Here is a 115,343-nt window from a genome sequence, read left to right as displayed (position 1 = left end):
GATCCGGTAGTCGCCGGCATGGTCTGGACGCAGAGCGGTGATCGGCGGCGCCGCCCCCACGGGTGTGGCGACGGCAAGGATGTCCGCCGCGCCGACCCCGTGCAGCGACAGCCTGTGAACGTGTTCCGAGCGGTCATCGATCGTGACATCGTCCGCGATGATGTACCCGCCGAGGCCCTGGATGGTGCGCTCCACCGCGTGGGCGTCGAGCTCGAGCAGGATCTCGCCCGCGCGGAGGATCACCACCAGATCCGCATCGATGCGTCCCTTGCGGTTGAGCCAGAACGACCGGCGCACGGAGCCATCGGCAACACCCTTGAGTTCCTGCGTCAGCATGCGGTTGAGGAATGCGAGACGGTCGGCCCCGGATACCCGCAGGACAGCGCGATGCGGGAGATCAAGGACAGCAGCCGACTTGCGGATGGCCGCGTACTCACGGCCGACGCCGCTATAGACCTGGACGACGGCGATACCGTGTCCCTCGGGCCCGTAGGGGGCGAGGACAGCGCCGGCGGAGTCATGCTCGATCGCGAGGGGCGAAACACGGGCCATGGCTGAGCGTAGGGGCGAGGGCAACGAGCGGCGTGCCGAGCGGTAGACTTGAGTCCCTTGGGGGCATGGTGAAGGAGCCTCGCGTGGAAGTGAATGTTGATCTGCTCAGGCGGTTGTGCGAGACGCCCGGTGTGCCGGGGCGTGAGGAGCGCGTGCGATCGCTGATCGAGAAGGAAGTGAAGGGCCTGTTCGACGAGGTCCGGACCGATGCGATGGGATCGCTCATCTGCCGGCGCGCGCCGCGCGGCAAGGGCGGGAAGAAGTCATCGTCCAAGGGCAAGCCCACGCGGGTGATGCTGCTCTGCCACATGGACGAAATCGGGTTCTACGTCAAGGGGATCGACGAGCAGGGGTTCGTGCGGCTGAACGCCGCGGGCGGGTTCGACACGCGAAACCTGTTCTCCCGCCGAATCCTGGTGTGCACCAAGGGCGGCGACCTGAAGGCCGTGCTGAACCCGGGCGGACGACCGATCCACATCGCCAGCGACGAGGACAAGAAGAAGATCCCCGAGGTCAAGGAGTTCCTCGTCGACCTTGGGCTGCCGGCCAACAAGGTGAAGAGCTCGGTCCGCATCGGCGACTACGTCGTCATGGACGAGCCGTTCCTCGACCTGGGCACACGGATGGTCTCCAAGGCGATGGACAACCGCGTGGCCTGCTGGCTCGGGATCGAGGCGACTCGCCAGATCGAGAAGAGCAAGGCGGCCCACGAGTGCGAGCTGTTCGTGGTCTTCACGACGCAGGAGGAGGTCGGGCTGCGCGGGGCCAAGACGAGTGCGTTCGGAGTCGACCCCGACGTCGGGGTCGGCCTCGACGTGACGCTGGCGTGCGACACGCCGGGTGTACCGGCGGACGAGATGGTGACCCAGCTCGGCAAGGGATTCGGGCTGCACATCATGGATTCGTCGTTTATCGCCGATCATCGGCTGATCGACGACATCGAGCAGGTCGCAAAGAAAAAGCGGATCCCGCACCAGAGGACGATCCTCGCCCGCGGCGGACAGGACGGCGCGGCGGCGCAGATGGCGACCAAGGGCTGCCGCGCCGTCGGCATCGTCGTCGGGACGCGGTACATCCACACGGTGACCGAGATGATCGATAAGACGGACCTGGCCGCAGCACGCGATGTGCTCGCGGCGTGGCTGCCGACGATCGAGTAAGCGTCGGCCACTGTTCAACTCCTGCTAACGAACAAGGCCCGGCGCATCGTGCGCCGGGCCTTGGCAATAGCAGGGGTCAGTGTGGTCAGTGAACGACCGAGGTCGCGGACTCGATGGCCTCAACAACCTGCCGGACCTGGAACGGCTTGCGGAGGAACCCGTCGAAGCCGACGGTCCGAAGGCCCTGGAGCTGACCATCGGTGAGCTTGCCGCTCATCGCGATCAGTCGCGTCATCTGCAGGTCGTCATCGGATCGGATCTGGTCGGCCAGATCGCGAGGATCGGACTCGCCGGTCATGTGGAGATCCCACAGCATGACGTGCGGCTTGAACCGCTCGCACTGCAGCCCCGCCTCGAAGCCGTTCGCGGCGGAGCGAACCTCGTAGTTGGTCTGCTGGCTGAGGACCTTCTGAAGAGTGTCGCAGACTTCGTCCTCTCCATCGACCACCAGCACGCGGGTCTTGCCGCCGGCGACGCCGTCGAAGGGGATGCCGTAGTCCTTCATGAAACGGAGCAGGTTGGCAACCGGGATCCGGCGGTCCTTTGATCCGGGAATCCGGTACCCCTTGAGGGAGCCGGAATCGAACCATTTGGATACCGTTCGGGGGGCGACGTTGCAGATCTTCGCCACTTCGCCGGTGGTCAGCACATCTTTGTCGAATGAGATCATCTCGTCCTCGCGGGTGAAGATCCGGGTCGGGGCGCACGGTCGTAGCGACGATGAACGCCGTGTCGACTCAGGAATCGGCGAGATGCGGGAGGGTCTTCACGGCTGGACCGGCAGAATCGAGCCGCGCGGGGTGTTTTCCGGTTCTCGGACTGGATTGGAAGGGCTGGATCCACGCGTGCGATCGCCGCGGATCGGACCCCACAGATTGACACTGCTCACCGCGGCAGGCTAGATTGCCCCTCCCAGCCGGAGCAGTCCGGATATGGGTCGGGTATCTGGGGAGGGCCGGGAAGGGTGGGGGGGTGGGACAGGTCCGGGGAACGTCGGCGACAGCGCCGGCGGGGTGGGTGTCGCGCAAGCCAGGAGCACGCCGTGCCGAGCCGCCGTTACTCTCGATTCATCCGCAGCACGTCCGCCGCCATTGTCATCACCGCCGCGACCATCGCGACGCCGACACTGGCGCAGCCTCAGAACGACGACGTACGGCTGCTCAAGGATTTCATCCACTACGTCCTGATCAACCAGGGCGACCAGGCCAAGTCGACCGCCGCGGCCCTAATGGATCGTGGGCTGACGCCGACGGAGTTCGCCAAGCTCGTCGAGTCGTCCGGCGAGGCGTCGCGATTCCAGAAGGCGGTGATCGATGCCGGGAGATTCCCCGACCTCGAGCCCTTCTCCGCCAAACTCCTCGCCGCGTACGAGCGGGGCAAACTGGACCAGGCCCGCGACCCCGGCGAGATCTCCAAGAACATCGGGATGCTGGTCGGCACCGGCCGCCAGCGCCAGTTGGCGCAGGAGCGGCTGCTCACCGCCGGCGAGTACGCCATGCCGCAGTTGCTCCAGGCCCTGCTGCAGCGGACGGACCCCGTGCTCGCGGCGGAGGTGCGAACAGTCATTTTCAATCTGCGGTCGCAGGCGGTCATCCCGCTGGTGACAGCGATGGCCGGCCTCGATGCGGTCTCGCAGGAGAACCTGGCGAGCCTGCTCGGCGAGATCGGCTCGCCCACGGCCCTGGCCTACCTGTACGAACTCCACGATTCGACGACCTCCCAACCGGTTCGGTCCGCCTGTGAGACGGCCGTGAAGCGGATCGCCGGGCAGTTCGACCCGAGCGTCTCGCCCTCGCGCCTGTACCGGAACCTCGCCGAGGGGTACTACGCCGAGTCGCCGAGCCTGACGTCGTTCCCCAACGAGGACCAGCAGCTGCTGTGGTCGTTCGATCCCGGGCTTGGCCTGATCCCGACGGCGATCCGGTCGGAGCTGTTCCACGAGGCGATGGCGATGCGGCAGGCCGAGTCGGCCCTGAGGCTCGACGCCGCCAACCGCGACGCGATGGCGCTCTGGCTCGCCGCGAACTTCCGTCGCGAGATCGAGACCCCCGGCGGGTACGAGAACCCCGTGTACCCGGCCGGTCGCCGCGATGCGATGTACTACGCCGTCGCCGCGGGACCCGAGGCGGAGCAGGCCGTGCTGGCGCGAGCCGAGGACGCGATGGCGACCCAGCTCGCTCGCCGCGCGATCGCCGCGCTGGAGCGGACCGCGGGCGCCGATGGGCTGGTCGAAGCGGGTGGCTCGAGGCGGCCTCTCCTTGAAGCGCTGCGCTACCCCGACCGTCGCGTGCAGTACGAGGCGGCGATGGTCATCGGATCGGCCCAGCCCCGCACCGCGTTCGATGGATCCGAGCAGGTCGTTCCCATCCTGGGCAGCGCGGTGCGAGACGCCGCCGCCCGCTACGCAGTGGTCATCGCCGGCGGAACGTCCGCGAGCCAGTCGGACGCGGCGGAGCGCCAGGCGCAGCTCACCGAGGTGCTCAAGAGCAAGGGGTACGACGTTCGGGTGAGCACCAGCACGCTGGCGGACGCCGCGCAGGCAATCGCCGAGGCCCCGGGCGTCGACCTTGTCGTCCTCGCCGTGCCCGCGTCGCAGACCGACCGCACGATCAAGCAGATCCGCGGTACACCGAAACTCGCCGCGACGCCGGTCTTGGCGTTGCTGGACCTCGCCGGCGTGGCGGAGGTCGGCCCGCGGTACCTGCGGGACCACTCCGTGGCGATCGCCAGATCGGGCCTGTCGAACGATCAGATCGGAGAGGCCGCTGAACAGTTGATCCAGGCCGCCGTCGGCGGGGCGATCTCCAAGGAAGAAGCCCTGGCCTACAAGGCGGGCGCCCTGCGGGTGCTCCGGGACCTCGCGGTCTCCGGGACCTCGACGTTCAACGTCGGCGACGCGACGGCTTCGCTGATCGTCGCCATGGGCGATAACCGCGGCGAGATGAAGCAGTCGATCGCCGAGGTCCTTTCGTACATCAACGACAAGCGGGCCCAGGTCGCGATCATGGACGCGGCCATGGGCGCCTCGGGCGACGAGCGCGTCGCGCTGATCGACAAGGTCACCTCCAGCGCCAAGCGCTACGGCAACCTCCTCGAACCGCGACAGGTGACGCGGATCATCGAGATCGTCAACACGACCTCCGGGGCCGAGGCGACCGCCGCCGCGGCGCTCATGGGCGCCCTGAGCCTGCCGAACTCCGATCTCATCCCGCTCATCCTCAACGGTGGCGGCCAGAAGCAGTAGGCCGCGCTTCCAATCAATCGCAGACCAGCGCCCGGGTGGCTTGTCGTCCGGGCGCTGTCGTGCGTCGATCCTGCATGCACTATCGCCAAAGAAAAACGGCCGCGAACCGTGAGGTTGGCGGCCGTAGGAGTCTTGCTCCCCGGGCTGCGCGACGGCAGGCCCCGTCGGGTCTGCTCGCTAAGAGCACAGCCCCTGGGTACAGTCGATTTTCGTCACTGGATCACCTCCTTTTCTGGAACGGACCACCCCAACCGTCGGGACACCTGTACGCGTCCCCGCCGGGATTCTTCCCCGCGGGCCGTCACCCGCGGCTCATCGCCCGGCGCCGGAGGTTCCCGTCGCCGGTCGTCACGGTGGCCCCGGTTTCCTGCCGCGTATTTCGTGCAGGGTCGGACCGGATCCGTCCGCGATTCATCTACATGTACTATCGCACCGGGACCGGGGTTCCGCAAGAGTTTCCGCGCAACTTCGGATCTGGGGTGGGCCCGGAGCCGCCGACTCAGCCCTCGAACTGCTCGAACGCGCCCTTCTCGGACTGCTGGTCCAGGTACGCCTGGAACTCCCCGGTCTTGTACGAAATGAAGCAGAACGCGTGGTGCAGGGCGAGCCACTCGATGTCGGCGGGGTCCTCCCCGAGGTCCTTCCGCAGGCGGTTGAGTTCGGCGAGGATGACTTCGACTTTGATCTTGCGCATGGCGGATCCCCGGGTGCGTCGGCGGTGTCGTCAGACTCTACGCGCCGGCGGACAGCAACTCGTCCCGCCCCCCGCGTGCCGCCCGCCCGACCAGGGCGTTGATCCCGATGGCCAGCGCGAACTGCCCCGTCATCACCAGGACGATCGTCGCCCCCGGGGGAAGGTCCGCCTCCAGGCTGACGGCCACCCCCAGCAACAACGACACCAGCGACGAGGCGATCGAGACAGCGATCACGCGGGAGAGTCGGCGGCTGAGTTTGAGCGCCGTCGCGCCGGGGAGCACCAGCACGGCGGTCGCGAGGATCACACCAACGAGCTTCATGGCGATGACGATGAGCAGGGCGAGCAGCGACATCAGCACCAGCCGGGATCGCCGGCCCGGAACCCCGGAGGCGACCGCCGCGGACTCGTCGAACGCCCAGAAGAGCAGCGGCCGACGGATCCACCAGATCGCGACAATCGCCACCGACGTGGCCCCGGCGGCGACCCACGCCTCGGCGGCGCTGATCCCGAGGATCTGCCCGAAGAGGATCGATTCGTACGCGACCGCGCCCGGCAGCCGCCCGTGCCGGCTCGCGACGGCCAGCAGCACCGCGCCCAGCGACATCGACGCGACGAGGAACACACCGATGGCCGTGTCTTCGCGGACCGCGCGCCGGTCCCCGACCAGCGCCATGCCAACGGCGGAGATCACGCAGAACGCGAGCACGATCGCCAGCGTCAGCACGCCGGTGCTCGGCGAATGCGCGGCGAAGAGGCCCAGCACCGCGGCGATCCCGATGCCGCCGAACGCCGAGTGCGACACCCCCTGCCCGACAAACGAGAGCCGCTTGAGAACGACAAAGACGCTGAGCACCGACCCCGCCGTGAAGATCGCCACACCTGCGAGCAGGCCCGGCAGAAGCAGCGACCGCAGGGCCGGATCGGCGAGCCAGTCAATCGTCCGCACGCGTGATCCTCGCTTGGGTGAGTGGGGGGGCAGTCGGTGCGTGGACGTGGGGATGCTCGTGCTCGTGCGGGCACTCGGAGGCGGCGTGCGCGTGGACATGCACATCGGAGAGCACGCCCACGACGTCGTGGCTGAACAGTTCGCCGAGAACCTGCGGCGTGAGGCCCCGCGGCGAGACGTGGCTGTGCAGCCGCCGGGCCAGGCACGCCACGCGGTCGCACCCGGCGACGATCGCCCGCAGGTCGTGCGACACGATGAGAATGGTGACCCCCAGTTCGGCGTGCAGCCCGGCGAGCAACTCGGCGAACTGCACCTGCCCCGCGGCGTCGATCCCGACCGTGGGCTCGTCGAGGGCGAGGATCGCCGGCGATTGGTCGCCGTGCCCGACGAGCGCCCTCGCGATCATCGCCCGCTGCAACTGCCCGCCCGATAAGTCTCCAACCGGCGAGTCGGCGTAGGCCTGGGCCCCGACCAGCGAGAGCATCCGATCGACCCGGGAGCGGGTCGTCGACGACACCCGTTTCCACGCGGGAATCCGCCACGCCGCCGCGTGCGTGACCATGTCGCGGGCCGAGAGCGGGAACCCGAGTTCCGCGTCGTGGCGCTGGGGGACGTAGCCGATCAGCCCCTCGCGCCGGGCCTGCTCCGGTGATCGCCCCAGCACGCGGACCCGGCCCGAGTACCCGGCGAGCAGGCCGAGGGTGATCTTCACGAGCGTGCTCTTGCCGCCGCCGTTGGGGCCGAGGATCCCCAGCCGCTCGCCGGATTCGATCGCGAGCGACACCCCCTCCAGCGCGGGCGCGCGCTGCCCGGGGTAGCGGAAGCCGACCTGCTCGTACTCCACGGCGGGTTGGGTCACGGGTCGCTCAGGGACGGGTTCAGGGCCGTCCGGATCGATTTGAGATTCGACGACATCAGGGCGAACCAGTCCCCGTCGCCAAGGGGGTCGAGCGTCAGCACCCGCGCCCCCGTCGCATCGGCGATGCGCTGCGCGGTAGACTTGGAGAGCTGCGGCTCGACGAAAACGACCTTGATCGCCTGCTCGTTCACGGCCGCCGTCGCACGCTCGATGTCGGAGGGGGTCGGCTCCGCAGCGTTCAGGCCGGCGATGGGGACAACACGGAGCGAGTACCGCTTGCCGAGTCGCCCGAAGGCGTCGTGGGCGACGACGATGGTCTTGTAGCGGGCATCGGAGATGGCGTGCTCGTACTCCCGGTCGACCTTGTCGATGCGGTCGAGCAGGGCGTTCATCGCCTTGGTCGAGGCGAGCCGGATCGTGGGGTCGGGCTCATCGGCCCGGGTCAGGAGCAGATCGACCACCTCGAGGCCCAGATGGGTGACGAACCGCTTGGCCAGGATCGGGTCGAGCCAGAGGTGGGGGTCGATGGCGTGGTCGTGCCCGTGGTCATGGTCGGCATCGCCCGGTCCGTGGTCGTGCTGGTCGGCCGGGTCTGCCTTGACGCCGACCGCCTCGGCGAAGCAGACGGTCTTTCGAGTCGGCCTCGGGTTGTCCTTGAGGAACTTCTCCACCTGCGGCTCGAGCCCGAGGCCAACGTAGACGACCAGGTCGGCCTTGGCGAGCAGGGCGAGTTTCGACGGCGGGATCTCGTAGCCGTGCTCGCTCACCCCCGGGGGGATGAGCATCTCGACGGTCGACCCCGGCGGCAACAGGGGCTCAACAAGCCCCTTGAGCGGCGCCACCGTCACCACGGCCTTGATGGGCGCGGGCTCGGGTGGCTCCTCGCGAACGGAAGCGCCGGCGATGAGCATGCACGCGGCGACGAGCGGGATGAGCAGGAGGCGGAGTCTGATCATGGTTCGCGGGCCCGTTGCTTATTGAGAATGTATCCTCAATAGAGATTGTACCACAGCGAACGAGCGGAGGGCTGAGGTGCCGGTCGGGTGGAGGTGGAGGGGGTACCCCCTCCCCAAGGGATGGCCCGCCGCGCGGTGCGCGGCAGAAGGGGGGGAGTGCGGTGGGTATACTTGCCTCCACATCCGCCGACGGGCCCAACGGCCGGTAGGCGAAACCCGGGGCGGTAGCTCAGTTGGTAGAGCGCATCGTTCGCAATGATGAGGTCGGGAGTTCGACTCTCCTCCGCTCCACTTGATGAAGAACCCCTGCAATCGCAGGGGTTTTTTGTGTTTGGAGGCTACCCGGGAGCATCCCGCATAACGTGCAAGCCCGTCAGCGTCGGTCGACCGGTATCCTCTTGGATGGACTCCGGGTAGTAGCCGACCAAATCAGCTCTACCGCGGCCAATCGGTCGTGGCCGCGCAGGTTGTGCCCCGCATGATTGCGGAGGCCGCCGCTGGGGTCGCCTCCTCAAGTTCTCTGGACATTCTACTTCGCCGGTGCATGTGCCGCGACCAAGACTTGGTGCAGGCCGTAGGGAGATTCTGTCGGTCCGTGCGTGCAACGGTAGCGGGTAGCGAAGTTTCGGGGGAGGCGATGGAACTTTCGCGGCGAAGCCGCGAGGATACACCGACGCTCGAGTGTTCTGCCGGCGACCTGCAGTTCCGTGTTCTCCTTCGCTTCGGCCCGAGCGACACATTGAATGCAGATGTGATCTTGGACAATCAGCCCCTCAGGACGGGCTTAGAGCCACGAAAACTCCGCGACCTAGCACATTACTGGTGCGGCCTCTGCAGCCGACTTGGCAGTGCCCTCGGAGCGACCGCAGTCGTGCTCGATGGGCTCGACAGCGACCCTGTCGTGCTGTGGGACGATTCAACTCGGCAGGGCAACCTCCGGTCGCCCTAGGTCGTGTGGACATTTGGCCTTGGAGTTCGATGGAACGGGTGGTTCCATTGATTTCGAAGGAGGGATGTCATGCGGCCGGCGGCACGAACTCACGGACGAGCAGTGGCCGAGGATGGAGGCGTTGTTGCCGGGGCGTGAGGGTGCTCGCGGCCGCCACGGCGACGACAACCGCCTGTTCCTCGACGCCGTGCACTACGTCGCCAAGACCGGCATCCCCTGGCGAGATCTGCCCGAACGCTTCGGCAAGTGGAACGCGATCTGGCGACGCTTCGATCGCTGGTGCGTTGCGGGCGTGTGGCCCCGGCTGGGCGAAGCGCTGGGCGACGCGGACCTGAGGCGTTGCCCGCGGCGGATGGACGACCAAGCTCCACGCGGCCGTGAGCGGCGCTGGCGACGCGATCCGCCGCACCATCCGAGACAACACGGGCGCGGCGTGCATCCGTCCCAACCCGACCCGCCGCGGAAAGAAGCGGTGCGATCGGGCGCGATACAAGCACCGCAACGTGATCGAGCGGTTCTTCGGCGCCATCAAACGCTCCCGCCGCGTCGCCACACGCTACGACAAGAAGCCCGACAACTTCCGCGGCTTCGCCTGGCTGGCTCAGCGCATGTGGCTTCACGGTGCAGCGACCGAGCAGTCAATCATCTGTTCGAGGGCGCCGCGACGGCGCTGCCAATCGCGCGATCCCTGCTGAGATCGAGGATGGGAGTACCACCGTGCATGCTGCCACCCATGCCTCGATGGCACCGACTGGCATAGCATCGTCACTCGATTGCTGGTGCCAGTGCTGGGGGGACGCCACTTCTCCTGTGTTTCTAGGGGTTTCAGTCGAGTTCATAACCCGGAGGTCGGCGGTTCGAGTCCGCCCCTCGGCACTTCTCAGGCCACAACTCCCGCGCCCGTCCCCGGATTGGGCGAGCATCTAATGCTCGACGAAGCAGAGCAGATCCTTGCACGGGTGGCCGCGGCCTACGCGGGCTGCCAGTCGTACAGGGACACGGGCGTGGTCACCTCGACCATGCACAGCCCGCGCCGGCAATGGACCTGCAGCGAGCGGTTCTCGACGCGGTTCGTGCGTCCCGGCGGATTCCTCTTCGAGTACCACCCTTGGATCGCCCGGAGCCGGTGGGGTCACTATGCCACCTGGATCGAGAACGGACGAGCGAGGCGCCGGTGGTCGATCCGCCCACCACTCGAGGACGCCGAGACGCTCCACAGCGCGCTCGGAGCGGCCGCGGGCGTATCGCTCGGGACATCCCTCCGCGTGCCAGAGTTGCTCATGCCCGAGTTGGCCGCACAGCGCAGCGCGAGTCCGCCCGGGCCCGCAAGGATCGTCCGCAACGCAGAAGCCGCATCGCAGAACTGCATCGTGATCGGCCTCTCGCGCCCCCACCTCGGCCCCGGCTTCGAGGAGCAGGTCTGGATCGATGCTACGCACCTGTTCATCCGCCGGGTAGTGGAGCCGCGACACTCCCTGCCGCCACCGCCGCCGGGGAATCGAATCCGCGCGGCCCAAACCGCCGCCAACTCCGCCGCCGACGAACCGCTTGAAGACGAGACCGTGACAATCTACGAGCCGGCGTTCAACGTTCCCATGGAACCCGCAGACCTGCTCTCCCGACCCTTCCCCCCGTGATGACAGGCCATAGAGGGAGGGCAGAGAATGAACGAAAACAGAGCCGGCTCCAGCTCGCCTCCTTCGAGGCTGAGCCGGGCCGTCGTGGGATATCGCGCGCATCGGTGAAGAACGGTTTCTCATCAATGAACAAGGCTCGCTCACCGATGCACGAGAGGCGTGCGCGCGTTCACCGAGAGGCGCGGGGAGGGTCCGCGAATGCCAGAGGAAGGGGAGGCCCCTTCCTCCGGCACCTCCAACCCCAGAAGACTTCTTCAGCCGTCAGCGTTGCCCACCAAGGTCGCATATGCTGTCGACCTGTGGAGGCTTTGCGAATGCGGAAGAGTCTAATTGGGTATTACCCTCCGACCGCGGCCGAACTCAAGGTGCTGTGGAAGAAGGGCCTAATCGTCCTTGACGCCAACGTGCTGCTAAACCTCTACCGATACTCGACTCCGGCAAGGGATGAGCTGCTTCAACTCCTGGACAAGCTCAAAGAGCGTCTTTGGATTCCTTATCAAGTTGCGATGGAGTACCACCGCAATCGCCTTGGGCTGATTCGCGAGGAGCGAAAGAGCTGTGAGGACTTCCTCAAGCAGTTTGACAGCCTAGTGCAAGGTCTTGACCAGACAAGGCGACACCCATTTGTCAGCAGCGAGCTGCAGACGAGGCTGAAGGAGATAGTCGGGAAGCTGCGCATGGAAATCACGACCGATTCCGACGGTCTTGACGCTCTGCGCCGCAAGGACCCGATCCTCGACCAGATTACCAGTATCTACGATGGTCGCGTGGGCGCGATGCCCGACACAGCAAAGAAGGACGCATGGTCCAAAGAGGGCGAGGAACGATATCGCCGCGGTATCCCTCCTGGTTTTGAGGACCACAAGAAGGCAGATGAGCGGAAGTGGGGGGACCTCTTTGTGTGGATGGAGTTGCTCGAACACGTGCGGAAGCACAAGCCGCCGGTGATCTTCGTGACGGACGACGCGAAGAAAGACTGGTGGAGGGAAGTGGGAGGCGAAACTGTTGGACCTCATCCGGCGCTCGTCGGCGAGATCGTAGCGATGACTGCCAGCCCATTTCACATGTACAAGCCGGAGCGCTTCGTTGAGTTCGCAGCCAAGCAGTTCTCCCAGCCTGTATCTGCCGAGGCCGTTGAAGAAGTGAGAGAGGCCCAAGTAGCTGCCAAGGAGGCGGCGAAGGGTCCGCGCAAGATTGACCCAGCGGTACTGCTGGCACTCGAGAACATAATGCAGCCGACTCGCAATGCCGATGTGCATCGCCTCAAGCAAACATTGGACAGCCTTAGCGGGCCTTTAAGGGATTCTGAAAGCACGCGTTTGTGGATGCAGACAATGCAGAAGATTGCTGGCCTGAGAGAGCTGTTTCCACCGGCGCCAGCAGTGCCGCCCAAAGATCCGCCGGGCGACTGATCCTGAAGGCTTGATGGAGAGGCGTTTGACTCCCATCGCACTCCGCACCACGAACGCGGCCGCTTGGGGGCCGGGGGGAGGGGGGCGACGTTAGTCGGTTACGAGCCGAGCATCGATCACGAGGCCCGCGCCGTCGAGCGTGATTGCAAGCCATTCGGAATCGATCGCAAAGTAACTCGACCGCTCCTGACCGAGCAGATACACCATGTCGTAGCCGCCGAAATACTCAGTGACGGCGGGCGGGCCGATCAGCGACTCCACCTCCGACCGCGAGAGGCCCACGAGGCGCTTTGAACGGAGCAGGTCGTCCACCATTCGCTGGCGGATCGAGTCATCGTCGAACGCTCCGGATGCGGCCTTCCACGCTCCCGACTCGAATCGAATCGAACGGTGCCGCCACATCGGCGTGAGGGTAAAGAGCCAAACCGCAGCGCCGAGCACCGCGACCGCAGCCAGGCCTCGCAGGATCACGATCTTTCGGCCGCGTTTGACCGGGCGCATCGAGCACTCCAAGAGGACAAGGGGAGGACCCGGCCGCAGACGAAGGACTTCAGTTCGGCCCCGCCTCCCCTCGATCAAACGCAACCGTGATCGCCACCTGCTTCGGCTTCGCCGCATCGTACATCCGCACGAACGCGGCTGCGGGGGGGGTGGGGGGAAGGGAGGAAGGGGGAAGCCGGCGCGGGCCTCTTCAGGTCCGCGCCGGGTGTCTGCTCTCTGGGGCGATCGCTTCCGTCCCCGCGCCCAGCCGCGGCTTGTGCCACCGCTGCTGGGTCAGACGGTTGATCAGCACCGCCGGGGTCGGATGATCGAGCGCCATCACATCGTTCACCACATCGTGCCGGGCCGCGATGTGCGGGAAGATCCGGTCCGCGTAGTCCGTGGCGTCCTGCCGGGCCAGGTACGGGACCTCGACGTGCAGATCGACTCGTCCGGGCCGGATCAGGGCCGGGTCGAGGCGGTCCACGTGGTTGGTCGACATCACGAGGATGCGGCCGTTGTGCGGCGCCAGCACGCCGTCGATGCAGTTGAGGAACCCCGAGAACGAGATCCCCGCGGCCGCCTCGCCGCCGCCGTCGCGCTGGCGGAAGGCGCAGTCGATGTCCTCGATGAGGACGATCGCCTGCTGCTCCACGTTCCGGAACACATCCACCAGTTCCTGGTCGCTCTCAAGGTCGGCCAGGGTGATGACCGCGATGCGCAGGTCCAGGCGCGAAGCGAGGGCGTGGGCCAGCGAGGTCTTCCCGGTGCCCGGCGGCCCCGAGAGGAGCACGCCGAAACGCCAGGGAAGGCCCGCCCACTCGTACTGCTCGCGGGCGCCGAGGAACTCGCGCAGCCGGGTCTCGACCGAGTCGAAGGCGCCGGGAGGCAGGCAGAGCGTGCCGGGATCGCGCTTGGGGATCTTCACCGTGGTGCACGAGCCGAAGCGGTTGTAGAGGTCCACCAGTTGCCGGTGTTCCACGACCGTCGCCCGGCGCGACACCTCTTCCACCATGCGGGACAGGTGGGCGCGGGTGCACCAGATGATCTCCAGCGTGATCATGAACCGCTGGGCCAGGTTCTGCTTGGACTGAACCTCATCGCGGTGCACGGTGACGTGGCACCACTTGCCGTGCACGCGCGCCCAGAAGACGTCCGTGCCCGCCGCGAGTTTCGGCGCGGACAGACGGTTTCCATCGGGGTCCCACTGGACCCGGAGTTCGAGGGTGCGCGGGCCGCCGTTGCGGACGGAGCCTTCCGTCAGCATGGTGAGCCAGGCCTCGTAGTGCGGGTGGGTGTCGCGGACATGAACGACGCGGGTCGTCCACAGGCGGGCGAAGGCCCACAGTCGCTCGGGGAGCGCACGGCACTGGTAGCCGACCCAGCCGGCGACCATGATGGCAAGGCCGCCCTGGAGGAGCGGGACCTGGGTGAACAGGTTGTTGAAGAAGTCGATCATTGTGGTCACGGGGTGAAAGGTGGGGCCCGCCAGGGCGCTGGCCCGAGCGCGACCGAGGCTGATGGCGGGGTGCCATCAGCGCAAAGGGCGCGCGAGTGCCAACACGGGCGGGACGCGAGAAAAGGGCTCGAAATATTGGGGAAAACGTGGGTGCTTCACTCGATCGGCCCGAGGCCGACCGGCGGCGACGGGTCAAAGGAAGATGTGTTGCCGTGCCTGCATACGTGAACTCCTGAACGTGAAGCGATTATCCGCAGGAGTTATTGCGTGTCAATCACAATGTGCAAGTGAGAGTGTCTCTCAACAGCAGTGCCACGGTGTGGAACACACAATGGCCGGAGTTGCATTGGCGACGCGAAGGCGCCGCGGCGGCTTAGGGGTGATCAAACGCAACCGTGATCGCCACCTGCTCCGGCTTCGGCTTCGCCGCATCGTACATCCGCACGAACGCGGCGGCCTCGGGGCTGTTCATCGTGAGGGAGCGAAGGGGAGCCACCCAGGCGGGTGGGATCGGCTGGTACCAGATCGACGCCACAATCGTCAACCGCCCACCGGCCTCATCAGCCAGCGGCACCCGGTAGGTGACGCGGTCCGAGCCCCCCTGAAAGTTCGCATCGCCCTGCACGCCGATGGGGGCGGTGTCCTCCGCGTGCGGGCCGTCGGGGCGGTACCCCGCCGGGAGCAGCCGGTTGTCCTTCAGCCGCGTCGCCATCTCCGACAGGTGCGTGGTCGGCGCCCCCGCGGGGTCCGCCGCGACCATCTCGTACACCGCGACCTGGCCGGGGGAATCGATGACGTCGTAGTGGGGGATCGCCAGTTCATCCGCGACGTTCCTGAGCCGCCCGGACTCATCCGTGTCGCCGGAGTTGAAGATCGTCCCCCGCCCGTCCCGGACCTGCGCCTGCACCCACGCCCGCCGCGCGGGGTAGCCGGTCGGGAACTTGTGCCCCGTGAGGTTGGTGATGAGAGCCTCAAAGACCAGCCATCGGCGGCCGTCGGGGGCCGTCTCGCGGCGGATGTTCTGGAGTTCGATCGTCGCCGTCCGCTGGGAGAGCTGGGCCCGCGTGGCCCGGGCCATGCGTTCCAGGTCCGCGGCCGGGGCCGTGACGCCCAGGTCGGCGGCGTTGGTGCGGAGGATGTCGAGCATCAGGGCGTTGCCCCCAACAAAGGCGTGGGCCCGCACGGGGGAGCGAGTGGCGAGATTGAAGTCGGCGCCGGCGGGGTTGCGGGCCACGCGCATCGGGCCGACGTCGGCCATGTGGCACTCCTGGCAGGAGCGCGAGTCGGCGGTCGCCTGGGCCTCATCGCTGAAGATGCTGTTGCGCCATTCGAGGTAGGGGGACTGCTCCGGGAACCGCGTCCCCGTGTGCTCGGTGCGGAGGGTGTGGCAGGAGGCGCAGAGGGCGGAGGAGCGGATGTGCTCGCCGTGGGTGGGGGTGAAGGCCGAGTGCACGATCATGGGCTGGCCGCCGGGGTCGGGGTACGGCCCGAAGATCTGGCGGCCGGGCTTGATCTCCAGGTTGCCGCTGAAACGGGCCTCCGTGCCGAGCCCATCAGGCTGGGCCTGGTGGCAGACGGTGCACGAGACGCCGTCGGAGTACAGCGGGTGCGAGGTGGCGTCCGCGAGGCGCAGGGGCGGCTGGCCGGCGATGAGGTTCGTGTGGTGGCCCATCGGGGCGTGGCAGCGGAGGCAGAGGGCTTCGAGGTCCGCCGCCTTGGCGGGGTTGCGGGCGGTCTCCTTGGCGACCTGGGCTCGCCAATAGGGGTCCTTGGCGGAATGGGCCATGAGGGTGGCCTTCCACAGGCCGTGGGGGGAGACATCGTCGCCCGTCGGCGACCAGAGGGCCCGTGCCGAAGGCGAGGCGCTGTGGCACAGCGAGCACCCATCTCCCGTGGCAAAGACCGTGTTGGCGGCCGTGGGCTGGAAGTTGCCGCGGCCCCACGTGGGCCCATCCGGCAGGCCGCGGGGCTGGAGCGAAGCCCCGCCGATCGCCGCGGCGAAGGCGAGGCCGATGATCGCGATGTACGCGCGGGCGGCGAGAGAGCGGGCGATGCGCCGGGGCCGCGTGGGCCGGGTGGGACAGGGTGCGATGGGGGTGAGGGGGTGGAAGGGGGGCATGGGTGGGGACTCTACCCGGTCCGCTGCGGATCGACGCGGCGTGGGACGTGAGCCGGCCTGGGCGCGTGGGGATACGCTCAAATCATGAAGATGACGGCCGAGCAGGCGCACGGATTCGCGGCGGCGTGGTACGGCGCGTGGAACGCGCACGACCTGGACGGCATCATGGCGCTGTACGCGGAAGGGATCGAGCACTCATCGCCCTACATCGCGAGGTACACGGGCGACCCGGAGTGCCGGGCGCTCAAGGGGAAAGGGACCGTGCGGGAGTACTTCGCGCGGGCGATCGAGAAGAACCCGACCCTGAGGTTCAACCCGATGCACGTGGGCGTGGGGGTGGAGACGGTGAACCTGGTGTACCAGCGGATGTCCGGCGATCTGGCGGTGGAGGTCTTCTTCTTTGACGATGCGGGGAAGGTGGTGCGATCGATCTCGCACTACGCGGAGCGGGGGGAATAGGGAACGGAGAGGGGAATGGGGGGCAGGAGGAGTGCGTGGCGCGGACTTACCTGGTGACGGGAGCGAACCGAGGGATCGGCCTCGAGTTGGCGCGGCAGTTGTCCGAGCGTGGCGACCGTGTCATCGGGACGGCGCGGGATGTGGATGCGGCGGCCGCGCTGAAGCGGGTGGCGCAGCGGGTGGTTCGGCTGGATGCCGGGGATGAGGCGTCGATCCGTGCGCTAGGGGAATCGCTGAAGGGGACGGCGATCGACGTACTGATCAACAACGCGGGGGTGTCGTCGGGGCTCAAGCGGGTCGGCGACCTGACCGCGGCGGAGATGCACCGGGTGTTCATGGTGAACGCCTTCTCGCCAATGCTGGTGAGCGCGGCGGTGATGGAGAGCCTGCGGGCCGGGGAGCGCCGGGTGATCGTCAACATCACGAGCGCCCTGGGGTCGATCAGCGGGAACACGGGCGGATCGTCGTATGCCTACCGGGCGAGCAAGTCGGCTCTGAACCAGTTGACGAGGTCGAAGGCGCACGAACTGGCCGGCGAGGGGTTCATCTGCGTGGTCGTGCACCCCGGGTGGGTGAGAACGGATATGGGAGGCGAAAAGGCTCCGTTGAGCCCTGAGCAGAGCGCCGAGGCGATGCTGGCGGTGATCGACAGGTTGCGGCCGGCGGACACCGGGCGGTTTCTGAACTACGACGGCGCGGAGATCGCGTGGTGAGCGGCAGGAGCGCCGACGGCGTGCGGATCAGGGCGGGGGTGGCCGCGGATGTGGCCGGGATCTTCGCGATCTACGACGTCGAGGTGCTGCACGGGACGGCGACGTTCGAGACGGTCCCGAAGACACTGGAAGAGCGGGCGGCGTGGTTCGCCGCGTTCGGCGCGGGCGCGTACCCGCTGCTGGTTGCCGTGGCCGAGGGAACCGTGATCGGGTGGGCGGGATTGTCGGCGTGGTCGGTGAGGCCCGCGTATCGGCGGACGGCGGAGTGCTCGGTGTACATGCACCAGGCCTGGCGAGGGCGTGGGATCGGGGAGCGTCTGCTGCGGGAGGTACTGGAGCGGGCGAGGAAGGGGAAGGCGGTGCGGGTGGTGGTGGCACGGATCTCGCAGCCGAATGAGGCATCGAACCGGATGCACGCCAGACTGGGGTTCAAGGATGTGGGGACGCTCCGGCGGTGCGGGGAGAAGTTCGGGCGGGTTCTCGATGTGCTGCTGATGGACGTGCACCTGGACGAAGGGCATGACGCATAAGAAAAGCCGCGTCGGCAACTACGCCGGCGCGGCTTGAGAGTGAGAAAACGACTGGCCAGCCGCGGGTTCAGCGGCGGCGGCGGATGGCGAGGAAGCCACCCACTGCGAGCAGCGTGAGCGAACCCGGGGAGGGAATCACAGCGATATCGCGGATGAACAGGCCGCCGCCGATGGTGCCCGTGAGAGTGGCAGCACCGGTAGCGAGGTTGATGGTGTACAGGCCGGATTGGGAGGAGTTGGTGGCCAGGAGGGCGGCGTACGCGATGCCGGTGCCGCCGGAGATGTCGAAGGCGCCCATCTCAACGAAATCGACTCCGGTAGGGCCGATGGTGTTGAGCTGGCCGGCGTTGGGGCTGATCGGAGTGCCGTCGATCGAGCCGACGCGGGCGAGGGTGTTGAGGCGGGAATCGAGAACGAAGAGCGTGGTGGCCTGGGCGCCGGCGACGTTGTTGGTGTACGCGGCGGCCATGACGCTGGGATCGACCCCGAAGTTGGGATCGCCCGAGATGTAGGCAAGATTCGAATCGGTGCCGGCGACGGCGCCGGTGTTGGGATTGAGGCGGAAGTTCTGCTGGACGTCGGAGACGACGCGGGCGAGATCGGCGACCGGGTTGAAGTCAAAGCCGAACTCGACGCCGTTCGCGGGCGGGGCGAAGGGCTGGTTGTTGACCGCGGTGGCAACGCCTGTCGAGGTGTTGATCGTGTAGAGCCGGTTCTGGCTGCCAAGCCCGTAGAGCACGCTGTTGGAGGGGCGGAAGTCGATGCCCATGATCAGCTCACCGGGCTGGACACCGGTGATCTGCACGCCGAAGTTGAGGTTGTTCGGCGAAGCGCTGTCGAAGGACATCAAGAAGTTCTGCATCGTGACGCCGTAGATCGTTTCGGCCTGCGTCAGCGACGTTACGGATCCGACGGTAAGGGGGAGAATCGATGCAACAACGAACGCGCGGCGTGAGAGAGCCGTGGACATTGTGGGTCTCCGCGAAGAAAAAACTCGCGACACACCGGGGACAGACCGGTGCGAACCCTCTCTATTTCTCTCTCTTCATCTCCGCAACCCCAAACGACTGTGCCGGATGGGACAAGTGGGCCGAGAAACCCACCGTTGCGGGCAGATGACTTGGTCAATATAACCCGGACCGGAGGGGAGGGCAAGGGAAAATGATCAGAGTTTGCGAGACCTGAACGGGCACGGGCGCGGTGGGCCTGGATCGCCGTATACTGCTCGCCAAAGGGGGCGCTGGGTGATTTGTACGGCAAACGGCTGGTTGACGGATCCCTGAAAGGATCGGCATGTCGAGCTACAGGCGGACACACACGTGCGGGCAGCTGCGGGACACGGACGTCGGGAAGTCGGTGACGGTGTGCGGATGGGTCAAGGCCTACCGCGATCACGGGACTGGGCTGATCTTCATCGATCTGCGCGACCGGCACGGCATCACGCAGTTGGTGTTCGAGAAGGGGGATGCGCCGCAAGCGGTGCTGGACGCCGCGGACTCGCTCCGCAACGAGGATGTGCTCGCGGCGACGGGCGAGGTGCGGATCCGCAAGGGTGGGGAGAACCCGAAGCTGCCGACGGGAAAGGTGGAGGTTGTGGTTTCGTCGCTGCGGGTGCTGAACAAGACGGAGAACCCGCCATTCCTGCCGGATGACGGGCAGTCGCTGCCGAACGAGGAGTTGCGGCTGAAGCACCGGTACATCGATCTACGGCGGGGTCGGATGCAGCAGATCCTCGGAATGCGTCACCGCGTGATGCAGGTCACGCGGCGGTACTTTGACGAGAACGGGTTCCTTGAGGTCGAGACGCCGGTTCTCTACAAGAGCACGCCGGAGGGGGCACGGGAGTTCCTGGTGCCGAGCCGGCACCAGCCGGGGACGTGGTACGCGCTGCCACAAAGCCCGCAGCTGTTCAAGCAGATCCTGATGGTGGCGGGGGCCGACCGGTACATGCAGATCTGCAGGTGCTTCCGGGATGAGGATCCGCGTGCGGACCGGCAGGCGGAGTTCAGCCAGATCGATCTGGAGATGAGCTTCGTGCAGCGGGACGATGTAATGGAGGTGATGGAGGGGTTTGTGCGCCGGCTGTGGAAGGAGGTCCTCGGGATCGAGGTGCCGCCGCTGCAGCGGATGACCTACCGCGAAGCGATGGACCGGTACGGGATCGACCGGCCAGACCTGCGGTACGGGCTGGAGATCGTGGACGTCTCGGACCTTGCCGGTCAAACCGAGTTCAAGGTGTTCCGCGAGGCCCTCGAGAAGAACAAGGGGCTGCGCAACCGGGGTGTAGTCCGGGCGATCCGGGTGCCCGGCGGCGGGGAGAAGCTGACGCGCAAGGTCACGGACGGGTACGGCGAGTTCGTCAAGACGTTCGGGGCGGGCGGAGTGCCGGTGGTGAAACTGACAGCCGCCGGGCTTGAAACGGGGATTGCCAAGTTCCTCGAGCCGGTGAAGCAAAACCTCATCGAGCGGCTCGGGCTGCAGGCGGGGGACACCGTGCTCTTCGCGGCGGACTCGTACAACGTGGCCGTGAAGGCGCTCGGCGAACTGCGGCAGAAGGTCGCGCGGGACATGGGCCTGGTACCGGAGTGGGGGAAGGCGTGGAAGTTCCTGTGGGTCGTGGACTTCCCGATGTTCGAGCGGGACAAGGAGACCAACCGGTGGGTGGCGATGCACCACCCGTTCACCGCGCCACGGGATGATCAGCGGGACGCGTTCGTGTCGGCGGATGTGAACGACGTTGAGACGATCGGCGGGATCGTGTCGGCGGGGTACGACATCGTGTGCAACGGGTCGGAGATCGCGGGCGGGTCGGTGCGTATCCACGACCCGGCGGTGCAGAGCAAGGTCTTCTCGCTGCTGGGGATGACGCCCGAGCAGGCGAAGGCCAAGTTCTCGTTCCTGCTCGATGCGTTGAAGTACGGTGCTCCGCCGCACGGCGGGATCGCGTTCGGACTCGATCGGCTGATCATGCACCTGTGCGGCACGGAGAATATCCGCGACGTGATCGCGTTCCCGAAGACGCAGATCGGCGCGGACCTGATGACGGGAACCCCGAGCGGAGTGACGGAGGAGCAGTTGAAGGAACTGCACCTCAAGAGCACGTGGGATGGCGCGAGGTAGATCCGCGGCTCCGGCGGCGGCTGCCGGCCTGAATCCCGAGGAGAGATCGATGGACGCCGAGGCCCTCAAGAAGCGGATCGCGGAGTTTCCGTTCTGGTACCACCGGATCCGGCTGGCCGAAGGCGTGCTGACGCCGGGATGGGCGCCGCAGGATGCCAAGGCCCACGGCGTGCCGGAGGACCTGAGCGGGAAGCGGGTGCTCGACGTCGGGGCGTGGGACGGGTACTGGACATTCGAAGCGCTTCGGCACGGGGCGAGCGAGGCCGTAGCGATCGACGATTTCTCCGATCAACTGGGGTTCCTGGGACCCGGGGCGCGTCGCGCGTGGGATTCATTCGACTTCTGCCGCGAGGCCCTTGGGTACGGGGAGGACCGCTGCAAGCGGATCGAGCTGTCGGTGTACGACGTGTCGCCAGAACAGCTGGGGATGTTCGATGTCGTGTTCTTCTTCGGGACGCTGTACCACCTGCGGCATCCGCTGCTGGCCCTGGACAAGCTCAGCACGGTGTGCACCGGCGACATCTATGTCGAGAGCGCGGTGTGCGACGATCTGAGCCCGTACCGCGGCGGCATAGGGCAGGGGTACCCGGGTGACCAGATGGTGGCCGAGTTCTATCCGGGGAAGGAGTTCGCGAGCAACGACTCGAACTGGTGGTCGCCGACGGTGGCGTGCATGTGCGGCCTGATCAAGGCGGCCGGCTGGCCGCGAGTCAAGGGCTGGAAGTTGATGCACAAGCCGACGAAGATCGTGGAGTGCCGCGGGTTTGCGGTGGGGAGGAAGCAGTAGCGCGGCTAGGAGTTCCCCTTGGCCGCTGAGACGAAGATGGTCGTCCCGTTCTGGGCGTCGCGCTTGCCGGTGATGCAGTCGACGATGACGTCGGCGATGTCGCCGGGCGAGAGGCACTGCCCGCGTGGGACGACGGAAGGCGGAAAGAGTGCCCGCAGCGTCTCGGTCTCGACCGCGCCGGGGGCGATGGCAAACGCGCGGATCCCGGCCTCCCTGCCCTCCTTCGCGGCGACGTGCGCAAGCATGTTGACGGCCGCCTTAGTCGCCGCGTACGCGAAGAACCCGTCAAAGGGATCGGTGCTGGCCATCGACGAGATGTTGATGATGCAGCCGGCGCGGCCGGCGGCAAGGTGGGGCCACGCGAGGGCGATCAGGCACGCGGGAGCGACGGAGTTGAGCTGGAATGTCTGCTCGATCTCTTCGGCGGTGTGACCGGGGATGGGATGGCGAGGGGCAGCACCAGCGTTGTTGACAAGCGTGTCGATCCGCCCGAATCGCTCGATCGCGGCAGCGATGACGGCTTGCGATGCAGCGGGGCCGCACGAGAGGTCGGCGGCGACGGCGCAGGCCTCGGCGGGACCGGGGGGCAGCAACTCGATCGTGTGCTCGAGACGTTCCAGGCGGCGACCGACCAGCACGAGCCGGTAGCCGAGCTCGGCAAGACGTAATGCGGCGCACTGCCCGATGCCCGAGCCGGCGCCGGTGATGATCGCGACGGGGGCACTTGAGTGGGACGTCGAGTCGGCGACCGCGGGCCTGCTGGGCATAGATGGAGCGTAGGGATCGGTGCGGCCGGGGTCCGGCGGCGGCCGGATCGATAGACTGGGGCCATGAGAGCCGTGCGAGTCCTGATCATCCTGGCGTTCGTCGTCGTCTTGGGTGTGCCATTCTTGGTGCGAGCCCAGCGGACTGGAGGTGAGGCGGCCGCGGATGCGGGGCGCGAGGCGCCTGCAGTGATCATTGTGACACCGCACGTTGAACAGATCCGATCGGAGTTCGGCGAAGCGTTCTCGCGGTGGCATCAGCGCGTGCACGGCTCGCCGGCGCGGGTTGATTGGCGTGCGGTCGGCGGGACGAGCGAGATCCTGAAACTCCTCGAGGCCCAGTACATCGCCGCGGCGAAGCACGGCCAGGTGAGCGTTGCGGACGGAACGCCAGCAGCTCCCCCGGGGACCGTCGGGTTTGATCTCATGCTCGGCGGCGGGTCCTACGAACACACGAAGCTCAAGCGGGGAGTGTCGGTGGAGGCGCCGGGCCCGGGTGCAGTAGCAGTGACACTGAAGTTCCCAATGTCGGTGCCTGCGGGGTTCTCGCGGGCACAATTCGATGAGTGGTTCGGGGAGAACGCGGTCGGCACGCAGACGCTGTACGACCCGGAGCAGTACTGGCTCGGGACCGCTCTCTCCGGATTTGGAATCGTGTACAACCGGGACGTGTTAAGGGAAATCGGGGTCGCAGAGCCCGAGACGTTCGCCGATCTGACCGATCCGAGGTACGCGGGGCTGATCGCCCTCGCGGACCCACGCCTGAGCGGGTCGGTGACAACGACGTATGAATCGATTCTGAATAATGGCGGCTGGGAGAAGGGGTGGCGGACCCTTCGCGAGCTGAGCGCCAACGCGAGGTACTTCGCGAGTTCGTCCACCAAGCCCCCGATGGATGTGGCCGCGGGGGATGCGGCGGCGGGCCTGAGCATTGACTTCTACGGGAGAGGGCAGGCGCAGTCCGTGCTGCGGCCCGGGGAGGCAGCGGGGAGCGGCCGCGTGGGGTATGTCGACCCCAAGGGGGCAGTGTATATCGACGCAGACCCGGTTTCGGTTCTGCTCGGTGGCCCGAGCCCGGAGCTCGCGCGGAGGTTCGTGGAGTTCTGTATGACGGAAGAGGCACAGTTGTTGTGGCAACTCCCGTCGAGGCACGACCCGAGATCAGCGAACAACCCCGTTGGATCCGACGGCGAGCGCATGGGGCCGCTGCAGTATGAGCTGCGCCGCATGCCGTCGCAGCGAAGGGTGTATGCGGAGTACCTCCCGCACTTTGTCGACCAGGTGGATCCGTTTGTGCTGGCGACGGATGTCAAGAGCCGGGGTTGGCGTGATTCGATAGCGCCGATGATGGCGGCGTTCGGGATCGAGTCACTCGACGAGCAGCGGGAGGCGTGGCGGGCGGTCCTGACGGCACGGGAGGGTGCCGTACACGACCCGGCGTTGCGGCCCCTGCTCGAGGAGATGGAGAAGGCATTCTTTGCGATGCCGACGCACACGATCGTGCACGAGGACGGCCGCGTCGAGCGATTGGAGTTCAACGAGAAGAACTACAAGGCGATCGCTGAGGACACGCAGAAGTGGCGTCACCCTGTGAAGGCCGCGAAGGCAAAGATCGAGTACACAGGGTTCTTCCGTGAGTCGTACCGGCGGGTCGTCGACTTGTGGAATACTCGCCCGCGCAGTTGATCGGACGTTCGACGGCAGGAGACGGGAGTACGACGATGGAGAGCAACCCTATCCGCGGGCCTCGCGCCGGTGTGAGGCCGACGCTCGCGACCATCGTCGCGACGCTGGGCCCGGCGACCGATTCGCCCGGAATGGTGAAGCGGCTGATCGAGGCGGGAGTCGGGGTATTCCGCCTGAACTTTTCCCACGGCACGCTTGATGAGCACGCCAAACGGGTCGCGAGCATCAGGGAGGCGGCGCGAGAGTTGGGAACGGCCACCGCGATCATGGGGGACTTGCAGGGCCCGAAGATCCGGGTCGGAGTGGTCGATGGCGATGCGATTGAGGTGGCGGTGGGGGACGAGGTGAGGATCGAAGTCGGAGACCGTTGCCGCGGTCGCCGGGCGGGCATCGTGGAGCTGGCGTGCCCGTTTGAGGGTTTGGTGACGGATGTCGAGCCGGGTGATCGGGTGTTGATCAACGACGGGATGATCCGGATGCTCGCCGTCGGGCGGGGTCCCACGGGAGCCCTGACGTGCCGGGTCACGGTGGGTGGGCGGATCACAAGTCGAAAAGGGATCAACCTGCCTGATACCAGGGTCCGCGCGGGAGCGATCACGGCGCGGGACTGGGAGTGCGTGGAGTGGGCCGTACACCAGGGTCTTGATTTCCTGGCGATGTCGTTTGTCCGGCGCGCCGCGGAGATCGTGGAACTTCGGCAGCGACTCGCGGGGATGTGCTCGGTGGACCATGCGACCGATGCGCGGGGCGAAGGGGCATTGATCCCGGTGGTGGCGAAGATCGAGAAGCCAGAAGCGGTGCGGGAGATCGACAGCATCGTCGAGGCGGCGGACGCGATCATGGTGGCCCGCGGCGACCTTGGGGTGGAGCTTGACCTTGTCGAGGTGCCGGAGGTGCAGAAGCGTCTGGTGGCAAAGGCGGCTGAGTGGGGCAAGCCCTGCATCGTGGCAACCCAGATGTTCGAATCGATGATCGAATCGGCAACGCCGACCCGGGCGGAGGTGAGCGATGTGGCCAACGCCATCTTCGACGGCGCGGATGCCGTGATGCTCTCCGGGGAGACAGCGGTAGGGAAGCACCCGGACCTGGTGGTTGAGACGATGCGTCGCGTTGTGGAGGCGGCGGAGCGACAGGTGGTCGCGGCGGCAGTGGCGCCAACACCGCCGAGGAGGCTGGTGGAATCGAGGTACCGCACAGCGGCCCTGGCGCACGGGGCGTGCCAGATTGCGCGGGATATCGGAGCGATCCTGATCGTGTGCTGGTCGCAGAAGGGTGGGACCGCGCGGTACCTGAGTCAGTACGACTCCTGCATACCGATCCTGGCGTACTCAAGCGATGAGCGGCAGACGCGGAGAATGGCGCTGCTCAAGGGCGTAACGCCCAGGTGGCTGGAGGTTACGGCGGGGATGACGCTAGCGCAGTGGAACCGAGCGGTTGACGACGATCTGCTGTCGCACGGGTGGGCGAGGCAGGGGGAACCGGTGGTTCTGGTTGCGGGCTGCCCGCTCGGGGAGCAGGGGGCGACGACAGCGCTGGCGGTGCATTACGTCGGGAACCCGATGATGGGGTTCATGGCGCATGGCGGGTAGTCGGGACTAATAGTCCTTGACTCGCCAGTTGCGGACGACGATCACAACGGCGAGGACAATGCCGATGAGGAATCCGACGCGGGCGATCGTGCCAAAGGCCCAGCCAATGGTCTGAGCCTCGGCCCGCAGGATGATCGCGGAAGCGACGATGACCGCTGCGACCGTGACCGCCGCCGCGACATTGCGACTGGCGTGCTCGACCGTGCGGCTGAACTTGTCCAGGCCGAGGTGGTCGAGGTGGATCTGGAAGCGGTTGCGCTTGAGCTGGCGGGTAAGGTGGCGGATCTCGCCGGGGATCTGCTCGGCGAGTTCGGCGTAGGCGACGGCGGCATTGGTCATGCGTTGGCGGATGGCCTTGACCCCGTACCGCCGACGTGCGAGCTTCTCGACGAAAGGGCGGGCCGCGGCGACCAGGTCAAACGAAGGATCGAGTTCGGCCGCGACCGTTTCGATCGTCGACAACGCCTTGATCAGCAGTACGAGGTCGCCGGGACAACGGATGTGGTGCTCCCGGAGTTTCTCGAAGAACTCGCGGAGCATGGCCCCCATATTGAGGCGGCCGAGCGAGGAGGTCTGGAAGTGGGCGACGAACTCACGCACGTCCGCCCGGAAGGAGCGGGACTCGAGGACGGTCCACTCGGCGTCGCCGAGCTCTGCAACCACGCGGATGACCTTGTTGAGGTCGCCCTGCGTGACCCCGCCGACAAGGTCGGCCAGGGCCACCATCGTGCGGTCGTCGAGCCAGCCGGTCATGCCGCAATCGATGAACCCGATCCGGCCTCGGGGAAGGGCGAAGAGGTTTCCGGGGTGTGGGTCGGCATGGAAGAACCCCAGTTCGAGGCACTGGCGGAGAAGGGCGGTAGCGCCGTGCTTGACAATCAGGTGCCGCTCATGCGGCGTCAGGTCGCCCTCCTCGAGTTCAGAAAGCAGCGTGCCGTGGAACTCCTCGACAGCGAGGACGGCCCGGGTGGTGGCGCCCCAATAGACACGCGGAAACGCGACGCCCGGATCGTCGGCGAAGGCCTCCCGAAGCCGGTCGGTGGCGTGACCTTCGTGGATGAGGTCGACCTCCTTTCGGAGTTCGGCGGCAAACTCGGAGACAACCTCTGAGGGGCTGTAGCCGAGGTTTGAGAAATGACCCTCAAGAAGGCCGGCGAGCGTGCGGAGCACGTCCATGTCGGACTCGGTCAGGGACTCGATCCCGGGACGCAAGACCTTGAGGACGACTTCGGTGCCATCGGCGAGCCGGGCGCGGTGGATCTGGGCCATCGACGCGGCGGCAAGGGCGACGTGATCGATCCAGGGGAAGAGTGCGTCAACCTGGCCGGGAAACTGCTGTTCAAGGCGTTCCCTGATCACCTTGAAATCGAGCTTGGGGGCATCGTCCTGGAGCTTCTTGAACTCTTCGGCCCACTCCGGGGGGATCAAGTCAGGGCGGGTACTGAGGACCTGGCCGAGCTTAATGAAGGTGGGACCAAGTGTTTCGAGGACCAGGCGCAGCCGAACGGACCGCGGCATTGCCTTGGCTCGTTCCTCGCGCTTGATGCCGACCAGCTCGAGCGGGGCGGCCAGCATCCTGTTGAGGCCCAGCTCGGCGACCGCATCGTCGAGTCCGAAGCGGGCGAGCGTTGCAACAATCTCGGCAAAGCGCCTGCTGCTGCGGAGTGTGTGCGGGATGTCGAGGATCTTGGTGAGCACTCGACGGGGAGTGTACACGTCGGAGGCACCGCGGGGGGGGCAGTGGGGCGCTTGCGCCGGGCGATCAGACGTTGAAGTACTTCGCCTCCGGGTGATGGACGATAATGGCGCTGGTGCTCTGCTCGGGGTCGATCTGCCAGTTCTCGGTCAGTTCGCAACCAATGCGCTCGGGCTTCAACAGCCGCCAGAGCTTGTCCTGATCGGCCATGCTGGGACAGGCGGGATAGCCAAACGAGTAGCGGCTGCCGCGGTAGTGCTGGGTGAAGAGTTCGCGGGTGCGCGGGCTGTCCTCGCTGGCGATCCCCATTTCCTGGCGGATGCGCTTGTGCCACATCTCGGCAAGGGCCTCGGCGCATTCAACGCCCATGCCGTGGAGGTAGAGGTACTCGGTATAGTCGTTCTTCTCGAAGAGTTCGCGGGCGACCTCGCTGACGCGCCGACCCATGGTGACGCAGTGCAGGCCGATGACGTCGGTCCGGCCCGAGTCGATCGGGGCGAAGAAGTCGCTGATGCAGAGGCGCTTCTTGTCCGCCTGTCGCGGGAAGGTGAACCGCTCGATCTCGCGCATCCCGGCGGGAGAGACGGGGGCGCTCTCGCCGCCGGCCGGGGCGGAGGCGGGGTCCCAGATGACCAGGTCGTTGCCGTCGCTGTTGCAGTGCCAGAAGCCGTAGACGACGGCCGGCCTGAGGATGCCGTCATCGCGGCAGTTGGCCTTGAGTCGCTCGAAGACCGGCTCGATGGTGTCCTCGACAATGGCGTCGTACTCAGCGTCCGAGATCGCGCCCTTCTTGACCTGCCACTGGCCGCGGAAGAGCGCGACCTTGTTGACAAAGGGGTAGATCGAGTTGAGGTCGACGCTTTCGACGACGCGGGACCCGAGGAATGGCGGTCGCGGGATCTCCGCGGATTCGAGGAGCCGGACGTCCGACCGCACGGGCGCGGCGACTATGCCGACCCCGGCGCCCGAACCGTTGGAAGACGACTCGGATGCAGAGGAGGCGACAGCACGCTGCCGGCGCGTCTCGTTGATCAGGTCCTCCGCCTTGGATCGCTTGCCGAGACGGTCGTCGATCTCGCGGGCAAGCGCGCCGATCTTGCCGCCAACGATGCAATCCATCACGCGAAGGCCGTCAAACGCGTCCTTACCGTAGAGGCAGGAGCCCTTGTAGGTGCCGCGCAGGTGGCTCTCGCAGTAGTGCCGAGTGAGAGCGGCCCCACCGAGGATCACGGGGACGGTGATGCCCTCAGTGTTGAGCTCCAGAAGGTTCTCCTCCATGACGTTGACGGACTTGACGAGCAGGCCGGAAAGCCCGATCGCGTCGGCCCCTGTTTCCTTCCACTTGGCGATGATGCTCGCGATCGGCTGCTTGATCCCGATGTTGTAGACGGTATAGCCGTTGTTGGTCAGGATGATGTCAACGAGGTTCTTGCCGATGTCGTGGACGTCGCCCTTGACGGTGGCGAGGACAATCTTGCCCTTGGTGGCTCCCTGTACCTTCTGCATGTGAGGCTCGAGGTGGGTGACCGCCCGCTTCATCACCTCCGCGCTCTGGAGGACGAAAGGAAGCTGCATCTTGCCCGAGCCGAACAGGTCACCGACGGTCTTCATGCCGTCGAGGAGATGGTCGTTGATGATGTCGAGCGGCGAGTAAACCTTCATCGCCTCATCGAGCGAGGCTTCCAGCCCTTCCTTCTCGCCGTCGACAATGTGGGCGCGAAGACGCTCCTCGAGCGTCAGCGATTTAATCTCCCGCTTGGTGCTGGCCGCTGCGGAGGCGTCCTTGAAGAGGTCGATGAAGTGCTGAAGGGGGTCGAAGCCTTCACGTCGCCGGTCGTAGATCAGGTCTTGGGCCGCGTCCCACTGCGCCTGCGGAATCTTGTTCTGCGGCAGGATCTTGCTGGCGTGGACGATGGCCGCGGTCAGGCCGGCCTCGCGCAGTTCGTGCAGGAACGCCGAATTCAGGACAACGCGGGCTGCCGGGGAAAGTCCGAACGAAACGTTGGAGAGGCCGACAACGGTCTGGCACTCGGGTAGCGCGGTCGCGATCCGGCGGACACCCTCGATCGTTTCGAGAGCCGAGCGACGGTCCGACTCCATCCCCGTTGAGATCGGGAGCACGAGCGGATCGAACAAGAGATCGGCAGGCGAGAGTCCATGGACGGTTACGGCGCGATCGTGTGCCCGCTGGGCGATCGCAAGCTTCCGGTCCGCGGACCGGGCCATCGATGCCTGCTTGTCCTCATCGATCGACCCGATCACCAGTCCTGCGCCGTAGGCCTTGGCCAACTGGCAGATGTCGTCGAACTTCTCCTCACCATCCTCGAAGTTAGCGGAGTTGATGAGGCACTTGCCAGCCGCGTGCTTCAGGCCACTCTCGATCGTCTTGACCTGCGTGGAGTCGATCATGAGCGGGGCGTCGACCTGGCGTACGACCCGCGTGACGACCTCGGCCATGTCGGCGGCGTTGTCGCGCCCGGCGTAGTCGACGTTCAGGTCAAGGACGTGGGCACCGTCGTGGCGGATCTGTTCGCGGGCGAGCGAGACAATGCCGTCCCAGTCCTCGGCCTCGAGCAGTTGCTTGAACTTGCGGGACCCCGAAGCGTTCATGCGCTCGCCGACAATCAGGAACGAGTTGTCCTGGCGGTACTCGGTCACGCCATACAGCGAGGTGCAGCCGGGTTTGGGCGTCTCCTTGAGGCGATGGGCCGGGGCCTTTTCGGTGCGGGCGTGGTCGCCCAACGCTCGCACCAGCGCCTCGATGTGGCTCGGGGTCGTGCCGCAGCAGCCGCCAACGATGCCGACTCCCTCCTTCTCGACAAAGGCCAGCATCGCCTCGGCGAAGGGCCCGGGTGTGAGCGGGTACTCGGTGCGTCCCTCGACCAGAACGGGCAGCCCCGCGTTGGGGAGCACGGATACGACTCGGCTGGATGCCGTCCCCGGGACAACCCCGTCCCAATGCCGGCCCAGCCAGTGAACGTGCTCGGCCATCTCGGTGGGGCCGGTAGCGCAGTTCAAGCCGATCGACATAATTGGGTAGCCGCGGAGCGCGGCCGCGGCGGCCTCGATCTGCGTGCCCAGCAGCATGGTGCCTGTGGTTTCGATGGTGACGCTGACCATGATCGGAACGTCGGCCGGAGACCTGCCGCGATCAGCGAGCGCGGCGAGCACGGCGTTGATGGCGCACTTGATCTGCAGCAGATCCTGGCACGTCTCGATCATGAACGCGTCGACGCCGCGGCCGCCGTCCCGGCCCTCGCCATCAAGCAGGCCGAGGGCCTGCTGGCGGTACGAGTCGAGCATCGCTTCCCACGATGTGTTGCCGAGAGTGACCAGACGCGTGCCGGGGCCCATCGAGCCAACCACGAACCGAGGCTTGTCCTTGGTATCGAACTTCTTGCACGCTGCACGGGCGACGTCGACGGCCCGCTTGTTGAGCTCGTACGTCTGATCAGCGATGTCAAACTCGGCGAGGACGAGCGTGTTCGCGCCGAACGTATCGGTTTCAACGGCATCGGCGCCGACCCGCAGGAAGCTCTCGTGAATGCCCTGGATGACGTCGGGGCGAGACTTGACCAGGATGTCGGTGCAGTTCTCGCAGCCGCAGTAGTCGGTCTCGATGTCCAGGTCGTGCTGGTGGATGGACGTGCCCATGGCGCCGTCCAGGACGAGCACTCGGCGTTGGGCTTCGGCCAGGAATCGGCTGGGCATCGGTGGTCTCGCTTATCGGGCCTGCGGTCGCCGCAGAGGAACCAGCAGTCGCAGGGCATCATCATCGGCTCGCGCCGGTCTCAATCGGGTCCAATCGATCCGGCCACGCACTCGTATTCATCCATTCATCCGGATGAAGCGATGAACTATAGCCGCGGCGGGCGCTGTGGCCAGCCGGGGAACCGCGAGTCCCAAAAGGAAAAACGCGGCGGGCGTTGGGCGCCTGCCGCGTGAATCGATTGCGGGCGAGGATCGTCGGACGGCCGTGTCAGGCCTTCTTCTTGTCCTTGGGCTGGAAGTAGTTCCCGCCGAACTTCCGCTGGAACCGCTCAACGCGGCCGGCGGCATCGACAAAGGTCTGCTTTCCCGTGAAGAACGGGTGCGAGCCGGACCAGACTTCCACGTGCAACTCCGGCACGGTGGCGCCGCAGGTCATGACGACTTCGCCGTTATGGAAGACCTTGCAGTCGTGGTAGTACTTGGGGTGGATCTTGCTCTTCATGGTCGAGACTCGTGTCGATTGGGCGGGTGGCCCGGGGTTGGCCGCGGCAGGTTCATCGGTACAGACCGAACGGGCCGGAACAATAGGCACCGACTTGGCCCCCGAAAACCGCCCGTCTTGACCGATGTACCCGGCGGGCTACGCTTGCCACTCGCCCCGCCGCCGGTTCGCCGGGGGAGGGGGACGGGCGAGGAGTTTTTCGGTCCCCGATAGCTCAATGGTAGAGCGAGCGGCTGTTAACCGCTAGGTTCTAGGTTCGAGTCCTAGTCGGGGAGTTTGCGGCCCCCGTCGAAAGCGACGGGGGCCGTGTCGTTTACAGACCGACCGGGGGCTATCGGCCCCGTTCCGACGCTCCGGCGGGGTTCCCGCGCTCTCGGCTTCGATCCGAGAGCCCGTCACCCCGACCGGAACGACGCCCTGTCGGCCCCCCACCCCCGCCAAACTCTCGCGCTCTCGACCTCTCAGTGAACAGGGCGTTCGGATCGGGCGGGAGAGCGGAACGGAGCTTCGAGACGGAACGAAGACGCGAACACGGCGCTGGCCGCCCTATGGAGCCCGCAGCAGCGGGAGCTTTGGTTCAACTGCGAGTCCGGTCTCGCTGAGCAACTCGTGGACCATGTCCGCGTAGAGCCAGTAGGCGCGCTCATCCTGCCCCGAAAGGCAGGCTTTCACGGCTGGCTCGATCCATTTGCTGTAGACGTCGTTCCACACGTGACTGGCACGCGGCCGCAACTCCACTGCAGCGACGATTGCTGGCGCCAGCCGTTCATACTCGGCAATAGCCTCGCGGCCGCCAGGGCGCTGCATCAGGTAACGGTCGCGAAACCTCCGTAGGGCAGCAAGCGTCACCCCTTGATCGCCTTCGCCGGTGGCCGTGCATACCGCGGTCGTGATGAAGCACGGATTCCAGTCGAACATAAAGCTGAACAGCAGGGCTGCGGCTCCACCGATGATCCCTGCGGGCCCCAAGAGAGCAGCGCCGAAGGCCGCCGTGCCAAAGAGCGCTGCGCCGCCAGCGCCAACAACCGCCCCGAGCCCCACTGCGAGCAGGCTACGGACCGGGTTATCAAAGAAGACCCCTTTGATCGCGTAGCCCACATAGGCAAGCGCGCTCCACACTATTCCGAGAGCCGGTGCCACAAGCCCGTAGATGGCCTTTCCCACCGACTTCGCTGCGCCAACCAAATCAAATCGGAGAAGGCTCACAAACGCTTGAGCCAGCTTCTTGCTTGGCTCGTACACGAACATCCTGAGAGCTCCGAGCGTGAACGTGATGCCAGCGGCGGTGAGCGAGACAGCCAAGTACGCACCGGCGTACACGAGCTCGAGTGCGCTCTGGAAGAGTACCTTTCCGGCGTCGAGAAGCTCGAAGTCTGCCAAGGCGCTGAAGAACTCGACACCCGATCTGAGCGTGAACCAGCCAGTGCGGATGGCAGCGCTAGTCAGCGAGTAGCCCAGCACGATTGACCCGAACACCAGATCTCCGCCGAAGTGCAATGGTCGGTTGTTGTAGAACCCGCTCCACATGCCCTCTCCGACCAGCGCCACGGCATTTGTTGTGAGACGTATGTCGGCCAGCATGCTCTCGTAGATGTACTGTCTGCTCCCCACAAGGTCTTCGTAGTTGAACGATCGGTTCCTTTGCCCGGTGTGTGCCTCCGCGATGTCACCGTATTCCCGATCGTGGATTAGTGCGGCGAGATCGAGCGGCGAGGCTGGGTGCTCGCCCCGTCTTCCGCCCGGTCCCGCAAAGCTCCCATATCGAAGTGGATTAGCGTCGAAGATGAACGTCTCGTCCGGCCGAATCTCTCTCGAGCGTCGTTCGAAGGACGACACTCGACCAAACGGAGCACCCACCTGCGAGAGCTGACGGTACCACGCGCCTGAGAGGGAGTTCCCGAGCGTAATGCTCCGGGGACCGCGGGCAATCTGGGTAGTGGCTGGCCGGCGCGCTAATGGCGCAGTCGCCAACGCGATTCGCAGCGCTTGGACTGTAGGGAGTTGGACCGCTCGCGAGTTCCTCGGTTCCGCTGGTGGATTGATCCTGACAGCGCGTTCGGGTCGATCTCGATCGGCCACGCGGCCCATCCGCTCGTCGCGCGTCCACGCGATTGTCGGACTACTCCGAAAGGCCTTAGCGGCAAATGGCTTGCTGTCTCGGTACGCACGCTCAGATGCAGGGCGTTCAAGCGGCGCCCTCTCTCCAAGGCCGGTCCACGCGCTCTCGTCAGCGATCCCGCGCAGCATCGAGTTCACAAGCTCCTCCCGGGGTTTCGAGTTCGCCCTAGGTCCGAGAGTGGGGCAAAGTCACCGAATTCTGCGGGTTTAATCGCGATGTTCGGTGGCGTCCCTCGAGGGCGGTGTGCCTCAAGTATGTCGCTACGGGCCGATGGCAATATCAGCGTGCCGCCCTGCGGACCACCGAGTTGACACCAGTATTGCTTCGTGCGGCATCCCGGATCAGTGCGGTCACAGTGCCGGGCGGTCGCGTCACGTCCGCCACTCCGGCGCGGCCGCTTCCGTGGTGGCTGGATCGCATCGGTCAGGTTGGAACGGTGACGGCACCGAGGGCCGAGGGGCGGTACATCGTCGGACGCTTCGCTGCCAAGGAGGGCTGCGGCTGTGCGTGAGAACCAGTCGGACATCGCGGCGCTTCAGGCAGGGCTGAAGGCGCGGAAGCCCGCGCGGGATGGCCTGCGCCTCTACACCGCCGATTTCGACTCGGTGTCACTCGCGGGCTTCTACCGCGGGCGCTCGGCGTTCCTAATACTGTCGGGGCCGTCGCTCACGCAGGTGGACCTGTCACAGCTCAACAAGCGCGGCATCGTCACGATGGGAGTGAACAACTCCTGGTCCGTGCATCGCCCGACACTCTGGACATGCGTTGACGACCCGGGCCGCTTCATCGACACCGGCTGGAAGGACCCGGGCATCCTGAAGTTCGTGCCGACGTGCTGCGTGGAGAAGCGGCTCCGCATCCAGAACCCCGACGGCACCATGCGCAACAGCGCCTTCCAAGTCCGGCAGATGCCCAGCGTCCTGTTCTTCCGCCGCGCCGATCACTTCGACCACGAACGGTTCCTGACTGGCGACTCGGTCCCGTGGGGAAACGATGCCAAGCACGCAGACTCGCTCGGCATCACCGGCAAGCGAAGCGTCATGCTCGTCGCCCTGCGCCTGCTGCACCACCTTGGGTTCGGCACGGTGTACCTGCTCGGGTGCGACTTCAAGATGGCGACGGACCGCAGATACGCCTTCGACGAGCACCGGGCACCCAACGCCATCCGGCACAACAACGTCTTGTACGACTCGCTGGCCCGGCGATTCGAGGCCCTGCGTCCGCACTTCGACAAGCACCGATTCCGGGTCATCAACTGCTCGCCGGGAAGCGAGCTCCAGGCGTTCGACCGCATGGACTTCGACGCGGCTGTGAAGGCCGCGTCCGCCGAGTGCGGTAAGCCGGTGAGCACGCTGGGCTGGTACGAACCGAACCCGAAGCCCGCGCCCCAGGAGGCCGCCCGATGAGCGACGGCCCGACCCGATACTACTTATACATCCCCGTGTGGGCGACGGGCCGTCCGCCGACGGGCGGCGGATCGAGCAACTACTCCACGCCCTCGGGTTCGACGCCCGAGAGCACCTACTCGACGCCGACCAGCACGCCGAGCATGCCGCCGAGCTATTCAACGACCGGCGATGTCATCTACACGACGGGGCCCAGCGGAACGCCCACGCTGACGTTCTACACCACCGGTGCCTTTACGAGCAACACATCGGGGACGACACACACGCCGTCGAGCAGCGGCTCGAGCGACTCCATGTCCTCGGGGTCGTCAGGTTCGAGCAGCGGCTCGCCCTCCTCGTCGGCGGGTAGCTCGTCATCGGGATCGATGTCCTCCAGCGGATCGTCTTCCTCGGGATCATCCTCGAGCGGGTCGTCCAGCAGTGGTTCCGGATCTGGCTCTTCGAGCGGCTCCGGGTCATCGAGCGGATCGGGTTCGTCCGGATCAGGCAGCAGCGGAATGTCGAGCGGTGCGTCGTCAGGCGCGAGCAGCGGCATGAGCTCGGGAGCCTCGTCCGGCGCATCCTCCGGAGGATCATCCGGCGGCGGCTCGTCTGGTGGAGGCTCTTCCGGCGGCGGTGGTTCGAGCGGGGGTGGCTCCGGCCCCGGTGGGTCCGGTCCCGGCGGCTCGGGTCCGGGCGGGAGCGGGCCGGGTTCCGGCCCCGGCAGCAACTGCCTCCTCTTCGGCACCCTCGTGCGCCTCGAGGGCGGCCGCCTCACGCCCATCGAGAACCTCAAGCCCGGCGATCTCGTCGCATCCATCCAGGTGCCCGGCCTCGAGGTCGATGTGCCTTACCGCGCCCAGTACAACTGGCTCTCGCACCACGGTCTGCACGGCGCGACGCCCGTCGCAGCGCGCGTGGCGAGCATCCGCCTCGGCGAGCACCACGGCTTCGTGGTGATCAACCGCCGACTGAAGGCGACCCCCGAGCACCCGTTCATGATCCGCCGCGGCGACGAATGGGGCTTCGCATCTGCCGAGTTCGTCCAGCCTGGCGACTTCCTGATCGACCAACACATGAACGAGGAGGAGGTTGAGTCGGTCGTCCGCATCGACGCGCCGACCCGCACTGTGGCCATCCACATCCCGGGAACCAACACGCTGCTCGCCGAGGGCGTGTGGGTCCACAACGACATGCCCGCGACCGCCCAGAGTTCCGGCTCAGGCAGCGCGTCGTCGGGATCAGGTTCCGGTTCCGGGAGCGGGTCCGGCTCCGGCTCGGGATCGGGGTCCATGTCCGGATCGAGCAGCGGCTCCTCCAGCAGCGGATCATCCTCCGGCAGCAAGTCGAGCGGGTCGTCCTCCTTCTCGACCTCTGGCTCCACGTCGGGCTCGTCGTCCTCCGGCAGCGGCTCGGGCAGCATGAGCGGATCAAGCTCGAGTGGCGGAGGGACAGGCACGTTCTCTATCTGACCAGTGTGGGACAGCGCGATTATCCATCGCTGCCCGAGTCCCATTCGAACCTACACGGTGGCGATCGGAGCAAGCGCGTGACGCACCTTGGCAATGATCGAGTCCAACGTCGATCGGGGGATCGCCAGCCGTCGCGCCGCGTCGCTCACGGTGTCTGTATCGCACAAGGCTTGACAGGCATCGCGGTACTGTGTCGGCATTCGGGCGATGGCAATTCTCACCGCTTCTCGCTTCTCGGCCTGGCACGCCGCATCGCGCGCGTGGAACGTGGACTCATTCAGTGCCAACCGCTGTTCCTTCCCTCGGGAAACTCGGTACTTCGGACAACGTCGCAGTTTCCAGCATCGCTGTGCCACCAGGTGCTCAACGAACGCTTCAGCTCGGCCGCGATTGGCGTCGAAACGACTCCATCCGCTGAAGACCTCCACCAGCAGGTCCTGCTCCAGGTCCAGCGCGTCTGAACCCGGAAGCGCGCGAGCCAGCTGTAGTGACTTGATCCGGGCAAGATGGCGGGCAAAGTACACGATGGACGGGTCAACTGGCATAGGCGGTCCTTTCAAGTGGGCGACCTGTGACACGGGAGCACGCCTCACGTGGCTTGTCGCATGCCAATGGATGAGCCGATCCGGCGTCGTCCCAGCGCCGGCAAGATGCCAGCGCGATCCGCAGGGCCCAGACTCAGCCCGGCCTGGCTCGCTTGTCGATATACTTGCCAGAGTGCGCCCGCCTACCCAGACAAACACCGACACCAGCAAGGAGAAGCGGCTCCGTGATGGGCTCGCGCGTCGATCCCTAGACAACCCGGATTTCTGGTCGTTTCGTGGCAACGCCAAGCGGCACCACGCGCACGGATTGATGCAGTATCCGGCCATGATGGTCCCGCAGATGGTGGGCGCGCTGCTGGTCGAGATTCGGCGTGTTTTCCCCACCACGCGACTGGTGGCCGACCCGTTCGTCGGATCGGGCACCGTTCTAACCGAGACGATGCTTCGCGGCCTCGATTTCTATGGGCGCGACGTCAACCCCCTCGCGGCGCTGTTGTGCCGAACGAAGGCGGGTCCATTCTTTCCCGAGGCGCTCCAGGAGAGAGTCGAGGAGGTTGTGTCGGCGGCCCGGAATGATCGCGGCTCGAAGGTCGACGTGGACTTCCCAGGGCTCGACAAGTGGTTTACGAAGGAAGCCCAGGTCGACCTGTCTCGTATCAGGAGAGCGATCAAGAAGGACAGCTCAAAGTGGGTGCGCCGGTTCCTGTGGATCGCGCTAGCCGAGACGGTCAGGCAGACCAGCAACTCTCGGACATCCACCTTCAAGCTGCACATCCGCGCGGCGGACGACCTTCGTGACCGGGTGGTTGTACCCATCGAGGTATTCGCTTCGGTCGTTGAGGCGAATCTGGAGCGGTACTTGGCGCTGGCGGAAAAGCTGCGGAAGAAGAAGCGCACCAATCGCGGGCGCTACACCGGCAATGTCCGGCTTGACCTCGTCGACGCTCGTGCCCCGATCGCAAAGCGAGCCGCGCAATGCGACGCGGTGATCACGTCTCCGCCGTACGGCGACAACGCCACAACGGTGCCCTACGGGCAGTACTCCTACCTGCCGCTCCAATGGATCGACCTTTCGGACATCGGCGACGATGTGAAGGCCGACACTCTAAGAACGACTCACGAAATTGATCGTCGGAGCCTAGGTGGGTCGCGGCGCGTCACATCAGATTCGCTGGAGGGCGTGTTGAAGGCATCTCCGGCGCTCGGGCGTCTGCTGAAGCGGCTGGACGAGGAGCCGCCGGACCGTGCCGGACGTGTCGCCTCGTTCGTCCGCGACCTTTGGACATCGCTAACCACAATCGACGCCATGCTCAAACCAGGTGGCATCATGGTTTGGGTTCTCGGAAACCGACGCGTGGCTGGCCGCATCGTCCCACTCGACAACATCCTCAAGGAGCTTTTGGCGTCTCGAAACTTCGTCCTTGTCACGACCATCAAGCGTCGAATCCCCTCGAAGCGTATGGCCCACCGCAACAGCGTCGCCAAGACCATGTTGTCGGAGTCCATCGTGGTCATCCGCAAGAGGGGCAAATGAACCCACTGCGATTCGACGTACATCCCTCGGTGGCGTTTCAGCTCGGCGCAGATCTGATCAGCGATGACGCGCAGGCCCTACTTGAGCTCGTCAAGAACTGCTACGACGCCGATGCGAAGAACGCGAGGATCGACATCGACACGCGAGCCCACGCGATGGATGTACAGCCTGCCTCCGCCTATCCCCAGGCCGCGGGGGTCATCACAGTTACCGACGACGGCTCGGGCATGGATCTCGCCACGGTGGAAAATGCGTGGCTAGTGATGTCGAACTCTCCGAAGCGGAAGCTCAAGGCGGGCGGCAAGAGCCCTAAGGGGCGTGTCCCACTCGGGGACAAAGGGCTCGGAAGACTCGGGACCCAGCGGCTGGCCGACAACGTGGAGTTGTTCACGAAGGACGCCAGCGCCCACAAAGAACTGCACGTCGCGTTCCGTTGGTCGGATTTCGAGAGCGCCGACATGCTCAAGAACGTGCAGGTGCAGCGACTCGACGATCTGCCCTCAAGCCGAAAGCAGGGGACCACGATCGTCCTGTCAGGGCTGCGCGAGCCGGAGAGATGGCGGGGCGAAGACGCACGCACAGAGCTCGAGCAGCGGCTAAGCGAGCTCGTGTCGCCATTCGAAGAGATCAAGGATTTCACGCTTACGGTGCGCATCGACGGCACGCCATTGGAGCCCGCCGAGGTCAGCCGTCGTATTCGGCGTGAGGCCGACTCCACCTTCCGGCTTGAGTTCGATGGCACGACGTTTGACATGGATTGCAGAGTGAAGCTGCGATACCTCGAGCCTGCAGGCGATGAACGGCGTCACGCGTTTGAATCCCAGGTGCTGCACGATCAAGGCCGTCGGCTCTTCAGATTCCTCGACGAGCTGGACGCCGCGAAGCGACCGCTGACGGTCGCCAGCGGAAGCGGCCCATGGTTCATGCGATTGAAGAAGTCAGTTTCAATGGATTCGCTCCCGGGCCTAGCGATTGATGGCGCGAAGTTGAAGGCGAATCCCGGACCCTTCCGAGGTGAGATCGACAGCTTCGACTACGACCAGTTGCCCACTCAATCCGCTTTCGGCACAAGCAAGGATTTCGCTCGGCACATCAAGCAGCTGGCCGGAGTCCGGGTTTACCGCGACGGTTTCGGCGTCAAGGTAGATCGGGACTTTCTGCAGCTGGCGAAGGCGTGGACTGGCGGCAAGTCTTGGTACGGACTGAAGCCAGCGAATACGATCGGCTTTATCCAGATCTCGGCCGCGAAGAATCAGCAGCTCGTGGAGTCCACGGATCGAGAGGGCTTCAAGACCACGCCCCATTTCAAGAACTTCCAGCGTCTCCTTGAAGAGTTCGTCAAGTTCAGCTCGGACTCGTTGGAGTTCTTGCGCCGCGGCACCCTCCAGTTCTGTGATTCGTTCCTCCAGTTCCAGGCCGGTGTTGCGGAGGCCAAGTCGCCCGAGGACGTTGCGAGTAGCCTCAAGCAAGTCTTCGCCGTGGCCGGCCAGGCGAAGGCCACAGCATCCCAGGCACGACATACCGCCGAACAGGTCAACCGCGCTGTTACCAAGGCAGTCGCCGATGCGGGGCGAGCGAAGTTCGCAAACGACCGCGATGCACAGGCCTTCAGGGCTGCCGTCGCGGTGGTCGAGTCGCAGCAGTCGCGCCTCGTCGAGATTGTGGATCGCATGGAAGGCCTCGCGACAGAAGTTGCCAGCGGCCAGGCGAAGCTCGATGTGCTCTATCGCCAGATTGAGGCGCTGCGCGATCAGCTTCGCCGCAGCATGGAGGCCATTGGGCTGGCGACGACCGTCGAGGCGCTCACCCACGAAATAGCGCAAATTGCCTCCGGCCTGGGGGAGCGGGTGCTCGAGGTCAAGCGGCACATAGGAAAACCGACCGAGCGCGACCGCGTCGCCGCGTTTCTCCGGCATGTGGAAGCGGCAATCACGGGACTTCGGAAGCAACTGGCGCACATCGAGCCGTCGCTGCGCTATGCCCGAGAGCGCCGGGAGGTCATCGTTCTGTCAGAGTTTTTGCAGGAGTTCGCGTCGTTTCATCGAGATCGCCTGGCAAACGCCCACATCAACGTTGACGTGGACGGCAAACTCCGGTCGCCATTCGCTGTGCGGGTGAATCGCGGCAAGCTCACCCAGGTATTCGACAACCTTCTCTACAACAGCGAGTACTGGCTGCGCGAGGACATGCGCCTGGGCAAGCTCTCGCAGGGGCAGGTGACCATTGAACTGGATTCTCCGCGCGTGTCGTTCCGCGATAACGGCCCTGGCGTCGATCCTGCCGTGGAGAACGCGATATTCGACGCCTTTGTCTCCACCAAGAAGAACGGGCGAGGACTCGGCCTCTTCATCATCCGCGAGCTCCTCGCTGGCGATGACGGTGCGATCCGACTGCTTCCCGAGAAGAACAAGCACGGGCGCCGCTACATCTTCGAGATTGACTTCGCGGGAATGGAAAATGGCCGGGACTGAACCCACCGCGACTCTCGACGACCTCTGCAAGGGTGCTGGCTTCGGCAGAATTGTCTACGTTGACGACTTTTTTGACCGCAGCCCTGCCCGCATCGAGTCTCTGATCGCCGAACGTAGCCCCACCGAGCTGAGGAGCATCGAGGTCCTCCAACTCGGCGACACAGGGGATGACTTCATACACGACGCGGCGAAGACCGCCGCCCGCAAGATCACGGAGCCCGCACAGGTCGAAACGCTGTTCGAAGAGCTCGCCGCGAAAGTCGAGGGCACTGACGCGAGCGATGCGGACCATATTGCGGTCAGCGCGTTCAAGGGTGTTCTCGGAAACATCGCTCCCGGCTCGGTTCGACAGCTCTCGATGGGACAGTGGAAAAATCAACGCGACATATTGACGCAGGAGGCGGCCGGTGACGCCGTCACGCTCTTCATCTTCGACGATGACTTCTCCCTTGAGGGGCTGGGAACGGACGCTGGTCGCTCGGAATTGCAATGGATTCGGACGAAACTTGCGGGGAAGCGGCATGCCACAGTGCTGCTCACCCATGGAGCTGCAACCGAAGACGCCGAGCAGGGGATCGAGCAAGAACTCCGGACCGCGGACACGGCGAGTGGCTTCCGCACCGTGGTAATCAGCAAGGAGCCGCTTCAGCGCGGTACTAGCAGTCTTGTTCGGCGAGTCAAGTATGCACTTCTCCAAGATCAGTTCGTGGACTTGAAGGGCAAGGTACGCGCGGCGATGTCCGCCGCCGCTCAGTCTGCGATCGCGGCACTGGAACAGATGGGCGTGGACGAGTTCGAGCGGATCATTGTTCATTCATCGCTGACTGAGGGGGCATGGTGCCCGGACACCGTAACACGAGTGATCTGGGTTGGCCAAGAGAAGGCCGTCCGGAGATCCCTCCGCACGGATCAGACTGTCCACGACCTCGTGACGGCAATCGAGCCCCTGGCCAGACTTCGGACAGGCGAAGTGACCCCCGCAGTCGTTGCGCAGGCATCTCGGCTCCAGCATTTGGAGGTTGTGGATTCCGCTACGGACATGGACGGCCTCTTTCTCCCGTTGGACTTGGGGGATATTTTCGAGTTCAAGCAAAGGCGATATGTTCTGATCGCTCAAAGCTGCGACTTGGCGATTCGGTCCAATGGCAAGCGCAACCGAGACGAGGATCGAGTGGTGGCTCTCGTAGAACTGCAGGCGACCAAAGTCGCTTCTACCCCAGAGGCGGCCGCCCCTGCGGCTGCGGCACCGGCGCAAGCCGCTGCTGCCGTGCCATCACCGAAAGGATCGTCAACACCCGCTACCGAACCACTTGCTGGCCAACCGCTGGCTGCTGGCGAGGCCGATGGCTGCACCGCTTCGAGTTGCAGTACAAACGACGAGCGTGCATTCACGATCGCCAACGGTAACTTGGACGGTACCGCGCTCACGGTGCTCTTTGATCGGGTCATGTACGTACCAATCTGGTTGCTTGACCTCACCGTGATCTCTCCAGGCGGCGCGTGCGAACTGACGTCCGCGACAACGGCTTCCGGCGCTTTGCAGGCGTCATGGAGAGCCAGGCTCCCCGAACTGCAGGGCAGGGTAAAGAAGGAGGTCGTCTCGCTCTACCGCGCGGTTATGGAGCAGACTCCAAAGCCGACGAAGGCGCAACCGGCGACTGGCGCATCGACTGGCGCCGCTGCAGCGACACCGCCTCTGAAGGAACAAGAGCGCAATCGCCTGTTGCGATCCCTGATTCGGATTCCGGAGGGCTGCAAATTTCAGCCGTCGGTGGAGTTTGGCGCCTCAGAATCGTGGACCTTCAAGGTCGACGGCTTGAAGCGGGTGCAACGAATCCGTGAGCGCCATGCCACGCCGCTCCTCATCGCGTTCATGCAGTACGCCGCTCGTCCGGCGTATCCCCACGAACTCACGCGCATGTCATTGCCGGACACCGGCGGCTGATGTCACGCAGAAGTCTGCGCCTCGTTCGGTCGCGAGCGCGACGGCACCTCATCGTACTCAGCTATGTGCCGAGGACCCGCCGTCGGGCCGTAGCCTCAATCTGAGCGGCATCAATGCTCCCATCGAGCCCGTCCTCGGACGTGATCAGCTGGTCGAAGTAGCCGTTGTCCTTGTACCACTGCTCCTTCCGCACCCACCTGTCCTTGTAGGTCGGTGAGCCCAGCATTCCTCGATGTTCCCAATAGAAGGTGTCGCCCTGAAAGTTCACCGTGAAGTCCGGCCAGCGGAAGTCGGTCGGGTTATTATTCTTGTTGAGGAGCTTCTGCTCATACTCCCAGCTCAATCCGAGGTCGGTGAGGATGTTGGCGACGATGACCTCGGACTTGGACTGCACCAGGACACCACTCGGGTACTTTGAGGTCGGTTTCGTGCGGTGGATGAGGTGAGCGGCGTGCCAGCGGTCATCGGCTTCGGGCCGGACGGAAAGCACGAACATGTTCGTGTTGCGCAGCAGTGTGTCGGAGCACGCTGGGCTGCGCTGCTCCTCGAGGACCGCTGTGTCCTTCTCAATCAGCAGGACCATTCGACGGCGGAATCGCGTCAGGCCTGTGTAGAGCAATTCCCGCGAAAGCGTTGCCGCCCGCTTGGGGAGAACCAAGAACACCGTCTCGAAGTCGCTCCCCTGAGCGCGGTGAACAGTCAAGGCATAGGCCAGTTCCAGGTTCTCGTTGACTTGCCCACTGAAATAGCGATACGTGACGTCGGGCTGGGTCGAGAAGCCCACGTCCAGGCAGGCAGGTTCCTTGAATGTCTTTACGACCAGCCCGATCTCGCCGTTGGCGACGTAGTCGAGCCCAGTGTTCCTGGGCCACGCCAGCATACGACGGTTGAACGACTGGATCACCTTGTCTGTCCAGACGATTTCTTGATCCCCGAACGACTTGGTGGAGGCGAGCAGCCCGCCACGATACTTCGCCTGGATCTTTCGGTTGAGTTCGTTTGTGCCGTGCTCATCGGTGCGAACCGGGCAGAGGATCTGCCAGCGCTCCGCTTCCGGTGGCTTCATGCCCGCGTCCGTGATACCGAGGCTTGCGTTGAACGGGATGTAGGACTTCTTGTCGTCAGTCAGCCCCAAGTGCTTCTTCATGCTGGCCGCGAGATGCTCTTCCAGTTGACTGGTGTTCTGCCAGTACCACACTTCCAGGTCGCCAGCGACTTCCTTGCGAGCGACTCGGGACAGCACTTCGTCCGCGCCGAGCGTCGGGTCGTCGCGCAAGTAGCAGTCCGCAAGCTGGAGCGCCTGGCTCTCGTGATCCTCGTGTCTTGCCCGCTCGGTCAGGCGGGCCAGGTACTTCTTCCGCTGCTCGTCCGCTTCGAGCCAAGCGATGATGTCTACGAACGGACGACCGGGGCCGATGGGCGGCAACTGGTTGGGGTCGCCGACCAGGATGAGCCGCTTTACGTCATTCATCTCGAGCGCCCGGAACAGGACGCCGAGCAGATCCATTGGGATCATCGACGCCTCGTCAACGATCACGGTTGGCTTTGCCTTGGCCGCGCCCCCCTCCAGCTTGAGCGCGAAGTTGGTCTTGTTGATCCACTCGTTGTGCATCAGGAACTGGTGGATGGTCAGCGCATCGTCCCTCTTGGTCCGCTCCATCATGCGTACACGGGCCTTGCCGGTCGGCGCGAGGAGCAGAATCGGCTTCTTGCCCTCGATCTGCTCTAGGCCCTTGAGGAACACATTCAGCACCGAGGTTTTGCCGGTCCCGGCGCGTCCGCAAAGGACGCTGATCCGGCCCTCGTACATCTTGGCCAGCGCATCGGCCTTCTCCTTTCGGGCCCGCTCCTCGACCTCGGGAGGGAGCTTCGATCCTGACTTACCAAACTCCTCGAGCAACAGCCTTTCCCAACTCCATCCGGCCTTCGGCGGTGCGTTCTTCCGCTTCACGCGCCCAGCCAGGCACTGGCAGACCTGCCGCTCCAGGTCAGCGAGCGATTTCAACGCCGCTGTGGCCGGAGTGACATCCGTTCGGAAATCGAGAACCTCTCTGTAGTAATCGGCCTGGCCAATGACCAGGTCCCGGTCGGGGCGGCACGCGCGGCGTTCGGGGAAGAGCGCGTTGATCCGCTGGATCGTCTCAGCGAAAGGCAGCAGTGTGTCCCCATCGCTCGCGGCCGTCTGAAGGACCGCGACCGCGGCGGCCCGCACACGCCTGCGGTCGTCGGCGCCGCAAACATCCTCCTTTGCAAGGAAATGAGCGGCGTCTCCCTCGGGCCGCATTCCCCGGTCAATCGTTTCGAGGCCGACCAAGTCGGACTCGCCGTCGCCTTGGTCCTGCTCGCAAAGGAGGTAGGCATTGGCGACGATCTGCTCTTCGGTACCGGCGATGCCGCATGCTGCCCGCAGGTCGGGCTTGGCAATTCGCTCCACCTGGGCCCGCGACAACTCGAAGCGGGCGAGAAGAGCCAGCAGGTTGCGCCGCGGCGCCTTGAAGGCCGTCCACCTCTCGGCGGCCTCGCCCAACGCCTTGGTGTACTCCTTATGTTCGCACTTTCGGCGACCATCGAGGATGGCCAGGGTGTATTCCCACGAGTTCTCACCCTTGGCGAGGAGCGGTGCCAAGACCTGCTTCTGAAATGCTGTTCCACTCGGACAGTTGAGAAACTCCAGCACGCTGCCAATACCGGGGAAGGGGCCACGGTTCCGCCAGACCTCGGCCAGCATGTCGTTCAGACGCTCAAGCGAGGCGTCCCAGTCTCCAGGGACCTTGCCGTCGTCTCTCACCGCCTGGACGGATTGCAGCAGGCGCGTCAGCGCGCCCACGGCAACGTCGTCGGTCACATGCTCGGCGACGTAGGAGAAGTTGAACGTGTCGGCATCGGGTATGCGGCACAGGATGCGCGCGGAATCGTGTCCGCCCCGCAGGTACTCCTGATAGGGAAGCCTGACACCCTGGTGCTCGAAGTCGTGGGTGATCCGACGGGACCAGATCGGATATCGCTCGGCCGGGTTCTTCTCGGTAGAACCGAAGTACAGCTGCTCGCCGATCTCGGAGATTCGGCTCACGCCGACCAGGATGCGCTGAAGGTGCTCCGCAAACGGGTGGCCGTCCTTGCAGTAGAAGAAGACCAGTGACTGCTTCTTCTGAAGCTTTCCCCAGAAATGTGAGAGCAGAGCCTTCTGCCGGCCGGGCTCCGCCACCCACCCCTTCTCCTTCTTGGGATTCTTCGGACCGGGGAGCGCGAGCCCTTCCCGCTCGCACAGGAACCGGAAGTTGTCTTCCCGCATCCAGAGGTACGGGGACGGGCAGATCGAGTACGGCGGCAGCTTCTCCGGCACCGGCAGCAATGCCCGCCGCTCGAGCGGGTCCTCGTGCATCGTCGCGGCCCCGACCCTTGAGAATGCCAACGGGTCACGGGAGCAGGGCGGGCGCCAGCCGTCCAGTTCCAGGAGCGGCAATGACGCCGCCTTCTCCTCCCGCTCAACCTTGACGGGATCGCGGAACGCCTCGCGCACGTGCTTGTGCGCCACGCAGTAGACGTTCTTGCCGGGCTGATCGCAAACATGGCCGTCCCATGCCCGATCGTGCCACACCAATCTCGCGGAAAGATGAACCATCGAGGATGCTCTCCGTCCTGCACCTACGGCTGCTTGGTCACCGCCTGTCGTCCCAGGTCCGTCACCTCCCACACGCCCCGCGGCGAGTCGGACTTCAGCAATCCCTCCTTCACCATCGTGTTCCTGGCCCACTGGGCAGCATTGCGCCAGCGTGGGTTGTCCGGTCCCGACGCCAGTGGCTCGAAGTCAACCGACTGGAGCTTGGGCTTCATCATTTGGCCGACCTTCTCCAGCACCTCCGCGGCCTTGCCTGACCCCCCCATGCTCTGAAGCACCCGGAGGATGGGCTCGCGGTACGCGGCTTCCGGGGTCCTCAGGCCGTTGCGAAGCCGGCCCAGGTTCCGGCGCGCGGCCTTCGTCTCCTCGTCTTCCTCCTGCTCGGCAACGGCGGCGATGGTCTGCCACTCCGTCCGCAGGGCGGCTACTTTGTCGCGGAACGCGATCAGCACGCCGGCGCGTGCGAGGGCTTCCTTGGCTCGGTCGTAGTCACGCCCCTCGAAGGAGCGAGCTCCGACCGTGTTCACGAAGTCAACTTCGGCCTCGACCTCCTCCAGCAGTGACTCGAAGGCGGAGGACACATCTTGTGGGTTGTTCTGGATCATTCCTCATCCTCCTCCTCGTCCGCGGCCGAGTCCCCCATACGGTACTTGAAGTCGTAGTTCATGACGAAGTCGGCCTCTACTGCAGAGAGTCCAAGAACTTCTGCCAGCCACAGGTCGATCGTGTCAATCACCGCCTTGCTTCGCTTCGGGATGATGCACTGCACCGTCAGGTGGTCGTGCTTGAACTTCATGCGCCGCTGCTCTGAATGTGCCCGTAGGTCGTTCATGAGCGTTCTGGCCAGAGCACTCGATCGTTCGCTTTGAGCTGCAGACAACACACCGAGGTCGAATGGGAATGCCTCGACCTCCCTTCGGTTGAGGTGGCGACAGTCAGAGAAGACCGTGACGAACCAGTAGAAGAGGTTTGAGTTCAGGCAGCACAATGCGGCGTCCGCTTCAGCGCGAGTACGAAACGACAGCTCTTTGAATTCCGAAGGAGGACGCCGTTCCCCTTGACCGTCCAGCACTTCGGGTTCGAAGTTCAATACTTGGAGAAAGTAGCCCACCTTGCGCGAGTAGTAGATGCTGTGGCGTCCATTCCGGCTGATGAACTCCGACAAACGATGCCGACAGGTCTGTAGTCGTGCGATAATCGAGCGTTCAGTGTGAAAGTTCAACTTGGGAAGAGTGCCCGGCACGAGGCACGGCGTTGCCGGCACATACGCCAGTCGCTCAAACAGAGTGGGGCGCTCCGTAGCCGACCACTTGTGGTATCGCGTGGCCATCATGGAGGGGGCCGCATCGGGCGGGGCGACGAGGTGGATTGTGAGACGGATGTGCTCTAACCCATCGAACAGTCGTGACGGCCTGTCGTCGTACGCGCTATACCACAGCGCACGCGCGGTGAGCAGTCGTTGGAGTGACTCGTAGCGCTCAGTCGAGATCGACGACACTGGAACGATCATCCCGAGTCGGCCCTGCGGACTAAGTAGACTCAGGCATTGCTCGATGACCAGCGCGTAGAGATTCCCAGCGGGCTCGGTCGCATACCCACGCACCGTGTAGCCCTTCAGCTCCTTGAGTTCGATGTACGGGGGGTTGCCAATGATAATAGACAACCCGCCGGTAACCATGATCGCGTGAAAGTCAACGCTCCAGTGAAACGGCTGATAGCGGGATCGCCATTTGTCGAGCGCGCCCGCTCGATCGACGGGCACTCCGTATTCGCCAGCCAGCAGCACGTTCAGGGACCCCTCCAGCGTTCGTAGCTGTTGGCGTAGCGCTTGCTTCGTAGCGACGAGTGCCGCGACGTCGGCGTTGTATGCCGTCTGAGCGTTGCGAAACCGCTCAAACTCCGCTGCGGCCGCAGTGGCTTGTTGCGATATGCGGTCGAACTCGCCGCCGAAATCAAGCCTGCCTGCGAGTGCGGCACGGACCGATTGCAGGTTTGCAAAGCCGACCAGGGTGTTGCCGGATCGGATGTTGAAGTCGATGTCCGGAAGAGGTTCGATCTTTTCAATGAGACCTTCCTCGACCTGCGCGACGAGCTTGAGGAAGAGTCGCAGCTTGCAGATCTCGCACGCCTCCTCCATGAGGTCCACGCCGTAGAGGTTGTTGACGATGATGGATTTGAGGATGAAGTAACGGCGGTTTGGATGGTCCCCGACGCGGTCCAGGATGCGGCAGAAGTCGGCGAACGTGTCCGGGGCTGGGGCGCGCCCCTTTCCCTCAGCGGCGGCGGCCGCATCGCGGGCCAGCGTGTCGAGGAACGCGCCCATGCGGTCAAGGCACGCCTCGTAGAGGGGTTCCAGAACATTCAGGGCCGCGAACAGGAACGCGCCGGAGCCGCACGTCGGGTCGAGCACGGTGACGGACTCGACGGCCTTCCACATGGCCCTCAGAAGATCCGGCCCTTCGCAGCGCTCGATGACGTCCGCCGCAAACTGTCGGATGTCGAGGTTGAGGGTCACCAGGTCATTGACCGCGGACACCTCCCCGGCGGCAAGCTTGCGCCGGAGGTCCAGGCACCGCTCTCGCCTGGCGACATGCTCGCGCCACGTCTCGGTCGGCAGCCCGAAGGGGTCGGTGGCCGGTTTGTTCCACCCGCCCCGCTTGGAGACATTGTCCACACCCGCCGCGATCTCTTCCGGCAGCGGCACCACGTCGCCAGTGTCGTCAATGACGCCGCGCCGGACGGGTTCGTAGAGATAGCGGTCGGGATCGTCCTGGAGGAGCCGCCAGACGGAGCCACCCGCGTTCGGGGCGGCAGGCGGCACGAACGCGATGGTACAGGCCGCTGCGGCCTGATCGAGGATGTAGGGGATGATCGTGTTCTGCGAGATGTACCCGGTGATGTCTTCCTTCGTGTAGTAGGCCCCCATCTGCTTCTGGTTGATGTACTTCTCGAAGATGTAGCCGAGGACGTCGGGGTTGATCTCGTTGTTCTCGCGCAGCGGGCGCTCGTCCAGGTGCCAGCGGTACTCGTCGAAGAACTTGAAGAGCTTCTCGAACGCGGCGTCCGGGATCTGGATGTCGTCGTACCGCTCCTCGATCTCGTGGATATCGAACAGGCCGCCGTTCAGGTAAGGGATGCGGCCGATGAGCGCATCCAGGTCCTTCGAACGTTGGGCGGGCTTGGTGCTAAGCCCCTCGTGGAACAGCCGCAGCAGAAAGTGCTGGTAGAAGGTCCAGAACTTGTCCTTCCCCTTGGTGGTCTGAAGGCGGGAGAGCCGGTTGCGCAAGTAGTCACGATCACCGTCGAGCAGCCCCTTCTTCTGGATGAAGTAGCAGAACATCAGCCGGTTCAGCATCACTGAGGCGTACCAGTCACGGTCGGCGGCGACCTTGATGCCGTCGATGAACTTGTGGAACGCTGCGTGTTCCTTCTGGAAGCGCTCGAAGAACTTCTTGGTGACCTTCTCGACATCGAACGCCGCGGCGACCCTGGCGCGCACGTCCGGAAGGGTGGTCGTGTCGTCATCCTCGAAGGCGATGGCGAGCGTGGGCAAGACGCGTTGGAGGATTTGGCCGGTGGGCTGGCCCTTGAACCACTCGTAAGACTGCTGACTGGCGGGCTTGCCCGGGACGCGGCGGACCCACATCCATACCTGGTGGCGGCGATCCTTGTCGGCGAAGATGACGAGGTGCTCGTGGGCGGTCTTCGCGAGCACACGCTCGATGGCGTCGCGAGTGGTTCGATCGGGCACGCGACCCCGGGGATCGGGCGAACACAGGTAGACGGCGAAGTTCCGCTTCTCCGCGACGGCTCCGAGCCGGAAGGTGTGCGAGCCGACCGGAACGTCCATCGTGTGGTCGTGCCGATCCCAGCCCAGATGCTCGCGGAACAGCGCTACAAAGTCATGCCCATCGAGTAGGCGACGAACGGGTTCAGGATCGATGGCGGCATGACTCATGGCGGATGTGCCCCGGGCATTCAGGAGTGCGCGTCGAATAGCGATGGCAGAGGCGTGAGCGAATGGTTGGATCGAATTGATGGCGGTGCGGGCTGGGGAGCCGTCGGAGCGACTTTGGGTGTGACCAGCCGCCAACGCAGGTCATGGCCTCGCTCTGCCTCGCCGGACTTGGCGAGGCCATGTACGGCCGCACGGACGCGCCCACCGTTGATTCCCAGCGTCGTGATGAGTTCTGTGACCAGCATCCCGCCAGCCGCAGCAGCGGCTTGAAGCGCGGTCTGAACTCGGTCGATGTCGCTGTTCTGGGGAATCGCCGGAATGTCGGCCAGCTCACTTGAGTGACCATTGTCCGCGGCGACCGGGACCGCCGGATGCTCAGTACCGTTGGCCGGTAGCGGCGCCAGAATGCCGTCAAAGAGCTTGGGTGCAGGAGCGGCTTGAAGGGTGAGCGTGTATGTGGCGGAACGAGCGGCGAGGGGCATCGCCCGCTCTCTCTGGATCGGGGTGACATCCGTGCCAGGAACAGCAAGCATGGGGGCGAGAACCTCGCTTTCCGCCAGAGACCTTCGCATCCACGCGGCACGATTCGTGATTTCGCTCTCTGTCGGCTCGTCGAACAGGTCGCGCAAGTCGTCGATAACCCGAAGAAGTATCTGTCGCACCCGCTCCTTGGTCAGGCGATGTACGGCTCCTATCTGCTCGAGGGTTGCCTCCACGCCGCTGCCATCGAGTCCGAACCGCTGTTGCACGATGGCGGCATCGCGGGCCGGCAGGCGTGCCAGGACGTCGGGGATTCGAACAACTCGCTCTTCGTGCAGCATCCGTTCAAGAGGGGTGGGCACGTCGTCTGGCCGCTCATTCAGCATGCGTCGAAACGGCGCAGACCGATCATCCAGTGTGTCGATGTGCCGTACAGCGCGGAACACGCTGGCGGGCTGCGTTGTTCTGCGCAGTGTCAGCACCTCGAGCAGGCGGCGTCCACGCCACTCTCCCGAGGTCACGGCAAGCCGCTCGGCCTGGCGCTCGCATTGGCGGAATACACGGCACCGGTGACTCCGACATTTGATCATGTCGGTGTAGACCGGTGCCAGTCGTCCGATCCACTGCATCATCGCCTTCGTGGCGTAAGTTGAAAACTGCGCACCGTGATCGGGGTCGAACTGCTGGGCAGCCCTGCGCAGGGCGAAGAACGCGACTGCTGCGGCATCCTCCTGTTCCATCCGTCGCGGAGCGAACTTCTTTGCCGCCCAGGGGAGCAAGGGTAGGTGGATCGAGAGAAAGGCGTTCAGGTCCGCATCCGTCTGGGTCTGCAGCCAGCGCCGGTGGAGCGCGTCGCTGAGCACACGCCAGCGGGCACCTCGAAAGAAGCTGGAGAACTCCGGATCATTATCGAAAGAGGTTCTGAGCCGGGCGGACACGTCGGACAGTGTCGTGGCGTCCTCCGCCTCAAATGCAATGGCGAGTGCCTGAATCCTCGCGACGACCTTGTCTGACGGAACGCGACTGGTGAACGGGTGCTCGCGATGTCGCAGTCGCTTGCCCGAGGGGCCGACGGCGGCCCATTGCCAGCACTGTTGCCGAAGGTGTTCACAGAAGTAAATGGCGACATGCTCCACCGCCTGCTGAGACAGCTGCGCCTCGATCGTGCGGAGGAGCTTCCGATCGGTCAACTGTTCGGGCGTCAGTTCGCAGGTGAACGCCTGAACCCCTCGCTTGTGTGCGATGCGCCGCAGCGTAAACGAGGTGGGACCTGCGATTGCCGTGGCGTCGCCGGATGCGATATCCCATCCCAACTCCTCAATGAAGAGGTTGCGGAACGAGTGGCGAGCGAGATGGTCCCGGACGCTTTGCACGCTTACCCCTGAACGAGGCCGAGGGAACAGATGAGGCGAGGCTGGAGGTCTCGCCTCTGGTCGTCCGGCACCGTGAGCCGTCCTTCGGCACGCATGGCTACGACGAGAGAGGCGAGGTCTTCATCGGCGATGCCGCTCTTGAGCTGGCGGTTGAGGGTTTCGGTCGCTACCGGACGAAGGGGCGTGCGGTAGACATCTTCGATCGCCCGCTTCAGTTCATCCGTGACGAACAGCGTGCCGGCGCGTTCCTGTACAAAGCGGTTAAGCCGGTCGTAGACCCTGAACCGAGCACCCGAGCGTCCACCCAGTTGGCCGCCGATGCGCTTCTGCTCTGTCAGCAGGTGCGACGTACCCGCCGCCACCGCTGCGTGGTGCCAAGCCCCTCGCGGAGCCGCCGGTGCATCCGGCGAACAGGCAGCGGTGTCGAGAATCGCCCGCTGGGACATGCTGATGACCTTTCCTTCGGGGTTGACGCGAGCGAGGGCGTCAACGTCGTCACCGGTCCGAACATAGACGATTGCGCCCGGCCCGAGTGCATCCGGTGGGGCTGCCTTGGCGGTGTAGACCACGTCCGGCAGCGCCGGCACGATCTTCTCCAGCGACGGGTCGCGCTCCTTGGCGTCCTTCCAGATGCCGTAGGCATACGACGCGAGGTCCGTCTCGCCCCCGTCTGCATCGTTCAGGACGCCCGACCGTTCGTTGTAGAGGTCACGAATCACGGTCTCCGGGGCCTCGTCCTCGAAGAAGGCCTCGTCCGTCCCCACGACCTCCGCGTTTTGGCGCAGACGGGCGCGAATGCGAGTCCGGAGACGGATGATCGTGTCCACACCCTCCGCGGGCATGAAGCTGTAACAGAGGATTGTCGGTGACTGTTGGCCAATGCGATCCACGCGGCCCGCCCTCTGAATGAGCCGGATGATGGCCCACGGAAGGTCGTAGTTCACAACCACATGGGCATCTTGGAGGTTCTGCCCCTCGCTCAGCACATCCGTCGCAACGAGGACACGAAGCTCGTCACCGTCCTGTCCAGGCCGGCGAAGATTGCTCCTGGGGCTAAATCGGTACGCCAGCGTCGTGGGGTCTTCGGAACTGTTGCCCGTCGCCGCGGCCACGCTGCTCACACCACGGCGCTGAAGCTCGCGCACGAGGAAGTCCGCGGTGTCAGCATATTGGGTGAACACGAGCACCTTCTCGCTCGAATGCGTTGACTGCAATAAGACTGTGAGTGCGTTGAGCTTCGCGTCCTCGGCGTGCCGCCACGGCCCAACTTCGTCACAGATCGCGAGGAGGCGATCACTGTCTTGGCGAAGATGTTCAGACAGATCGTGGGTGAACAATCCCGAGGGGAGCCAGCGGAACCGGCTCGCGTAGCGATCTCGGTAGAGGGCATACAGCTCCGCGGCCTTGGAACGGATGAAGTCGCGGGTCGGATGGCGGGGCTCGGCCACGGCGGCGACGGGATCGTCGGCTTCACCGTTCTCGCTCTCGAAGAGCGAGGGCTCTGCGTCACCATCTGTTTGCGAGGGATCAAACTCCCCAAAGTCGGACTTGCCAATTGGCAGCGGCAACCCGTTATCGAGCGCGTGCTGGGCAAGGGCATTCCGGAGGATGTGGCGTTCCAGCGACAGGATGAAGGAGCCGCCGCTGCTCTCCAGTCGCTTGAACAAACCCACTCGGCAGAACCCCATCATGCGTTGTCCGGCTCTCGACAGGCCGTCGATTGCCCGCTGCTCGTCGGCCGTGATGCCCTGTGGAATCGGGTCAACCAGGTAGTTTTTGAGCCCGTATCGCGGCAGGTGAAGGGTGCTCAACGCTTGAACTACTGCTGGCGAATAGAGCGTGGCGTACTGGTCCGTGGGGTCATTCTCGCGGCACTCGAACTTCACGACCTTGGGGACACGGTCGGGGAAGTAGTTGCGAGTGCCGTCAGCGAGCGTCAGGTACTCCCGACCGTTCGTGCCGTCGCGCTGAGCGTAGTGCTGACGGATGAACCCCCGAGTGCGGCGCACAAGATACAGCTGCATCAACTGCCGCCAGTCATCCGCGTGGATGCTCTTCTCAAAGCCATCGATGGTGTTTGGACGGCACTGGTGTCTGCGGATGAACTCGGTCTCCCCGATCTCCTCGACGTACTTTTCAGGCTGACACGGCAGTGGCTGGTCAGAGTCCACGAACAAGCGCAGTTGACTCGCGAGGTCGCCGTACGACTTGTTGTACGGAGTCGCGGACAGCATGATCACCTTGGACTCGTTCTGCGCGAGGTACTCTCGGATAGCGAGGTACCTGTTGCCCTGCCGATTCCGCAGGTTGTGGCTCTCGTCGATGATGACCAGCCGGTGGCGGCGCAACTCAGGGAGCTGCTGTTGCACCTGGCTGATCGGAACAATGGTGGCGCGCAAGCCAAACCGCTGGCGGTAATCGTTCCACATGCGCTGCAGCTTCGGAGGGCACAGAATCAGCGTCTCGATGCCCAGGTCGTCTTCGAGCATCCGTGCTAGCGCTGATGCCATCATGGTCTTGCCGAGTCCGACCACGTCCCCGAGGATTACGCCCCCGCGTCTGTTCAGATGCTGCGCCGCCAACTGCACGGCTTTCGCCTGATACTCGAACAGGAGTCCTCGGAAGGCCGTGGGCAGGTCAAAGAGAGCCACCCCCTCGCGAGCCTCGCGGCACAGGTGGTATGCGATCTTGAGGTAGAGCAGATACGGCGAGAGCTGTTGTTCCGTCGCCCAACTCTGGTCGATGATGTCGGCGAGCTCGTTGCTGATGTCAATGCAGAACCGATCGTTCCAGCGGTCATCAAACCACTTTGCGAGCTTGACGCAGGCGTCGTGATCCAAGACGTCAACATTGAGCTCTCCCTGCCGTAGAAGTCCCGGCATCGTCAGGTTGCTCGATCCGAGGAATCCGATCGAAGGGCTAGTCGGGTCAGACCGGAAGCAGAGGTAAAGCTTCGCGTGCAGGGGATGGCGAAGAAACAGCTTGGTGCGAACTCGACGGGAACGAAGCTGGCCGGCCAGCCGTCGAAGCCCGAGTTCATCCTCGTTGGACGGGACGCCACTGGCGAGCTGCCGACGAAAGTCCTCCGCAATCTGCTTGTGCAGGGTGCGCGCCGTCGCCTGATCGACCAACTCGTCAGTCGGGGTGGCGGAATGAAGGAGCCGAACCGACTCCTCCGGCGTTCGATGCATGCCGACAAGGAGCCGACAGCAGTTGTCGTCCGATCCGGACCAGTGGTCGACGGGGGAGTCCAGCAGCCGCCAGCCCCGCAGATTGAAATACCCGACGCAGAAATCGCCCCTGGCGGCGCTCGCGAGGGCATCGCGCAGGCCGTCTCCGAGGCGGGATTCAATGTTGTCGAAGATCCGTGGCATCGTCGTTCCTCAATGCTTGGTCGCGTATCGGCGTGAGCGGCCAACGGGTAGACTCCGACCGAATCCGTCGCAACCGTTCGCCGAGAGCGGCAGCGACGTCGGGGGAGTGATCAGCGGATGCCGGAACGCAAGAGTTCCAGCTCGATTTCCTTGTAGCAGCGGTCGTACACAGCTGGGTTGCGCGCCATCTCGTCGGGCTTGGACTTGTTGTCCCGATACTCCTGGACGCAGATGGCGACCAGGCCGTCGATGACTTTCGGGAGCAACTCTGCCAACGTGGTTTTCCATTCGAATACGCCAGACGCCAGGTCCCATCGCACGTTGGCTCTGAACGCAGCAAGCATGACGAGCAACCAGCCAGTGTGGATCTTGTGATCCATCTTCGTGCCGAGGAAGAACAGCGGCGTGTCCTTATGCGCGGCAGATCCTGCCCGGACGCCCGCCCGCTCGCCCTTCATGCGACCGAGCTCGAACGCGGGCTTGAGTCGCTTGCACGCGGCCGGCGTCGCCTGCGCGATCATGTCCATGAGCACGAGAATCTCGTGAACATGCGGCACAACGAGCGCGATGGGAGACGGGCGCTGGCCCGCATCATCGCGGAAGGCGTCCAGCATCTGCTTCTGCTGGCGATACAGTGTGCTCGGATGCTTGCGGCTGTCGAACCGCTGGCAGTTGAAGAACATGATCGCCCGGATGATCTCGGTGATGTAGTAGTTGCCCGGGTCGCCCTGCCTGTAGGCGATCTCCTTGTGGCCCGGCTTCCCGTGGAGCACCTTCCGTATCGCCTCGAACTGACCCTCGAGATTCATCAGACTCGGATCATCTACCTGGCGACTGCGGTTGAGCCCTTCCGCCATCGCCGGCACCTTGTCGGGATCGATCCCCTCGAAGAGATGGAGGCGAACCCAGACCTCTTCAAGCGTTTGTGGGTTCTCTGCACGTTCCGAATACTCGCGAACAGCGGCGTAGGTGTGCCCGCCGTTGCATAGCCCGTGAGCAAGTGGGTCCGCCATCGTGAAGCGCAGGCGACCACCATCTCGTTGCCGCTCATACTCTCCGACAGATTGGACGAGCAGATACAGGCCCTGGTTCTTCAGCGCGAAGTCCGCAGGCGCTTCTCGCAGGGTGTCCTGAATACCGCGCACAACGTGCCCCGTGAGGACGTCCTTCGCGCTGCGCGTCGGCACTCGAGGATTGACGGCGAGCCACGCGTCAAGGTCCAAGTGCTTGACTAGCTCATCCGCGCGGATGAAGCAGGAACCGACCTTTGAATTTGGGAGGCCCGGAATTCTGTGCGACCGAAAGTCGTCAACGTGAACCAAGAACTCGACGGGCACTGGGCGAAGCGCTGTGGCGCTGGCCATGTGAACCTCCTGAATGTTCGCGGGCGGCGGCATGCCGCGACCCGACTTTGCTTCGGCGGCCCCGCTCTCGCGAGCGAAAGGCGACCGCTGCAGTATACCACCCCGTCGCGGCCGATGCTCAACGCATCAACACCCGACCAAACCTCGTACCGCAACTACCGCAGGGCGCGACCACGGCCTGTTAACCAGAGAGCGCCTGTCAGAAACCCCTCTGGCGGCCCGGATTCGACGGTTTGAACTCGTTCCGATCGGGGAGTTGCCGACGCCCTCGCGGAAACGCGGGGGCGTTTTGGTTTACGGGTCGGGCCATTCGGGCGCCTCGGGCCGTAGTTGAGAAGATGCGAGGAAGCCCCGTCAGAACTGGGGTTACTGACGCCGGGGCCGACCACCGGCCCACCCGCCGCGTTCTCTGTTCTGTCTTCAATTCGAACCTCGGGTCCGACGGCAACCCTTACGGTTGCTCTCGCCCAGTACGGGCAGTCCGCAAATAGTGGACTGCTTCCGGCGCCGCAAAAAATTCAATCAGTCGGCACCAACCTCTCCTAGCAAGGGCTTGCTGACTGCGTGCGGCGAGGATTCCTGCCGCCGCGTCGAGGGCGCTGAGGCGTCAGTCATGGACGAACGCTCCGGGCATATCCCCCTGACCCTCTTTCGTGCCATTTGAACTGAAGGTTGCTGGCGGCGTTCGAGCCGACGCCCGCTCCAGGTCATGGTCCTCCGCCGCACGGTGCCGCTGGAGCCTATCGAGATAGATGTAGAACACGGGCGTCGCGTACAGCGTGACCAACTGCGAGAAGAGCAGGCCGCCGACCACGGCTAGGCCCAACGGCCGCCGGCTCTCGGCTCCCGCGCCAACCCCCAATGCGATGGGCAGGGTGCCCATCAGGGCCGCCGCGGTAGTCATCATGATCGGCCTGAACCGCACAAGGCACGCGCTAAAGATCGCTTCTTGAGCAGACAGGCCCCGTTCTCGCCGCTGCTCGATGGCGAAGTCCACCATCATGATGCCGTTTTTCTTCACCAGCCCTACGAGCAGGATGACACCGACGAAGGCGTACAGCGAGAGCTCGACCCTGAACAGCAGCAACGTCGCGAGCGCCCCGAACCCGGCAAAGGGCAGGGCAGACAGGATTGTCAGCGGGTGCACGAAGGACTCGTAGAGGATACCCAGGATGATGTAGGTCACTAGGATGGCCATCGCCAGCAGCAGTCCCAAGCCGGCGAGGGATGACTGGAACGCCTGCGCCGTGCCTTGAAACGTGGTCGAGATGGTCGCCGGGATCGTCCGACGGGCCAGGTCGGTGACGGCGTCGACCGCGGTACCAATCGACGTGCCGGGCGCCAGGTTGAACGACACCGTGACGCTCGGCAGCTGCCCCGAGTGGTTGACCGACATTGGACCCACGTCGCGCGTCAGGGTTGCCACCGCGGTGAGGTGCACGAGCTGACCGCTTGCGGAGCGAACAAAGAGCGTGTCCAGCCAGGATGGATCGGCCTGGAAGCGAGACTCCAGCTCCATGATGACCTTGTAGTCGTTGTTCGAGGCGTAGATCGTGGAGATCTCCCGGGAGCCGAAGGCACTCGACAGCGCGAGTTCGATCTGCTCCGGCGACACGCCGACCGCCGCGGCCTTGTTGCGGTCGATCTCCACCCGCAGCTGGGGGTTCTTGAGTTGCAGGTCTGTGGTGACATCGAGCAGCCCCGGCAAGGCCCGCATCTTTTCTGCGAGAAGCGGCGCGTACCGGTACATCTCGGCCGTGTCCGGGCCCTGAAGCGTGACCTGGTACAGGCTCTTGGTCAGCTGCCCGCCGATACGGATCGTGGGCGGGTTCTGGAGGAACGCCCGCACTCCCGGGACCTGCGCGAGCTTGGGCCGGAGGTCCTCCATCACCTCGTCCAGCGAGCGCGACCGTGCGCCGCGGTCCTTGAGCCGCATGAAGATCGTGCCAACGTTCGAGCCGGTCGACTGCCCGCCGCGGGCGCCGATGCTCGACATGAAGCTCTCCACGTCGGGGTGGCTCGCGACAATGTCCGAGAGCGCCTGCTGGTAGCCGACCATCCGCTGGAAGCTCGTGCCCTCCGCGGCCTCGGTCTGCGCCAGGATGCGGCCCTGGTCCTCAGACGGAAGGAACCCCTTGGGGATGACCGAGAACATGTACACCGTTGCCCAGAGCACCGCCGCCGACGCGACCACCGTCGCGAGCTTCCAGCGCAGCACCCATCGAAGGGTCGCCGCGTAGCCCGCGAGCGTCGAATCGAAGACCCACTCGATCGCGCGGTACATCACGCCGTGCCGTGCGTTGTGCCCGTGGGGCGCGTGCGCCGACGCCTTGAGGAGCCGGGCCGACATCATCGGCGTGAGCGTGAGGGACACCACACCCGACGCCAGGATGGCAACCGCAATCGTTACCGCGAACTCGTTGAGCAGCCGGCCGACCAGTCCACCCATGAAGAGCACGGGGATAAACACGGCGACCAGCGACAGCGTCATCGAGAGGATCGTGAAGCCGATCTCCGCGGAGCCGTCGAGCGCGGCCCGCATCGGTGTCTTGCCCATCTCGATGTGCCGCACGATGTTCTCGAGGACCACGATGGCATCGTCGACCACAAAGCCCACGCTCAGTGTCAGGGCCATCAGCGAGAGGTTGTCGAGGCTGAACCCCAGCAGGTGCATGGCCGCGAACGTCGCCACGATCGAGATCGGCATCGCCACGCTCGGGATCAGGGTGGCCCGGACGTTCCGGAGGAACACGAAGATCACCAGCACCACCAGCCCCAGGGTCAGCACCAGGGTGAACTTGACATCGTGCACCGATTCGCGGATGGTTGCCGACCGGTCGTACAGGGTGCCGATGCTCACCGAGGGCGGCAGCTGGGCCCTGAACGACGGCAGCATCCGTTTGATCGAGTCCACGACCTCGACTGTGTTCGCGCCGGGCTGCCGCTGCACGGCGAGAATGATCGCCCGCACCCCGTCCTCGCCCGAGGCGCGGAACCACGCGGCTGTCTTGTTGTTCTCGACGCTGTCGACCGCGTCGCCCAGCTGATCCAGGCGGACGGCGTTGCCCCGTCGGTACGCGACGATCGCGTGCCGGTACGCCTGCGCGTCCATCAACTGCCCGGTTGCCTGAATCGTCAGAGTCTGCTGCGCCCCCTCGATTGCCCCGACCGGCAGGTTGACGTTCCGCTCCTGGATGGCGCTCGCGAGCTCGTCGATTCCCAGTCCCATCGACGCCAGCCTGCGGGGGTCCACCTGGATCCTGACGGCGTACTTCTGGGATCCGTAGACCACGACCTGGGCCACTCCGGGGAGCTGGCTGATGCGCTGGCTGAGCAGTGTCTCGCCGTACTCGTTCAGCTGGTAGAGCGGAAGCGTGTCGCTCTTGACCACGAGGTACAACACGGGCTGATCCGCCGGATTAACCTTCTTGTAGCTTGGGGGGCTGGGCATCTCCGACGGAAGGGACCGGCTTGACCTTGAGATCGCGGCCTGGACGTCCTGCGCCGCGGCATCGATGTTCCGATCCAGCGCGAACTGCAGGGTGATCTGGGTACTCCCCTGCAGGCTGGTCGAGGTCATCGAGTCAATGCCGGCGATCGTCGAGAACTCGCGCTCCAGCGGCGTGGCGACGCTCGACGCCATCGTCTCGGGGCTCGCCCCGGGGAGCGCCGCGGACACCTGGATCGTTGGGAAGTCCACATTCGGCAAATCGCTGACCGGGAGCCTGCGGTATGCCAGCCAGCCAAAGAGCGTGAGCGCCGCCATCAGAAGGATGGTCATCACCGGACGACGGATGAACGGCTCGGAGATCTTCACCGCGCCTCTCCCGCCGCGCCGGCCGGCGCCGCAGCCTTGACCTCGACCTTGATTCCCGGCGCCAGTCGCAACTGCCCCTCTGTAACCACGATCTCGCCGCTCTTGACGCCCGAATCCAGCACGCTCAGGCCGCCATAGGACCGCCGGACCCGAACGACCCGGAGTTCCGCGGTCTGCTCGGGTGTGACAATCCACACCGAGTCCCCCGCCTGCGAGGGGAGCACGGCGCTATCGGGGACCTGCACGCTGTCGGCCTCGCGCCGGACAGTGATTTCGACATCGCAGAACTGGCCGGGCCAGAGCTCGCCATCGTCGTTGGCGAAGGTCGCCTTGAGTCGGATGGTCCCCGTCGTCGAGTCCACGGTGCTGTCGATGAATGTCAGGCGCCCAGACTCGGCGGTGTCATGGGTCCCGGTCGGAGTCGCCACCACGTCCACCTCTCCGGCCGCGGCGGCCCTTCGGATCTGGGCCAGGTGCTGCTCCGGGACCGAGAAGGCCACGTCTATCGGCGCCATCTGCGCCAGCTCGACCAGGTCGGTCTCGTTCTCCTTGACCACCGCGCCGGGCTTCGCGAGGAACTGTCCAAGCCTTCCGGCGAACGGCGCGACAATCGTGCAGTACTCCAGGTTGAGCTTCGCCACCTCCACGGCCGCTTCCGAACCGAGCACCGTCGCCTCCGCCGCGGCCGCGAGCGCGTTTGCCTCCTCAAGGGCACGCTCGCTTGTGGCCATCGACTTCAGGGCCTCGGCCTGGCGGGTCACCTGGTCCCGGGCGTCGACCAGCATCGCGCGAGTCCTCCGCAGGTTCGCCTCGGCCTCGCGGAGGGCGGACTCGAAGGGGCGGGCGTCCAGCGAGAGGAGCGGCTGGCCCGCTTCGACACTCGTCCCCTCCGCGGAGAGGAGCCGGCCGATCCGTCCGGCGATCTGCGGCTTGAGCATCACCCGTGAGCGAGATTCGACGGTCCCCACGGCCCGGATCACGACCGCGGCGTCGCCGATGGTCGCCACCGCCGTGACCACCGGCGCGACCGGCTGCGATATCGCTGCGCCCTCCGGGGGAGGCGAGGCGCGGTCACATCCAACAGCAGTCGCGAAAAACACCCCCACGGCGCCGAGCATCGCGGCTCGCTTGGTCATGCTACCTCTTTCTGGGCACAGCGGCCCGGCGCGATCGCTCTGCGTCGGTCAGGAGGCCATCGAACAGGATGTCCAGGAGCGAGTCGGCTTGCTCATCGATGCTCTCGGTGCGCCCCGCCATGTAGTTGGTAAACATCCGTCCGTAGAGCACATTCCCGATGAAATCCGAGACTTGCCCCGGCGGTCGACGCTGCATCCGTCCTTCGGCCATCATCTCCAGGTACATGTCGTGCCAGCGACCGACCTGCGACAGCCTGTGGCGGAAGTACGCCGGCTTGGTGCGGCCCCCAAGCGCCGCCCGCTCCTGGATGAGCACCTCGACGTACTCGCGGTGCTCGTCGAAGAACGTCAGGTAGTTGCGGACAACCGAGTCCAGCTTCTCGAGCGGATCGTCGATTCCGGCCATGCCGTCGTCGATGGCCGCCTGCATACGCGACATCACCCGGGCCACGGCGGCCTCGAACAACGCACGTTTGTTCGGAAAGTACCTGTAGAGCGTCCCTTTCCCGACCCCAATCGCATCGGCTACATCCTGGAGATCGGTGCCAGCAACGCCTTGGCGGGCGAACACCTCGGTCGCTCGGCACAAGATCTGCTCGCGGCGTCGATCGGCCAGGGACGGGTCACGAGGGCGCCCGGGACGCCGCGGCGGGGGAGGGGCTGGCATGGTTCATTGTTCCATTCACGGACGCGCGCGTCTACTAATGCCCGTGGAACTCGACGCTGATGGCGGCAAGGAAGCACTTGGCCCGTTTTCGCTCCGTGCGCACCTCCATCACAGCTATATCAACGACGCACTTGCCGGCCTGTTTGATGCCCTCCGCCCACTCTTGCAGCCCGCCCCGCCAACCGGCCGATCATCCAACCGAGTGCCCCCCTCCACGCCCGCCCTCATCATCACCGACGGCAGCCTCGGCGGCCTCGTGGCGACATGGGGTGATTCCCTCCGCCGATCCAACCCCGAGAGAGAGGCCCCGGGCTCCACCTCGGTCGCCTGGAGGCCACCCCCGAGCCCCTACACCCCCTGGCTCTCCACCGCCGCGGCGGAGCGCAGCGCCCGCACCCAGGCCACCCTCGCCGCGATCCCCTTCATCGGTGGCGACCCCACCCCTCCCGCCCCTGCGGCCGCCCCGCCCGGCCTGGCCCTCTCCCGCATGCTCCTCGCCGCCCTCGCCGCGGCCCACGAGCACCGCCTGACCCGCATCATCTGGCCGATCCACGCCGGCGAACTCCCCGGCTCCGAGCCCGACGGCGATGACGCCTCCGCCAACGCCCCGAATCCCCAGGATCCCTCGGCCCTGAACCTCACCGCGATCGCCGAGACCTGCGATCGAGCCCTGCTCATCGGCCACCTGGCCGCGGTCGACGGCCTCCCCATCCGCGTCGAAGTCCCCTATGTCGACCTCACCGACCTCCAGTTGACCGACCTCGCGATCGACATGGACGCCCCCCTGTGGGCCTGCTGGTGGTGCGAGCAGGACGGCCCGGCCCCGTGCCGTGCCTGCGCCCGGTGCCGGCGTCACCTCGCCGCCCTGGAGCGCCTCGCCCCGGCCCCTCTTCCCCGGTTCGACCCGCAAAACACCGCGGCGCGCAGCGCCGACCCTGCAATCCACGTCCCCGCCCGCCTAACGTCTCAGCCTTCCGGCGGCCCGACGACCCACCCGCCTGGAGCCTCGCAAAGGAGTGCGCGCCAGTGAGCCTTGTCGTCCAGAAGTTCGGCGGATCCTCCGTGGCCGATCCCGACCGCATGCGCCGCTGCGCCCAGCGAGCCATCACCGCCAAACGCGCCGGGCACGACGTCATCGTCGTCGTCTCCGCGATGGGCGATTCCACCGACGACCTGCTCTCGCTCGCCGACCGCATCTCGTCCAGCCCCGCCAAGCGTGAACTCGACCAGCTCCTCGCCACCGGTGAGCAGGTCTCCATCGCCCTCATGGCGATGACCCTCAACGAACTCGGCTTCCCTGCCATCAGCCTCACCGGCGCCCAGGCCGGCATCCGCACCGAGCCCGCCCACAGCCGCGCCCGCATCCGCTCGGTCGACCGCGACCGTCTCGACCGCGAACTCGCCGCCGGCCGTATCCCCGTTGTCGCCGGCTTCCAGGGCACCACCGACGACGGCGAGATCACCACCCTCGGCCGCGGCGGCTCGGACACCACCGCCGTCGCCCTCGCCGCCGCCCTCAATGCCCACGAGTGCGAGATCTACACCGACGTCGACGGCGTCTACACCGCCGACCCCCGCCTGGTCCCGAACGCCATCCTGAAGCAGAAGATCTCCTACGACGAGATGATGGAAGCCGCCTCCCTGGGCGCCAAGGTCATGCACCTCCGCGCCGTCGAACTCGGCAAGAACTACAGTGTCCCCATCAGGGTGCTCCACTCGGGCCGCGTCGGCCCCGGCACGCTGATCTGCCCGGAATCTGAGTGCATGGAAAGTCGTTCGGTCTCATCCGTCGTGCTGAAGAAGGACATCGGCCGGGTCACCATGACCCGCCTGCCCAACCGACCGGGCATCCAGTCCGAACTCTTCCGGCCCATCGCCGCCGCGGGCATCTCCGTCGACGACATCATCCAGACCGAGACCGCCACGCCCACCGCCGGCGAACCCCTCTCCGGCGAAGTCGAGATCGCCCTCACCGTCGACCGCGCCGACCTCAGCGACGTCAACACGCTCCTGAAGATGGCCGCGGCGGAGCTCGGCTCCCCTGAACCGACCATCGATCTGAGCCTCTGCAAGGTCTCCGCCGTCGGCGTCGGCATGCGGTCCAACTCCGGCGTCGCCTCCACGATGTTCGACGCCCTCGCCCAGGCCCGCATCCGCATCGCCAACATCACCACCAGTGAGATCCGCATCTCCTGCCTCCTGCCCCACGACGATGGCGAGCGTGCCCTCCGCACGGTTCACGACGCCTTCGGCCTCGGTGATGCCGGCGGCTCGGTCTCCGTTGCTTCAGGCCTCGATCCCGCCCGCCGGCAGGTCTGATCGCCTCGGGAGTGGCGGGAGAGCGTGCGGGGGAAGTGGGGGCCTCGCCCTCGCTCACGCAGGCTTCCCTCACGCAGCCTTCCACATCCCCACGGCTACCATGCCGCCCTATGACGACGACCACCCAGGCCGCCGCCCGCGGCAGCATCCATTCCTGGCGCCAGACGCTCATTCCGACCACCCGCGAAGCGCCCGCCGACGCCGAATCCCCCAGCCACATCCTCCTCAGCCGCGCTGGCTACATCCGCAAGCTGGGCGCCGGCATCTATGACTACCTCCCGCTGGCCTGCCGCACCCTCCGCAAGGTCTCCCAGATCATCCGCGAGGAGATGGAAGCCGCCGGCTCCAGCGAACTCCTCCTTCCCGCCCTCCTCCCGATCGACCTGTACGCCGGCACCCGGCGCGACGTCGACTACGGCGACCTCCTCTTCAAGGTGACCGACCGCAAGGGCGCCGTCGCCGCCCTTGGCCCCACCCACGAAGAGCCCATCACGGAACTCGTGAAGTCCGCGGTCACCTCCTACAAGTCCCTCCCCGTCAGCCTCTTCCAGATCCAGACCAAGTACCGCGACGAGGCCCGCCCCCGCTCCGGCCTGCTCCGCTGCCGCGAGTTCATCATGAAGGATGCGTACACCTTCCACCTCGCCATCGAGGGCCCCGGCGGCCTCAACGAGGCGTACGACGCCATGTACGCCGCGTACGTCAACATCTTCCGCCGCTGCGGCCTGGACTTCACCGTCGTCGAGGCCGAGTCCGGCCCCATCGGCGGCTCCGCTTCCCACGAGTTCATGGTCAACTGCGCCAGCGGTGAGGACACCATCCTCAAGTGCCCCGTCTCCGGCTACGCGGCGAACGTCGAGAAGTGCGAGATCGGGCCCCGGGAGTCGACCCTCGACGCCCCCGCCACCGGCGAACTCACCGAGGTCCACACCCCCAACCTCCCCGGCATCGACGAAGTCGGCAAGGCCATGGGCGTCAAGCCCAACCGGATGCTCAAGACCCTCGTCTTCCAGGTCACACAGCCCGCGGGCGGTGGCAGTGGGGGGGCGGGAGCAAGTGGTGGAGGCGGGGGGGTCCAGTGGGTCCTCGCCGTCGTCCGCGGCGACCAGGATGTCAACGAGGGCAAGGTCAAGATCGCCAGCGGCTGCGCCGTCGCCCTCGCCGACGAGAAGGCCGCCCGCGCCGCCGGCTTCGCCATCGGCTACGTCAGCCCCCGCGTCGTGAACACCATCCCCGGCACGCTCCTGCTCATCGACCCCGACGCCGCCCAGGGCGGCTTCTGGGCCACCGGCAGCGACAAGCCCGACTACCACGTCAAGCACTTCAACTGGAAGCGCGACGTCGGCGCCAAACTGGCCGACCCGGGTTATGTAAAGGTCGCCGACGTCCGCAACGCCGTCGCCGGCGACCCCTCGCCGCGCGCCCCGGGCGCCAAACTCGAAACCGCCCGCGGCATCGAGGTCGGCCACATCTTCAAACTCGGCACCAAGTACTCCGACGCCATGGGCTTCTCCATCCTCGACGACAAGCAGCAGAAGCGCAGCGTCATCATGGGCTGCTACGGCATCGGCGTCAGCCGAACCATGGCCGCCTGCGTCGAGATGAGCCACGATGAGAACGGCATCATCTGGCCCGCGGCGATCGCGCCCTACCACGTCCTCATCTCCGTCATGAAGCCCGACGCCCCGGAGCAGATGGACGCCGCCCGCCAAGCCGCGGCCGACCTCGCCGCCGCGGGCTTTGACGTCCTCATCGACGACCGCGACGAACGCCCCGGCGTCAAGTTCAAGGACGCCGACCTTGTCGGCATCCCGATCCGCCTCACCGTCGGCGACAAGCCCCTGGCCGAGGGGTCCATCGAGTTCAAGCGCCGAAACGACCCGGGCAAGGGCTCGCTCGTCAAGCGTGAAGAGGTGCTCGCCGCATGCAAACAGGCCCTGGCGATGTAGCGGCACGAGGCGGGAACGCGAGCGGGGGCCCCCCGGTGGTCCGCGCCGCCGCCACCCGCGCCGACATCGACGCCTTCGCCGCCCTCTGCCGCGACTACGCCGATTCCCTCGCCCACACCGCCGAGTGCCGGAGCCTTGAGCACCAGCAGTTCGCGGCCGAACTCGCCTCGCTCCCCGGCGCCTACGCCCCGCCCCGCGGCGAGATCCTCATCGCGTTCGATGGCGCCAAGCCCATCGGCTGCGTCGCCATCCGTCCGCTGGACACTGGCGACTCCGGCCCCGCCCGTTGCGAGATGAAGCGCATGTACGTCCACCCCGCCCACCGCGGCCGGGGCGTCGGCCGCCTCCTCGCCCAAGCCTCCCTCGCCGCAGCCCGGCGCATCGGTTACCACGCCATGCGCCTCGACACCGGCGAATCCATGACCGCCGCGGCCGCCCTGTACCAATCACTCGGCTTCACCGACATCCCCGCCTACAACGCCGACCCCGTCCCCGGCACCCGGTGGATGGAACTCCGCCTGACCTGACCAGCGCCCTGATGCCAGCCTCTGGGGAGAATGCGCTGGCCACGTTTTCAGCCCACAATGGGCATTACCGTGCTTGTAATTTGGAACACGTGCATTCTCAGTGTTGGGCCGATCATCGGCGCCAACTGGCCACCGGCCGGGGCGAACTTGCGGAAACGCGCGTGTTGTACGACTCGCGCGACGTTGACCAACTCCGCAACCGTCACGCTGCCCTCGCCTGGTGGCGTCAGACCGCGTTCTCGCCCACAAGCCTTGCACCATCCCCGCCGCGCCGGGTATACCCGGGCCATGGAACTCCGCGCCCCGATCGCCGGCGCCCTCCTCAGCCTCGCCGCTCTCGCCGGCTGCGACCCCGGATACGGCGACCCGACGCGATCGCCCATCGCCACGCCCACCTTCGACGGCCGCTACCAACTCATCGCGGAGGAGAGTTTCCAGGCCCTGCGGGCCGACCTCGCCGCCGAGCCCGACCCCGACCGCCAGGTGCTGCTGCGGCAGATCCTCGAGGGCAACGAGGACGCCTTCGCCGACTTCCGCATCACCCACGGCGTCATCACCTTCGGCCGCGAGATCACACAGTCCTTCGCGCTCCGCTCAGCCACGATCGAAGACGGCGAACTCCGCGGCGAGGCCATCTGGCACGAGGACATCCACGACCCCGGCGACATGAGCCTCGAACCCATCCGCCTCCGCCTCAAGGGCGACCGCCTCGAGTTCCAGCTCGGCGACGAGAAGACGGGGGTTGACCAGAACTTCGAGGCGGTGCTGAAACGGATGGGCGACAACCCGCCGCGGGATTGAGCCTCAAGCGTGGCGCAAGACGCAACCCCCAACATACTTGCAATCCTCGACCAGCGAGCACTATTCGATTATGCTGATGGTCCAGGCCGTCCGCGTCGTTGCGGACGGTCCTGATGTTGGGCCGCGTCGTGGTGATGAGTAGGAAGCCCGCCCTTGGCGAAAGCCATCGGTGGGCCTTTGTTGTTCGCGGCGTTCCGATGTCCCGGAACGCCGATTGCCTTCGAGATCGGATCTGATGCGCAACTGGTGGACGACACACCAATCGTTCGAGTTCACGGCGGCACCCGTGCAAGCGGTTCTCGCGACGGTCATCGCGTGCATCGTGGCGTTCGTGGCGCTCTATGTGTCGGCGGCGGTGGGCTGGTGGCTGCGAGGTCGGGCCGACCGTCGGCGCCGGTTTCCCGGCGAAACCCAGTAGGGCAGTGGTTCAATGACCGGTGGGCCCTCGGGGGGGCCGGGGGACCGGGGGGCGGTCCCTGGTGGGCCTCGATGGCCCACTGGACGGGACGAACCTGCTGAAAGGCGAGATGTACGACTCACGCGACGTTGACCAACTCCGCAACCGTCACGCCGCCCTCGCCTGGTGGCGTCAGATCATGTGCCGCCACCCCGGAGGCGTCGTGCCTGTTATTGTGGCCGCACGCATCCTTGGTGTTACACGACGGCGTGTGCAGTCACTGCTTGAAGATGGTAGATTGACAGCGATAACTGGCATGCCAGGGGGTTTGCAGAGCGACGTTTTTGTGCCGATTGATGAGCTGATGGACGCGCCATTTCGAGCCAATGCTGGCAGGCCAGGCTTGTGGGGCCCGCGTGCTCGTCGAGGAAAGTGATAATTATGGCTGCGGAATAGAGTTTAGGAGTTGGCCACATGGTGTACCAGGGTCGTTGTAGGCTTATAGCCGTTGTATTTATTGGCATATGTATATCGCTCACTCTAGGCATTTCTGGCGACCCAAGTAGTAGCGTTAATAGCGCCCCGCTCTCGGTAGTCTCGAAAGAGGAGCTGAAGGCGGCCAGTGATCGTGCCGTAGAAGATGCTCTGTTAAGGGCGGAGTTGCGCGCCATCGCTATAGCGGATGGCAAACGGGATGAAGCGTTGAGCATTTTTCGCAATAGCCTGATAGCCGTTTCTGTTGCTGGCGTACTGGTGGCCGCGTTGGTGCTCTTGTTCGGAAATGCAATATTGAAGGATCGCGTCGTTGCAATGGCGAACGAGCGGATGGGCGAGTACCTGAATGCGTCGGCAGGCGGCGAGTTGATTCGCCGCTTAGAACAGTATGTCGAGCGTGGCAGGGTAGCGGCGGAGTTGATGGAGGCCGACACTACTGCAATTGGCAAACGATTGCGGATTCTCAATAATGAAGCGATGCCCGACCAGTTTTTTCAGATCGCCTGGGAGGTGGAACCGTTGACAATTGATGCCGAAGCACCGGACACACCAGTCCGCGGAGCGTATGGCCATGGCCGCCCTTTCGAAATACCGATAGCACCTAAACTGTCAATTGGTTGCAAGCGATCGGGGACAATGTTTTTTCACGTGACGGGCTTGATAAAGGCAAATGACGACAACTCGATTGGGAAGGCTCAGGTATGCATTACTACTGCGCAGAGGGGAATGGTAATTCTGGGCAACATTTGGGGGCCATCCAAGGACGACTACCCAATTGATTTTTCGGGTGTGCTGCGGTGGGAGGCGTTTGCCGAAGAGGCGTCGGAAGATATTGGAATAGGTGTGTACGGGGTGTATGGGGCTCTAAACGACACCATTGATGTGACGGTGTCGAGGGTCCGCGTGCGTGTGGTCTTCCTCCCAGACCCGATTCCGCGTCCGAAGCGTCGCAGCCCGGCGAAGATCAGGTAGGACGGGTTCGAGTTGGCGCTTAAAACGTCCTCTGTCGGGTACCGCCGCAACGTTCAGGAGGGTTGGCGACAGTTTTTTTTGCGGAAGGAAGGGCTAGGAACTGCATCCGATGGAGTGGCCGCAAAGGCCGTGACGACAAGGATTCAGACCGCGTCAGTCAGTTTTACATAACATGTATTATCGGACCCAGCCAGCGGGGGGCTTTTCGGTTGTTTTGCCCATCGCCACGCCCTACGCGTCCGGCGTCTTCGCCCCCGCCGGCACCGTCTGATCGATCCATTCCGTGATCGCCCCCGCCTGCGTCGGCAGCAGCCAGAACGCGCCCTTGTGCCCCAGGAACCAGAACGTCCGCCGCTCCGGTTTCCCCAGTTGCTCGTACAGCAGGTCGCCGCTCGACGCCGGCACGATCCCATCCTGCGCGGCGTGCACCTGCAGCACCGGCACCCACCGCAGGAACCGCGCCGTCGAATACGGGTCCAGTTTCGACGCCTCCAGGTACGCCTCGTTCAGCCGCTTGATGTCCGCCGGCCCGCCGCGGCCCTCGCCCCAGTTCACCTCCAGCCCGCCGTTGGTCAGCTCGCTCCGCTGCGCGATGTCCAGCACGTTCGCCCCGCCGCACACCAGCACCGCGGCATCGATCGGTCGCTCCAGCCGCGCGGCCACCGCCGGCGTTACCAGCGACCCCGCGCTGTACCCCGCCAGCACCAGCGGCGTCTGCGGGATACCCGGCCGGTGCTCCTTCAGGTAGTCGAGCGCCGACTCCACCGCGTACGCGTGCTCCGACAGCCGCTCATCCACCACCTTCGCCGCCCGCCTCGCCGCCGGGGCAATGTCGTCCTCGCTCTTGATCGTCAACCGCGTCAGCCGCCGCGGCTGCAGGTTCGGCGACGCCACGCGTAGCACCGCCCACCCCTGTTCCAGCAGCCCCGCCACGATCGGTTCCTCGAACTTGAACCCCCCGTACGAGCAGATGTGCACCACCAGCCCCCGCGGCCTGACCTGCCCCTCCGGCTCATACAGCCGCATCAACACCCCGGTCCGCAGCACCGACCACGGGTCCGGACGCAGCATGTGCGCCCCCTCCCGCCCGCCCCGCGTCCGCCGCGGCGGGCGGTACGCCAGCGGCGGCGCCCCCGGCGGGTAACTCACGAATCGAAACCGCTCGCCGACGTTTTCCAGCGACGGCTTCTCATCCGGCGGCGTCTGGATCCGCTTCAGGTGCAGGAACACCCCCTGCCCGTAGATCCCAGCATCCAGCACTCGCACCAGCGGGATCCGCTCGGTCTTGAACTCGCTGGTCGATCCCGATTCTTCGGCGACCACCTTCGCGGGCGCCTCGGCCGCGCCCTCATCCTCCGATTCCGGCCGCCACTGCACCGTGATCGTGAACACGGAGGGAATGGAATCGACAAGGTCCGGCAGCACGTCGGTCGATCGCGCGGGCCAATCGGTCGGCGCCATCGGCTCTACCGTCGGCGTCCCCCCTGCCAGTCTCGCCTTGTCCGCGTTCGAATGCGCCACGCACCCCGGCAGCGCCGCTGCGGCTACCACGGCGCCAATCGCGATTGCGGCCGACCGGCCCAACCACCGCCGACGCAGTCCCCGGAACACCCGCCACCCTTGCGCCGACTCCCGACAATCCGTTTGTTCCACGTGGCCTCCCGCGCCTGGGCGTGTCCGTGTTCCAATGCGCCGCCGGGCGGCCTGCGGATGCTCATACTCTAAGTCGGCCCGCCGCCGAAGTGGATTCACCCCAGCCGAGATGCGAACACAGTTGCCTCGCCCGGGCAACCCTGCGACACTCCCTACCCAATGCCCCCCCAACGCCGAACAACCAGATCCCCACGTCCCGCGCGCCGCCCCACTTCAAGGGCCCGCGGGGTCACGCTCGACGGCTCCCCGCTCACCCCCGACCTGGTCGATTCGGTCGCCCGCGCCGGCTCACCCGTGCGCCTCGGCGACTCCGCTAGGTCCGCCCTCGCCCAGTCGCGAGCCGCCCTCGAAGCGTGCATCTCCGACGGCGAGCCGCACTACGGCCTCAACACCGGCTTCGGCTCCTTCTCTCGCCAGCGCATCCCCGACAAGGATCTCAGCGACCTCCAGCGCAACCTCGTCCGCTCCCACGCCGCCGGCGTCGGAACCCCCCTGCCAACAGCCACCGTCCGCGGCATGATGCTCCTCCTCGCCGCGTCACTCTCGCGCGGCCTCTCCGGCGTCCGCCCGGTCGTGGTCGAGCGGCTGCTCGCCATGCTCAATGCGCCCCCCACCGGCGTCACGCCCGTGGTCCCCGAGATCGGCTCCGTAGGTGCCTCCGGCGACCTCGCCCCACTCGCCCACATCGCGCTCGTGCTCCTGGGCGAGGGCGAGGCCGAGTTCCGCGGCAAGGTCATGCCCGGCGCCAAGGCCCTCAAGGCCGCCCACATCCCCCCGCTCTCGCTCCAGGCCAAGGAGGGCCTCGCCCTCATCAACGGCACGCACCTCATGGCCGCCCGCGGCGCCCTGCTGATGATCGGCGTCGACCGCCTTTTCTCCGCCGCCCTCACCGCCGCGGCGATGTCCATCGACGCCTGCCGCGCCACCGATGCCTTCCTCGATGAACGCGTCCACGACGCCCGCTGCCAGCCCGGCCAGGCCGCCGTCGCCGCCCGCCTGCGCGATCGCCTCCGCGCCAGCCAGATCATCCCCTCCCACCGCGTCAACGACCCGCGCGTCCAGGATCCCTACTCCCTCCGCTGCATCCCCCAGGTCCTCGGCGCGGCGTGGGACGCGGCGCAGTACGTCCGCTTCCACATCGATGCGGAACTCGGCGCCGTCACCGACAACCCGCTCGTCTTCCGCCGCCCCCCGCGCCGCGAGGCCGACATCGTCTCCGCCGGCAACTTCCACGGCATGCCCATCGCCCTGCCGCTCGACGTCCTCTCGATCGCGCTCGGCCACGTTGCGGGCATCGCCGAGCGCCGCATCTACCACATGCTCGGCGCCTTCGACCCCGACGCCGGCCTCCCCGCCTACCTCAGCCCGAAGCCAGGCCTGCACTCGGGCCTGATGATCGCCCAGTACACCGCCGCTGCCTGCTGCAACGAGATGGTCGGCCTCGCCAACCCCGCGAGCGTCGCCAACATCTCCACCAGCGCCGGCATGGAAGACTACAACTCCTTCGGCCCCCGCGCCGCGGCCAAGGCCGAGCGCTCCCTCGAACTCGCCCGCCACGTCGTCGCCATCGAACTGCTCTGCGCCGCCGAGGCCATCGAGCACCACCGCCCCCTCCGCTCCGGCGCCGCCGTCGAACGCGCCCATGCGATGATCCGCACCCGTGTCCCGCCGCTGAAGCGCGACCGCCCCCCCGCTCCCGACATCGCCGAGATCGCGGCCATGATCGAGCGCGGCGACTTCGCGGACTAATCGTTCCGTTTGCTCAACATCGCCATCATCCACTGCGTCATTGCGGAGGCCCCCTTGTGTCAGCACCGCATCAGGGGTACGGTTGAGGGGGGCAGACCGCACACATTCCCGCGGAGATCCACCCCATGACCACGATCGCCCGCTCATCCACCCCGAAGTCCCCAGGCTCCGGCCGCACCATCACCGCGCCCCGCGGCGGCACGCGCACATGCAAGACCTGGCAGGCCGAGGCCGCCATGCGCATGCTCATGAACAACCTCGACCCCGCTGTCGCGGAAAACCCCGAGGCGCTCGTCGTCTACGGCGGCCGCGGCCAGGCTGCCCGCTCCTGGCCCGCCTTCGATGCGATCGTCGAGTCGCTCAAGAACCTCGAGCCCGACGAGACGCTGCTGGTGCAGTCCGGCAAGCCCGTCGGCATCCTCAAGACCCACACCGACGCCCCCCGCGTCCTCATCGCCAACTCCAACCTCGTCCCCCACTGGGCGACGCAGGCCAAGTTCGACGAACTCGCCGCCAAGGGCCTGATCATGTACGGCCAGATGACGGCCGGATCATGGATCTACATCGGCACCCAGGGAATCCTGCAAGGCACCTTCGAGACGTTCGCCGAGTGCGCCCGCCAGCACTTCGGCGGCTCCCTCAAGAACCGGCTGTGCGTCACCGCCGGCTGCGGCGGCATGGGCGGGGCCCAGCCCCTCTCGGTCACGATGAACGACGGCGTCTGCCTCATCGCCGATGTGAACCCCAAGAGCCTCTACCGCCGTCAGAACGACCGCTACCTCGACGAGATCGTCCCGGGCGTCGACTCCGCCATCGATGCCGCCGTCGACTACGCCCGCCGCGGCGTCGCCCGCAGCGTCGGCGTCGACTGCAACGCCGTGGAACTCCTCGAACGCCTCATCGAGCGGAACATCACCCCCGACGCCCTCACCGACCAGACCAGCGCCCACGACGCCATGTCCTACGTCCCGATGCAGATGACCATCGACGAGGCCGACGTCCTCCGCATGGTCTCGCCGGAGGACTACCAGCGCTTCTCCCTCGACTCGATGGCCCGCCACGTCCGCGCCATGGTCGAACTCAAGCGCCGGGGCGCCCACACGTTCGACTACGGCAACAACATCCGTCAGCAGGCCTTCGACCACGGCTTCAAGGACGCCTTCGAGTTCCCCGGCTTCGTTCCCGCCTACATCCGCCCCCAGTTCTGCGTCGGCCGCGGCCCCTTCCGCTGGGTCGCCCTCTCGGGCGATCCCAAGGACATCCGCACCACCGACGACGAACTCAGGAAACTCTTCCCCAACGACGCCAACCTCCACCGCTGGCTCACCATGGCCCAGGACCGCGTCGCCTTCCAGGGCCTCCCAGCCCGCATCTGCTGGCTCGGCTACGGCGAACGCCACCTCGCCGGCCTGCTCTTCAATCAACTCGTCGCCGACGGCCGCGTCTCCGCCCCGATCGTCATCGGACGCGACCACCTCGACTGCGGCTCGGTCGCCTCTCCCAACCGCGAGACCGAGGCCATGCGCGACGGCACCGACGCCATCAGCGACTGGGCCATCCTCAACGCCCTCGTCAATGTCGCGAGCGGCGCTTCCTGGGTCTCGTTCCACCACGGCGGAGGCGTCGGCATCGGCTTCAGCCAGCACGCCGGACAGGTCATCGTCGCCGACGGCACCCCCGAGGCCGCCCGCCGACTCGAGCGCGTCCTCACCAACGACCCCGCGATGGGCGTCCTCCGCCACGCCGACGCCGGCTACGAACTCGCCCAACAGTGCGCCGACGAGCGAGCCGTCTCGATCCCTATGAAGAACTGGTAGGCCCGCCGCCTTCGTCTACGACCGCGGCTGCGGATGCCTCGGCTGGTACAGCCCCATCTCACCGCCGCCCGGGATGCGGAGCGTCGTTAGAAGCCCCCACCCCTGGTCGGAAACCGGCCGTGTGAACTCGACGCCCTTGTCCTTGAGCGCCGCCACCGTCGCGTGGACGTCGTCGCACATCAGGTACAGTTCGTGCCGCCCCCGCGACGACCCATCCTCGTCGGGGTGCACACCCAGTTCCGCCGGCGGCAGCGAGAAGATCAGCCACCCCCCGCCTGCATCGATACACGACAGGCCCAGGGTGTCTCGAAAAAACGCGCGAGCCTTCTCCGCATCCGCCGCATAGATGATCGAGTGCACACCGGTGACCATGCGGACCTCCTGTTCTCAGCCGTCTGGCGTCTCCAGCAACTGCTGAAATCTCGGGAGCGGCACAGACACACCCGATAGTACGCGACCGGCCGCCGGCCCCACCCGCACTACTTCCCCGCCTGCTTCCCCAGCACCTTCGCGATATCAAAGTCCACGAAATCCGCGTGGTGGAAGATCCAGCTCTCGATCGTCCGCTCCACCTTGTCCCCTTCGTGGCTGTGCGTCGCCACGATGTGCATCACCTCCGCCGGGATCCCGTGCTTGTAGCACAGCGCCACCCCGCTGAACGGGTGCCGCAGCATCTCGCCGTAGTGCCCCTTGACCACCAGCCCCGATCCGTCCTTGTCGAACTCCAGCATCTTCCCCACGTCCGCCAGCAGGCTCCCCGCGATCAGCACATCCAGGTTCACCGGCACGCGGCTGCCGAACACCTCCTTCAGCACCCCCGCGATCGCGATGCACTGCTTGCAGCACGAGTTCAGGTGCTCCACGAACCTCAGGTCGATCTTCCCCGCCAGCAGCGTGAACGGGATCGCCCGGATCTCCTCGAACGTCCACCCCTTCCCGCCGCACCCCGAGGTCAGCGCCTCATTCCAGACCGCCGCCACCCCGTCGCGCAGCCGGGCGTCCTTGATGTCCGCAAGATTCGGGAACAGTGTCGCGATGTCCGATGTGGTGTGCGCCATGCCCTGAGCATACCGGCGCTCCGCAGCTGCGTCAGGACGGCCCTCCCCGTCATCAGCCCAAGCCACCGGCCGGATACACTGGCCCGCCATGTCGACCGCGACACAATCTCTGGCGATGGCATTCGGGATCGGGGCCCTGATCTCCACGGTCTCCTCGCGCCTGCGCATCCCCTCCGTCCTCCCGCTCCTCATCGCCGGTGTCGCCGTCGGCCGCTCCGGCCTCGGGCTCGTCGACACCGCCAGCATCGGCGACACGTTCCGGGCCCTTGTCGCCCTTTCAATCGGCCTGCTCGTCTTCGAAGGAGGCCTCCACCTCGATCGCCGCGAACTCGGCCGCGCCCCCCGCGCCGTCCTCGGCCTGCTCACGATCGGCGCCCTGATCACCTGGCTCGGCGTCGCCGCGCTGGCCGTCTACATCCTCGGCATGGACTGGCCGATCGGCCTGGTCCTCGGCTCGATCGTCATCGTCACCGGCCCCACCGTTATCCAGCCCATCCTCCGCCAGGTACGCCTCAGCCCCAATCTCCACGCCGCCCTCAGCGCCGAGGCGATCCTCATCGATCCGATCGGCGTCATCGTCTCAGTCTCCACCCTTGAACTGGTCCTGGCCTACTACGAGGGCGCGTTCGAGGGCGCCTGGCCCAACGTCGTCCGCGGCCTGGCCATGCCCGTCGGCGGCGGGTTCCTCGTCGGCGCCGTGGTCGGAATCCTCGGCGCCGGCCTGCTCAGGATCATCGGCCGCCACGGCCCGTCGCTCAACGTCGCCGCCACCGGCCTGTGCATGCTCGCCATCGGCGCCGGCGAGATGGTCGCCGCCGAGGGCGGCCTGGTAGCCGCCACCATCGCGGCCGTCATCCTCGCCAACACCCACGTCGTCGCCACCTCCGATGTGCGCCAGTTCAAGGAGCAGGTCGCCACCCTGCTCGTCGGCATGCTCTTTGTCCTCCTGGCCGCCCAGATGGACATCACCCGCCTCCCGCAACTCAACTACAAGCACGTCCTGTTCATCGGCGGCATCCTCCTGCTCGTACGCCCGGTCGGAGTCGCCGTCGCCTCCCTCGGCACGCAGCTCGAACTGCGTGAGCGTGCCTTCGCCGGCCTCTTCGCCCCGCGCGGCATCGTCGCCGCCTCCGTCGCAGCCCTCGCCGTCGTGCGGCTCAGCGCCGGTCTTGAGTCCATCGGAACCAAGGAAAGCGCCGTCTGGCTCGCACAGGCCCAGAGCCTCGACATCGTCGTCTTCGCGATCATCATCGTCAGCGTGGTCTGGGCCACCGTCGCCGCCTGGCCCCTCGGCAAGGCGCTCGGCGTCCTCGCCGGCCCGCCTCGCGGCGTCATGATCGTCGGCGCCCACGGCCTGGGCCGGGAAGCCGCCCGGGCCCTCGTCGCCGCCAAGGTCCCCGTGCTCCTGATCGACGCCAACGCCCGCCGGTGCGAGGTCGCCAAGCGCGACGGCCTCACCGTTGCCATCGCGGACGCCACCGACGGCGAACAACTCGGCGACATGGTCCGGATGCACGAGATCGGCTGGGTCTTCGCCTGGACCGGCAACGACGACGTCGACCGGGTCGTCGGCCGCTGGGCCGCCAAGACCCTCGGCAAGGACCGCGTCCTCGTCGGCCTCCCCGAGGCCCCCCGCGCCAAGGGCGAGAACGGCAACGGCGGTGCCCAGCAGGGAGTCCGTCACTTCGAGCGCATGCTCCACGATGGCATTGTGCACGTCTCCATCGCGGAACCAGCCGCGGGTGTGGTCCCCCTGCTCTCGGTCGATGACGGCGCCCCCCGCTCCACCGACCGCGCCAAGGCCAAGCCCGATGAATCGTGGCTGGTCCTTTCCAGGGTCCCCGGACAGGACGATCGCGCGTCCTAGATCCCCACCCCCGCCGGCATTCCCCGCGCCGAGGGCCCGTGCACGTGCTCCCGCGCCGGGTGGTGCGAGACGCCCCCCGCCTCCGCCGACTCCGCATGCGGATGCGGCGTCCGTTTCCCGGCGATCAGGACATAGATCGACGGCACAAACAGCAGCGTGAACACCGTCGAGATGATCATCCCCGTCACCAGCATGATGCCGATGCTGTTGCGCGACAGAGCGCCCGCCCCGGTCACCAGCACCAGCGGGAAGTGCCCGACCACCGTCGCCACGCTCGTCATCAGGATCGGCCTCAGGCGCGTCACCGCCGCCTCCCGCGCCGCCGCGGCCTTGTCGTGCCCCTGCTCCTGCAACTGGTTGGCGAACTCGACAATCAGAATCCCGTTCTTCGCCACCAGCCCGACCAGCGTGATCAGCCCCACCTGCGAGTAGATGTTGATCGTCGTCCACCCCAGGAAGGTGAAGATCAGCGCCCCCGTGATCGCCAGCGGCACCGACCCCAGCAGCACGATCAGCGGATCCCGGAAACTGCCGAACTGCGCCGCCAGCACGAGGTAGATCAGCCCCAGCGCAAACCCGAGCGTCACCGCCAGCGACGACCCCTCGGTCCTGAGCTGCCTCGATTCGCCGGCGTAGTCGATCGCGTACCCCGGCGGCAGAATCTTCCTCGCCTCATCCTCCAGCGCCGACAGCGCCTCCCCCTTGGTAACCCCCGGGCCCACGACCCCGTAGATCTTCACGCTGTTGCGCTGCTGGAACCGGTTCAGCGTGCGCGGCGCCGCCGTCGTCTCGAGCCGCACGAACGAGGACAGGCTCACCAGCCCGCCACCGACGCCCGTTCGGATCTTCATCTGCAGCACATCCTCCGGCGCCCCCCGGCTCGCATCAACCACCTGCGGGATCACCTTGTAACTCCGCCCGTCGTAGTTGAAGCGGTTGACATACCCGCCCGACAGCATCACCGCCAGGTCCCGGCCAACCGTCGACAGGTCCAGCCCCATGTCCGCGACCTTGTCGCGATCGATGATGATCCGCGTCTGCGGGAGGTCAATCTTCAGGTCCGTGTCCGCGTACAGGAACTTCTTCGTCCCGAAGGCCGCCCCGACCAGTTGACCGGCGATCCCCGCCATCTGCTCCGGCGGCTCGCTGCTCGTCAGGATCATCTCGACGTCGAACTGCCCCGCCCCCGGCAGCGGCGGCGGCAGCACGGGGATCGCCCGCACCCCAGCGATCGTCGATACCCGCCCGTACGCCTCCGGCAGGATCTCCGCCGTGGTCCGGTCCCGCTCGTCCCACGGCTTGGCCTGCATCCCGCCGAACCCCGACGACGGCGACATCAGCACCCGCCACACGAAGTTCGCTTCCGGCAGGCTCGCCAGCGAGTTGGCCACCTGCGACACCGCCTTGCGCGAGGCGTCCAGCGTCGAGTCCGGCGACGCCTGAAGCACAAAGAACAGCCCCCCCTCGTCCTCCGTCGGCGCCAGTTCCTTCCCCGAGAACATGTACAGCGGCGCCGCCCCAAGCGCGATCAGTACCGCCCCCACCGCCATCGTCCACCGGAGCGTCAGCGTGACATTGAGCGCCCGCGCGTACGCGCCCCGCACGCGGTCGAACAGCCGGTTCACCACCCGCGTGAACCGCGTCTCCCGACCGTGCGCCGGCACCAGCGCCGAGCTCATCACCGGCGACAGCGTGATCGCGACGATCCCCGACACCACCACCGCCGCCGCCAGCGTGAACGCGAACTCCTTGAACAGCACCCCGGTCAGCCCCCCCTGGAACCCGATCGGCGCGTACACCGCCGCCAGCGTGATCGTCATCGCGACCACCGGCGCAAACAGCTCCCGCGCCCCCTTGAGCGCCGCGTTGACCCGCGTGTCCCCCTCCCGCACGTGCCGCTCCACGTTCTCCACCATCACGATCGCGTCGTCCACCACCAGCCCCACGCACAGCACCACAGCCAGGATCGTCAGCAGGTTCAGCGAGAACCCGAACACGACCATGAAGATGCACGCCCCGCAGATCGAGATCGGGATCGCCACCAGCGGCACCAGCACCGTCCGGATCGACCCCATGAACAGGAACACCACCAGCGCCACGATCCCGATCGTCTCCGCCAGCGTCTTCCCGATCTCCTTCAGCGCGTTGCGCATGTAGTACGTGCCGTCGTACGCCAGCTTCATGTCGACGCCCGCCGGCAGCGACGGCCGCAGCCGCTCCATCTCCGCCCTCAGCCGCGTCGCCACCTCGATCTCGTTCGCCCGCGGCAGCGGCCAGATCGACAGGTAGATCGCCGGGCTGTCGTTGAACCCCGCCTCCGCCGTCGGCTCCTCGCTCCCCAGTTCCACCCTCGCCACGTCACGCAGCCGGACGATCGACCCCTCCCGCTGCCGGATGACCAGCCGCTCGAACTCCGCCGGCGTCCGCAGGTCCGTGTTCGTCAGCAGGTCGATCTGCACGTCCTTGCTCTTGGTGTGACCCACCGCGGCGAGGTAGTTGTTCTTCCTCAGCGCCTCGAACACCTCCGTCGGCGTCACGTCCAGGCCCGTCATCAGACCTTCGTCGAGCCAGATCCGCATCGCGATGTTCCGCGGACCCTCGACCCCGCACCGCTGCACCCCCTCGATCGTCCCCAGTTCCGGCTGCACCTCGCGCGAGAGGTACTCCGTCAGCCTCGTCAGGTCGAGCGTCGTGCTCGTGAAACTGATGTAGAACGTCGCGAACGGCCGGTCCGCCCGCTGGATCTCGATGACCGGCGATTCCGCCTCCGCCGGCAACTCGCTCCTCACCTGGTTCAGCCTCGCGCCGATCTCCGCGAGCGCATCGTTGCTGTCGTGGTTCAGCTTCAGCCGGACCGTGATGCTGCTCACCCCCGCCGTGCTCGAACTCTCGATGTAGTCCACCCCGTCGATCGCCGACACCGCCCGCTCGATCGGCGTCGTGATGAACCCGCGCACCGTGTCCGCGCTCGCCCCGATGTACACCGTGTTGATCACGATCGACGTCGACTCGATCCGCGGATACTGCCGGATCGGCAACGCCGTGATGCACCGCAGCCCCACCGCCACGATGATCAGGTTGACCACCACGGCGAGCACCGGCCGCTTGATGAACAGGTCCGTTATCGATTTCATCGCTGGCGTCCTCTCACGGCTGCGCGGATTCCTTCGACGCCACCGGCGCCCCGCCCGCCGCCGCTGTCCCCGGCTCGACCCTGCTCACCAATGCCCCTTCGTGCAGCTTGAACGACCCCGTCGCCGCCACCGGGTCCCCCACCGACAGCCCCTCCAGCACGATCACGTCATCGCCCACCATCGGCCCCAGCCTGACAAACCGCTGCGACGCCCTGAGCTGCTCCCCGGGCCCCCCGCCCGGCGCAGCCCCCTCCGGCGCCGGAACCGCTTTGACCACGAACACCTGGTCGCCGTACGACGTCCTCCGCACCGCCGTCGTCGGCACCGCCACGTACGCCCGGGTCTCCTCCACCGGCACGCGGATCTTGATGAACATCCCCGGCCGCAGACGCTCATCCTCGTTGTGCACCACCGCTCGGACCCGCACGTTCCGCGTGTCGTTGTTCACCGTCGCGTCCACCGCGACCACCTCGATCCGCACCGGCTCCGGCCCCAGCACATCGCTGGTCGCCATCACCGCCAGCCCCGGGTGCACCCGCGCCAGGTACTCCTGCGGGACCGCGAAATCCAGGTAGATCGTGTCGGACATCGACTCCAGCAGCACGATGCTCGACCCCTCCGCCAAATACTGCCCCTCGTGCACCAGCCGCAGCCCGGCTCGCCCCTTGAACGGCGCCTTGATCACCATCTTGTCCAGCCGCGTCTGCACCTGCGCCACCCGTGCCTTGGCCTGGTCGATCTCCGCCACCAGCCGGTCTCGGTCCGCCTCCGCCCGCTGCAGCTCCGACTTCGACCGGTCGTAGTCCATCTCCGACGCTGCCCGCGCCTTCACCGCCCCCTCCATCCTCTCCAGTTCCGACTTGGCCAGGCTCAACCTCGCATCCGCCACCGACACGCTCGCCTCCGCCACCCTCACGTTCGCCTTCGCCGCGGCAAGGTCCGCCTGGTCCGCCGAATCATCAAGCACCAGCAGCACCTGCCCCGCCTCCACCACCGACCCCGACTCAAACCGCACTTCCTTGATGCTCCCGGCCAGTTCGTTGCTCACCCGCACCGACCGCAGCGAGATCACCGTCCCGATCAACTCCGCCGTCGGCCGCCACTGCACCTCTTTCGCCTCCACCACCTGCACCGCCTGCGCAGGCTCGAACGCGTGCGACTCCGCGGCCGCCTTCTTGAACTCCCGGTACTTGACCAGCGCCAGCCCGCCGCCCACCAGCCCGATTCCCGCAAACACGGCCACGCCCGCCAACAGTGATGATCGCTTCATGTTCTGACCGCTTCCCTGGATCGCCCGTGCACAGCCTCAACCCCAAGACGCTCGACTCCCGTTACCTCACCCCACGCCGACCCGCAACGCCTCTGTCACGCTTCCCGCCGCCCCGCTCGCCCGGTGCCCGTGCCCCGCGCTTCCGCGCCGCCGCCCTCAGCCGCCGTCCGCTCTTCGATCGCGCCGGCAGCCTCGATTGTTCCACCAGCCGCCCCAGCGCCGCCCGCACCCCCGCCAACTTCTGCGGCGTCAGTTCCGTCAACCCGAAGAGCCAGTCGTACCACAGCCCGTCCACGGCCAGCTGCACCGCCTCCCCAACCCCGGGCAGCAGCCCATCCGCCTCGATCCGCACCGACAACTCCCGGTGAAGCCGCCGCAGCGGTTCCACCCGTCGCGGATCGTGCGCCAGCGCCGCCACCAGCACGAAGCTCCGCCGACGCATCGTCTCCGTCCACCGCTCCGCGCACGACAGGCAGTTCTCCAGGAACGCCCGCGGCACGCGCCCCGGCCCCGCCGGCTGACGATCGATCGCCGCCTCGCACTCCCCGCGCCACGCACCCACCAGCCGCTGCACGAGCCCGTCGATCAGCGCATCCTTCGTCGGGAAGTGGTGCAGCAACCCGCCCTTGCTCAGCCTCGCCTGCTTCGCCACCGCGTCCAGCGTCAGCCGGCCGATCCCTTCCCGGATCACCACCACCTCGGCCGCGTCCAGCATCGCATCGCGATTCGCGCCCGCCGTCTCGGTCGCCTTCTTCCGACGCTGCTTCATACCCGATCGTACCGACCAACCGGTCGGTCGGCTACAGACCGTCCGGCCGGTCGGTATCACCTTGTTCCTGCGAGGTAACCCCCGCACCACCCGCGCACTCAGCACACCCGCCCGGCGTCCCACTCCTCCCGCATCAGCCCCGTCACCACCAGATCCTCCACCCGCCCGAAGCGAACCACATGCCCCCGCCGGCACCCCTCCTCCACAAACCCCAGTTTCGCCAGCACCCGCCCCGACGCCGCGTTCCTCTTGTAATACCCCGCGTGGATCCGCCTCAACCCCAGCACCTCAAACCCGAACCGCACGGCCGCCCCCGACATCTCCGTCGCCACGCCACGGTTCCACCGCTCCGGCGCCACCCAATACCCCAGCTCCGCCATCCCGTGCGCATCCTCCACCCGCAGCCCCACCGTCCCCGCCAGCCCCTTCTCCCCACGCCACTCCGCCGCGAACGCGTACGTCCGGTCCGCCGTCCCCTCGTTCCCCCCCGCCGTCCTCGCCCGCAGGAACGTCTCCGCATGCTCCCGCGTGTACGGATGCGGAATTGTCGACGTCGTCTCCGCGATCACCTTCATCGCGCAGATCCGCGCCACCTCATCCACATCGTCCATCGACCACCGGCGCAGCACCAGCCGCGCCGTTTCAATCGTCGGCACCTCCGCCGGACTCGGGATCGCCGTCGTCATCGCACCACACCCCGTTCCATCACCGCGCCCCCGCCACCGGCCCGTCGTACGCATGGTTCACCGGGTCGATCCGCCTCATCGGCCGCTCCCGCGACTGCTCCTCCGCCACGTGCGCCACCAGCCCCGGCGCCCGCGCGATGATGAAGATCCCGTTGTACACCCTGGGGTCCAGCCCAAGGTCCGCCAGGATCGCCCCGATCGCCCCATCCACGTTGATCGGCAGCGGCCGCCCGATCGCCGCGAATGCCCGCTCCACGGCCCGCGCCGCCCCGATGTGGCTCGTCCCCGTCTCCCCAAGCCCCGCCTCCGCCGCCAACTCGAACAGCCGCGCCGTCCGCGGGTCCTTCGTGTGCACCCGGTGCCCGAACCCCGAGATCCGCTCCCCGCTCGCCTTGATCCTCGCCACCTCCCCCGCCGCCACCTCGTCCAGCGTCCGCCCGCTCGCCCCCGCCTCCTCGATCACCCGCGTCAAAAACCTCGCCCCGTCCTCGATCGCCCCGCCGTGGTGCCGGTTGATCGAACTCACGCCCGCGGCCACCGCCTGGCTCAGGCTCGCCCCCGTGCTCGCCACCGTCCGCGCCGCCAGGCACGACGGCGGCGTCGCCCCGTGATCGATGCTCGACACCAGGATCGCATCCATCAGCCGCCCCACCCGCTCATCCGGCAGCCGCCCCGTCAGGATCAGGTACACCGCCGCCCCGAACGACACCTTCCCCATCAGCCCCGCGATGTCGTGCCCCCGCACCGCCACCGTGTTCGGCTCGATCTTCGTGATCGCCGTCGTCCACACCGCCTTCCGCTCCGCATCGCTCATCAGGCTCCGGCTCCCCCGCGCCCGCAGCATCTCCGCCACCGCCGCCGGCAGCTCGCCGAACGCATCCACCACCGTCGCCCCAGCCGCGCGCAACGCCTCCACCTTCCCCGCGTGCCCGCCCCGGCCCCCCTCGATGATCGCCCCCGCGTGGCTGAACCGTGTCCCGCTCGTCGCCGCCTTCCCGCCGATGTACGCGGCGACCGGCTTCGTCACCCGCCCCTCCTTGATCAGCCCCGCCAACTCCTCCTCCTGCCCCCCGCCGATCTCGCCGAACACCACGATCGCGTCCGTCGCCGGATCCTCCTCGAACATCAGCGCCACATCCGGAATCCGCAGCCCCAGCACCGCATCGCCCCCGATGTGCACGATCGACGAGATCCTCACCCCCGCCTGCCCCAGGTAATACGCCGTGCTCGACGACATCCCCCCCGACCTCGACACGATCCCCACACCCGTCCCGCCCGCCAGCGGCGGCTTGAACCACTCCCGCGCCGATTCCGCCCGCCCGCCGATCATCCCCACCACCGCCTGCCCCGGGCTGGCCACCCCAAGCGTGTTCGGCCCCACGAACGACGACCCCTTCTCCTCCGCCGCCGCCGCGATCTCCATCGCGTCCCACACCGGCACCCGATCCGCCACCAGCACCACCATCCCCACCCCCGCGTGGATCGCATCCAGCGCCGCCGCCTTGATCCCCGCGGCGGGCACGAACAGCACCGACACATCCACCCGCCCCAGCGCCTTCACCGCCTCCGCGCACGAATCGAACACCGGCACCCCCAGCACCTCCGTTCCCCCCTTCCCCGGCGTCACCCCCCCCACCACCGCCGTCCCGTAGTCCAGCATCAACCGCGTCCGCGCCTGCCCCTCGCGCCCCGTGATCCCCTGCACGATCACCCGCTTCGTCTTGTCAATCAGGATCGCCATGCCCCAACATTAGCCTTCCCAGTCTGCCTTCTCGTCGCCCGAAGGGCGCACGGACGTTGCCAGAGGCTCGCGAGCGAAGCGAGCAGCCTCTGGTCGTCGCACACAAGAGAAGACCTTCCGTCCGCAGCGGCTCGATGCCGTTGCGGACGGTCACCCAGCACCGCATCCCAACCGCTCATCGCCCGCCACACGGCGCCCAAATCGTCAGCGATGTCCACGGCCACTCTCATGAAGCTCCTCTGATCAGAACACACTCGAGTCCATCAATACGACTCTACCAGCACGCCCCCACCCACCGCGACAGCGCCGCCTGGTCCAAGAGAAGCTCCGACAGCGGCACCGTGAACTCGCCAACCCAGCACCGTTCGCGACGCCAGTCCCCGAGAGCAACACTCTGGTCACCACGTACTCGCACGGTCCATCGACTCATGTCCGACGAGTCTCCTGCTCGCCACGTTGCTACCGATGGCGGTATCACGCACCAATCTGTCTGCTTGCCGACATCCTGCGGCCTCAGCGCCCATGCCGCGACAGGAGTGTCATCACGCATGAGCTCAACTCTCAACCCAATCGCGATGTCGTCGGCCAGTGGGCCCCGATGGCGACAGACACAGCCGGTGAGCATCCAGACCTTGTCTCCGCGATGATCCTCATAGTGCACGAAGCCGCACCGGAGCGCACGCCGCACAGAAGCATCAATCACCAGATTCGCTACCCCAGCCATGGCCTCATCAAGCGTGTCAACCTGCTGCACCGGCTGTTCGACATGCCCCTTCCACCCGGGAGCCGACACAGCGAGCCGCACAGACCTGGCATCCGGCGGCAACCGGCGAGTCTCCACCGGCAGCGCAGAGTTCACCCCTACATCACAACCCACCTCGCCCCGGCACAACTCCGCCGGCAGCCCTACCTGCATGACACACGGGGCAGCAAGGAGCCAGTTGGGCACGTACACGGAGACTTCCCAGGGAACCCCACGCGGCCACCGCTCTCTCGACCGGATGAGTCCGAGCTCCCGAATCAGCAGCTTCCATTGCCAGCCCCACAACTCGGACCTCGCCGCGCGGCGAGCGAGCTCTGCGGCCTCTGCGGTCGGTCTTGAAACGGCGCCGCTACCGAAGACCTCCGGCGGCTCGTTCCGTCCGACCCAGACGATCAACGCCGTTGTCGGAATCGCGCCTCGCCATCCGGACTGCCTGACTCGCGGCACAGTACTGATCGGATAGGCCGTCGCAAGCAGCACCACGGCTGCCCCGGCGCTCCTCCACTTTCGCCGCGTTCGCAGCATCGCTCTGTCATTGGCCGCGGGCGTACCGCACTCTGGGCACACCACGGGACCCGCGCCGCTCAACTCGTACCAGCACCTTCGACAACGCTTCCTGCCCCATGCCCGATCCCAGAACAGCGCCCAGGCGATCAACCCCAATGCCGACAGCGCCACAAGAGTCCCGAGCATGTCAAAAGCCGCTTGCAACTCGGAGTCTCCCGGCGTGCCCCGCAATATACCGCCGCTCGTCCTCCGCACGTGTTCGGCCCGAGCGTCCGCCCCAACCGCGATTCCTTGCTGTAACCTCCTCAATTCAGGCTACTTACAGAGAATCTCGAAATCCTATCAAATCCCTATTGACATACCGTCAAAATCCCGTATTCTCTCCCCCATGCTCCCACTCCCCGACTTCAACCCACCCCCCGAACTCGCCTCCCGAATCCTCGATTCGGTCACCGATCCCACCATCACCCTCCGCGATGTCGCCGAACTCCACGACACCACCGTCGAGGCCCTCGTCGTCTGGTTTGCCCGCCCGGAGATCGCCGAACGCCTCGACCAGATCGAGTCCGCCATCGCCCGCCGCACCCGCATCGTCGCCTCCAACTTCCTCCCCTCTGTCACTACCACCCTCGGCCGCTCCATAGACGAGCACAACTCCGATGAGGCCCATTTCCCCGTCCGTCCCACCGACCAGCGCGGCATGGAACTCCGCCGCCGATCGCGAGAAACCGCCCGCCGCGCGGCGGGCCTCCTCGTCCGCCTCGCCAACTTCACCCCCGGCCCGCGCCCACGCACCCACGCCGGCGACCCCTCCGCCTCTCTCCACACCGATCCTCGCGCCGCGGTCGACGGCGCCGCAACGCCACGCGCTCTCCCCGCACAACACAGCGCCGACTCGTCCGCACACTCCAGCGGCGCCGAGCCGGCGCAAGCCCACGGCCCCTCTCCCGATATCCGTCTCCCCCAACTCCCGATCCCCCTCCACGCCGCTTTCGATTCGCCGCTGCACAACAACGGCCATCATCATCCCCAATCCTCGCATCGCAACTCCGGCTAGCCGCGTGCGCTCCCACGCCGGCCCCGGCGCGTAGACTCCCACTGCAAAGGCCCGCCAACGCAAGGGAGTTCCGACGCCATGGCCGAGCCCCAATCCACCTCCAAGCGCTCCTCCGACCCCGACGGCAAGCCCGCCTGGCTCGTCGCCGCATGGCCCGGAATGGGCAACGTCGCGATCCTCGCGGCGGGCTACCTCATGCAGAAACTCAGCCTCAAGCCCGTCGATGAACTCACCGTCCCCTCCTACTTCGATGTCCAGGCCGTCGAGGTCACCGAGGGCAACATCGCCACCCCCCGCCTCCCCCGCTCCTACTTCTTCCGCCCCACCGAGCCCCTCGAGTCCGGCGTCGATCTCACCGTCTTCATCGGCGAGGCCCAGCCCGCGACCGGCTCCTTCGCCTTCGCCCACGCCCTCCTCGAACGCGCCGCCCGCTGGAAACCCACGCGCATCGTCACCTTCGCCTCCATGGCCTCCCAGATGCACCCCTCCCAGAGGCCCCGCGTCATCGGCGCCGCCACCGACGCCCAGATGCTCGACGAACTCCGCCGCATCGAGGTCGACCCCATGGCCGAGGGCCAGATCGGCGGCATGAACGGCGTCCTCCTCGGCGCCGCCTCCGAACGCACGATCCCCGGCCTCTGCCTCCTCGGCGAGATCCCCTACTTCGCCGCCGGTGTCGCCAACCCCCGTGCCGCCCACGCCGTGCTCGCAGCCTTCGGCCTCCTCTCCGGGGTCGAGGTCGAACTCGCCGAACTCGAATCCCACGCCGAAAAGGTCGACGCCGCCCTCATCGACATGCTCGAACGCATGGAGCGCGCCGCCCAGGAACGCGGCGACGAGGAAGAGGAAGACTTCAACGGCGCCCCCGACCCGGGCCTCATCGAGCCCACCACAGCCCCCGCTGGCGAACCGGCCAAACCCGCCGAGGAACCGATCGACCCCGCCGTCACCGCCAAGATCGAGCGACTCTTCAAGCAGGCCGCCAAGGACCGCGCCAAGGCCGTCCAACTCAAGAAGGAACTCGACAAGCACAACCTCTTCAAGCGGTTCGAGAACCGCTTCCTCGATCTCTTCCGCCGCGCCGAATAGCCCCCGCGTACCGCCCTTCCGGTAGACTCCGCCCCAATCCCGGCAGGAGCGGCACCCCGTGAGCGACGGCAAGATCTCCGGAACACAATGGAAAGCCCTCACCGCCGCCTGGCTCGGCTGGTGCTTCGACGGCCTCGACGGTTTTCTCTACGTCCTTGTCGCCCTCCCCTTCGTCACCGAGCTCCTCCACAAGACTGCTGTCGACAGCGACGTCCAGCGGAAGGCCGCGATCATCCAGGCCTTCTTCCTCGTCGGCTGGGCCGTCGGCGGCGCCGTCTTCGGCCGAATCGGCGACCGCCTCGGCCGGGCCCGCACCCTCACCCTGACCGTCCTGACCTACGCCATCTTCACCGGCCTCGCCTTCTTCGCCACCGAGTGGTGGCACCTCCTGATCTTCCGCTTCATCGCCGCGTTGGGCATCGGCGGCGAGTGGGCCGCCGGCTCCGCCCTCGTCGCCGAAACGCTCCACCCCCGCCACCGCGCCTGGGCCAGCGCCACGCTCCAATCCGGCTACATGGTCGGCTGCATCGCCGCGGCCGTCACCATCAGAGCCCTCTCCGGCTTTCCGGAGCGTTACGTGTTTCTCGTCGGGGTACTGCCCGCGATCCTCACGATCTGGATCCGCTGGGCCGTTCCCGAGCCCGAAGAGTGGCGCCGCCAGTCTCGCGCCGCGCCCCCGCCACCTGTCTCCGCGATCTTCTCCCGGCAGTGGCGCCGCACCACCATCCTCACCCTTCTCCTCACTTCGATCTCGCTGACCACCGTCTGGGCTTTTCTGTTCTTCTCTAGCCAGATCCTCCGTTCCATGCCCGAGGTGAGCACCTGGACGGACCCGCAGGTCAAATCACTGGTTTTCCGCGTCACGATCACCTACCTCCTGGTCAACATCGCCGCCAACTACTTCGCCACCTACCTCGCGAGGTTCGCCGGCTACCGCTTCGCGTTCGCCTTCATGCTCACCGGCGGCCTCGCGGTCTTTACCTGGGGCTATTGGAACCCTCCAACGCTCGACAACGTCAACCTCATCTTCAGCCTCACCGCGTTCTTCGCGCTGGGGCTTTTCGGCCTCTTCCCGCTCTACATCCCGCCGTTGTTCCCGACGATGCTCCGCACCATGGGGGCCGGGGTCTGCTACAACACCGGCCGGCTCGTCTCCGCCGTCGGCACCATGTTCGGCGGCGCCATCGCCGCCGAATACGGCCCATCTGCCGCGATCTGGTGGACCGGCATGCTGTTCATCCCGGGCATCCTCGTTGCCCTCCTGATCAGCGAGGGCCCGCACTCGCGCAACGCCAAGGACCCCGTCGTCACTGTCTAGGAACCGCCGCCGATGCACCTCCTCCTCGCCATCCCCCTGCTCCTCGCCCTCCCGGCCGGCGACGGCTCGCCGACGGACGCCATCCGCGCCCGGATCGAGGCCCTCAACGCCATCCCAACCCGCGACTCACTCCTCTCGTTCCACGAGATGCTCTGCTCCGAGCCGCACATCGCCGGCACCGACGGCGACCATCGCAACGCCGACCGCATCGCCGAGGCGTTCCGCGCCATGGGCCTCGAGGTCGAGAAGCAGGAAATCTGGGTCTACCTCTGCCGGCCCCTCGCCGCGTCCCTCGATATCGTCTCGCCGCAGGCCGTCTCCCTCGGTCTCAAGGAGGACTCGCTCACCGAGGACAAGTTCTCCCAGAACCCGGAACTCCTCCCGGGCTGGAACGCCTATTCCGGCAGCGGCGAGGTGACCGCCGGCGTTGTGTACGCCAACTACGGCACCAAGGCCGACTTCGAAAAACTCAAGTCCCTCGGCGTCGACTGCGCCGGCAAGATCGTGCTCGCTCGCTACGGCGGCAACTACCGCGGCTACAAGGCACGGTTCGCCCAGGACGCCGGCGCAGCAGGGCTGGTCATCTTCACCGACCCCGCCGATGCGGGCTACTGCAAGGGCATCATGTACCCGGAGGGCGGCTACGCGAACGACACCTGCATCCAGCGCGGCTCGCTCAACACGCTCCCCTACGAGGGCGACCCGCTCACACCGTTCATCCCCGCCACAAAGGACGCCCCGCGCCTGAGCGAGGACTCCCTCGACCTTCCCACGATCCCCGTCCAGCCGATCGGCTTCGGCGCGGCCAAGGAGATCCTCTCCCGGATGACCGGCCCCGCGGTGCCCGCCGGCTGGCAGGGCGGCCTGCCGCTTGCCTACCGCCTCACCGGCGGTGACTCGCTCACCGTTCACCTCAAGATCCAGCAGGAGCGCTTCCTCGCTAAGACCTACAACATCACCGCCATGCTCCGCGGCAGCGACTTCCCCGACCAACTCGTGCTCGCCGGCGCACACCACGATGCGTGGGGGTACGGCGCTACCGACCCGAGCTGCGGAACCATCACCGTCCTCGAATCCGCGCGCTGCTTTACGCAGGCGATCGCCGGCGGCCAGCCGCGACCGCTCCGCTCGATCGTCTTCTGCTGCTGGGGCGCCGAGGAGTTCGGCTTGATCGGATCGGTCGAGTGGGTCGAGGCCCACCGCGAGTCGCTCGCCGCGAACGCCGTCGCCTACCTCAACCTCGACATGGCGTCGACAGGCCTGGAGTTCGACGCGGCAGCCTCCCCGCCGCTGCGGCGCGTCATCGCCGAGGCGGCGAAGTCCGTGCCGCAGCCCGGCGGGAGCGCCGGGCAGACGGTGTACGACGCCTGGATCGCCCGCGCCCGCGACGAGGCCGACCCGGCCCTGCCAAGGACGGGCGACATCGGCGGCGGCTCGGACCACGTCGGCTTCAACTGCCACCTCGGCGTCCCTGTCGCCGGCATGAGCGCCTCGGGCTCCAAGGGGAACTCGTACCACTCCAACTACGACAACCTGATCTGGTATTGGAAAGTCGTCGGCGACGACTACGCCTCGGCGACGCTCGTCACCCGGATGACCAACGCCACCTTGGCGCTCCTCGCCTACTCGCCCGTGATCCCCTACGACCGCGAGCGCGCCGGCACAGACACCATCCGGTACCTCGGCGAGATCTCCAGAATCGGCATCGCCTCCGGCTTCCTCTCGCCGCAAGATCCCCCAAGCCCGCGCGGAATCGCCGCCGAACTCGCGCCGCTCGAGGCCGCGGCGGAGCGATACCGCGCGTCGAGCCGTCGCCTCGATCCCCAGGCACTCGGCACCGATCCGGCGCTGGCCAACGCCGAGTTGATCGGCGCCGAGAGGGAGTGGCTCACGGAAGCGGGCCTGCCCGGCCGGCCCTGGTTCAGGAGCCTGCTGGCAGGAACGGACGAGGATTCGGGGTACGCATCGTGGATGCTCCCATCGCTGCGATACGCCGTCGAGCACCGCGACCGGTCGGCGCTGGACCGGGCGATCGCCGAACTGGCCGCGGTGTTCGATCGACTGGAAGCGAGATTGACGGCGGGGGCGCCATCGGGCACCCCCACCGACGCAATCCCTCCACCACGAGCTGCTCCAAGCGATCATCAGACGCTCCCCCGCGGGGAGCGGTGAAGACCGCGCTGCGACTCCACAAACGCCGCTCCCCGTTCGTTGACCTACGACTCCTGTGTTCGGCCGTCTCAGGACACCGGTGCTGGGGGCTCCGGGAGCTGGAGGACACTGGAGAGCGGGACCACGGTGCCGCGGGGAATGCCTGCCGTGGTGAAGCCGCCGGCGAGCACGCGGTCCATGTGGTCGAGCGTGGCGATGATGGGGTCGTCGGCGGTCACGCGGATGCCGAAGAAGTACCGGGAGTTGGTGTGCCGCAGGAAGCCCTCGAACACGTCGAGGTTGACGTCGACGATCGACGCGGGGCCGACGGTTCGGGTGGTCGAGAAGGCTGTGCCGTCGCGGAAGAGGAACTCGATCTTGACCTCGGTCTCGCCCGCGGCGGGATTGAACAGGTACAGGTTCTCGCTGATCGTGCGGCCGGCGCGGTCGCGGGTCATGAAGCCCTCGCCGAAGCCCCACTGGGTGGCGGCGACGACGATGGCCGGGATGGCCGCGGCGCGGCGGGGGCCGGAGATCATCGCCGCGACCGTCACGAGGTGGTCGGACTCGTACGCGACGCCGACGCCGGCATCGAGGGTGAAATCGAGGTTGTCGAAGATGTAGGAGACACGGGAGCCGGCCGGAACGATGACGGAGCGCGTGGCGTTCTCGATATCGCCGGTGCCATCGTGGGAGAGGAACGTGAACGTGACGTTGGCGGGAACGGTGCCGGTGTTGAGAACGTTGAAGCTGGTGGTCGTCTCGTAGGGTCGGCGGGCGTGGCCGTTTCCGTGACCGCGGCCGGGGTTGTCCTCGTCGAAGCCGTCGGGATCGTTCCCGTGGCCGCGGTCGTTGTCCTGGAAGTCGACGGCGGGGATGAGGCCGGCGAGCCCGCCGCCATTGGCGGCGCCGAGGACACCGAAGCCTCGGCGCATGGAGATGTCGTAGTGGGTCAGGGCAGCGACGATCGGCTGGTCGCTGGTGATGGTGACGGCGTAGATGCCTTCGGGGATCGAGCGGGTGGCATCGATGTTGAGGCCGCCGCGGCGGAGCGCACCGAGGACATCGTGGAGGACGATGTTCTCGCCGGATTCCGGGATGAAGGTCAGGGTGATGTGGGCTCGCTCATCGGAGGTGTTGTAGTAGACGAGGAAGTCGCGGACGGTGTCGTGGTCTTTCTGGACGTCGGTGAAGGTCCAGTATGTGGAGGGCTCATCGGCGAAGGACTGGCCGATGGTGGCGCCGAAGTCGTAATGCGAGATGGTGGCGTCGACCTGATCGGAGGACTTGAGGATGAGGGCATACGCCTCGTCTTTCCGGACAAGCCGATCCTGTGGCCGGTCCGCGGTGTTGATGGTCACTCCGCTGCGGGTGTTCGGAGGAATGAGGCCCTCGGCGAGGACCTGGTCGCGGTCGCCGGTCTCGTATCGGGCGATGAGCTGGAACGAGACGGCGTGATTGTTTGGGTTGGTGATGGGGACGAACTCTGAGATCTGGTCGTGCGCATAGCCCTCTGGGTAGTAGAGGGTAAAGGGCATCGCGTCGCCGGCGAGGAGCTGGCGGGGCTCGAGGGCTTCGAACAACTGGTCCAATCGGTCGGGGCACGTTCTCGTGGACATGCGGACCTCTCCTTGTTCGCACCGGGGAGAATACCCCGGCGGGCCGTCTGAAGGTGACGGTACCACATTCTGAAGCAGCGACAAGCGGTCCTTGTTCCACGTCGCGGGAATGACCGCAGAATTGGCGAGATGCGGTGTTCGCCGGGCTGGGTGCGTGACCCGGGTTCGGATACCGAACACCTGTCGTCGAGTCTCAGGACTGCATGGGCTGTTCGAGGCCCGGCAGGTCGAGGTCGACGAAGACCGCGTCGATGCCGTCGCGGCGGCACTCGACCTCGCAGGCGATGAGTTCGCTGTCCTTGGTGAGCAGTTCTTCGGCGGTGACGGCGAGGGCGGGCGTTCCGCCGGTGTCCTTGAGCAGGCCGCTTGCGCGGGCCACAATCTTCGGCGCGTGCTGCTTCCAGGCGGCGGGGTCGATCCAGACCCGGCCGGCGCGGAGAACGAAGTTCGGCGATGAGGGGGAGCCGACGAAGGCGGGCCGTCGCGGGGCGCGGGGTTTCCAGGCGGTGCCCGCGGCTTCGCGCACGAGGGTGGCGAAGCTCGCGGCGATCTGGGCTGGCGGGTCGGTCTTGCGGTAGCCTTCGACGCGGGCGGGGAGGCCCTTGCAGGCGGCGTGAAGAATGTCGACCGCACGGTCCTCGGCATTGCCGCCGAGGCGGATCACGACGGGGATGTCGATGGAGAGTTCCCAGAAGGCCTTGGCCAGCCCGTAGGCGGACCAGTATTGCTCCTGGTTCGCGACGCCGGAGCCGGAGCCGAAGTAGCCCACAAGCCCCGGTTGCGACAGGATGATCCGTGCGGCGCGGTAGACCTTGGCCGGGGAGGGGTTGCCGGAGGTGTCGCAGAAGTTGGCGACGGTGAAGCCCTCGTTGGCGATCGCGTCCATGGACATCATGGAGCCGCCGCCGCCGGCGCCGTGGAAGCCGATCAGGCCCTTCGACGAGGCGGGCGCGGCGGTGTTCATTTGGGCGAAGAAGAAGGTGCCGCGGTGATCGGCCTGTTCGATGGCGTAGGCGGCCTTCTCCAGGGGGGTGGGCGGGTGGTCGAGTTCGCGGGCGATCTCGATGCCGAGATCGGGGTGGCGGTAGACGGCGTAGTCATCGATGGTCATGCGGCAGTCGGCCGCGACGACGCGGGCGCCGCGCGCATCGGCGACGGTGACCAGCGGGTTGATCTCGACGGAGCGGGCCTCGTTCTTCTTCGCGACGAGGAAGACCTTGCTGACGGCGTCGACGACCTGTTCGTGCAGATCCTTGGCGATGGCGGATGAGGCGAGGAGGCGGCGGAGGGGCGTGGTGTCGAGGCCGCGGTTGACGTCGCAATCGAGGCGGAGGACAGCGGAGTCGCCGCCGGAGTGGGCGCGCTCTTCGATGCCGGAGCCGCCGGAGAGGGAGACGAGCATTCCGGGGGCTCGCTTGCGATCGTCGATGAAGAGAGAAACGAAGAGTTCGTCCTTGATGGCGAGGGCCTCTTCGACGAGGACCTCGCGGACGGGGAAGTTGCCCAGGGTCATGGCGAGCATGCGCCGGGCGTGGTCGGAGGCCTCCTCGGGGGTCTGGGCAAAGGCGACGCCGCTGAGGGCCTTGCGGTTGGTGGTCCAGGCCTGGATCTTGATGACGACGCGGCCGCCGAGTTCGCGGGCGAGTTTCGCGGCGTCTTCGGGGGAGCGGGCCGGCCCGCCGCGGGGAACGGCGATGCCTTCCCGGGCGAGGAGTGACTTGCCCTGGTACTCGTGGAGCCTGGCCATGCGGGGCGGATTCCTCCTCCTGAACTCGGGCGGGCCGAGATCGGGCCGGGCATCCTACCGGAGGGGAGCCGGGTTGCCAACGCGGTGCGGCGGCGCGGGCTGCGCTCCGGGCGGTTCGGCGTGTGGTGGTTGGAGGGGCCAAACGCCCTCAAAGACATCCGCGGCAGGGCCGGACTTGAAGACGTGGCGAGACACCGTGTCCCAGCGGATGCGCAGGTCGCCGCCGGGGAGGTGAATGAGGGACTCGGTGTGGAGGCGGAGCGAGAGGACGCCCGCGACGGCGACGGCGCACGCGCCGGTGCCGCAGGCCAGGGTGATGCCGGCGCCCCGCTCCCAGGTTCGCATGGCGGCTTCGCGAGGAGATATCACGCGTGCGAAGTGGACGTTGATGCGCTCGGGGAAGATGGGCTGGGTCTCGAGGTAGGGGCCGACGGTCTCGAGGGGGACGGCGTCGGGGTTCTCGCAGAAGATGACGACGTGGGGGTTGCCCATGGAGACGCAGGTCATCGCGGGGGAGAGGCCGGCGGCTTCCATCCAGGGGGCGGTGGGCCATGGGATGTAGCGGGCGATGGGGAAGCCGACGATGTGCTGGATGGGCTCGGGGCGGGGGAAGACGACGGGGACGAGCGCGGGGTCGAGGATGGGCTCGCCCATATCGACGGTGGCCTCGACCAGGCGGTCGTTCTCGCAGCGGTAGTCGATCAAAAGGACGCCGCGGCCGGTCTGGACACGCATGGGGCTGGCGCGGACGCCGAGGCGGTCGTGGGCGAACTTGGCGACGCAGCGGACTCCGTTGCCGCACATTTGGGATTCGGAGCCGTCGGAGTTGAACATGCGCATGCGCACGTCCGCAGACTCAGAGGGCGTGGGACGACAGAGGAGGATGACGCCGTCGGAGCCGACGCCGGTGTGGCGGTCGCTCATCGCGCGGACGAGGGCGGCGCCGGCGGGGCCGGCGAACTCGGACTCGATGGAGGGATCGGTGACGGCGTCGAGGTAGACGTAGTCGTTCGCGATGCCGTGCATCTTGACGAAGGCAAGGGATTGGTGGGGCATGGCGAAGAGGTGAACCGGGGTGCGATCAGAGGAGCGATGAGATCAGCAGGAGTGCGACAACGGCGAGGGCGGTGAGGCCCGCGGCGACTTTGAGACCCTTGACGGTACGGTCGATAGGGAGCGAGCGGATGGGGAGCCCGACCAGGGCGGCGAGGCGGTGCTGGCGGACGGCAATGGAACCGTGGCGCCAGGAGAACTCATGGCGGGGGACATGGTTGAGGCGTGCGACGGCCTCCAGCGCGTCGATCATGGCGGCGGAGCCGGCGGGGGTGACGAGGTCAATGGAAGGCTGGACCGATGAGGGCTCGTGGGGCGGGGCCGTGGACTCCGAGAGGTGTGCCGCGGCGAAGGCGTCGGCCTGCCATTCGAATCGGCGGCTGACGAGGCCGAAGGCGAGCATCGCCGCGATCCAGAGGAGGATGCCCCCAACGAGTTCGAGGGCCTGGTGGAGAGGGCCGGAGTCGCTGTTTCCGATGGTGACGCCGGCGAGGGAGAGGGTGAGTTCCACGATGATCGAGACGGCGCCGAGGATCGCGATCATCGAGACGATCATCCAGGGGATGTGGCGGCGGCGGACGTGGGCGACCTCGTGGGCCATCACGGCCTCGACCTCGCGCGTGGTGAGGGAATCGAGGAGGGCATCGGTGAGGAGGATGTAGCGGAAGCGGCCGACGAAACCCATGACGGCGCCGTTGACCAGGGCGCCGTGGGTGCGCCAGACGAGCAGGTTTCGGACCCGCACGCCGTAGCGGTTGCAGAGGGTCATCAGGCGGTCGCGGAGTTCGCCGGGCGGGAGCGGGATGGTGTCCCAGAGTCGGCTCATGATGGCCGGGGTGAACATGAAAACGACGGCGACGCCGAGGAGCTGGGCGGCGAGGTGGGCCGTGCCGCCGAGGTGGTGGGCATCGACGGTGGCGGCGAGACGCCGGATCGGGGCTCCGAACGAGCCCGCGAGGGCCCAGGCCCCGAGCCGGTCCAGGGAATCGACCCAGATCAGGATGAGGGTGAGGGGGGCGGCGGTGAGCAGCAGGCCGTGGCGGACGTTGGACCACACATACTGCCGGGCGGTGGGCGGCGAGTAGAGGACGGCGCCGGAATCGAGCGTTCGCATGGAAGCCGCTTCGCGGAGAAACCGGTCGATCGGGTAGAAGGACCACCAGCCGGCGGTGATCGTGAGGAGCACGGGCGTGACGGCGAGGAGTTCATCAACCGCGATGAGGTCGCCGACGGCAAGGCGGACGACGTCGGTCCAGCCGAGGAAGAGGGTGGCGAAGAGGTGGAGCAGGACCGCCGCGGCCTGGCCGGACCAGAGGACACGGTCGGCAGTGATGATGGCGGATTCGGATCGCCTGTGCATGAGGCGCCAGGCGGACCATCGGACGAGGATGTGGGTGGAGAGGGCGATGCCGAGCATGCCACCAAGAGTGGCGGCCGCGGTTGAGAGGCGCCAGGAGAGGAAGGAATCGAACGAGCCGAGGTTCAAGGCGATGGGTGGGCCGGGCATCGAGTCGCGCAGGTAGACCGCGGCGAAGATGACGATGACCCAGACTTGCAGCACGGCGGCCTCCGCCCCCACGCCCCAGGCGCCTCCCCGGTGTGCTCCGGTCAGACGCTATCGGGTGACTGTTCCCAGATCGACCACCGCGCCGTTTTCCTGGTAGTAATCGAGATCGAGCGTGTCGGAATCGATGGAGGTGAAGACGATGGTATTGCGGGCGAACTTCGTCGAGTATTCAAAGTCGCCGGGGCCGGGCCCGGCGTACTCGGCATTCTGCGGACGTTGGACGTGGAAGTGGTAGTGAGCGAGGCAGCGTGGGCTTGAGTCGACCATTTCTTCGGAAGCGACGAAGCGGTTGTCGGCGATGCGCTGGACGGCGCGGGGCGGGAACGAGATTGCGAGCCAGCCGGAGAGCGGGGCCTTCGGGGCGCCGGAGACAGAGGCATCCTGCAGCACGCCGCCGTACTCGGTGCTGGTGTCGCGCTGGTCGATGGCGACCTGCTCGAAGAGGGCGACGCGGACGGCGGCGTCCTTGAGACAGTCGTCGATGGTGAGGAGGGTGACGAGGTCGGCCCAGGCCAGTTTGGGCTCGGCCTCGACAAAGCGGCCGCTGGGCCAGCCGGACGAGGGGGAGCGGTCGGCGGTGCGGGCGTAGTAGCGGCGGTCCGCGAGCCGGGAGGAGGCTTCCTGGACGAGGGCGGAGCGATCCTGGGTGAGCCGCTCCGGGTGGTTGGCGGCGGTCCAGCGGATCGGCTCGATGTGGCGGAGCCGAAGGCCCTGGGCCTGTTCGGCGGTGAGGCCGGCGACGGCGGCGGTCGCGGCGGTCCACCAGGCGCGGGCCGTGGGGTTGTCGGCGCGGAGGGCGAGCAGCCAGTCGAGTTCGGGGCCGGTGACGGGGACGCAGCGCAGGTCCTTGGCGCTGGCGCGGAGCGCGGCGAGGGCTGGGTCGTTGGCGGGGCCTTCAGTGTCAGAGGCGATGAGACGGGTGCGGCTGGAGCCGTCCTTGTCGATACGACCGAGGACCTCCCAGGCGTCGCGGCGGGCTCGCTCGGCCCATTCCTTTCCGACCGTGGAGGTGTCGGCTTCGGGGCCGGAGGTGATGCGGCCAACGAAGATGTCGTAGACGATCTCGGTGTCGGTCTTGCCGGGGAAAAGGGCGAGGAGGGCGGCACGCTCGGGGCGCTGGTCGTCGGCGGGTTGGGGGACGGTGCGCGACCAGGAGCGGGCGAGGGTCGGTGCGTACTCCGTCCAGCCGTTCTTCGAGGCGGTTTCGCAGATGAGGGTGATGACCTTCCAGTCCGTCTCGGTGGGGAGGCGGAGGCGGAGGAGGCGGCGGGTGTCGGCGGCGCCTTCGGGAGTCTGGTCGTCGAGAAGGCGTTCGACGGCGCGGAGGCGGACATCGGACGGGGTGCCCGCGGCCCAGACAACGGACTTGAGGACCTCTCGGGTGGCGGTGCGGTCGGCCGTGCCCGCGGCGGCGCGGGTCCAGGCCTCGTCCACGGCGATGACGCGGTCGTCGACCCGGGCCTTCGGGTCCTTGATGATGGTGATCGGATCCTTGTCCGCAATCGAAGCGGAGCTGTAGCCGCCGCTGCCGCTGGAGCAGGCGCCTGGAGCAATAGCAAGAGCGAGGATGACTGGGAGGAGCAGGGCTCGGGATCGGCTGGTCATTGGGTGAGTCTATCGGGCGTGAGGGCCGCTATGAGCGCTAGCACGCGGGCAGCGGATGGGAAACAGAATCGCGGCGGGCGTATGCTGGTACCGAGGAGTTTCCGCCGGTGACTGCCGCCCAACATGCTTCCGACCATCCGCTGAGGCAGCGGGTCTCCGAGGTGCTTGATCTGATCCGTCCGGCGGTGCAGTCGGACGGTGGGGATCTGGAGTTGGTGGAGGTGACGGGGGACGGGGTGGTCAAGATCCGGCTGCACGGGGCGTGCGTGGGGTGCCCTTCGAGCACGATTACGTTGCAGATGGGGATCGAGCGGAACTTGAAGGAACACATCCCCGGAATCAGGGCTGTTGTGGCCATTGATTAGGCATACGATAGGTATGCCTGATTGAAAAGCCTTTGCGAAACCTGCAAATTCTGCGCTATCGATGCGCAACCTTTTGCAGCGTTGAGGCTTCTAGGCGGGGCCAGGGTGCGGTATATTCGGGTTCCACGGAAGAGGAACTTGTCGGATCAGCCGGGCTGATTCAGGAGTGTTTCCAATGCTCGTCGTGACACGCAGGGAAGGCGAAGAAGTGGTGATCGGGGATCCGCGGAACCCGATCGGCGTGGTGCGAATCGCGTCGATCAAGGGGGACCGCGTGCGAATCGCGTTTGATTTCCCTCGGACGATCGGGGTCAATCGGCGCGAGATCGCGGACCAGATCGCGGAAGAACCGCCGCAGGTGATCGGCGCAATCAAGCCCGCGGCCGCGGCGCCGCGGTAAGAGCGAACTGGTGAGGTTGCGGGGCAGACGGCGCGTGCACCAAGGGGGCCGGGATTTGCATCTCAACTGAACTGGCAGGTTACTCGGGCTTACCGCTGGTGGCGTCGTAGACCCAGGCATCGGCGGCGCGGGTGAACTCGATGACCTCGCCGGGGGCGAAGAAGAGGGAGAGTTCGCGCGCGGCGGCTTCGGGGGAATCCGAGCCGTGGATGAGGTTGAACGAGTTGGAGACGCCGAAGTCGCCGCGGATCGTGCCGGGGGCGGCCTTGGAGCCGAAGGTCGCGCCCATGAGGTTTCGGGCGATCGTGATAGCGCCGACGCCGCGGACGGCGAGGACGAGGACGGGGGAGGAGGTCATGAAGCGGACGAGGCCGGGGTAGAAGGGACGCTCCTTGTGGGCCTCGTAGTGGCGGGCGGCGAGGTCGGGGGAGATCTTCATCAGCTTGCAGCCGACGATCTGGAGGCCCTTGTCCTCGAAGCGGGAGAGGATGCGGCCGGTGAGGCCCCGCTGGACGGCGTCAGGCTTGAAGATGATGAGGGTGGTTTCCATCGGTGCTGAACTCCTGAGGCAGCCGCCCGCGGTGGTGTGTTCCGGGCGGTGGGCGGAAGCATAGGCGGGGGTGCAGTGAACTGCGGCATGGAGGCTGCAATGGGGGCGAGTACGGGCGACATTTGAGGAGAGGCGTCCGTTGGGGCGCCCCGATGCCGGACGGCCGCCGGCGGATCACTGAAGCACCCTTCACCGAGGACGCACCGATCGCGGTGCGGACGGAGGTATCCCATGGTTTCTTGCACGCGATGGATGCAGGTTGTGGCGGGCTCGTGCGTGGCGGCGTCGTTTGCGGCGGGCGCGATGGCACAGAGCGTCGGGTTCTCGCAGCCGGTGACGCTGACGACGGGTGGTACCGCGGTGGCGGTCGCCACGGCGGACTTCGACGGGGACGGCAAGGTTGACATCGCCAGCCTGAACTCGGATGGAACCGTGAAGATGCATCGCGGGCTCGGCGGCGGCTCGTTCGCGGCGGCGACGGCGCTGGGCGCCGTTCCCCTCTGGGATCCGACGCGGGAGACGCCGAGCGTGCTGCTGGCCGGCGATGTGAACGGGGATGGGCGGGTTGACCTGGCGGTGGCGGGCTTCTCGGTGCCGATCCACCTGATCCTGAACCAGGGGAACGGGGTGTTCGGGCAGGCGATCAACACGTGCTTCATCGGTTCATTCCCGCCCAAGGTGATGCTGCGGGACGTGAACAAGGATGGCCGGCAGGACATCCTGCTGAACAGCCCCGGGACGCTGATGATCAGTTCGGCGAGCGGGTTTGCGAGCCAGTTCGTGTTCCTCAACGGGGTCAACCAGAACTCGGCGATGGCTGTCGGCGACTTTGACGGCGATGGCTTGACCGACCTGGCCGTCACCAAGGGCGAGGCCCCGTTCGGCATCCGGATCCTGCACCGGAATCCCGGAACGACGGTGTCGTTTACCGAAGCGGCGTTCATCCCGAGCCAAGAGTTCATCAGCGACCTTGGCGCGGCGGATATCAACGGGGACGCGAAGCCGGACCTGGTGACGATCAAGGGGGCGCAGAACCGGGCCGAGGTGCTCGTGGGGCTGGGCGCGAATGCGTTCGCAGCGCCCGTGTCGCACGCGACCGGCGTGCAGCCGCGGTCGGTGGTGCTCGCGGATATCAACAGCGACGGCATGGTCGACGTGCTGGCCGATACGGCGACCTCGTCGGCGGTGAGCGTGCTGCTCGGGATGGGCCAGGCGACGTTCGCGGCGAACGCGATGTTCGGGAGCAGCCCGAGCACGCCCGCCGTGGCCGACCTCAACGGCGACGGCGTGAACGACATGGCATTTGCCAGCAGTGGCGGCGTCACCGTGCTGATCAATGCATCAGCGCCGGCCGGCGAGGTGTGTCGCGCGGACTTTGACAAGGACGGATCCGTGCTGCCGTCGGACATCGCCGGGTTCATCAATGAATGGTTCTCGGCGTTCTCGGCGGGCGGGTGCCGGTAGCGCCTCACCGTCACTCCCCCACTTTCATGTTCGGGCTCGTGTTGTGAGTCCGGTCAGTGTGGGTTTAGTTTCGAGCGAACCATCCTCCTCATTGAGGCGACCCCCGGGCCAGCCAACCCCCGGGGGTCGCCGCGCGCTCGGGCTGCCGCGGGCGGCGTTCTGCAGTCTCAGTATGGGAATCGCGGGTACACGAGTCTCATGGCGCCGTAGGCCGCCATGAGAGCCGCGGGCATGCCAAGGAGCAGAGCCGCCACGTAAGTCAGATAGCCGCCGATGGAAACGACAGCGGCAGCCGTCGGCTGATTGAAGCGGCCACTGCATCGTGCCTGTGCCCAAGCCGATCGCCACCGAGCAGCCATGGCGACCGCGCCAACGACCCAGGGTATCGCTCCAAAGGGGAGCAGCAGCTCTGCGGTACCACGCGGCTCACCCAGCCAATGAAGAACTGCGACAACAACGAGGAGGATCGCCATGATCATGGGGGCAACGAGCCATGGGGCGTGCAACTTCCAGATGTGCTGCAACCAGAAGGCCCATAGGAAGGCCCGCAACGACGGACGAACGAAACTTGCCGCAATGGCGATCGGGATAAGGGAGCCGACCAGGATCGTGGAAAGAATCACAATGACCACCGGTGCAACTCCACTTTCCCGCACCGAGAGGGTCGCACCGAGCGCGTAGCAGAACGGCACGACGAGCAGGACGCTGATGAACATGACGATGCATGAGCGGGCCTGACCGACGGTCTCCAATCGGTACGCCGTGACGGCGCGAGACTCGTCGTTGACCGCCGCGCCGCACTCGGGGCAGTGATCGGGGGCGAGCCCGCTGAGGTCATAGTCACAATCGGGGCAGGTGCTCTGCGGCGGGATGGGTTTGGGGTCGGGCATGGGAGGCTGGTGCCGGCTCTTGCACCCCGGAGGAATCAGTCGCATAGGTCTGCACACAGAAGCGGGGCACTTGGCGGAATCCGTTTGGGCACACTTCTACCAAGCGTGTCAGCCACATGCAATGAAAGGCCCGGGCTGTGGCTACCGAATACCATCGGCGGCATCAAAAACGATGCCCACAAATCTCCTCACAATGACGTGAGGACCACATGGAGGTTACCGACTTGCGAAGACTCTCACTGCTCACATCGCTGGTGGTGTCCGCTTCCGCGTCCATCGCTGGGGCGGCTCCCGACACATACACGGTCGACTTTTTCCCCGAACTGCCGCAGAACGACGGCGGGGTGCAGCTGCGGTTCATCGGCCCGGCCCGGGGAACCGTGGTCGCGACCCGTCTGATCATCACGTACACAACACTCGGGGAGTTTCAGGCCCAGGATTTGGTGATCAACCTGTTTGCCAGGACGCCCGACTCCCCGCTGGGCGGGTTCCTGACGGTGACGGGGGATGACCTGGGATGGAGTGGTCAAGGCACCTTCTCGACGACCTTTACCACGCATGACATCGACGGAGCGTTGACCCCAGGGCTCTGGGGCTTCGACCTGCTCGGGGCCGGCGATCCGCCGTCGTATTCGGGACAGTTCTCGGCGGATACCCGGTTCGAACTCGACATCGAGCCGGATGTGTGCGCCGCGGACTGGGACGGCAACCTGAGCGCCGAGCCGGCGGACATTGCCGCGTTCATTCAGGACTGGCTGTTCGAGGTGAGCGAGGGCGCGGGGCTGTCTACAGACATCAACTACTCCGGAACCGTGGACGTCGTGGACATCGCGGTGTTCATCCAGCGCTGGCTGGCGGCGGTTTCGCAGGGGTGCGGCGGCTAGAGCACCTTCAGCCTGTAAGTGGATTGCGGCTGACTGTCGGCCAAGGCGCCGAGGGTGTACGGCCGGGTCTCCGCCGACGCCGCCACCGCATAAGCCGTGGCGGCTTTTGGCAATACCGAGGTTGCAAGTGCTTAGGCGATGGTTCCGGTACGTCGCTCGAACCTCACCCCGCGTTCGGGGCCGAACCTCGCCAGCCCATCGGCCCGCAGGCCCGGGGCCGTGTGCACGAGGTAGCGGTCAAGGGCTTGCCGGGTTGTGAAGATGTACCTGATCTCCACCTGAACCGCCGACTTCCCGGGTGCCGCGGCGGCATCGGGCGGATCGACGTCATCAAGCCTGACGATCATGGCAGAATGGGCGCCGCCTGCGATGACCGCATCGACGTGGCCGTCTCGGAGCCAGGCGATGAACTCCTCCGCCGTGGCGGGATCGGGGAGCGTGGCGAGGACCGTGTAGGCAACGGGGGTCATGGTCGAATATAGGGCCGTCCCGTCGTTAGGAGCCGGGACGGGGTGTCGCGGGAGGCAATACTGTTGTGCAAAGGGCGTTCGGCTGGGGGTGATGAGGCTCGTATTGGAACCACAGGGACCCTCTCATTCGAGTCGGCGCCGCTCTGTGCAAGGGCCGGGTCGCGGCGCTGCGGCCCGCGATGGCGAGGAGTCCGCCGGGGATGAGGTCTCGGCCCTGGTGGTTCTGGCGGGCGCCGGGGACGAGGGGGCGTGGCGGGAGTTGATCGGCCTGTACAGCCGGCGGGTGTATGCGCTGGCGAAGTCCAGGTGCGGACGGCACGACACGGCGGAGGAGATCACTCAGAGCGTGTTCGCGACGATCGCGACCAAGATTGCCGGCGGGCCCGCGTCGAGCGGCGCCTACAGCGAGATGGGGAGGTTTGAGTCCTGGCTGTTCCGGATCACGATGAACCGCATCCGGGACGAGATGCGGCGACAGAAGCGGCAGGCCGAGCCGACCGATCCCGCCCAGATGCAACTGGGCGGAACGAGGGACGCGGCGGCGGGCGAGGGCGAGGAGATGCTGACCCGGCTGAGAGCGGCCCTGTTGCAGCTCTCGGACTCGGACCGGGAGATCGTGGAGTTGCGGCACCACGCGGGCATGTCGTTCAAGCAGATGGCCGACATGCTGGAGGAGCCGCTGGGCACGCTGCTTGCCCGTCACCACCGGGCGCTTCGCAAGATCAAGGACCTGATGGAAGGGGACTCGCGGGACACGCGGGTCGGGAAGGAGCGGACACCATGAACAACCACCCGATCGGATTCGGCGAGGATCGTGACGCGTGGGTGCCGGACGATCTCCGGGCCATCGATGCGGCGCTCTCGCGGATGGGTGAAGTGGACCGGGCGTCGGCGGATGATTCGCTTGAGTCCCGCCTGTTCGCGGGGACCCGGGACCTTGTGGTGGAAGCGGCGGGCGTGGCGGGTGTCCGCGGGAACGTTGATGCGCTCGCGCGCCGCGTGCGGGAGGGGGCGCCACTCGATCTCGAGCGCCGCGTGTTCGAAGCGACTCGCGGCTCGCTGCATGGGGCTCGGCGCGATCGCGGCGGGCGGGTAATCGTCCTGCGTCGCCGGCTGGCTCGCGTGGCGATGGCCGCCGCGGCGGTGCTGGCAGTTGTCGCAGGCTTCTCCCTGTACACCGGCCGCTCGGAGCCGGCAGGCACCATGGAGCCGGACTCCATCGATCTTGCGATCATGGACTTCCCCAAGGCGGCGACGAGCCTGGTGCTGTTTGATGATCTCCGGAGTCAGGTCGATCGGCTCGACCGAAGTGTCCACGGCGAGTGGATTACGGTGGAGCAGGGGATCGACGAGGAGGCGCTGTGATGCCCTCTCGATGGATGAGCGTGCTCGTGGCGGGCGGGGCCCTGACCGCTGGCGCCGTCGCGTCGCTCGGCGCGGCCGGCGATCAGCCGCCGCCCCACGGCGGGGGCGCGGAGCCTCCGCGGGGCGGCCCCGATGGGCCCCGTGAGCCGGGGCCGCGGCGGAGGCTGTCGAACCGGTTTCCGGACGATCCGGCGTCTGCGAAAGCGATGCTGGAGCGGTGGATCTCGGACATGGAGAAGCGGCGGTCGGTGTTCGAGGAGGCTGTGAAGCGGCTCGACTCGGGCGAATCGCTCGATGAGGTCCGCGTGTTTGTCCGCGAGGCGTCCCCCCCGCTGCCGTGGACACTCGTTGCGGGCCTGAATCGGGGGGGCGATGACGGCGCCGGCGCGGAGGAGCCGCGTGGCCCGGGGCGCCGGGGCGGGGCGCCCGAGGTAGCGACTCCGGAAGAACGCGCGGTCATCCTGCTGCTGCTGGCGGCGCGCGATCCCGGTGCGAGAGATCGGCTGCTCGAACTCGAGCAGAAGGATCCGACGGAGGCGGTCCGCTCGCTCTCGGAATCAAAGGGACGACTGGCGTGGCTCTTCGAACTGAGGCGGACCGACAAGGAGATGTTCGAGTACCGCGTCAAGGAACTCGAGGCCGACTTCAAGGCGAGGTCGGTGCTGAGGGCGATTGTTGCCGCGGAGCGCTCGGGCGAGTCGAGCCGGGCCTCCACGGCGTCGTTGATGGCCGAACTGCGATCGATCGTGGCCGTCCGGCAGAGCGCCCGCCTGGCGCTGCAGACGCTGGAGCTGGCGCGGATTGAAGACCGGGTGGCGAAGATCCGGGAGAGCATCAAGGACCACGCGGAGAATCACGAGCGGATCCTCAACGAGGAAGTCGACAGCATGCTGAGCAGGGCCCGGGAATCGGACTGGGGCGTGTCGCGGAAGGAAAAGGGATCGAAGGCCCACGACGGTGCATCGCCGCCGAGCCAGGGCGAAACGCCTTAGCAGAAGTCGCCTCCCCGCCCGAACCAACCCGGCGAGTAAGCCCGGCTCAGGAGACGATCGCGCCGGGGGCGATCTCGGCGTCGGGCCGGAGGAGGATGACCTTGCGTTCCTCGGCGGTTGCCGCGTCCTTGGCAACGTTGCTGGCCGCGAGCAGCATGCCGCGGGACTCCTCGCCGCGGATCACCCGCGGCTCGAGATTGGCGACGATGATGATTGATCGACCGGGGAGATCCTCGGCGCGGTAATGGCCCTTGATCCCGGCGCAGATCTGGCGGGGCGTGCCCGAACCGTCGTCGACGGTGAGTTTGAAGAGCCGATCGGCCTTCGGGTGGTCGACGGCTGTCAGCACCTTGGCGACGCGGAGATCGAGTTTGGCGAACTCGTCGAAGGCAACGTTCGGCTTTCCGGCCGCGGGGCTGGCGGAGGCGGGGGCGGCGGGCTGTGCGGGGGCGGCGTCGGCCATGCGAGGGTGTCCCTGGTGCTCTTGAAGTGTCCCTTGCCCCTGCGACCAGTTTAGTCACTGGACTGAACTGGGGTGCTGGCGGGCGCTGCGGCGGGGGGAGTTGGTGGCGGGGCAGCGGCCGGATTCGCCTCGGGTGCGTCCGCGGCCGGGGCTGCGGGGGCGGTCCACTGGCCGTCGCGGAAGATGCAGAGCGCCGGATCGACGCCGAAGGCCGGGGCCAACTCCGCCGGGCCCAGGTCGCGAAGGGGGGCGCCGCGGTCGACGACAACCTGGGCGGCCCACGAGCGCTGGATGCCGCTCAGCAGGGCGGACTCTAGCCGGAGTTGTGCGAGCAGTTCGTCATCGGAGAACCGAGGACCGGGGTTGCCGCCGCAGTTCAGGCAGAGGACCGGCCGGCCGTTGGGGTCGCCCGGGCGGTTGACAACGCGTCGGTTCTTGCACTCGGGGCAACTTGGCCACTGGGCGATAAGGCGCCGGACGAGGTCGGCCCCGCCGCGGATCTCCATCGGGCTGATCATGGCGTCGTAGCGGTCCAGGAGTTCCGAGACGCCCGGCCGTCGGAGGACGGCCTCGGCACGGCGGCCTTCGCCGGCTCGCATGAAACCCAAGGCGGTGCACAGGTCGAGGGCCACGTCTTCACGCACCGCATCGACCGCCGGGTCGCCCTGGCTGCGGTCCGCCTTGGCGATGGCCGGGTCCATCGAGCGTGCGAGGGCCCAGAGCCAGCGGCGTTGGGCGTCGTCGGTCACGCTCGCGGCAAGGGCCAAGCAGGCGCTCGGGCCAAGCCGGGCCTGCCGGGGCTTGGGGAGTCGCTGGTCGAGCGAGTAGGACAGGATGAAGAGCCGACGGGCCAGCGACAGTCCCGCCTGGTTCGGCTCGGATCTGCGGCCCAGCGACTCGGACAGCACCTCCTCACCGAGCAGGAAGTACGGCATCGGATCATCGGGGCTCAGAGCGGCCAGTCGGCCGGCGAGATCGGTGACAGGAACGGACGGGAGCTTGTGCTCGGAAGAGGGCGGCGTGGCCGGAGGCGCGGCGGGCGCGATCGTCGCGGGCAGACCGCATGCGGCCGCAATGAGCACGAGCTGGAGTAGGGGCGGTCTCAGGATCCCGTCCATGCGCTCTCCTGTCCCAAGCGAAGGAGCCAGAGCCGGAGCATCGCCCGCTCGGAGGCGTGGATCTGCTCGAAGATGTGCCGTGCCTCTCGACGCCTGGTGGTCATGTCCTCCAAGATCAGGGCGACCGTGGGCGCGCGGCTTGATCGCTCGCCGACCGTGACGTAAGCAAAGACCTCCGCAACGCTCACCTGCTCGGCGGCCCAAGCCTGTACGGGGCCCGATGCGAGGGCCCGCCGACCCGCGCGTCGGTTGTCGATCTGTTCGAGCGACATCGGGAACTGGAGGTTCGGGACGAGGCGTTCGGCCTCGGCATGCAATGATCGCCAGAGCGCCTCGGGCCCGGAGGTGGTGATCGGATGCGTCTCGTCCTCGTCCGACGGCCCGAACTCTCCGGGCTCATAGGTGCGGGCAAGCGCGTTGGCGAGCCGGTCGACATTGACTGAGATCCCGGCGCCTCCTGAGGCGAGTTGTTCGATCAGCCGCTCGACCAGGGCTCGACGTGCAGCAAGGCTCCACGCCGGATCGGAAGTGGGCGGCAGGGACCGGCCGGAGACCTTGGAAATCAGTTCGGAGACCGACTCGATCCGCGGCGCCCTTGGGAGGACCTCCAGCATGGCGGCGGTCATGGTCGGCAGGCTTGCGAACTTGGCCGCGGCGCCCTGGGCGGCGTGCCGCACTTTTCCTTCGCCCCCGGGCGCGAAGCAGGCCGCCTCGGCCAGGACTTCGGCGTCCACAACCCCAAGAGCCCCCCCGCTGCCACGCTGGAGTTCTTCCAGGCGCTCCATTCGGACGGGGATGTTCATTCCGGCGGCGAGGTACGACACCGCCCACTGCCCGTCCGTGCCACCGCGAGACGACGCGACCGCGATCTTGCCGGGCGTGCGGCTCGGATCCGGCGCCAGGTCCAGGTACTGACCGACACGGCTGAACTGGTCCGCGGCGCCGGCGGGATCTCCCTGCCAGAGCAGCCTCGCGGCGAGATTGAGCCGCGCGAGTTCGACAGCACCGGCCAGCGCTTCGATATCGTTCGAGGGGCGGACCGTCCGCTGCAGGATATCGGTGACTGCAAGCGTCCAGTCGCGTGTCGCCTTGGTGCCACCGGCTGCCTCCGCGACATTCCATGCTCCCGCGTATTGCGTGCGGAGCTTCTCTCGGTCGACAAAGGACGCGGAGGACGGGAGGACCATGGTGGCCACGACGCTCTCCGCCGAGGAGGCGGTGGCGAGCGCGGTGGTGAGCACGTACAGGTCGGCCACGGAGACCCGCTGGTCGCGGAACCAGTCGAGCAGGCGTGTGCGAGCAGGGCCGCCGCGGCGCCACTTGATCTGCACCGCAAGGGACTGGATCGCGGCGAATGCGCTGGGGTCGGCGTCGGGCTCCGGGCTGTTGAGCAGCACCCGCTCGAGCCCGTCGACGAGGAACCGTTCGACATCACCGTCGGAAACAAGCGCCGCGACCGCGTCGGCCCAGGCGTTGCACGCGGCCGTCGTGTCCGCGGCGCTGCGGTTCCCATCTGCGGGTGCCAGCAGCCACTCGGGCATCCGCTGGAGCGCGGCGATCGCTCCGGCCTCGAACGTTGCCTCACGGCGAGGCCGCTCCGGCCCGAGAGCGTCATCCAGCGCCTGCTCGATCCGCGCCGAGAGTGCGGTGCTCAGAACCCGCTCCTGCGAGAGGCGGCAGAGCATCCCCGCGGACCACGCAGCCGGCCAGACCTCATCGGGCGACAGCGGGCGGCCGGCCGCGAGCGGTGCCACCCCCGCCGCGATCGCCGTGATGAGCCGATCGCTGGCCTCAGTGGAACTTGCGAGGGCGTAGAGAATCTCGACGATCGCGCCGACCGCTACGCGCTGGCGTGCCTGATCCAGGCGCGGCCAACCGCTCCCAATCGGTCCTATTGCTGCCTCGACGACGGCTAGCGATTCCTCCGGGTTCTTGCGGACAGAATCTGCCGCAGCCTTGAGCCCTCGAACGGCCGCGGGCGCATCGACAAAGGCCGTCGGCACGCGGGGTGCCGGGGCTCCCGGCGCGGAAACGCTTGGTGAAGGAGCCGAAGCCGGGATGAGAGTTGGGGCGGTCGGCGTAGAGGCCGGCGGTGATGCCGGGGCTGCCGGCGTCGTGGTCGTTGTACCTGCGGGACTTGTTCCGGCCGGGTTCCCGCTCGCCAGCAGCAGCAGCGCCAGCAGGGCGGCCAGAAAGAACAACCCCCCCACTGCCATTCCAATGATTGGATACACCGCGCGGGTTGTAGCACGATCCTCCCGCCACTGAGGCTCCGGCTCGTGCACGGGCTCGACACGCGGCCGAGGGAGCGGCGCGGCGGGAGCACTGCGTGGCGGCCCAGCCCAGGCGCTGACGAGTTCAGCTCTCTGGTACGGATCCCTCAGAGCCGCTGCGGCGGCGTAGATCGCGTGCCGCACCTTCTGGGCTTCCGCCGACTCGGCCTCGGGGTGCGCATCGACTCGTGCCAGTTGCCGCTGCACCGCGGCCACAAGATGCTCGTCCGAGCACGCATCCGGCGTCACTCCCAGCAACCCGAAGGGGCCGCGTTGCAGCGCCTCGGAATCCAGGTACTTCTCGATCGGCGGGGGCCGAGGCCCGGCGAAGCCGGAGTTGGGTGGTCGAGTCGTCACGGCGTCTCTCCCACCGGGGCCGCGGGCGGCGGGATACGGGCTTGCAGCGCCTGGAACCTGGACCGCCAGGGATCCGGCGCCAACTCCGGGTACAGCGCCTTGTGCTGCCGGAACGCATCGCCACCCTTGGCTGGGTCCACGGTGAGTAGCAGTCGGATCGTGTTGTACCGTGCCTCGAACCAGGGATCCGATGCGGGCTTGAGCCCCGCGGCGAGCGTGATCCAGCACTCCAGCGCGGTCGTGGAATCACCCGTCGCCTCCGCACTCACTGCGAGGCGGCGGAGCGGCCCCTCGGCCCGGGGCTCGACCTGCAGGATCTCCCTGTCGAGCCGGATCGCCAGCGATCGGGCGCTCGTCTCGCCGGACTCAGCGAACTCGGCGGCCGCGGCCTCGGCGACGGTGGCGTACAGCGCGAGCGCCCCCGGCTCCTTCAGCGCCTTTTCCGGTGCGCCAAGCACGTCGATGATCCGCGAACCGAGTTCGATGACGGACTCGCGGGCATCGCCATCCGCCGGGTCCCTTCTCCACGCCCTCACGGCCTCAAGATAGAGGAGCCGGTCGCCGGCCTCGGCGTACGGACCGCCAGCCTCTCGCAGCGATTGAAGGGTGGCTCGCGCCTGCGCGGGGTCGCCGGTGCGGAGCGCGAGCTGCATCCGCCGGTACAGGAGTTCCGCCTTGGTAGGTGCGAGGTCAACGCTGGACCGATCGGAGACCTCCTCGATTGCGTCAAACGCCGCGGCAGCCCTCGCGGCGTCGACCGTGCCGGTGCTGAGCGAAGCGTCCAGGATCTGACGGGCACGCGTAACGACCTTCTCCGCCGCGGCGGCCTTGTCGGCGTCCGGTGCTTCGAACGCCGCCCTCTTCTCCGCGGCCAGCAGCTCCTCGGCAACCGACAGGAACCGCACCGCCGCGAAGTCCCTCGTGTCCGCGGCTGCCGCGCGGTACGCGGCGTAAAGCAATCGGGCCGCCTGCCGGCGCGAGGTGTCGTACGACGGTGATGATCTCGGCACACCAAGGAGTATCCGGATCGCCGCCTCTTCGCTGATGATCCCGGACGTGCCGAGGGCGTTCAGCAGCCGCGCCGAACGGTCCGAGTCCCCGTAGGTCTGCAGGAACAGGGCCGCGGCCTCGTCTCGTCGAGTGGCCGCGCCGACGGCGCCGAGCCTTGCGGCGCGGTCCAACGCCGAGATCGCCAGCCACATGGACTCCTCGGCGTCGTCCCGAAGCGAAGAGTCGCGGGATGCTTCGAGGAATCGATCAGCGGCCGCCTGGAACTCTCCGGCGTAGAAGAGCGACAACCCCAGGTACCTCGCCGCCCGTGCCCGCTCCGCGCCGAACGCCCCAGCGTCCGGCTGCCGCAGCCCCGCCTCCAGCAGCGCGGCCGCTTGTTTGTACTTGGTGACGATCGCGTCTACGGTGCACGGCTCTTCGGCGCTGGTGGGAGCGGCTTCCTTATGCTCGGAGCGTGCCTGCTCGTAGGTCTGAACGCCGCGGACAAAGTTGACGATAAACCCGTTCTCGCCAATCGGGGCGGTCCCGTACCGCTGCACGAGATCGAGCACCTGGCCGATCTCGCCCCGAGCGGTCAGATCCGCGAGCGCGATCCGCGAGAGCCGATCCAGCACATCACCGACGATCCTCCGATCGGCCTCGAGCGTCAGCACGGCCAGGAGCCGCGCGGCCGGAGCCTGGAGCGGAATGACGCCAGCGCCGCCGCCGTCGCGGTCGGACTTGCGCTCCCGCCGCACCTCAACGTCCAGATCGCTCCACCGCTTCGCCTCGCCGAGCACCGAAAGGCGGCGAAGGAAGAGTTGATCGCGAACCGACGGTGGCAGCGAGGGAGCCTCCGACAAGGCCCGGAGCCACCGCATCGCTTCCACATCATTGCCGCGGATCCCCGAAGCCAGGGCGCACCCCAGCGCGGCCCGTGCAATGTGCTCGTACTTGAACATCTCCGGCTGCACTCGCTCGAGCGAGGCCGTGTTGCCGCCGCGGGAGTTGAGCAGCCACCCGAACGAACGCATCGCATCCGACGCCTGCCTCACGGCCGGTTCACCGGTGGATAGGAACGCAAGGTAATAGTCGGTCCACCCGGCGAAGTAGAAGGCAAGAGAGCGCAGTCGCCGCGCCTCGGCGAGTTCGCGGGAGAGTTGTTCGGACTCCCGCCCGGCCTGTTCCTGGCGCTCGAGCAACTCCACCCGCGCATGCGTCTTGGTGGCGACGTCGAGGAACTCGGCCCGCGCCGTCCGCAGAGTCTTGTCCGCTTCGCTGTTTTCCTCGGGAGTCGTCAGCCGCAGCCGGGCCCGCTCCGCGATCTCCTCGGCATGCAGGTAGGAGGCCCGGGAAAGGTTGATCCGGAGTTCGTAGGAGTCTGCCTCAGGGACGAGCCGAAGGAGTTCCCTCGCCTTCGCCTCGAATCCCCGCCTTGCCTCGTCGGTGGGCGCCGACGTCAACAGCTCCACGTAGATGGCCGAGAGCCGGTCGGCGATCTTCTTTCGCTCATCGCCGCCGGTCTGACGCAGTCGATCCGACAACTGGGAGGCGAGAAGCTCGCGAAGCCCGAGCCGATCGAGGTATCCCTCCACCGCGGCATCCGGCGATCCCCGGGAGGTGATCTCCGATTCGGCGTCCGCTTGTGCGATTGTGCTCGGCGTGCCCGCGAGCAGCGACAGCGTGCCGGCCACCACCAGCGCGTGCCACCGCCCGGTTCCGCGGACCCCTGGAGTTGGATCGGTGCGGCGGGTCATGTCTACCGTGGCGGCCGCCCCTCCGTGGGCTGTGGGATT

Annotated in this window: 84 protein-coding genes, 2 tRNA genes and 1 pseudogene (2 of these 87 cut by a window edge); 40 read left to right on the top strand and 47 right to left on the bottom strand. The window is 66.6% G+C overall.

Annotated elements, in window-relative coordinates:
* Positions 1-552 carry the beginning of an aminomethyltransferase family protein gene (locus tag KF745_10570; GenBank protein ID MBX3358861.1) on the bottom strand. Its footprint begins 678 nt before the window's first position, so only the first 552 of its 1,230 coding nucleotides appear in the window; the start codon lies at positions 550-552; its stop codon lies off the left edge, out of view.
* An 89-nt stretch (positions 553-641) separates the two neighbouring features.
* On the opposite strand from KF745_10570, the gene KF745_10565 reads away from it, so the two are divergent.
* Positions 642-1,712 carry a M20/M25/M40 family metallo-hydrolase gene (locus KF745_10565; GenBank protein MBX3358860.1) on the top strand — a complete coding sequence of 357 codons (1,071 nt, stop codon included), beginning with the start codon at positions 642-644 and terminating at the stop codon, positions 1,710-1,712.
* Positions 1,713-1,797: 85 nt separating this feature from the next.
* On the opposite strand, the gene KF745_10560 is transcribed toward KF745_10565, so the two are convergent.
* Complete coding sequence (locus KF745_10560) at positions 1,798-2,382, bottom strand: response regulator (GenBank protein ID MBX3358859.1); 585 nt, start codon at positions 2,380-2,382, stop codon at positions 1,798-1,800.
* A 372-nt stretch (positions 2,383-2,754) separates the two neighbouring features.
* Between KF745_10560 and KF745_10555 the strand changes: the two genes are divergently transcribed.
* Complete coding sequence (locus KF745_10555) at positions 2,755-4,956, top strand: HEAT repeat domain-containing protein (protein ID MBX3358858.1); 2,202 nt, start codon at positions 2,755-2,757, stop codon at positions 4,954-4,956.
* Between the two features lie 499 nt (positions 4,957-5,455).
* Here the strand turns inward: KF745_10555 and KF745_10550 are convergent, their stop codons facing one another.
* Genes KF745_10550 through KF745_10535 form a run of 4 tightly spaced genes read right to left on the bottom strand, consistent with a single transcriptional unit; the run spans position 5,456 to position 8,414 of the window.
* Complete coding sequence (locus KF745_10550; GenBank protein ID MBX3358857.1) at positions 5,456-5,650, bottom strand: hypothetical protein; 195 nt, start codon at positions 5,648-5,650, stop codon at positions 5,456-5,458.
* Between the two features lie 37 nt (positions 5,651-5,687).
* Positions 5,688-6,599 carry a metal ABC transporter permease gene (locus tag KF745_10545; protein MBX3358856.1) on the bottom strand — a complete coding sequence of 304 codons (912 nt, stop codon included), beginning with the start codon at positions 6,597-6,599 and terminating at the stop codon, positions 5,688-5,690.
* On the bottom strand, positions 6,586-7,458 hold the full coding sequence (locus KF745_10540) for a metal ABC transporter ATP-binding protein (protein ID MBX3358855.1): 873 nt from the start codon (positions 7,456-7,458) through the stop codon (positions 6,586-6,588). The genes KF745_10545 and KF745_10540 overlap by 14 nt, the downstream gene beginning before the upstream one ends.
* A complete protein-coding gene (locus KF745_10535; protein ID MBX3358854.1) occupies positions 7,455-8,414 on the bottom strand; it encodes a zinc ABC transporter substrate-binding protein in 960 nt (319 codons plus the stop codon). The genes KF745_10540 and KF745_10535 overlap by 4 nt, the downstream gene beginning before the upstream one ends.
* A gap of 218 nt (positions 8,415-8,632) precedes the next feature.
* Here KF745_10535 and KF745_10530 point away from each other — a divergent pair.
* The 4 genes and pseudogenes from KF745_10530 (at position 8,633) to KF745_10515 (ending at position 12,412) form a co-directional block, all read left to right on the top strand.
* Positions 8,633-8,705, top strand: a tRNA-Ala gene (locus KF745_10530).
* A gap of 722 nt (positions 8,706-9,427) precedes the next feature.
* Positions 9,428-9,929, top strand: a pseudogene (locus KF745_10525) (transposase).
* A gap of 360 nt (positions 9,930-10,289) precedes the next feature.
* Positions 10,290-11,000 carry a hypothetical protein gene (locus KF745_10520; protein ID MBX3358853.1) on the top strand — a complete coding sequence of 237 codons (711 nt, stop codon included), beginning with the start codon at positions 10,290-10,292 and terminating at the stop codon, positions 10,998-11,000.
* Positions 11,001-11,314: 314 nt separating this feature from the next.
* Entirely contained in the window at positions 11,315-12,412 is a 1,098-nt protein-coding gene (locus tag KF745_10515) for a DUF4935 domain-containing protein (GenBank protein ID MBX3358852.1), read from the top strand.
* A gap of 90 nt (positions 12,413-12,502) precedes the next feature.
* On the opposite strand, the gene KF745_10510 is transcribed toward KF745_10515, so the two are convergent.
* From KF745_10510 to KF745_10500, 3 genes are all read right to left on the bottom strand, one after another.
* The gene (locus KF745_10510) at positions 12,503-12,913 is read right to left on the bottom strand and encodes a hypothetical protein (protein ID MBX3358851.1); all 411 of its coding nucleotides are present in this window, start codon (positions 12,911-12,913) and stop codon (positions 12,503-12,505) included.
* A gap of 190 nt (positions 12,914-13,103) precedes the next feature.
* Positions 13,104-14,360: an AAA family ATPase gene (locus tag KF745_10505; protein MBX3358850.1), complete on the bottom strand. Its 1,257-nt coding sequence runs from the start codon at positions 14,358-14,360 to the stop codon at positions 13,104-13,106.
* Between the two features lie 364 nt (positions 14,361-14,724).
* Positions 14,725-16,470 carry a hypothetical protein gene (locus KF745_10500; GenBank protein ID MBX3358849.1) on the bottom strand — a complete coding sequence of 582 codons (1,746 nt, stop codon included), beginning with the start codon at positions 16,468-16,470 and terminating at the stop codon, positions 14,725-14,727.
* Between the two features lie 84 nt (positions 16,471-16,554).
* Between KF745_10500 and KF745_10495 the strand changes: the two genes are divergently transcribed.
* The 3 genes from KF745_10495 to KF745_10485 are packed head-to-tail and all read left to right on the top strand — an operon-like array spanning position 16,555 to position 18,172.
* Positions 16,555-16,929 (top strand): nuclear transport factor 2 family protein, encoded by a 375-nt coding sequence (locus KF745_10495; protein MBX3358848.1) that lies wholly within the window; start codon positions 16,555-16,557, stop codon positions 16,927-16,929.
* Positions 16,930-16,964: 35 nt separating this feature from the next.
* A complete protein-coding gene (locus tag KF745_10490) occupies positions 16,965-17,642 on the top strand; it encodes an SDR family oxidoreductase (GenBank protein ID MBX3358847.1) in 678 nt (225 codons plus the stop codon).
* Positions 17,639-18,172: an N-acetyltransferase gene (locus KF745_10485; protein ID MBX3358846.1), complete on the top strand. Its 534-nt coding sequence runs from the start codon at positions 17,639-17,641 to the stop codon at positions 18,170-18,172. Before KF745_10490 ends, KF745_10485 begins: the two co-directional genes overlap by 4 nt.
* Positions 18,173-18,239: 67 nt before the next feature.
* Here the strand turns inward: KF745_10485 and KF745_10480 are convergent, their stop codons facing one another.
* Entirely contained in the window at positions 18,240-19,142 is a 903-nt protein-coding gene (locus tag KF745_10480) for a DUF4394 domain-containing protein (protein ID MBX3358845.1), read from the bottom strand.
* A 323-nt stretch (positions 19,143-19,465) separates the two neighbouring features.
* Between KF745_10480 and aspS the strand changes: the two genes are divergently transcribed.
* Complete coding sequence (gene aspS, locus KF745_10475) at positions 19,466-21,292, top strand: aspartate--tRNA ligase (GenBank protein MBX3358844.1); 1,827 nt, start codon at positions 19,466-19,468, stop codon at positions 21,290-21,292.
* 49 nt (positions 21,293-21,341) lie between these two features.
* The gene (locus tag KF745_10470) at positions 21,342-22,079 is read left to right on the top strand and encodes a DUF1698 domain-containing protein (protein MBX3358843.1); all 738 of its coding nucleotides are present in this window, start codon (positions 21,342-21,344) and stop codon (positions 22,077-22,079) included.
* A gap of 5 nt (positions 22,080-22,084) precedes the next feature.
* Here KF745_10470 and KF745_10465 read toward each other — a convergent pair whose 3' ends face one another.
* Complete coding sequence (locus KF745_10465; protein MBX3358842.1) at positions 22,085-22,846, bottom strand: SDR family oxidoreductase; 762 nt, start codon at positions 22,844-22,846, stop codon at positions 22,085-22,087.
* A 63-nt stretch (positions 22,847-22,909) separates the two neighbouring features.
* Here KF745_10465 and KF745_10460 point away from each other — a divergent pair, with 63 nt between their 5' ends.
* Both KF745_10460 and pyk read left to right on the top strand, forming a co-directional pair.
* Complete coding sequence (locus tag KF745_10460) at positions 22,910-24,529, top strand: extracellular solute-binding protein (protein MBX3358841.1); 1,620 nt, start codon at positions 22,910-22,912, stop codon at positions 24,527-24,529.
* A gap of 35 nt (positions 24,530-24,564) precedes the next feature.
* A complete protein-coding gene (pyk, locus tag KF745_10455) occupies positions 24,565-26,118 on the top strand; it encodes a pyruvate kinase (GenBank protein MBX3358840.1) in 1,554 nt (517 codons plus the stop codon).
* 6 nt (positions 26,119-26,124) lie between these two features.
* Here pyk and KF745_10450 read toward each other — a convergent pair whose 3' ends face one another.
* The 3 genes from KF745_10450 to rpmE all read right to left on the bottom strand — a co-directional run bounded on the left by KF745_10450 (position 26,125) and on the right by rpmE (position 32,027).
* Entirely contained in the window at positions 26,125-27,816 is a 1,692-nt protein-coding gene (locus KF745_10450; protein MBX3358839.1) for an AarF/ABC1/UbiB kinase family protein, read from the bottom strand.
* A 64-nt stretch (positions 27,817-27,880) separates the two neighbouring features.
* The gene (gene metH, locus KF745_10445) at positions 27,881-31,525 is read right to left on the bottom strand and encodes a methionine synthase (GenBank protein MBX3358838.1); all 3,645 of its coding nucleotides are present in this window, start codon (positions 31,523-31,525) and stop codon (positions 27,881-27,883) included.
* A gap of 268 nt (positions 31,526-31,793) precedes the next feature.
* A complete protein-coding gene (rpmE, locus tag KF745_10440; protein MBX3358837.1) occupies positions 31,794-32,027 on the bottom strand; it encodes a 50S ribosomal protein L31 in 234 nt (77 codons plus the stop codon).
* A gap of 203 nt (positions 32,028-32,230) precedes the next feature.
* On the opposite strand from rpmE, the gene KF745_10435 reads away from it, so the two are divergent.
* Positions 32,231-32,302, top strand: a tRNA-Asn gene (locus tag KF745_10435).
* A gap of 271 nt (positions 32,303-32,573) precedes the next feature.
* On the opposite strand, the gene KF745_10430 is transcribed toward KF745_10435, so the two are convergent.
* Positions 32,574-33,863 (bottom strand): hypothetical protein, encoded by a 1,290-nt coding sequence (locus KF745_10430; protein ID MBX3358836.1) that lies wholly within the window; start codon positions 33,861-33,863, stop codon positions 32,574-32,576.
* 786 nt (positions 33,864-34,649) lie between these two features.
* Between KF745_10430 and KF745_10425 the strand changes: the two genes are divergently transcribed.
* On the top strand, positions 34,650-35,552 hold the full coding sequence (locus KF745_10425) for a hypothetical protein (GenBank protein MBX3358835.1): 903 nt from the start codon (positions 34,650-34,652) through the stop codon (positions 35,550-35,552).
* Positions 35,553-35,769: 217 nt separating this feature from the next.
* On the opposite strand, the gene KF745_10420 is transcribed toward KF745_10425, so the two are convergent.
* Entirely contained in the window at positions 35,770-36,087 is a 318-nt protein-coding gene (locus KF745_10420) for a hypothetical protein (GenBank protein MBX3358834.1), read from the bottom strand.
* On the opposite strand from KF745_10420, the gene KF745_10415 reads away from it, so the two are divergent.
* Positions 36,086-37,003: a hypothetical protein gene (locus KF745_10415; GenBank protein ID MBX3358833.1), complete on the top strand. Its 918-nt coding sequence runs from the start codon at positions 36,086-36,088 to the stop codon at positions 37,001-37,003. The two genes, KF745_10420 and KF745_10415, sit on opposite strands and share 2 nt — an antisense overlap.
* A 50-nt stretch (positions 37,004-37,053) precedes the next feature.
* Here the strand turns inward: KF745_10415 and KF745_10410 are convergent, their stop codons facing one another.
* Complete coding sequence (locus KF745_10410) at positions 37,054-37,527, bottom strand: sigma-70 family RNA polymerase sigma factor (GenBank protein MBX3358832.1); 474 nt, start codon at positions 37,525-37,527, stop codon at positions 37,054-37,056.
* Between the two features lie 193 nt (positions 37,528-37,720).
* Between KF745_10410 and KF745_10405 the strand changes: the two genes are divergently transcribed.
* From KF745_10405 to KF745_10395, 3 genes are read left to right on the top strand one after another with little or no spacing between them, the layout of a single operon-like run.
* Positions 37,721-39,082, top strand: coding sequence for a hypothetical protein (locus KF745_10405; GenBank protein ID MBX3358831.1), 1,362 nt, complete (start codon positions 37,721-37,723; stop codon positions 39,080-39,082).
* Entirely contained in the window at positions 39,079-41,553 is a 2,475-nt protein-coding gene (locus KF745_10400) for a sensor histidine kinase (GenBank protein MBX3358830.1), read from the top strand. The genes KF745_10405 and KF745_10400 overlap by 4 nt, the downstream gene beginning before the upstream one ends.
* Positions 41,540-43,498 (top strand): hypothetical protein, encoded by a 1,959-nt coding sequence (locus KF745_10395; GenBank protein MBX3358829.1) that lies wholly within the window; start codon positions 41,540-41,542, stop codon positions 43,496-43,498. Before KF745_10400 ends, KF745_10395 begins: the two co-directional genes overlap by 14 nt.
* Before the next feature lie 61 nt (positions 43,499-43,559).
* On the opposite strand, the gene KF745_10390 is transcribed toward KF745_10395, so the two are convergent.
* The 9 genes from KF745_10390 to KF745_10350 form a co-directional block, all read right to left on the bottom strand.
* Positions 43,560-47,120 (bottom strand): ATP-dependent RecD-like DNA helicase, encoded by a 3,561-nt coding sequence (locus KF745_10390; GenBank protein MBX3358828.1) that lies wholly within the window; start codon positions 47,118-47,120, stop codon positions 43,560-43,562.
* Between the two features lie 23 nt (positions 47,121-47,143).
* A complete protein-coding gene (locus KF745_10385) occupies positions 47,144-47,722 on the bottom strand; it encodes a winged helix-turn-helix domain-containing protein (GenBank protein ID MBX3358827.1) in 579 nt (192 codons plus the stop codon).
* Positions 47,719-51,210 carry an Eco57I restriction-modification methylase domain-containing protein gene (locus KF745_10380; GenBank protein MBX3358826.1) on the bottom strand — a complete coding sequence of 1,164 codons (3,492 nt, stop codon included), beginning with the start codon at positions 51,208-51,210 and terminating at the stop codon, positions 47,719-47,721. Before KF745_10380 ends, KF745_10385 begins: the two co-directional genes overlap by 4 nt.
* Complete coding sequence (locus tag KF745_10375; protein ID MBX3358825.1) at positions 51,096-52,928, bottom strand: sigma-70 family RNA polymerase sigma factor; 1,833 nt, start codon at positions 52,926-52,928, stop codon at positions 51,096-51,098. The genes KF745_10380 and KF745_10375 overlap by 115 nt, the downstream gene beginning before the upstream one ends.
* A gap of 2 nt (positions 52,929-52,930) precedes the next feature.
* Entirely contained in the window at positions 52,931-56,302 is a 3,372-nt protein-coding gene (locus KF745_10370) for a hypothetical protein (protein MBX3358824.1), read from the bottom strand.
* Between the two features lie 110 nt (positions 56,303-56,412).
* Positions 56,413-57,666 (bottom strand): AIPR family protein, encoded by a 1,254-nt coding sequence (locus KF745_10365; protein ID MBX3358823.1) that lies wholly within the window; start codon positions 57,664-57,666, stop codon positions 56,413-56,415.
* Positions 57,667-58,273: 607 nt separating this feature from the next.
* Positions 58,274-61,483 carry an efflux RND transporter permease subunit gene (locus KF745_10360; protein ID MBX3358822.1) on the bottom strand — a complete coding sequence of 1,070 codons (3,210 nt, stop codon included), beginning with the start codon at positions 61,481-61,483 and terminating at the stop codon, positions 58,274-58,276.
* Positions 61,480-62,619: an efflux RND transporter periplasmic adaptor subunit gene (locus KF745_10355; GenBank protein MBX3358821.1), complete on the bottom strand. Its 1,140-nt coding sequence runs from the start codon at positions 62,617-62,619 to the stop codon at positions 61,480-61,482. The genes KF745_10360 and KF745_10355 overlap by 4 nt, the downstream gene beginning before the upstream one ends.
* 1 nt (position 62,620) lies before the next feature.
* Positions 62,621-63,286 carry a TetR/AcrR family transcriptional regulator gene (locus KF745_10350; GenBank protein MBX3358820.1) on the bottom strand — a complete coding sequence of 222 codons (666 nt, stop codon included), beginning with the start codon at positions 63,284-63,286 and terminating at the stop codon, positions 62,621-62,623.
* A gap of 202 nt (positions 63,287-63,488) precedes the next feature.
* Here KF745_10350 and KF745_10345 point away from each other — a divergent pair, with 202 nt between their 5' ends.
* From KF745_10345 to KF745_10315, 7 genes are all read left to right on the top strand, one after another.
* Positions 63,489-64,316, top strand: coding sequence for a hypothetical protein (locus tag KF745_10345; protein MBX3358819.1), 828 nt, complete (start codon positions 63,489-63,491; stop codon positions 64,314-64,316).
* On the top strand, positions 64,313-65,605 hold the full coding sequence (locus tag KF745_10340) for an aspartate kinase (GenBank protein MBX3358818.1): 1,293 nt from the start codon (positions 64,313-64,315) through the stop codon (positions 65,603-65,605). The genes KF745_10345 and KF745_10340 overlap by 4 nt, the downstream gene beginning before the upstream one ends.
* Before the next feature lie 110 nt (positions 65,606-65,715).
* Entirely contained in the window at positions 65,716-67,554 is a 1,839-nt protein-coding gene (locus KF745_10335; protein MBX3358817.1) for a proline--tRNA ligase, read from the top strand.
* Entirely contained in the window at positions 67,530-68,081 is a 552-nt protein-coding gene (locus KF745_10330; protein MBX3358816.1) for a GNAT family N-acetyltransferase, read from the top strand. Before KF745_10335 ends, KF745_10330 begins: the two co-directional genes overlap by 25 nt.
* Positions 68,082-68,369: 288 nt before the next feature.
* Positions 68,370-68,882, top strand: a complete 513-nt coding sequence (locus tag KF745_10325) for a hypothetical protein (GenBank protein MBX3358815.1) — start codon at positions 68,370-68,372, stop codon at positions 68,880-68,882.
* A 214-nt stretch (positions 68,883-69,096) separates the two neighbouring features.
* Positions 69,097-69,300 (top strand): hypothetical protein, encoded by a 204-nt coding sequence (locus tag KF745_10320; GenBank protein ID MBX3358814.1) that lies wholly within the window; start codon positions 69,097-69,099, stop codon positions 69,298-69,300.
* A 453-nt stretch (positions 69,301-69,753) separates the two neighbouring features.
* Positions 69,754-70,746, top strand: a complete 993-nt coding sequence (locus KF745_10315) for a hypothetical protein (GenBank protein MBX3358813.1) — start codon at positions 69,754-69,756, stop codon at positions 70,744-70,746.
* A 231-nt stretch (positions 70,747-70,977) separates the two neighbouring features.
* On the opposite strand, the gene KF745_10310 is transcribed toward KF745_10315, so the two are convergent.
* Positions 70,978-72,297 (bottom strand): prolyl oligopeptidase family serine peptidase, encoded by a 1,320-nt coding sequence (locus tag KF745_10310; protein ID MBX3358812.1) that lies wholly within the window; start codon positions 72,295-72,297, stop codon positions 70,978-70,980.
* A 261-nt stretch (positions 72,298-72,558) separates the two neighbouring features.
* Here KF745_10310 and hutH point away from each other — a divergent pair, with 261 nt between their 5' ends.
* Positions 72,559-74,148: a histidine ammonia-lyase gene (gene hutH / locus KF745_10305; protein ID MBX3358811.1), complete on the top strand. Its 1,590-nt coding sequence runs from the start codon at positions 72,559-72,561 to the stop codon at positions 74,146-74,148.
* 125 nt (positions 74,149-74,273) lie between these two features.
* Positions 74,274-75,965, top strand: a complete 1,692-nt coding sequence (gene hutU, locus KF745_10300; protein ID MBX3358810.1) for a urocanate hydratase — start codon at positions 74,274-74,276, stop codon at positions 75,963-75,965.
* Positions 75,966-75,980: 15 nt separating this feature from the next.
* Here hutU and KF745_10295 read toward each other — a convergent pair whose 3' ends face one another.
* A complete protein-coding gene (locus KF745_10295; GenBank protein ID MBX3358809.1) occupies positions 75,981-76,337 on the bottom strand; it encodes a VOC family protein in 357 nt (118 codons plus the stop codon).
* A gap of 107 nt (positions 76,338-76,444) precedes the next feature.
* A complete protein-coding gene (locus KF745_10290; GenBank protein MBX3358808.1) occupies positions 76,445-77,023 on the bottom strand; it encodes an HDIG domain-containing protein in 579 nt (192 codons plus the stop codon).
* Positions 77,024-77,111: 88 nt separating this feature from the next.
* Here KF745_10290 and KF745_10285 point away from each other — a divergent pair, with 88 nt between their 5' ends.
* Positions 77,112-78,890: a sodium:proton antiporter gene (locus KF745_10285; GenBank protein ID MBX3358807.1), complete on the top strand. Its 1,779-nt coding sequence runs from the start codon at positions 77,112-77,114 to the stop codon at positions 78,888-78,890.
* On the opposite strand, the gene KF745_10280 is transcribed toward KF745_10285, so the two are convergent.
* The 5 genes from KF745_10280 to KF745_10260 form a co-directional block, all read right to left on the bottom strand.
* Positions 78,887-82,024 carry an efflux RND transporter permease subunit gene (locus tag KF745_10280; protein ID MBX3358806.1) on the bottom strand — a complete coding sequence of 1,046 codons (3,138 nt, stop codon included), beginning with the start codon at positions 82,022-82,024 and terminating at the stop codon, positions 78,887-78,889. The genes KF745_10285 and KF745_10280 overlap by 4 nt on opposite strands.
* Positions 82,025-82,037: 13 nt before the next feature.
* On the bottom strand, positions 82,038-83,294 hold the full coding sequence (locus tag KF745_10275; GenBank protein ID MBX3358805.1) for an efflux RND transporter periplasmic adaptor subunit: 1,257 nt from the start codon (positions 83,292-83,294) through the stop codon (positions 82,038-82,040).
* Positions 83,295-83,355: 61 nt separating this feature from the next.
* Positions 83,356-84,063 (bottom strand): TetR family transcriptional regulator, encoded by a 708-nt coding sequence (locus KF745_10270; GenBank protein MBX3358804.1) that lies wholly within the window; start codon positions 84,061-84,063, stop codon positions 83,356-83,358.
* Between the two features lie 98 nt (positions 84,064-84,161).
* Entirely contained in the window at positions 84,162-84,749 is a 588-nt protein-coding gene (locus KF745_10265) for a GNAT family N-acetyltransferase (GenBank protein MBX3358803.1), read from the bottom strand.
* A 19-nt stretch (positions 84,750-84,768) separates the two neighbouring features.
* A complete protein-coding gene (locus tag KF745_10260; GenBank protein MBX3358802.1) occupies positions 84,769-86,490 on the bottom strand; it encodes a citryl-CoA lyase in 1,722 nt (573 codons plus the stop codon).
* Between the two features lie 1,658 nt (positions 86,491-88,148).
* Between KF745_10260 and KF745_10255 the strand changes: the two genes are divergently transcribed.
* The 4 genes from KF745_10255 to KF745_10240 all read left to right on the top strand — a co-directional run bounded on the left by KF745_10255 (position 88,149) and on the right by KF745_10240 (position 93,396).
* Positions 88,149-88,817 carry a hypothetical protein gene (locus KF745_10255; protein MBX3358801.1) on the top strand — a complete coding sequence of 223 codons (669 nt, stop codon included), beginning with the start codon at positions 88,149-88,151 and terminating at the stop codon, positions 88,815-88,817.
* Between the two features lie 78 nt (positions 88,818-88,895).
* Positions 88,896-89,906 (top strand): PAC2 family protein, encoded by a 1,011-nt coding sequence (locus KF745_10250; protein ID MBX3358800.1) that lies wholly within the window; start codon positions 88,896-88,898, stop codon positions 89,904-89,906.
* A 58-nt stretch (positions 89,907-89,964) separates the two neighbouring features.
* Positions 89,965-91,224: an MFS transporter gene (locus KF745_10245; GenBank protein ID MBX3358799.1), complete on the top strand. Its 1,260-nt coding sequence runs from the start codon at positions 89,965-89,967 to the stop codon at positions 91,222-91,224.
* A gap of 12 nt (positions 91,225-91,236) precedes the next feature.
* Positions 91,237-93,396, top strand: a complete 2,160-nt coding sequence (locus KF745_10240; protein MBX3358798.1) for a M28 family peptidase — start codon at positions 91,237-91,239, stop codon at positions 93,394-93,396.
* Between the two features lie 68 nt (positions 93,397-93,464).
* Here the strand turns inward: KF745_10240 and KF745_10235 are convergent, their stop codons facing one another.
* The 5 genes from KF745_10235 to KF745_10215 form a co-directional block, all read right to left on the bottom strand.
* The gene (locus KF745_10235; protein ID MBX3358797.1) at positions 93,465-94,994 is read right to left on the bottom strand and encodes an LEPR-XLL domain-containing protein; all 1,530 of its coding nucleotides are present in this window, start codon (positions 94,992-94,994) and stop codon (positions 93,465-93,467) included.
* A gap of 193 nt (positions 94,995-95,187) precedes the next feature.
* Positions 95,188-96,741 (bottom strand): acetate--CoA ligase family protein, encoded by a 1,554-nt coding sequence (locus KF745_10230; GenBank protein MBX3358796.1) that lies wholly within the window; start codon positions 96,739-96,741, stop codon positions 95,188-95,190.
* 54 nt (positions 96,742-96,795) lie between these two features.
* Positions 96,796-97,797 (bottom strand): diaminopimelate epimerase, encoded by a 1,002-nt coding sequence (locus tag KF745_10225; protein ID MBX3358795.1) that lies wholly within the window; start codon positions 97,795-97,797, stop codon positions 96,796-96,798.
* Positions 97,798-97,822: 25 nt separating this feature from the next.
* The gene (locus KF745_10220; protein ID MBX3358794.1) at positions 97,823-99,355 is read right to left on the bottom strand and encodes a M48 family metalloprotease; all 1,533 of its coding nucleotides are present in this window, start codon (positions 99,353-99,355) and stop codon (positions 97,823-97,825) included.
* A 54-nt stretch (positions 99,356-99,409) separates the two neighbouring features.
* On the bottom strand, positions 99,410-100,966 hold the full coding sequence (locus KF745_10215) for a hypothetical protein (GenBank protein MBX3358793.1): 1,557 nt from the start codon (positions 100,964-100,966) through the stop codon (positions 99,410-99,412).
* 140 nt (positions 100,967-101,106) lie between these two features.
* Between KF745_10215 and KF745_10210 the strand changes: the two genes are divergently transcribed.
* Positions 101,107-101,331, top strand: a complete 225-nt coding sequence (locus KF745_10210) for a NifU family protein (GenBank protein ID MBX3358792.1) — start codon at positions 101,107-101,109, stop codon at positions 101,329-101,331.
* Between the two features lie 175 nt (positions 101,332-101,506).
* Positions 101,507-101,731: a carbon storage regulator gene (locus tag KF745_10205; GenBank protein MBX3358791.1), complete on the top strand. Its 225-nt coding sequence runs from the start codon at positions 101,507-101,509 to the stop codon at positions 101,729-101,731.
* 79 nt (positions 101,732-101,810) lie between these two features.
* On the opposite strand, the gene ndk is transcribed toward KF745_10205, so the two are convergent.
* Entirely contained in the window at positions 101,811-102,281 is a 471-nt protein-coding gene (gene ndk / locus KF745_10200; GenBank protein MBX3358790.1) for a nucleoside-diphosphate kinase, read from the bottom strand.
* Between the two features lie 231 nt (positions 102,282-102,512).
* Here ndk and KF745_10195 point away from each other — a divergent pair, with 231 nt between their 5' ends.
* Positions 102,513-103,745 carry a VCBS repeat-containing protein gene (locus tag KF745_10195; protein ID MBX3358789.1) on the top strand — a complete coding sequence of 411 codons (1,233 nt, stop codon included), beginning with the start codon at positions 102,513-102,515 and terminating at the stop codon, positions 103,743-103,745.
* A 167-nt stretch (positions 103,746-103,912) separates the two neighbouring features.
* On the opposite strand, the gene KF745_10190 is transcribed toward KF745_10195, so the two are convergent.
* The gene (locus KF745_10190) at positions 103,913-104,635 is read right to left on the bottom strand and encodes a hypothetical protein (protein MBX3358788.1); all 723 of its coding nucleotides are present in this window, start codon (positions 104,633-104,635) and stop codon (positions 103,913-103,915) included.
* A 224-nt stretch (positions 104,636-104,859) separates the two neighbouring features.
* On the opposite strand from KF745_10190, the gene KF745_10185 reads away from it, so the two are divergent.
* Positions 104,860-105,519 carry a hypothetical protein gene (locus KF745_10185; GenBank protein MBX3358787.1) on the top strand — a complete coding sequence of 220 codons (660 nt, stop codon included), beginning with the start codon at positions 104,860-104,862 and terminating at the stop codon, positions 105,517-105,519.
* 131 nt (positions 105,520-105,650) lie between these two features.
* Here the strand turns inward: KF745_10185 and KF745_10180 are convergent, their stop codons facing one another.
* On the bottom strand, positions 105,651-105,989 hold the full coding sequence (locus KF745_10180) for a DUF4286 family protein (protein ID MBX3358786.1): 339 nt from the start codon (positions 105,987-105,989) through the stop codon (positions 105,651-105,653).
* Positions 105,990-106,134: 145 nt separating this feature from the next.
* Between KF745_10180 and KF745_10175 the strand changes: the two genes are divergently transcribed.
* From KF745_10175 to KF745_10165, 3 genes are read left to right on the top strand one after another with little or no spacing between them, the layout of a single operon-like run.
* On the top strand, positions 106,135-106,773 hold the full coding sequence (locus KF745_10175) for a sigma-70 family RNA polymerase sigma factor (GenBank protein ID MBX3358785.1): 639 nt from the start codon (positions 106,135-106,137) through the stop codon (positions 106,771-106,773).
* Complete coding sequence (locus tag KF745_10170) at positions 106,770-107,354, top strand: hypothetical protein (GenBank protein ID MBX3358784.1); 585 nt, start codon at positions 106,770-106,772, stop codon at positions 107,352-107,354. The genes KF745_10175 and KF745_10170 overlap by 4 nt, the downstream gene beginning before the upstream one ends.
* Positions 107,354-108,346: a hypothetical protein gene (locus KF745_10165; GenBank protein ID MBX3358783.1), complete on the top strand. Its 993-nt coding sequence runs from the start codon at positions 107,354-107,356 to the stop codon at positions 108,344-108,346. Before KF745_10170 ends, KF745_10165 begins: the two co-directional genes overlap by 1 nt.
* A gap of 46 nt (positions 108,347-108,392) precedes the next feature.
* Here KF745_10165 and KF745_10160 read toward each other — a convergent pair whose 3' ends face one another.
* The 5 genes in view from KF745_10160 to KF745_10140 are tightly spaced (at most 50 nt apart) and all read right to left on the bottom strand, a layout consistent with a single transcriptional unit that may run on beyond the window.
* The gene (locus tag KF745_10160; protein ID MBX3358782.1) at positions 108,393-108,809 is read right to left on the bottom strand and encodes a hypothetical protein; all 417 of its coding nucleotides are present in this window, start codon (positions 108,807-108,809) and stop codon (positions 108,393-108,395) included.
* A 50-nt stretch (positions 108,810-108,859) separates the two neighbouring features.
* Entirely contained in the window at positions 108,860-109,927 is a 1,068-nt protein-coding gene (locus KF745_10155) for a hypothetical protein (protein MBX3358781.1), read from the bottom strand.
* Positions 109,912-112,557, bottom strand: coding sequence for a hypothetical protein (locus KF745_10150; protein MBX3358780.1), 2,646 nt, complete (start codon positions 112,555-112,557; stop codon positions 109,912-109,914). Before KF745_10150 ends, KF745_10155 begins: the two co-directional genes overlap by 16 nt.
* On the bottom strand, positions 112,554-115,304 hold the full coding sequence (locus KF745_10145; GenBank protein MBX3358779.1) for a hypothetical protein: 2,751 nt from the start codon (positions 115,302-115,304) through the stop codon (positions 112,554-112,556). The genes KF745_10150 and KF745_10145 overlap by 4 nt, the downstream gene beginning before the upstream one ends.
* A 2-nt stretch (positions 115,305-115,306) precedes the next feature.
* A protein-coding gene (locus tag KF745_10140; protein MBX3358778.1) for a hypothetical protein crosses the window boundary here: on the bottom strand, positions 115,307-115,343 show its 3' portion. Its footprint extends 1,139 nt past the window's final position; only the last 37 of its 1,176 coding nucleotides appear in the window; the start codon falls outside the window, past its right edge — the gene reads right to left on this strand; it ends in the stop codon at positions 115,307-115,309.

This window comes from Phycisphaeraceae bacterium (assembly GCA_019636655.1).
In the GTDB taxonomy this organism is placed as follows: Bacteria; Planctomycetota; Phycisphaerae; order Phycisphaerales; family UBA1924; genus JAHBXB01.
Note: the sequence above shows the minus strand (reverse complement) of the source record. Positions and strands in the feature narration are given on the sequence as shown.

Coding starts and splice junctions, on each gene's coding strand:
- KF745_10560 (MBX3358859.1), bottom strand. CDS start 2,382: ATGATCTCATTCGACAAAGATGTGCTGACCACCGGCGAAGTGGCGAAG.
- KF745_10550 (MBX3358857.1), bottom strand. CDS start 5,650: ATGCGCAAGATCAAAGTCGAAGTCATCCTCGCCGAACTCAACCGCCTG.
- KF745_10535 (MBX3358854.1), bottom strand. CDS start 8,414: ATGATCAGACTCCGCCTCCTGCTCATCCCGCTCGTCGCCGCGTGCATG.
- KF745_10520 (MBX3358853.1), top strand. CDS start 10,290: ATGCTCGACGAAGCAGAGCAGATCCTTGCACGGGTGGCCGCGGCCTAC.
- KF745_10515 (MBX3358852.1), top strand. CDS start 11,315: ATGCGGAAGAGTCTAATTGGGTATTACCCTCCGACCGCGGCCGAACTC.
- KF745_10510 (MBX3358851.1), bottom strand. CDS start 12,913: ATGCGCCCGGTCAAACGCGGCCGAAAGATCGTGATCCTGCGAGGCCTG.
- KF745_10500 (MBX3358849.1), bottom strand. CDS start 16,470: ATGCCCCCCTTCCACCCCCTCACCCCCATCGCACCCTGTCCCACCCGG.
- KF745_10495 (MBX3358848.1), top strand. CDS start 16,555: ATGAAGATGACGGCCGAGCAGGCGCACGGATTCGCGGCGGCGTGGTAC.
- KF745_10480 (MBX3358845.1), bottom strand. CDS start 19,142: ATGTCCACGGCTCTCTCACGCCGCGCGTTCGTTGTTGCATCGATTCTC.
- aspS (MBX3358844.1), top strand. CDS start 19,466: ATGTCGAGCTACAGGCGGACACACACGTGCGGGCAGCTGCGGGACACG.
- KF745_10470 (MBX3358843.1), top strand. CDS start 21,342: ATGGACGCCGAGGCCCTCAAGAAGCGGATCGCGGAGTTTCCGTTCTGG.
- KF745_10465 (MBX3358842.1), bottom strand. CDS start 22,846: ATGCCCAGCAGGCCCGCGGTCGCCGACTCGACGTCCCACTCAAGTGCC.
- KF745_10460 (MBX3358841.1), top strand. CDS start 22,910: ATGAGAGCCGTGCGAGTCCTGATCATCCTGGCGTTCGTCGTCGTCTTG.
- pyk (MBX3358840.1), top strand. CDS start 24,565: ATGGAGAGCAACCCTATCCGCGGGCCTCGCGCCGGTGTGAGGCCGACG.
- metH (MBX3358838.1), bottom strand. CDS start 31,525: ATGCCCAGCCGATTCCTGGCCGAAGCCCAACGCCGAGTGCTCGTCCTG.
- rpmE (MBX3358837.1), bottom strand. CDS start 32,027: ATGAAGAGCAAGATCCACCCCAAGTACTACCACGACTGCAAGGTCTTC.
- KF745_10415 (MBX3358833.1), top strand. CDS start 36,086: ATGAGCTCGGGAGCCTCGTCCGGCGCATCCTCCGGAGGATCATCCGGC.
- KF745_10420 (MBX3358834.1), bottom strand. CDS start 36,087: ATGCCGCTGCTCGCGCCTGACGACGCACCGCTCGACATTCCGCTGCTG.
- KF745_10400 (MBX3358830.1), top strand. CDS start 39,079: ATGAACCCACTGCGATTCGACGTACATCCCTCGGTGGCGTTTCAGCTC.
- KF745_10395 (MBX3358829.1), top strand. CDS start 41,540: ATGGCCGGGACTGAACCCACCGCGACTCTCGACGACCTCTGCAAGGGT.
- KF745_10390 (MBX3358828.1), bottom strand. CDS start 47,120: ATGGTTCATCTTTCCGCGAGATTGGTGTGGCACGATCGGGCATGGGAC.
- KF745_10385 (MBX3358827.1), bottom strand. CDS start 47,722: ATGATCCAGAACAACCCACAAGATGTGTCCTCCGCCTTCGAGTCACTG.
- KF745_10370 (MBX3358824.1), bottom strand. CDS start 56,302: ATGCCACGGATCTTCGACAACATTGAATCCCGCCTCGGAGACGGCCTG.
- KF745_10365 (MBX3358823.1), bottom strand. CDS start 57,666: ATGGCCAGCGCCACAGCGCTTCGCCCAGTGCCCGTCGAGTTCTTGGTT.
- KF745_10355 (MBX3358821.1), bottom strand. CDS start 62,619: ATGACCAAGCGAGCCGCGATGCTCGGCGCCGTGGGGGTGTTTTTCGCG.
- KF745_10350 (MBX3358820.1), bottom strand. CDS start 63,286: ATGCCAGCCCCTCCCCCGCCGCGGCGTCCCGGGCGCCCTCGTGACCCG.
- KF745_10335 (MBX3358817.1), top strand. CDS start 65,716: ATGACGACGACCACCCAGGCCGCCGCCCGCGGCAGCATCCATTCCTGG.
- KF745_10330 (MBX3358816.1), top strand. CDS start 67,530: ATGCAAACAGGCCCTGGCGATGTAGCGGCACGAGGCGGGAACGCGAGC.
- KF745_10325 (MBX3358815.1), top strand. CDS start 68,370: ATGGAACTCCGCGCCCCGATCGCCGGCGCCCTCCTCAGCCTCGCCGCT.
- KF745_10315 (MBX3358813.1), top strand. CDS start 69,754: ATGGTGTACCAGGGTCGTTGTAGGCTTATAGCCGTTGTATTTATTGGC.
- hutH (MBX3358811.1), top strand. CDS start 72,559: ATGCCCCCCCAACGCCGAACAACCAGATCCCCACGTCCCGCGCGCCGC.
- hutU (MBX3358810.1), top strand. CDS start 74,274: ATGACCACGATCGCCCGCTCATCCACCCCGAAGTCCCCAGGCTCCGGC.
- KF745_10295 (MBX3358809.1), bottom strand. CDS start 76,337: ATGGTCACCGGTGTGCACTCGATCATCTATGCGGCGGATGCGGAGAAG.
- KF745_10290 (MBX3358808.1), bottom strand. CDS start 77,023: ATGGCGCACACCACATCGGACATCGCGACACTGTTCCCGAATCTTGCG.
- KF745_10285 (MBX3358807.1), top strand. CDS start 77,112: ATGTCGACCGCGACACAATCTCTGGCGATGGCATTCGGGATCGGGGCC.
- KF745_10280 (MBX3358806.1), bottom strand. CDS start 82,024: ATGAAATCGATAACGGACCTGTTCATCAAGCGGCCGGTGCTCGCCGTG.
- KF745_10275 (MBX3358805.1), bottom strand. CDS start 83,294: ATGAAGCGATCATCACTGTTGGCGGGCGTGGCCGTGTTTGCGGGAATC.
- KF745_10270 (MBX3358804.1), bottom strand. CDS start 84,063: ATGAAGCAGCGTCGGAAGAAGGCGACCGAGACGGCGGGCGCGAATCGC.
- KF745_10265 (MBX3358803.1), bottom strand. CDS start 84,749: ATGACGACGGCGATCCCGAGTCCGGCGGAGGTGCCGACGATTGAAACG.
- KF745_10260 (MBX3358802.1), bottom strand. CDS start 86,490: ATGGCGATCCTGATTGACAAGACGAAGCGGGTGATCGTGCAGGGGATC.
- KF745_10255 (MBX3358801.1), top strand. CDS start 88,149: ATGCTCCCACTCCCCGACTTCAACCCACCCCCCGAACTCGCCTCCCGA.
- KF745_10250 (MBX3358800.1), top strand. CDS start 88,896: ATGGCCGAGCCCCAATCCACCTCCAAGCGCTCCTCCGACCCCGACGGC.
- KF745_10240 (MBX3358798.1), top strand. CDS start 91,237: ATGCACCTCCTCCTCGCCATCCCCCTGCTCCTCGCCCTCCCGGCCGGC.
- KF745_10235 (MBX3358797.1), bottom strand. CDS start 94,994: ATGTCCACGAGAACGTGCCCCGACCGATTGGACCAGTTGTTCGAAGCC.
- KF745_10230 (MBX3358796.1), bottom strand. CDS start 96,741: ATGGCCAGGCTCCACGAGTACCAGGGCAAGTCACTCCTCGCCCGGGAA.
- KF745_10225 (MBX3358795.1), bottom strand. CDS start 97,797: ATGCCCCACCAATCCCTTGCCTTCGTCAAGATGCACGGCATCGCGAAC.
- KF745_10215 (MBX3358793.1), bottom strand. CDS start 100,966: ATGACCAGCCGATCCCGAGCCCTGCTCCTCCCAGTCATCCTCGCTCTT.
- KF745_10205 (MBX3358791.1), top strand. CDS start 101,507: ATGCTCGTCGTGACACGCAGGGAAGGCGAAGAAGTGGTGATCGGGGAT.
- ndk (MBX3358790.1), bottom strand. CDS start 102,281: ATGGAAACCACCCTCATCATCTTCAAGCCTGACGCCGTCCAGCGGGGC.
- KF745_10195 (MBX3358789.1), top strand. CDS start 102,513: ATGGTTTCTTGCACGCGATGGATGCAGGTTGTGGCGGGCTCGTGCGTG.
- KF745_10190 (MBX3358788.1), bottom strand. CDS start 104,635: ATGCCCGACCCCAAACCCATCCCGCCGCAGAGCACCTGCCCCGATTGT.
- KF745_10180 (MBX3358786.1), bottom strand. CDS start 105,989: ATGACCCCCGTTGCCTACACGGTCCTCGCCACGCTCCCCGATCCCGCC.
- KF745_10170 (MBX3358784.1), top strand. CDS start 106,770: ATGAACAACCACCCGATCGGATTCGGCGAGGATCGTGACGCGTGGGTG.
- KF745_10165 (MBX3358783.1), top strand. CDS start 107,354: ATGCCCTCTCGATGGATGAGCGTGCTCGTGGCGGGCGGGGCCCTGACC.
- KF745_10160 (MBX3358782.1), bottom strand. CDS start 108,809: ATGGCCGACGCCGCCCCCGCACAGCCCGCCGCCCCCGCCTCCGCCAGC.
- KF745_10155 (MBX3358781.1), bottom strand. CDS start 109,927: ATGGACGGGATCCTGAGACCGCCCCTACTCCAGCTCGTGCTCATTGCG.
- KF745_10145 (MBX3358779.1), bottom strand. CDS start 115,304: ATGACCCGCCGCACCGATCCAACTCCAGGGGTCCGCGGAACCGGGCGG.